Origin of the sequence: Paractinoplanes ferrugineus (genome assembly GCF_016862195.1) — a bacterium.
In the GTDB taxonomy this organism is placed as follows: Bacteria; Actinomycetota; Actinomycetes; order Mycobacteriales; family Micromonosporaceae; genus Actinoplanes; species Actinoplanes ferrugineus.
Genome location: NZ_BOMM01000001.1, coordinates 57,672 through 172,383, shown reverse-complemented (window position 1 = coordinate 172,383; position 114,712 = coordinate 57,672). Strand labels below are relative to the sequence as shown.

The 114,712-nt window shown below is 70.0% G+C and carries 103 protein-coding genes (2 of these 103 only partly in view); 40 read left to right on the top strand and 63 right to left on the bottom strand.

Translation table 11 applies throughout. The features are described 5' to 3' along the window. Nucleotides 1–122: the start of an AfsR/SARP family transcriptional regulator gene (locus Afe05nite_RS00770; protein ID WP_239117451.1), read on the bottom strand. It extends 2,782 nt beyond the left edge of the window; 122 of the gene's 2,904 nt are visible here — the first part of the coding sequence; it begins with the start codon at nt 120–122; its stop codon lies beyond the left edge, outside the window. A gap of 348 nt (nt 123–470) precedes the next feature. Between Afe05nite_RS00770 and Afe05nite_RS00765 the strand changes: the two genes are divergently transcribed. Both Afe05nite_RS00765 and Afe05nite_RS00760 read left to right on the top strand, forming a co-directional pair. After that, nucleotides 471–1,061 (top strand): hypothetical protein, encoded by a 591-nt coding sequence (locus Afe05nite_RS00765; RefSeq protein WP_203814940.1) that lies wholly within the window; start codon nt 471–473, stop codon nt 1,059–1,061. A 637-nt stretch (nt 1,062–1,698) separates the two neighbouring features. Continuing rightward, complete coding sequence (locus Afe05nite_RS00760) at nt 1,699–2,187, top strand: hypothetical protein (protein ID WP_203814939.1); 489 nt, start codon at nt 1,699–1,701, stop codon at nt 2,185–2,187. A gap of 361 nt (nt 2,188–2,548) precedes the next feature. Here Afe05nite_RS00760 and Afe05nite_RS00755 read toward each other — a convergent pair whose 3' ends face one another. Next, entirely contained in the window at nt 2,549–3,709 is a 1,161-nt protein-coding gene (locus tag Afe05nite_RS00755; protein WP_203814938.1) for an ROK family protein, read from the bottom strand. A gap of 52 nt (nt 3,710–3,761) precedes the next feature. On the opposite strand from Afe05nite_RS00755, the gene Afe05nite_RS00750 reads away from it, so the two are divergent. After that, nucleotides 3,762–4,979 carry an MFS transporter gene (locus Afe05nite_RS00750; protein ID WP_203815230.1) on the top strand — a complete coding sequence of 406 codons (1,218 nt, stop codon included), beginning with the start codon at nt 3,762–3,764 and terminating at the stop codon, nt 4,977–4,979. 124 nt (nt 4,980–5,103) lie between these two features. Here the strand turns inward: Afe05nite_RS00750 and hisC are convergent, their stop codons facing one another. Genes hisC through hppD form a run of 4 tightly spaced genes read right to left on the bottom strand, consistent with a single transcriptional unit; the run spans nt 5,104 to nt 8,854 of the window. After that, the gene (gene hisC, locus Afe05nite_RS00745) at nt 5,104–6,192 is read right to left on the bottom strand and encodes a histidinol-phosphate transaminase (RefSeq protein ID WP_203814937.1); all 1,089 of its coding nucleotides are present in this window, start codon (nt 6,190–6,192) and stop codon (nt 5,104–5,106) included. Further along, nucleotides 6,170–7,111, bottom strand: a complete 942-nt coding sequence (locus tag Afe05nite_RS00740; RefSeq protein WP_203814936.1) for an RDD family protein — start codon at nt 7,109–7,111, stop codon at nt 6,170–6,172. The genes hisC and Afe05nite_RS00740 overlap by 23 nt, the downstream gene beginning before the upstream one ends. Further along, complete coding sequence (locus Afe05nite_RS00735) at nt 7,108–7,713, bottom strand: RDD family protein (RefSeq protein ID WP_239117450.1); 606 nt, start codon at nt 7,711–7,713, stop codon at nt 7,108–7,110. The genes Afe05nite_RS00740 and Afe05nite_RS00735 overlap by 4 nt, the downstream gene beginning before the upstream one ends. 10 nt (nt 7,714–7,723) lie before the next feature. Then, on the bottom strand, nt 7,724–8,854 hold the full coding sequence (gene hppD, locus Afe05nite_RS00730) for a 4-hydroxyphenylpyruvate dioxygenase (RefSeq protein ID WP_203814935.1): 1,131 nt from the start codon (nt 8,852–8,854) through the stop codon (nt 7,724–7,726). A 94-nt stretch (nt 8,855–8,948) separates the two neighbouring features. Here hppD and Afe05nite_RS00725 point away from each other — a divergent pair, with 94 nt between their 5' ends. The 3 genes from Afe05nite_RS00725 (at nt 8,949) to Afe05nite_RS00715 (ending at nt 12,522) form a co-directional block, all read left to right on the top strand. Then, nucleotides 8,949–9,428 (top strand): Lrp/AsnC family transcriptional regulator, encoded by a 480-nt coding sequence (locus tag Afe05nite_RS00725; RefSeq protein ID WP_203814934.1) that lies wholly within the window; start codon nt 8,949–8,951, stop codon nt 9,426–9,428. A 62-nt stretch (nt 9,429–9,490) separates the two neighbouring features. Beyond that, nucleotides 9,491–10,783, top strand: a complete 1,293-nt coding sequence (locus Afe05nite_RS00720) for a PQQ-binding-like beta-propeller repeat protein (RefSeq protein WP_203814933.1) — start codon at nt 9,491–9,493, stop codon at nt 10,781–10,783. A gap of 71 nt (nt 10,784–10,854) precedes the next feature. Next, entirely contained in the window at nt 10,855–12,522 is a 1,668-nt protein-coding gene (locus Afe05nite_RS00715) for a fumarate hydratase (protein WP_203814932.1), read from the top strand. Between the two features lie 14 nt (nt 12,523–12,536). Here Afe05nite_RS00715 and Afe05nite_RS00710 read toward each other — a convergent pair whose 3' ends face one another. The 8 genes from Afe05nite_RS00710 to Afe05nite_RS44435 all read right to left on the bottom strand — a co-directional run bounded on the left by Afe05nite_RS00710 (nt 12,537) and on the right by Afe05nite_RS44435 (nt 20,685). Next, nucleotides 12,537–13,877: an FAD-binding oxidoreductase gene (locus Afe05nite_RS00710; RefSeq protein ID WP_203814931.1), complete on the bottom strand. Its 1,341-nt coding sequence runs from the start codon at nt 13,875–13,877 to the stop codon at nt 12,537–12,539. A 93-nt stretch (nt 13,878–13,970) separates the two neighbouring features. Beyond that, nucleotides 13,971–15,125 (bottom strand): right-handed parallel beta-helix repeat-containing protein, encoded by a 1,155-nt coding sequence (locus Afe05nite_RS00705; protein ID WP_203814930.1) that lies wholly within the window; start codon nt 15,123–15,125, stop codon nt 13,971–13,973. 227 nt (nt 15,126–15,352) lie between these two features. After that, the gene (locus Afe05nite_RS00700) at nt 15,353–16,156 is read right to left on the bottom strand and encodes an SMP-30/gluconolactonase/LRE family protein (RefSeq protein WP_203814929.1); all 804 of its coding nucleotides are present in this window, start codon (nt 16,154–16,156) and stop codon (nt 15,353–15,355) included. 13 nt (nt 16,157–16,169) lie between these two features. Continuing rightward, entirely contained in the window at nt 16,170–17,318 is a 1,149-nt protein-coding gene (locus Afe05nite_RS00695; RefSeq protein WP_203814928.1) for an outer membrane protein assembly factor BamB family protein, read from the bottom strand. A 14-nt stretch (nt 17,319–17,332) separates the two neighbouring features. After that, entirely contained in the window at nt 17,333–17,791 is a 459-nt protein-coding gene (locus tag Afe05nite_RS00690) for an SRPBCC family protein (protein WP_203815228.1), read from the bottom strand. A gap of 62 nt (nt 17,792–17,853) precedes the next feature. Continuing rightward, nucleotides 17,854–18,699, bottom strand: coding sequence for a hypothetical protein (locus Afe05nite_RS00685; protein WP_203814927.1), 846 nt, complete (start codon nt 18,697–18,699; stop codon nt 17,854–17,856). Nucleotides 18,700–18,768: 69 nt separating this feature from the next. Continuing rightward, entirely contained in the window at nt 18,769–19,422 is a 654-nt protein-coding gene (locus Afe05nite_RS00680) for a hypothetical protein (protein ID WP_203814926.1), read from the bottom strand. Nucleotides 19,423–19,461: 39 nt separating this feature from the next. Further along, the gene (locus Afe05nite_RS44435) at nt 19,462–20,685 is read right to left on the bottom strand and encodes a chitosanase (RefSeq protein WP_203814925.1); all 1,224 of its coding nucleotides are present in this window, start codon (nt 20,683–20,685) and stop codon (nt 19,462–19,464) included. Between the two features lie 193 nt (nt 20,686–20,878). Here Afe05nite_RS44435 and Afe05nite_RS00670 point away from each other — a divergent pair, with 193 nt between their 5' ends. Genes Afe05nite_RS00670 through Afe05nite_RS00645 form a run of 6 tightly spaced genes read left to right on the top strand, consistent with a single transcriptional unit; the run spans nt 20,879 to nt 27,492 of the window. Continuing rightward, nucleotides 20,879–22,051: an ROK family transcriptional regulator gene (locus Afe05nite_RS00670; RefSeq protein WP_203814924.1), complete on the top strand. Its 1,173-nt coding sequence runs from the start codon at nt 20,879–20,881 to the stop codon at nt 22,049–22,051. Nucleotides 22,052–22,111: 60 nt separating this feature from the next. Then, nucleotides 22,112–23,383, top strand: a complete 1,272-nt coding sequence (locus Afe05nite_RS00665) for an ABC transporter substrate-binding protein (RefSeq protein WP_239117449.1) — start codon at nt 22,112–22,114, stop codon at nt 23,381–23,383. A gap of 3 nt (nt 23,384–23,386) precedes the next feature. Further along, the gene (locus tag Afe05nite_RS00660) at nt 23,387–24,307 is read left to right on the top strand and encodes a carbohydrate ABC transporter permease (RefSeq protein WP_203814922.1); all 921 of its coding nucleotides are present in this window, start codon (nt 23,387–23,389) and stop codon (nt 24,305–24,307) included. Further along, nucleotides 24,304–25,182: a carbohydrate ABC transporter permease gene (locus Afe05nite_RS00655; protein WP_203814921.1), complete on the top strand. Its 879-nt coding sequence runs from the start codon at nt 24,304–24,306 to the stop codon at nt 25,180–25,182. Before Afe05nite_RS00660 ends, Afe05nite_RS00655 begins: the two co-directional genes overlap by 4 nt. 13 nt (nt 25,183–25,195) lie before the next feature. Continuing rightward, complete coding sequence (locus Afe05nite_RS00650) at nt 25,196–26,452, top strand: family 4 glycosyl hydrolase (RefSeq protein ID WP_203814920.1); 1,257 nt, start codon at nt 25,196–25,198, stop codon at nt 26,450–26,452. Continuing rightward, nucleotides 26,449–27,492: an N-acetylglucosamine kinase gene (locus Afe05nite_RS00645; protein ID WP_203814919.1), complete on the top strand. Its 1,044-nt coding sequence runs from the start codon at nt 26,449–26,451 to the stop codon at nt 27,490–27,492. Before Afe05nite_RS00650 ends, Afe05nite_RS00645 begins: the two co-directional genes overlap by 4 nt. Before the next feature lie 286 nt (nt 27,493–27,778). Here Afe05nite_RS00645 and Afe05nite_RS00640 read toward each other — a convergent pair whose 3' ends face one another. The 4 genes from Afe05nite_RS00640 to Afe05nite_RS00625 are packed head-to-tail and all read right to left on the bottom strand — an operon-like array spanning nt 27,779 to nt 30,722. Beyond that, complete coding sequence (locus Afe05nite_RS00640; RefSeq protein WP_203814918.1) at nt 27,779–28,960, bottom strand: tetratricopeptide repeat protein; 1,182 nt, start codon at nt 28,958–28,960, stop codon at nt 27,779–27,781. Between the two features lie 54 nt (nt 28,961–29,014). Beyond that, complete coding sequence (gene ispF, locus Afe05nite_RS00635) at nt 29,015–29,491, bottom strand: 2-C-methyl-D-erythritol 2,4-cyclodiphosphate synthase (protein ID WP_203814917.1); 477 nt, start codon at nt 29,489–29,491, stop codon at nt 29,015–29,017. A gap of 4 nt (nt 29,492–29,495) precedes the next feature. Then, nucleotides 29,496–30,197: a 2-C-methyl-D-erythritol 4-phosphate cytidylyltransferase gene (ispD, locus tag Afe05nite_RS00630; RefSeq protein WP_203814916.1), complete on the bottom strand. Its 702-nt coding sequence runs from the start codon at nt 30,195–30,197 to the stop codon at nt 29,496–29,498. Between the two features lie 39 nt (nt 30,198–30,236). Next, nucleotides 30,237–30,722 (bottom strand): CarD family transcriptional regulator, encoded by a 486-nt coding sequence (locus Afe05nite_RS00625; RefSeq protein ID WP_026206027.1) that lies wholly within the window; start codon nt 30,720–30,722, stop codon nt 30,237–30,239. A gap of 330 nt (nt 30,723–31,052) precedes the next feature. Between Afe05nite_RS00625 and Afe05nite_RS00620 the strand changes: the two genes are divergently transcribed. Next, on the top strand, nt 31,053–31,811 hold the full coding sequence (locus Afe05nite_RS00620; protein WP_203814915.1) for a hypothetical protein: 759 nt from the start codon (nt 31,053–31,055) through the stop codon (nt 31,809–31,811). A 648-nt stretch (nt 31,812–32,459) separates the two neighbouring features. Here the strand turns inward: Afe05nite_RS00620 and Afe05nite_RS00615 are convergent. From Afe05nite_RS00615 to Afe05nite_RS00600, 4 genes are read right to left on the bottom strand one after another with little or no spacing between them, the layout of a single operon-like run. Then, the gene (locus Afe05nite_RS00615) at nt 32,460–32,921 is read right to left on the bottom strand and encodes a DUF6023 family protein (protein ID WP_203814914.1); all 462 of its coding nucleotides are present in this window, start codon (nt 32,919–32,921) and stop codon (nt 32,460–32,462) included. Beyond that, entirely contained in the window at nt 32,918–33,982 is a 1,065-nt protein-coding gene (locus Afe05nite_RS00610; RefSeq protein WP_203814913.1) for a type III polyketide synthase, read from the bottom strand. The genes Afe05nite_RS00615 and Afe05nite_RS00610 overlap by 4 nt, the downstream gene beginning before the upstream one ends. A gap of 15 nt (nt 33,983–33,997) precedes the next feature. Continuing rightward, nucleotides 33,998–35,152, bottom strand: a complete 1,155-nt coding sequence (locus tag Afe05nite_RS00605; protein WP_203814912.1) for an acyl-CoA dehydrogenase family protein — start codon at nt 35,150–35,152, stop codon at nt 33,998–34,000. Further along, nucleotides 35,149–35,865, bottom strand: coding sequence for a methyltransferase domain-containing protein (locus Afe05nite_RS00600; RefSeq protein WP_203814911.1), 717 nt, complete (start codon nt 35,863–35,865; stop codon nt 35,149–35,151). The genes Afe05nite_RS00605 and Afe05nite_RS00600 overlap by 4 nt, the downstream gene beginning before the upstream one ends. 46 nt (nt 35,866–35,911) lie before the next feature. On the opposite strand from Afe05nite_RS00600, the gene Afe05nite_RS00595 reads away from it, so the two are divergent. The 4 genes from Afe05nite_RS00595 (at nt 35,912) to disA (ending at nt 40,263) form a co-directional block, all read left to right on the top strand. Further along, a complete protein-coding gene (locus Afe05nite_RS00595) occupies nt 35,912–36,739 on the top strand; it encodes a UbiA family prenyltransferase (RefSeq protein WP_203814910.1) in 828 nt (275 codons plus the stop codon). Nucleotides 36,740–36,821: 82 nt separating this feature from the next. Then, nucleotides 36,822–37,553, top strand: coding sequence for a hypothetical protein (locus tag Afe05nite_RS00590; protein ID WP_203814909.1), 732 nt, complete (start codon nt 36,822–36,824; stop codon nt 37,551–37,553). 29 nt (nt 37,554–37,582) lie between these two features. Beyond that, nucleotides 37,583–38,986, top strand: coding sequence for a DNA repair protein RadA (gene radA / locus Afe05nite_RS00585; protein WP_203814908.1), 1,404 nt, complete (start codon nt 37,583–37,585; stop codon nt 38,984–38,986). Nucleotides 38,987–39,069: 83 nt separating this feature from the next. Beyond that, nucleotides 39,070–40,263 (top strand): DNA integrity scanning diadenylate cyclase DisA, encoded by a 1,194-nt coding sequence (gene disA / locus Afe05nite_RS00580; RefSeq protein ID WP_203814907.1) that lies wholly within the window; start codon nt 39,070–39,072, stop codon nt 40,261–40,263. A gap of 165 nt (nt 40,264–40,428) precedes the next feature. Here the strand turns inward: disA and Afe05nite_RS00575 are convergent, their stop codons facing one another. From Afe05nite_RS00575 to Afe05nite_RS00565, 3 genes are all read right to left on the bottom strand, one after another. Beyond that, nucleotides 40,429–41,235 carry an adhesin gene (locus Afe05nite_RS00575; RefSeq protein ID WP_203814906.1) on the bottom strand — a complete coding sequence of 269 codons (807 nt, stop codon included), beginning with the start codon at nt 41,233–41,235 and terminating at the stop codon, nt 40,429–40,431. Nucleotides 41,236–41,316: 81 nt separating this feature from the next. After that, the gene (def, locus tag Afe05nite_RS00570) at nt 41,317–41,844 is read right to left on the bottom strand and encodes a peptide deformylase (RefSeq protein ID WP_203814905.1); all 528 of its coding nucleotides are present in this window, start codon (nt 41,842–41,844) and stop codon (nt 41,317–41,319) included. Further along, complete coding sequence (locus Afe05nite_RS00565; protein WP_203814904.1) at nt 41,841–42,341, bottom strand: glycine cleavage system transcriptional repressor; 501 nt, start codon at nt 42,339–42,341, stop codon at nt 41,841–41,843. The genes def and Afe05nite_RS00565 overlap by 4 nt, the downstream gene beginning before the upstream one ends. Nucleotides 42,342–42,362: 21 nt before the next feature. On the opposite strand from Afe05nite_RS00565, the gene Afe05nite_RS00560 reads away from it, so the two are divergent. Next, the gene (locus tag Afe05nite_RS00560) at nt 42,363–43,259 is read left to right on the top strand and encodes an HhH-GPD family protein (protein WP_203814903.1); all 897 of its coding nucleotides are present in this window, start codon (nt 42,363–42,365) and stop codon (nt 43,257–43,259) included. On the opposite strand, the gene Afe05nite_RS00555 is transcribed toward Afe05nite_RS00560, so the two are convergent. Beyond that, nucleotides 43,256–44,218, bottom strand: a complete 963-nt coding sequence (locus Afe05nite_RS00555; RefSeq protein WP_239117448.1) for an arabinan endo-1,5-alpha-L-arabinosidase — start codon at nt 44,216–44,218, stop codon at nt 43,256–43,258. The two genes, Afe05nite_RS00560 and Afe05nite_RS00555, sit on opposite strands and share 4 nt — an antisense overlap. Nucleotides 44,219–44,424: 206 nt before the next feature. Between Afe05nite_RS00555 and Afe05nite_RS00550 the strand changes: the two genes are divergently transcribed. Beyond that, nucleotides 44,425–46,899 carry an alpha-L-arabinofuranosidase family protein gene (locus Afe05nite_RS00550; RefSeq protein ID WP_203814901.1) on the top strand — a complete coding sequence of 825 codons (2,475 nt, stop codon included), beginning with the start codon at nt 44,425–44,427 and terminating at the stop codon, nt 46,897–46,899. Next, nucleotides 46,899–48,305 (top strand): family 43 glycosylhydrolase, encoded by a 1,407-nt coding sequence (locus Afe05nite_RS00545; protein WP_203814900.1) that lies wholly within the window; start codon nt 46,899–46,901, stop codon nt 48,303–48,305. The genes Afe05nite_RS00550 and Afe05nite_RS00545 overlap by 1 nt, the downstream gene beginning before the upstream one ends. Before the next feature lie 1,112 nt (nt 48,306–49,417). Here Afe05nite_RS00545 and Afe05nite_RS00540 read toward each other — a convergent pair. From Afe05nite_RS00540 to Afe05nite_RS00500, 9 genes are all read right to left on the bottom strand, one after another. Further along, nucleotides 49,418–51,940 (bottom strand): ATP-dependent Clp protease ATP-binding subunit, encoded by a 2,523-nt coding sequence (locus Afe05nite_RS00540; RefSeq protein WP_203815227.1) that lies wholly within the window; start codon nt 51,938–51,940, stop codon nt 49,418–49,420. A gap of 366 nt (nt 51,941–52,306) precedes the next feature. Further along, complete coding sequence (locus Afe05nite_RS00535) at nt 52,307–52,663, bottom strand: histone-like nucleoid-structuring protein Lsr2 (RefSeq protein WP_203814899.1); 357 nt, start codon at nt 52,661–52,663, stop codon at nt 52,307–52,309. Nucleotides 52,664–52,756: 93 nt separating this feature from the next. Further along, nucleotides 52,757–54,265 (bottom strand): lysine--tRNA ligase, encoded by a 1,509-nt coding sequence (gene lysS / locus Afe05nite_RS00530; RefSeq protein ID WP_203814898.1) that lies wholly within the window; start codon nt 54,263–54,265, stop codon nt 52,757–52,759. A gap of 54 nt (nt 54,266–54,319) precedes the next feature. Continuing rightward, the gene (locus Afe05nite_RS00525; RefSeq protein ID WP_203814897.1) at nt 54,320–55,081 is read right to left on the bottom strand and encodes a type III pantothenate kinase; all 762 of its coding nucleotides are present in this window, start codon (nt 55,079–55,081) and stop codon (nt 54,320–54,322) included. Next, on the bottom strand, nt 55,081–55,995 hold the full coding sequence (gene nadC / locus Afe05nite_RS00520; protein WP_203814896.1) for a carboxylating nicotinate-nucleotide diphosphorylase: 915 nt from the start codon (nt 55,993–55,995) through the stop codon (nt 55,081–55,083). The genes Afe05nite_RS00525 and nadC overlap by 1 nt, the downstream gene beginning before the upstream one ends. Then, nucleotides 55,923–57,569 carry an L-aspartate oxidase gene (locus Afe05nite_RS00515; RefSeq protein ID WP_203814895.1) on the bottom strand — a complete coding sequence of 549 codons (1,647 nt, stop codon included), beginning with the start codon at nt 57,567–57,569 and terminating at the stop codon, nt 55,923–55,925. The genes nadC and Afe05nite_RS00515 overlap by 73 nt, the downstream gene beginning before the upstream one ends. Nucleotides 57,570–57,630: 61 nt before the next feature. Beyond that, the gene (locus tag Afe05nite_RS00510; protein ID WP_203814894.1) at nt 57,631–58,542 is read right to left on the bottom strand and encodes a septum formation family protein; all 912 of its coding nucleotides are present in this window, start codon (nt 58,540–58,542) and stop codon (nt 57,631–57,633) included. A 110-nt stretch (nt 58,543–58,652) separates the two neighbouring features. Beyond that, on the bottom strand, nt 58,653–59,519 hold the full coding sequence (panC, locus tag Afe05nite_RS00505; protein WP_203814893.1) for a pantoate--beta-alanine ligase: 867 nt from the start codon (nt 59,517–59,519) through the stop codon (nt 58,653–58,655). After that, nucleotides 59,516–60,376 (bottom strand): Rossmann-like and DUF2520 domain-containing protein, encoded by an 861-nt coding sequence (locus Afe05nite_RS00500; protein WP_203814892.1) that lies wholly within the window; start codon nt 60,374–60,376, stop codon nt 59,516–59,518. Before Afe05nite_RS00500 ends, panC begins: the two co-directional genes overlap by 4 nt. 114 nt (nt 60,377–60,490) lie before the next feature. Between Afe05nite_RS00500 and Afe05nite_RS00495 the strand changes: the two genes are divergently transcribed. Both Afe05nite_RS00495 and Afe05nite_RS00490 read left to right on the top strand, forming a co-directional pair. Beyond that, nucleotides 60,491–61,492: an SAM-dependent methyltransferase gene (locus tag Afe05nite_RS00495; protein ID WP_203815226.1), complete on the top strand. Its 1,002-nt coding sequence runs from the start codon at nt 60,491–60,493 to the stop codon at nt 61,490–61,492. Between the two features lie 17 nt (nt 61,493–61,509). Next, nucleotides 61,510–62,634, top strand: coding sequence for an NADH-quinone oxidoreductase subunit D (locus Afe05nite_RS00490; protein ID WP_203815225.1), 1,125 nt, complete (start codon nt 61,510–61,512; stop codon nt 62,632–62,634). A gap of 4 nt (nt 62,635–62,638) precedes the next feature. Here the strand turns inward: Afe05nite_RS00490 and Afe05nite_RS00485 are convergent, their stop codons facing one another. From Afe05nite_RS00485 to Afe05nite_RS00470, 4 genes are all read right to left on the bottom strand, one after another. Further along, the gene (locus tag Afe05nite_RS00485; protein WP_203814891.1) at nt 62,639–64,225 is read right to left on the bottom strand and encodes a hypothetical protein; all 1,587 of its coding nucleotides are present in this window, start codon (nt 64,223–64,225) and stop codon (nt 62,639–62,641) included. Nucleotides 64,226–64,326: 101 nt separating this feature from the next. Continuing rightward, on the bottom strand, nt 64,327–65,319 hold the full coding sequence (locus tag Afe05nite_RS00480) for a glycine betaine ABC transporter substrate-binding protein (protein ID WP_203814890.1): 993 nt from the start codon (nt 65,317–65,319) through the stop codon (nt 64,327–64,329). 115 nt (nt 65,320–65,434) lie between these two features. Next, nucleotides 65,435–66,148 carry an ABC transporter permease gene (locus Afe05nite_RS00475; RefSeq protein ID WP_203814889.1) on the bottom strand — a complete coding sequence of 238 codons (714 nt, stop codon included), beginning with the start codon at nt 66,146–66,148 and terminating at the stop codon, nt 65,435–65,437. After that, a complete protein-coding gene (locus Afe05nite_RS00470) occupies nt 66,145–66,867 on the bottom strand; it encodes an ABC transporter permease (RefSeq protein ID WP_239117446.1) in 723 nt (240 codons plus the stop codon). Before Afe05nite_RS00470 ends, Afe05nite_RS00475 begins: the two co-directional genes overlap by 4 nt. 2 nt (nt 66,868–66,869) lie before the next feature. On the opposite strand from Afe05nite_RS00470, the gene Afe05nite_RS00465 reads away from it, so the two are divergent. Then, nucleotides 66,870–67,883, top strand: coding sequence for an ABC transporter ATP-binding protein (locus tag Afe05nite_RS00465; RefSeq protein WP_239117445.1), 1,014 nt, complete (start codon nt 66,870–66,872; stop codon nt 67,881–67,883). 37 nt (nt 67,884–67,920) lie between these two features. Here Afe05nite_RS00465 and Afe05nite_RS00460 read toward each other — a convergent pair whose 3' ends face one another. The 7 genes from Afe05nite_RS00460 to folP form a co-directional block, all read right to left on the bottom strand. Beyond that, on the bottom strand, nt 67,921–68,412 hold the full coding sequence (locus Afe05nite_RS00460; protein WP_203814887.1) for a hypothetical protein: 492 nt from the start codon (nt 68,410–68,412) through the stop codon (nt 67,921–67,923). 55 nt (nt 68,413–68,467) lie between these two features. Next, nucleotides 68,468–68,782, bottom strand: a complete 315-nt coding sequence (locus Afe05nite_RS00455; RefSeq protein ID WP_239117444.1) for a hypothetical protein — start codon at nt 68,780–68,782, stop codon at nt 68,468–68,470. Nucleotides 68,783–68,810: 28 nt separating this feature from the next. Then, nucleotides 68,811–70,037 (bottom strand): ABC transporter permease, encoded by a 1,227-nt coding sequence (locus tag Afe05nite_RS00450; protein ID WP_203814885.1) that lies wholly within the window; start codon nt 70,035–70,037, stop codon nt 68,811–68,813. A 155-nt stretch (nt 70,038–70,192) separates the two neighbouring features. After that, nucleotides 70,193–70,702, bottom strand: coding sequence for a DUF3180 domain-containing protein (locus Afe05nite_RS00445; protein WP_239117443.1), 510 nt, complete (start codon nt 70,700–70,702; stop codon nt 70,193–70,195). Beyond that, a complete protein-coding gene (gene folK / locus Afe05nite_RS00440; protein WP_203814883.1) occupies nt 70,699–71,226 on the bottom strand; it encodes a 2-amino-4-hydroxy-6-hydroxymethyldihydropteridine diphosphokinase in 528 nt (175 codons plus the stop codon). The genes Afe05nite_RS00445 and folK overlap by 4 nt, the downstream gene beginning before the upstream one ends. Further along, nucleotides 71,223–71,576, bottom strand: a complete 354-nt coding sequence (gene folB / locus Afe05nite_RS00435) for a dihydroneopterin aldolase (RefSeq protein ID WP_203814882.1) — start codon at nt 71,574–71,576, stop codon at nt 71,223–71,225. Before folB ends, folK begins: the two co-directional genes overlap by 4 nt. Beyond that, nucleotides 71,573–72,406, bottom strand: a complete 834-nt coding sequence (gene folP / locus Afe05nite_RS00430) for a dihydropteroate synthase (protein WP_438867421.1) — start codon at nt 72,404–72,406, stop codon at nt 71,573–71,575. Before folP ends, folB begins: the two co-directional genes overlap by 4 nt. Before the next feature lie 338 nt (nt 72,407–72,744). Here folP and Afe05nite_RS00425 point away from each other — a divergent pair, with 338 nt between their 5' ends. From Afe05nite_RS00425 to Afe05nite_RS00395, 7 genes are all read left to right on the top strand, one after another. Next, nucleotides 72,745–73,017: a hypothetical protein gene (locus Afe05nite_RS00425; protein WP_203814881.1), complete on the top strand. Its 273-nt coding sequence runs from the start codon at nt 72,745–72,747 to the stop codon at nt 73,015–73,017. Between the two features lies 1 nt (nt 73,018). Beyond that, nucleotides 73,019–73,381, top strand: coding sequence for a hypothetical protein (locus Afe05nite_RS00420; protein WP_203814880.1), 363 nt, complete (start codon nt 73,019–73,021; stop codon nt 73,379–73,381). 103 nt (nt 73,382–73,484) lie between these two features. Next, nucleotides 73,485–76,967: an ATP-binding protein gene (locus Afe05nite_RS00415; protein ID WP_203814879.1), complete on the top strand. Its 3,483-nt coding sequence runs from the start codon at nt 73,485–73,487 to the stop codon at nt 76,965–76,967. Beyond that, nucleotides 76,967–78,949, top strand: coding sequence for a DMT family transporter (locus tag Afe05nite_RS00410; protein WP_203815222.1), 1,983 nt, complete (start codon nt 76,967–76,969; stop codon nt 78,947–78,949). The genes Afe05nite_RS00415 and Afe05nite_RS00410 overlap by 1 nt, the downstream gene beginning before the upstream one ends. 5 nt (nt 78,950–78,954) lie before the next feature. Further along, entirely contained in the window at nt 78,955–79,500 is a 546-nt protein-coding gene (locus Afe05nite_RS00405) for a hypothetical protein (protein WP_203814878.1), read from the top strand. Then, nucleotides 79,497–80,612 (top strand): M23 family metallopeptidase, encoded by a 1,116-nt coding sequence (locus Afe05nite_RS00400; protein WP_203814877.1) that lies wholly within the window; start codon nt 79,497–79,499, stop codon nt 80,610–80,612. The genes Afe05nite_RS00405 and Afe05nite_RS00400 overlap by 4 nt, the downstream gene beginning before the upstream one ends. Next, the gene (locus Afe05nite_RS00395) at nt 80,609–81,214 is read left to right on the top strand and encodes a hypothetical protein (RefSeq protein WP_203814876.1); all 606 of its coding nucleotides are present in this window, start codon (nt 80,609–80,611) and stop codon (nt 81,212–81,214) included. The genes Afe05nite_RS00400 and Afe05nite_RS00395 overlap by 4 nt, the downstream gene beginning before the upstream one ends. Nucleotides 81,215–81,216: 2 nt before the next feature. Here Afe05nite_RS00395 and Afe05nite_RS00390 read toward each other — a convergent pair whose 3' ends face one another. Continuing rightward, the gene (locus tag Afe05nite_RS00390) at nt 81,217–81,597 is read right to left on the bottom strand and encodes a hypothetical protein (RefSeq protein WP_239117442.1); all 381 of its coding nucleotides are present in this window, start codon (nt 81,595–81,597) and stop codon (nt 81,217–81,219) included. 407 nt (nt 81,598–82,004) lie between these two features. On the opposite strand from Afe05nite_RS00390, the gene Afe05nite_RS00385 reads away from it, so the two are divergent. The 3 genes from Afe05nite_RS00385 to Afe05nite_RS00375 are packed head-to-tail and all read left to right on the top strand — an operon-like array spanning nt 82,005 to nt 85,628. Next, the gene (locus tag Afe05nite_RS00385; protein WP_239117441.1) at nt 82,005–84,593 is read left to right on the top strand and encodes an FtsK/SpoIIIE domain-containing protein; all 2,589 of its coding nucleotides are present in this window, start codon (nt 82,005–82,007) and stop codon (nt 84,591–84,593) included. A gap of 52 nt (nt 84,594–84,645) precedes the next feature. Beyond that, nucleotides 84,646–85,335 (top strand): hypothetical protein, encoded by a 690-nt coding sequence (locus Afe05nite_RS00380; protein WP_203814875.1) that lies wholly within the window; start codon nt 84,646–84,648, stop codon nt 85,333–85,335. A gap of 32 nt (nt 85,336–85,367) precedes the next feature. After that, complete coding sequence (locus tag Afe05nite_RS00375; protein ID WP_203814874.1) at nt 85,368–85,628, top strand: hypothetical protein; 261 nt, start codon at nt 85,368–85,370, stop codon at nt 85,626–85,628. On the opposite strand, the gene Afe05nite_RS00370 is transcribed toward Afe05nite_RS00375, so the two are convergent. Both Afe05nite_RS00370 and Afe05nite_RS00365 read right to left on the bottom strand, forming a co-directional pair. Further along, entirely contained in the window at nt 85,621–86,019 is a 399-nt protein-coding gene (locus tag Afe05nite_RS00370; RefSeq protein ID WP_203814873.1) for a RidA family protein, read from the bottom strand. The genes Afe05nite_RS00375 and Afe05nite_RS00370 overlap by 8 nt on opposite strands. A 10-nt stretch (nt 86,020–86,029) precedes the next feature. Then, entirely contained in the window at nt 86,030–86,497 is a 468-nt protein-coding gene (locus Afe05nite_RS00365) for a MarR family winged helix-turn-helix transcriptional regulator (protein WP_203814872.1), read from the bottom strand. A 65-nt stretch (nt 86,498–86,562) separates the two neighbouring features. Between Afe05nite_RS00365 and Afe05nite_RS00360 the strand changes: the two genes are divergently transcribed. After that, entirely contained in the window at nt 86,563–87,048 is a 486-nt protein-coding gene (locus Afe05nite_RS00360; protein ID WP_239117440.1) for a carboxymuconolactone decarboxylase family protein, read from the top strand. On the opposite strand, the gene folE is transcribed toward Afe05nite_RS00360, so the two are convergent. The 6 genes from folE to dacB all read right to left on the bottom strand — a co-directional run bounded on the left by folE (nt 87,045) and on the right by dacB (nt 94,074). Further along, on the bottom strand, nt 87,045–87,692 hold the full coding sequence (gene folE, locus Afe05nite_RS00355; RefSeq protein ID WP_203815218.1) for a GTP cyclohydrolase I FolE: 648 nt from the start codon (nt 87,690–87,692) through the stop codon (nt 87,045–87,047). The two genes, Afe05nite_RS00360 and folE, sit on opposite strands and share 4 nt — an antisense overlap. Further along, nucleotides 87,689–89,701: an ATP-dependent zinc metalloprotease FtsH gene (gene ftsH, locus Afe05nite_RS00350; RefSeq protein WP_203814871.1), complete on the bottom strand. Its 2,013-nt coding sequence runs from the start codon at nt 89,699–89,701 to the stop codon at nt 87,689–87,691. Before ftsH ends, folE begins: the two co-directional genes overlap by 4 nt. Before the next feature lie 247 nt (nt 89,702–89,948). Then, nucleotides 89,949–90,524 carry a hypoxanthine phosphoribosyltransferase gene (gene hpt / locus Afe05nite_RS00345; protein ID WP_203814870.1) on the bottom strand — a complete coding sequence of 192 codons (576 nt, stop codon included), beginning with the start codon at nt 90,522–90,524 and terminating at the stop codon, nt 89,949–89,951. A gap of 136 nt (nt 90,525–90,660) precedes the next feature. Continuing rightward, nucleotides 90,661–91,614 (bottom strand): tRNA lysidine(34) synthetase TilS, encoded by a 954-nt coding sequence (gene tilS, locus Afe05nite_RS00340; protein ID WP_203814869.1) that lies wholly within the window; start codon nt 91,612–91,614, stop codon nt 90,661–90,663. Continuing rightward, nucleotides 91,615–92,676 carry a zinc-dependent metalloprotease gene (locus Afe05nite_RS00335; RefSeq protein ID WP_203814868.1) on the bottom strand — a complete coding sequence of 354 codons (1,062 nt, stop codon included), beginning with the start codon at nt 92,674–92,676 and terminating at the stop codon, nt 91,615–91,617. 51 nt (nt 92,677–92,727) lie between these two features. Beyond that, the gene (dacB, locus tag Afe05nite_RS00330; protein WP_239117439.1) at nt 92,728–94,074 is read right to left on the bottom strand and encodes a D-alanyl-D-alanine carboxypeptidase/D-alanyl-D-alanine endopeptidase; all 1,347 of its coding nucleotides are present in this window, start codon (nt 94,072–94,074) and stop codon (nt 92,728–92,730) included. Nucleotides 94,075–94,971: 897 nt separating this feature from the next. Here dacB and Afe05nite_RS00325 point away from each other — a divergent pair. Continuing rightward, nucleotides 94,972–95,469, top strand: a complete 498-nt coding sequence (locus Afe05nite_RS00325; protein ID WP_203814866.1) for an inorganic diphosphatase — start codon at nt 94,972–94,974, stop codon at nt 95,467–95,469. Nucleotides 95,470–95,530: 61 nt separating this feature from the next. Here the strand turns inward: Afe05nite_RS00325 and eccD are convergent, their stop codons facing one another. After that, a complete protein-coding gene (gene eccD, locus Afe05nite_RS00320) occupies nt 95,531–96,961 on the bottom strand; it encodes a type VII secretion integral membrane protein EccD (protein WP_203814865.1) in 1,431 nt (476 codons plus the stop codon). A 152-nt stretch (nt 96,962–97,113) separates the two neighbouring features. On the opposite strand from eccD, the gene eccCa reads away from it, so the two are divergent. After that, nucleotides 97,114–101,094 (top strand): type VII secretion protein EccCa, encoded by a 3,981-nt coding sequence (gene eccCa, locus Afe05nite_RS00315; protein ID WP_203814864.1) that lies wholly within the window; start codon nt 97,114–97,116, stop codon nt 101,092–101,094. A gap of 165 nt (nt 101,095–101,259) precedes the next feature. After that, entirely contained in the window at nt 101,260–102,534 is a 1,275-nt protein-coding gene (mycP, locus tag Afe05nite_RS00310; protein WP_203814863.1) for a type VII secretion-associated serine protease mycosin, read from the top strand. 875 nt (nt 102,535–103,409) lie between these two features. Here the strand turns inward: mycP and Afe05nite_RS00305 are convergent. Genes Afe05nite_RS00305 through Afe05nite_RS00285 form a run of 5 tightly spaced genes read right to left on the bottom strand, consistent with a single transcriptional unit; the run spans nt 103,410 to nt 107,913 of the window. Further along, the gene (locus Afe05nite_RS00305; protein WP_203814862.1) at nt 103,410–104,588 is read right to left on the bottom strand and encodes a MarP family serine protease; all 1,179 of its coding nucleotides are present in this window, start codon (nt 104,586–104,588) and stop codon (nt 103,410–103,412) included. 34 nt (nt 104,589–104,622) lie between these two features. Next, a complete protein-coding gene (locus tag Afe05nite_RS00300) occupies nt 104,623–105,333 on the bottom strand; it encodes an NUDIX hydrolase (RefSeq protein ID WP_203814861.1) in 711 nt (236 codons plus the stop codon). 22 nt (nt 105,334–105,355) lie between these two features. Further along, entirely contained in the window at nt 105,356–105,889 is a 534-nt protein-coding gene (locus tag Afe05nite_RS00295; protein ID WP_203814860.1) for a TlpA family protein disulfide reductase, read from the bottom strand. Then, on the bottom strand, nt 105,886–106,692 hold the full coding sequence (gene nth / locus Afe05nite_RS00290; protein WP_275407432.1) for an endonuclease III: 807 nt from the start codon (nt 106,690–106,692) through the stop codon (nt 105,886–105,888). Before nth ends, Afe05nite_RS00295 begins: the two co-directional genes overlap by 4 nt. A gap of 36 nt (nt 106,693–106,728) precedes the next feature. Further along, nucleotides 106,729–107,913 carry a CapA family protein gene (locus tag Afe05nite_RS00285; RefSeq protein ID WP_203814859.1) on the bottom strand — a complete coding sequence of 395 codons (1,185 nt, stop codon included), beginning with the start codon at nt 107,911–107,913 and terminating at the stop codon, nt 106,729–106,731. Nucleotides 107,914–108,118: 205 nt separating this feature from the next. Between Afe05nite_RS00285 and Afe05nite_RS00280 the strand changes: the two genes are divergently transcribed. The 3 genes from Afe05nite_RS00280 (at nt 108,119) to Afe05nite_RS00270 (ending at nt 112,259) form a co-directional block, all read left to right on the top strand. Beyond that, nucleotides 108,119–108,796 (top strand): Crp/Fnr family transcriptional regulator, encoded by a 678-nt coding sequence (locus tag Afe05nite_RS00280; RefSeq protein ID WP_020515203.1) that lies wholly within the window; start codon nt 108,119–108,121, stop codon nt 108,794–108,796. A gap of 194 nt (nt 108,797–108,990) precedes the next feature. After that, nucleotides 108,991–110,256, top strand: coding sequence for a carboxyl transferase domain-containing protein (locus Afe05nite_RS00275; protein WP_203814858.1), 1,266 nt, complete (start codon nt 108,991–108,993; stop codon nt 110,254–110,256). Next, the gene (locus tag Afe05nite_RS00270; RefSeq protein WP_203814857.1) at nt 110,253–112,259 is read left to right on the top strand and encodes an acetyl/propionyl/methylcrotonyl-CoA carboxylase subunit alpha; all 2,007 of its coding nucleotides are present in this window, start codon (nt 110,253–110,255) and stop codon (nt 112,257–112,259) included. The genes Afe05nite_RS00275 and Afe05nite_RS00270 overlap by 4 nt, the downstream gene beginning before the upstream one ends. Here the strand turns inward: Afe05nite_RS00270 and Afe05nite_RS00265 are convergent. Together Afe05nite_RS00265 and Afe05nite_RS00260 are read right to left on the bottom strand one after the other, a co-directional pair. Further along, complete coding sequence (locus tag Afe05nite_RS00265) at nt 112,236–113,192, bottom strand: serine/threonine-protein kinase (protein WP_203814856.1); 957 nt, start codon at nt 113,190–113,192, stop codon at nt 112,236–112,238. The genes Afe05nite_RS00270 and Afe05nite_RS00265 overlap by 24 nt on opposite strands. Before the next feature lie 21 nt (nt 113,193–113,213). Further along, nucleotides 113,214–114,712, bottom strand: the 3' end of a protein-coding gene (locus tag Afe05nite_RS00260) for an adenylate/guanylate cyclase domain-containing protein (protein WP_203814855.1). Its footprint extends 2,140 nt past the window's final position; 1,499 of the gene's 3,639 nt are visible here — the last part of the coding sequence; its start codon lies off the right edge, out of view; the stop codon is at nt 113,214–113,216.

Genomic DNA, 114,712 nt, shown 5'->3' with positions numbered 1-114,712 from the left:
GCGGTCGCGGGCGGATCAGCCGCCCACAGCGCCTCGACCAGCGCCGGAACGTCGACGACCCGGCCGAGGTTCAGCAGCAGCATGGCCAGGACGACCCGGTCGCGCCCAGCAGTGATCGCCACTTGCTGTCCATCGGCGGTGACGGACAGTGGCCCTAAGATGCGATAACGCAACGGTGCCACTCCGATCCGTATCAGTGCCCAAGGGTACCGAGTCGGTGATAGCGGATCGACAGCGTTACGAGAGCGACGTACGGCACCATTCTTCCCGCGAGGCTCCAGCGCGGATGTTTTCCGACATCGCCCCAGCGCGCTGGGCCGCGCATCGCATGTACGGGGGATCAGCAGCCCGCCCACGCCTGGCGCGGGCGGGCTGTTTGTATCGCGGTGCTCACGCTCGGTTGGACGTCCTGGACGACGGAACGTACCGTCGTGCGGGTTCGGACGTCCCCCCACAAGAAGGATCCCCGCATGCGACGCGCCCTCCTGGCCGCGACCGCCGGCTTGTTCTTGCTGGCCGGCTCTGCCTGCGACAGTGACGCGAACGGCAAGCCCGAAGCCGCGTCCACCGCCCCCACGGCGGCCGCGACCGTCCTGGCGGCCCCCGACTATTCAGCGAGCACCGAGCAGGTTTGCTCGAAGCTGCAGACCCTCTACACCGCCGAGCTGCGCAACTTCGGCACAGCCATGGGCAAAATGGTTTCCTACAAGGAGAACAAACAGGCCGCCGACGCCGAAAAGGCCGAGTCGACAGCAGCCGCCCAACTGAAGGCCGCAGCCGCCAAAATCCGCAAAGAAACCGCCCTCGCCGAAGACCCCGACTTCATCGCCGCCGGCAAGGTTTCCGCCTCAAAATTGGAGAGCAGCGCCACCGACCGCCGCTACTTCGACACCGTGAAAACCTTGGCCGACCTCAATAAAACAGTCCAGAATCAGTTCACCGAATGGCTGAACCCGGTCGCCGGCTATTGCCGCACAGCCGACTCCTCGCCCTCGTCACCCTCCTCGCCGACCCCGAGCGTGTCTTCGCCCTCTTCGCCGACCCCAAGCGCCTCTTCGTAGCGCACATCCCACCCAGTCGCGACGCCCGCCCCGCACCGCCCGCCAGATTCACCCAAGCCAAGCAGCGCCCGCCAGATCACCCAGGCCGGGCGACAGTCGACCGGCCCTGGCGGGCCCCACTCCGCCTCGTCCGGCTCATCTGCCGAGCGCAGGGCGCCAACGCGCGGGACCGACACCGGAGGCCTTTGGATCCGCAAGCGGGACCCGCAGGCGAGCGGAGGCCCTGGGTCCGCAAGCGGGCCCGCAGGCGAGCGCCAGGCCAGCACGTGGAACCCGCAGGCGCGGGATCCACACGAGACCGACCGGCACGCACGGAACCGACCGGCACGCACGGGACAAGCGCGACCGTCAGCCGGCACGCCGACCGTGGCCAGGCGCACGAGAACAGCGAGCGCACGAGCGGCGGCGCACGGGGCCGAAGCGGAGGCCCGCGGCCGGCAAGCGAGACGCGCGCACGGGCGCACGGCCAGCACGAGGACCGAGCGCGCACCCATGGGACCAACGCACGCGACCGCCCCGTGGGCCCTGAGTCAGCACGCGAACAGGCGATCGGCTCGCGGGACCGGCACGCAGCCGTCGAATCAGCACGCAGCCACGGGACCAGCCCACGCGGCCGGCAGGCAGCGGCATCACCGACATGCGGGACAAGGCCGACAAGCGGGGCCGGGTCAGCAAGCGGACTCAACCGTGCACGCCGATCCGGGCCATCGCACGGGCCGGAACCAACACCCGGCTCAACCCCACCCAACCACCCCGACCAGCGCCCAAGACCGGACCGGCTCGCGAACCGGTCCTCGACCGCCGGCATCGAATCGGCAAGCGCGGGCAGACCGGCAAGCGCGGGCAGACCGGCAAGCGCGGGCAGACCGGCAAGCGCGGGCGAATCGGCAAGCGCGGGCAAATCGGCAAGCGCGGGCAGACCGGCAAGCACGGGCGAATCGGCAAGCGCGGGCAAATCGGCAGCTGGAGCCGGCATCGGATCGGTGAAGGGCTGCGTCTCGGAGAGAGCGCGAGCGGCGGTCTCTGGCAGAACCGCGCAACCGGTCCGGGACGGCGGTACGGCCTGCGGCGACTCTTCAGCAGCCTGGAGCGTGGGCTCAGCCGGAGGTCTAGCTGGCACTGGTGACGGCCGCCGCGTGAGGACTGCGTCGGCGGGCCAGATCAGGGGCGGGATCTCCTCGGCCTCCTCGTGCAGGCCCAGCTCCGCGCACTCCCGCGAGCAACCATGTGCCCGGCACAACTTCCACCCGTAACGCCTTGCAAGCCCCCACCGCCGCCGGCGCGCGTGGTCACGGCGGAACTCGTCTTTCTCCGGCCACCAATTACGCGCTTTCGTGCGATCCCGCATAGCAATTGTTGCCGGGCGGGAGAAGAACGAAAGCTGCTGGTGCCGCATAAGTAAATTCTCTCGCACTCAGCATGCCACCCGCCAAGAGTCGATCGTGCCATTCTAAAATCTCAGCGGGACCGGAGAATTATCGCGGGCATTAGGTGAGCCAGGGCAAAAGGAGCGACCAGGCTTCTTCGCCCGCGCCGGTGATCGGGCCGTCGTCGCCGAGCGCGGCTTGGAGTAATGGTGGTGGTGCGGGGCGGTGGACCCGCATCAGGCCGGCTCGGTAGGCAGTGGCTATCTCGGCGGGGGCCGCGGCCAGCAGGTCCGCTCCGAGGCCGCCGAGGGTCACCAGGTCGGCGTCCAAGCCGTTGACCAGGCCGGCGATGCCGCGACCCAGGGTGGCGGCCACCGCGCGGACGGCGGCCTGTTCCGCCGGCTGGGTGGAGGAGATCAGACGCCGCGCGTAGGTCACCGGGTCGGGTGGGGCGGGGCGGCCCAGCAAGCGGGCCATCGCGGTGCCGTCCACGGCCGTGCCCCAGCAACCCTGGGCACCGCATGGGCAGGTCACGGCCGGGTCGCCGAACGGCATGTGGCCGAACTCGCCGCCCGCGCCTCGGGCGCCCGTCAGCACCCGGCCATGGTCGACGACCGCGCCACCGAGGCCGGCCTCGATCCGTAGGTGTAAGGCCACCGTCGCACCCACCGCGGCGCCCCGAGCCGATTCGGCAGCAGCCGCCAGCGAGGCGTCATTCCGAGCCACCAAAAGCGGCCCGAGCGAGGCGTCACCCCGAGCCATCAGATGAGGCCCCGACGAGGCGTCAGCCAGGAGCAACGCGGTCAGGTCGACGTCGTGCCAGCCCAGGCCGCTGGCGTCCAGGCGAAGGTCGGGGGAGACGGTGCCGGGGACGGACAGGCCCATGGCGCGCAGTCGTTCGCCGTACGCCAGTCGTAAGGAAGAGGCCGCGGCCGTGACGGACGCGGAAACCGCAGCCCAATCCGGGCTGGTATGGGGGGCCGCGACCGAGGTCAAGGTGGCGCCGCCGAGTTCGACCACGTCGATTCGCCAATCCTCGTGGGTGATCGCGACGGCCAGCACCAGCGGGCCGGTCGGGTGGGCGATCAGGGCGGTGGTCGGGCGGCCCCGGCCTCCGCTCGGTGGGGCCGGCGCCTCGGCGAGCAGAGACGCGTGCGCCAACCGGCTGACGATCTCGGTGGCGGCGCCGGTGCCGAGGCCCAGAAGTCTGGCCGCGTCGGCCCGGGTCACGCCGGGGCGGGTGTGGGCCAGGCGGAGCAGTTCGGTTGAGCGCGTCGTCACAGCCGACCTCCTTCTTTTACTCTTTGGCAGAGCATATTCTGCGGAGGTGCGCATGAACCGGCCGGCACTGGCCGTCCTCGGGGCCTCCGCCTTCTGCTACGTGACCGCGGAGACCCTTCCGGTCGGCCTGCTTCCGCAGATCGCGGGCGGTCTCGACGTGGCCGAGTCGGACGTCGGCCTGCTGCTCACCAGCTATGCCGTGGTGGCGGCGGTCAGCACTATCCCGCTCACCGCGGTCACCATGCGCGTCCCCCGGCACACGCTGATCGCGGTCACCATGGCGATCTTCGTGTTGTCGCAGGCGGCGGCCACCTTCGCGCCGTCGTTCCTGGTGCTCGGGGCGACCAGACTGGTCTGTGCGCTCGCCCATGGGGTGTTCTGGTCGATCATCGGGCCGATCACAGCGCGGTTGGCGCCGCCGGGGCAGGCGGGCCGGGCCACCGCGCTCGTCTTCGTCGGCAACTCGCTCGCGGTCGTCGCCGGCGTGCCGATCAGCACCGCGATCGGGCAGTGGCTGGGCTGGCGCGTCGCGATCGGCACGATCACCGTGGCGGGAGTGGTCTGTGTCGTGCTGCTCGGCAAGTTCCTGCCGAAGCTCGACCCGCTGCCGCACGACCGCGCGACCCGCCTCGGCCCCCAGCTGCGCGCGTCCGTCGCGATCATCCGGGACCCCAAGGTCGCGCTGCTCTGCGCGGTCACCGTTAGCCTGGTCATCGGCCACTTCGCGGCCTACACCTACATCGCCCCGCTGGTCCGGCGCGACGCCGGGTTGGCGGGCTTCGGCCTGAGTGCGTTGTTACTCGGGTACGGGGCGGCCGCGCTCATCGCCGGATACACGGTCGGCCGGTTCATCGACCGCCGCCCCGGTCCCGCCCTGATGCTGCTGCTCGGCATCCTGGCGGTGGCGGTGGCCGCGCTCGCCCCGGTGCTCGGCCTCGTCCCGACCGTGCTGGCCACCCTGCTGTGGGGCGGCGCGTTCTGTGCCATCCCGGTGTGCCTGCAGGCGACGGCACTGCGCATCGCGCCCCAGGCCCGGGACGCGGCGAGCGCCGTCTACGTGGTGGCGTTCCAGATCGGCATCGGCGGCGGCGCATTGGTCGGCGAGCGCCTCACCTCGGCCGGCCACCTCGGCACGCTGCCGCTGATCGCCGCCGGCCTCGCGCTCGCCGCCCTGGTCCTGACCGCCACCGCCCGCCAGGTCTTCCCGAGCCACCTGGCCGACGCCGACCACCACCCCGAACCCCGGGCCGCCACCCCACCGCTCCGCTGAACCAGGCCGGAGCCGCGCCGCTGAGTAAGACCCGAGCCGCGCCGCTGAGCAAGACCCGAGCCGCGCCGCGGAACCAGGCCCAAGCGGCGCCGCTGAGCAAGACCCGAGCCGCGCCGCGGAACACCTACCCCAGCTGCTCGAGGGCGATCTCCGCGGCGGCCAGGAAAGCGTCGTTCTCCTCGGCGGTGCCGATCGTCACGCGTACGCCATCGGGCTGGAACGGGCGGACGATGACCCCGCGCCCCTCGCAGCTCGCGCCGAACGGCGCCGCCTTGTCGCCCAGCGGGAGCCAGACGAAGTTGGCCTGGCTTTCCGGGACCTCGACGTTGAGCTTGCGCAGCGCCTCGGTGACCCGGTCGCGTTCGGCGACGACCAGCGCGCACCGGCGTTTGACCTCGTCCTCCTGCTGGAGGGCGGCCAGCGCGGCGGCCTGCGCGACGAGGCTGGTGGAGAACGGGGTGAGCACCTTGCGGATGGCCGCGGCCACCGCCGGCTGCGCCACCAGGTAGCCCATCCGCAGGCCGGCGAGGCCCCACGCCTTCGACATGGTGCGCAGCACGACCACGTTGGCGCGGTCGGCGTAGGTGTCGATGGCGTCCGGCACGTCGGGGTCGGTGACCAGTTCGCGGTAGGCCTCATCGAGCACCACCAGCACGTCCGACGGCACCGCGGCGAGGAAGCGGTCGAGCTCCGCCTTGTGCACCGCCGTGCCCGTCGGGTTGTTCGGGTTGCACACGATCACGAGGCGGGTCCGGTCGGTGACGGCGTCCGCCATGGCCGCCAGATCGTGGCCGTGACCGGCCGTGTTCGGCACGCGCACGCTGGTGGCGCCGACCCCGGCCGAGATGATCGGGTAGGCCTCGAACGATCGCCACGAGTGGACGATCTCGTCGCCGGGCAGGCAGGTCGCCTTGGCGAGGGTCTCGGCGAGAGCGACCGAGCCGCAGCCGGTGACGATCCGGTCGGCGGCCACCCCGTAGCGCGCGGCGAGCGCGTCACGCAGCGCCACCACGCCCATGTCGGGGTAGCGGTGCGACTGGCGCATCGTCTCGGTGACGGCCTCGATCACGCCGGGCAGCGGGCCGTAGGGCACCTCGTTCGAGGCGAGCTTGATCGCCTCGGCGATGCCCAGCTCACGGGTCAGGTCGGCGAGGCTGCGGCCGGGTACGTAGGCCGGCAGTCCCTCGAGGTCAGCGCGAGTGAGCCGAGTCATCGGTGTTGTCCTTCCGGGTAGCCGGTAGCTGGTCGTGCGGTGGCAGCGCGACCACTACCGTGCGCGCCGTCTTGTCGTGGAACGCCTGCCGCAACTGCTGGTCGAACAGCGGCGAGATCGAGTCGATGAACTGCATGACCAGGCCGAACCCGGCGCAGCCCCAGGCCGGGGTCCACAGGCCCAGCCGGGCCCAGCGGCCGAACGCCCGGCCGAACCCGAGCGGCTCGGTGTTCTCCACCGCCACCACCCGGATCCGCATGAGGCGCTTGCCGAGCGTCTGCCCGCTGCTGGCGGTGGCCGGCGCCTCGTAGAGCAACCACAGCAGGGTCGCGACGATCAACATCACCCAGAGCAGGGCATCGGTACGCCCGGAGGCGGGCTGCACGTCGAAGGCGCTCTGCCCGTTGGCCACCGCGTCCATGCTCGCCCGGTAGGTGGGCAGGAACTCCTGCCAGAACTGGTAGGCGAAGTAGCCGTTGACGACCACGTTGAGCACCAGCACGGCGAGGATGTCGAGCAGCCGGGCGACCAGGCGCGGGCCCAGACCGGCCAGCGCGAAGCCGTGCGGGCGCGGCTGCACCGGGTAGGGCGTGTAGTTCCAGCCCGGTTGCGGTCCCCCCGGCATGCCCGGCATCGGGCCGTCCTGCTGGGGCGGCTGCCAGCCCGGCGGAGGTGGGGGCATGGGTCCCCAGCCGGGCGGCGGGGCCGGTGCCGCGGGCGGCGCCACCGGGGCGGGGGTCGTGGTCGGGGCGGGGGCCGTGGCGGGCGCGGGCGGCGGCTCCTCCTCGACCGGCGGGGGGCCGTCCGGCGGGACCGCGTCGGCCCCGATGGCCTTGCCGATCCAGCCCTCGCCGTCCCAATAGCGTTGGGTGGCGGGGTCGGCGGGGTCCTTGTACCAGCCGGCGGGCAACGAACTCATGGGGAAACCTTAACGACCACGGTTCCGGCCACCTTGTCGTGCAGGGCCTGCTGGTAAGGCTTGTCCCAGAGTTGCCACAGTCCGTCGAGGTAACTGAAGAACGGCACAAGGACGCCACCGACGTACTCGATGAGGAATCGCTTGGCCGCCATCCCCCGCGTGTAGCGCAGATGGGGGTCGAGCGGCACGATCCGGATCTTCATCGCCTTCTTACCGAGCGTCTGTCCGCCCCGGTGGGCGTATTCGACCGAATAGAGGTAATAGCCGACCAGCATCACGACGAACAGAGCCAGCTCGAAAAGCAGCAAGGGCCCGAGGAAGTCGCCCAGGAACCGGCCCGGCGAGGTGTCGTCGGCGTACTGCGCGGGATCGGGCAGATGGCGCAGGACCAGGAACAACCCGGGCACCGCGAGGATCAGGGCGAAAACCGACATGAACAGCGAATCGATGATGTACGCGACCAGACGCGTCCCGAAATCGGCAAGCGGAAGACCGCCCGGACTCACCGGAACCGGCGGGCGCACGGGCACGTAGTAGTAGCCGGGCGGCACCGCCGGTGGGTAATGACCCGGCGGTGGCCCGTACCCCGGAGTTTGCGTCACGCGCAGAGTGTTACAGATTGCCGCGAAGCTCTTGCTCCCGCTCGATGGCCTCGAAGAGGGCCTTGAAGTTGCCTTTGCCGAACCCGAGCGAGCCGTGCCGTTCGATCAGCTCGAAGAAGACCGTCGGCCGGTCCTGCACCGGCTTGGTGAAGATCTGCAGCAGGTAACCGTCCTCGTCCCGGTCGACCAGGATGCGCCGCGCCTTGAGCTCCTCGATCGGCGCCCGGACCTGACCGATGCGCGCGCGCAGGGAGGGGTCGTCGTAGTACGAGTCGGGCGTGTCCAGGAATTCGACACCGGCCGCGCGCATGGCGTCCACGCTGCGGATGATGTCGTTGGTCGCGATCGCGATGTGCTGCGCGCCCGGACCGTCGTAGAACTCGAGGTATTCGTCGATCTGCGACTTGCGCTTGGACACGGCGGGCTCGTTCAGCGGGAACTTGACCTTGCGGTGACCGTCCGCGACGACCTTGGACATCAGCGCGGAGTAGTCGGTGGCGATGTCGTCACCGATGAACTCGGCCATGTTGGTGAAACCCATGACCCGGCCGTAGAACTCGACCCACTCGTCCATCTTGCCGAGCTCGACGTTGCCGACCACGTGGTCGACGGCCTGGAAGTAGCGCTTCGCCGGCGGAGCGACGATCGGGGCGCGGGTCACGAAGCCGGGCAGGAACGGACCGTCGTACTTCGAGCGGTCGACCAGCGAGTGGATGGTGTCGCCGTAGGTGGCGATGGCGGCCATCCGTACGGTGCCGCGCTCGTCGGTGACGTCGTGCGGCTCGGTGACACCACGCGCGCCGGCGCTGATCGCGTGCCGGTAGGCGGCGTCCACGTCGGGCACCTCGAGGGCGATGTCGCGGATGCCGTCGCTGTGCTTGGTGACGTGGTCGGCACCGGGTGCCCCGGCGTGCACCGCGCCGGTGATCAGGAACCGGGCCGAGCCGCTGACCAGCACATATTCCGAGTGGTCGCGATAGCCCTGCTCGGGCCCGCGGTAGGCGACACACGTCATGCCGAACGCGGTCGAGTAGAAGTGGGCGGTCTGTTTGGCGTTGCCCACCAGGAATTGGAGGTAGTCGACGCCCTTGACGGGGAAGACGTCGGCCTGGCGGGTCTCGGATTCCATCATCTGCGTCATATGCCGAGGCTGCCCTTCTCAAAAACCCTGGGCAACAGTGGAAATATACGCTAGGCACTCTGCGCAACTCGTACGGTAACTTGCCCTTGTGGCTATGCAATCTGTCCAGCTCGACCCGCTCGACGCCAAGATCGTGGAGATGCTCGCCTCGGAGCCGCGTATCGGCGTACTGGAAATGTCTCGGCGTCTCGCGGTCGCTCGCGGAACCGTTCAGGCCAGGCTGGACAAGCTGATCGCGCGGGGCGCGATCAAGAGCTTCGGGCCCGAGGTGAGCCCGGAAGCCATCGGCTTCGGGGTGATGAGCTTCGTGACCTTGGAGATCAGCCAGCGGTACGGGCATGGCGCCGTCGCCGCGCACCTGGCCGACATCCCGGAGGTTCTCGAGGCGCACACCATCACCGGGAGCGGCGACCTGCTGTGCCGCATCGTCGCCCGCTCGCACGCCGACCTGCAACGGGTGATCGACCAGATCGTCGGCTACGAGGGCATCACCCGGGCGCACACGATCATCGCGCTGGCCGAGGTGATCCATTACCGTACGTTGCCGCTGGTCCGAGCCGCATCACTCGCATAACGGACGACACGGAAATATCACCATCCCTCGTCGGAGTGAAATAGATCGTTAGCGTGTCGCCCATGGCATCGGGTGGCAGCTCCCGGATGGGGTACGTGCTGATCTCCGTCGTGGTGCTCCTCGTCGTGCTCGCCACCACCCAGACCTGGAACCCCTGGCCGGGCTGGTGGGCGAAATTCAACACCAGCGGACCGATCGCCGACGGCGCCTCCCGCTGGCAGTCGACCATCGGCGGCAGCCCGCAGAGCGTCACCCTCGCCGGCGACTCGGTGATCGTGGAATACCGCACCTCGCTCGAGGCGTACGGGTTGACCGCCGGGGTCAAGCTGTGGGACAACGACGCCGACTGGGCCGGGGTGGCCGGGGACGGCACCGATGCGGTCGTGGTCGTCGGGCGCCTGCTCACCAAGGGCTACCAGGTGCTCGACCCGCGCAGCGGCACCGTACGGCGCGAGGACAAGACGGCCACCGCGGTCTGGACCTACCGCACCGGCATCCTCGACCTGCACTGCGGCAAGGGCAGCGACTGCGAGCTGACCGCCTGGGACACCCGCGGCAACGTGCGCTGGCGGGTCAACACCGGCGGGATCGGCTTCGTGCTCGACGCCGCCAACCCCGACCTGCCCGACACCAACCCGATGACCGCCGACAACATCGACGACGACGTGGCCGGGCCGCGGCAGATGCCGGCCCTGATCGGGTTGCCCGACGACGGCAAGGTCCGGGTGATCGACACCGCCAACGGCCGGCTCGTGCAGACCGCCGAACCCGGGGCCGGCCAGCGCGTGGCGGTCGCCGGTGGGCGGGTCCTCACGATCACCGCCACCTCCGCCGACGGCACCTGCTATTTCGGGGTGGTCGCCACCGACCCGCCCGACCGCGGCACCGTCTGGCGCCGGGACGGGCTCAACCTGCGCACCGCCTCCAACGGCTCCGGCTGCAAGCAGGACCGTGACCCGGCCGGCGGGGAGGACGTGGTGCTCGGCGTCGACCCGGTGGGCCGGCCGGAACTGATCGCGGCCCATGACGGGCGGGTGCTGTGGCACGGCGCCAAGGGCGAGGAGGTGCGGGCGGTCAACGACTCGTACGCGATCATCCGCAAGGGCTCCACGTTGCGTTGCCTCTCCCTGTCGCGCGGATCGGTGACCTGGACCCGGGAATCCACCGGCTCGGCGGCGCTCACCCCGGACGCCGTGGTCATCGCCTCCACCAAGCCCGGCCGGGTCGCCGCGGTGGCGCCGGCCAGCGGAAAACTCCTCGCCGATGTCCGGACGAATGCCAAGATTTTCGCCACCGGGCCGAACGGAATGATCGCTGTCGACGGCCGCGACATGGCCTACCTGCCGTTCGCCTGACCGAACTGGTATATGCGCACGGCCGGGTGCGGCTCGCGCCGTCCCGGGCGACTGTCCTAGGCTTGCCCGTCATGAGCAGAGGCGCCGCATTCTCGTACTCGCCGCTGTTGCCGATCGGCGACGACCTGACCGAGTACAGACTGGTCACGGACGAGGGTGTGGACGTGGTGCACGGCCCGGGTGGCCGGCGGTTCCTGACCGTCGACCCGGCCGCGATGACCCAGCTCACCGCTGAGGCCATGCACGACATCGCGCACTACCTGCGCCCGGCCCACCTGTCCCAGCTCCGGTCGATCATCGACGACCCCAAGGCGTCGCCCAACGACCGCTTCGTGGCGCTCGACCTGCTGCGCAACGCCAACATCGCGGCCGGCGGGGTGCTCCCGATGTGCCAGGACACCGGCACCGCGATCGTGATGGGCAAGCGCGGCCGGCACGTGCTCACCGACGGCACCGACGAAGAGGCCATCGCCCAGGGCGTCTACCAGGCGTACACCCGGCTCAACCTGCGCTATTCGCAGCTCGCCCCGCTGACCATGTGGGACGAGAAGAACACCGGTTCCAACCTGCCGGCCCAGATCGAGCTCTACGCCGAAGACCCGGGCGGCCAGCCCGACGCCTACAAGTTCCTGTTCATGGCCAAGGGTGGTGGCTCGGCCAACAAGAGCTACCTCTACCAGGAGACCAAGGCGCTGCTGAACCCGGCGCGCATGATGGAGTTCCTGGACGAGAAGCTGCGCCTGATCGGCACGTCCGCCTGCCCGCCCTACCACCTGGCCGTGGTCATCGGCGGCACGTCGGCCGAGTTCGCCCTCAAGACCGCGAAGCTGGCCAGCGCGAAATACCTCGACAACCTGCCCCGGCACGGCACGATGTCGGCGCACGGCTTCCGCGACGTCGAGCTCGAGGCGGCGGTCCTCGAACTGACCCGCGACTTCGGCATCGGCGCCCAGTTCGGCGGCCGCTACTTCTGCCACGACGTACGAGTCGTCCGCCTGCCCCGGCACGGCGCCTCCTGCCCGGTCGCGATCGCCGTCTCCTGCTCCGCCGACCGCCAGGCCCTCGCCAAGATCACCCCCTCCGGCGTCTGGCTGGAGCGCCTCGAGACCGACCCGGCCCGTTACCTGCCCGAGGTCGAGCTCGACGAGGGCCCGGTGGTCAAGGTCGACCTCAACCGCCCGATGTCGGAGATCCGCGCCGAGCTCTCGCGATACCCGGTGAAGACCCGGCTGTCCCTGACCGGCCCGCTGGTGGTGGCCCGCGACATCGCCCACGCGAAGATCGCCGAGCGGCTGGCCGCCGGTCAGCCGATGCCGCAGTACCTGCGCGACCACGCGGTCTACTACGCCGGCCCGGCGAAAACCCCCGAGGGCTACGCGTCCGGCAGCTTCGGTCCGACCACGGCCGGCCGGATGGACTCCTACGTGGAGAGCTTCCAGGCCGCCGGCGGCTCGCTGGTCATGCTGGCCAAGGGCAACCGCTCGACCCAGGTGACCAACGCCTGCCGGTCCCACGGCGGTTTCTACCTGGGCTCGATCGGCGGCCCGGCGGCCCGCCTCGCCCAGGACTGCATCCGCCACGTCGAGGTCCTGGAATACCCGGAACTCGGCATGGAAGCGGTCTGGAAGATCGAGGTGGAGGATTTCCCCGCCTTCATCGTCGTCGACGACAAGGGCAACGACTTCTTCGCCGAGGTGACCCGGCCGAAGAGCGTCCTGCAGATCGGCAATCGCCCCTGACGGGCCGACAGCCGTCAGCCGACCACCTTGCCGGGGTTGAACAGGTTCAGCGGGTCCAAGGTCTGCTTGATCGCGATCTGCATGGCCAGTACCTCCGGCGACAGCTCCCGCCGCATGCCGGCTCGTTTCAGCAGACCGACGCCGTGCTCGCCGGTCACTGTGCCGCCCATCGCGATCGCCGCCGTCAACATGTCTTCGAAAGCGGCCTGAGCTGCTCGCTTGGCCGCCTCGTCGCCGGCCGGGGCGAGGATCAGCGGGTGCAGGTTGCCGTCACCGGCGTGCGCGATGGTGGCGATCGTCGTGCCGTGCCGGGCGGCGGTCTCCTCGATCACGGCAAGCATCTCGGGTACGCGGGAGCGGGGCACGCAGACGTCCTCGGTGAGCACCGGGCCCAGCCGCTCCAGCGCGGGGTAGGCCAACCGGCGGGCGGCGAACAGCGCCTCGGCTTCGACCTCGTCCGTCGACTGCTCGGCCCACAGCGCCCCGGCGTCGCGGAACACCGAGGCGACCGCGGTGGCCTCCTCGTCGCCGGGCGTGTCCAGCTGAGCCAGCAGCAGGGCGGCCGCGTCCGCCTCCAGCCCCAGATGCTTCCACTCCTCGACGGCACGCAGGCAGGTGCGATCAAGCAACTCCAACGCCGCCGGGAGCAGGCCCGCCCGAGTGATCGCGGCAACCGCCTCGCCCGCCGCCACGACACTGCCGAACGCGCCGACCACGGTTTTCGGGGCTTCGCGGCGGGCCGGGCGCAGCCGTACCGTGATCTCGGTCAGCACCCCGAACGTGCCCTCCGAGCCGGTGAACAGGCCGACCAGGTCATAGCCGCTCACGCCCTTGGTCGTACGCCGGCCGAGCCGCACCGCCGTGCCGTAGGCGCCGGCCGCCCCACCGACGACCGCCTCCAGGCCGAGCACGTAATCGCGGGTCACACCGTACTTCAGGCAGCAGAGACCACCCGCGTTGGTCGACACGTTGCCGCCGATCGTCGACCAGGGCGCGCTGGCCGGATCCGGCGGATACCACAGGCCGTGCTCGGCAACGGCCTTCTTCAGATCGTCGTTGATCACGCCCGGCTGCACCGTGGCGGTCATGTTGTCGGCATCGATCGCCACGATCCGGTCCATCCTGGACAGATCCAGGATCATGGCCCCGTCGACCGCGTTCGCCCCACCCGACAACCCGGTGCCGGCCCCCCGCGGAACGATCGGGATCCCCCGCTCCGCACAGTGCCGCACGACCTCGCGCACCTCCGCGGTGGTCCGCGGCCGGACCGCACCGAGCGCCTTGCCGTACGGCGCCCACTCCGCCTCATCGTGGCTGAGGCTCGCCAGCACGTCGGGGTCGTCGATGACTTCCACACCAGCGACCCTACGCGTCCGGTCCGACGCGGCACGCTGGACAGGCGCGAGGCCGGCCCCGAGGACCCGGGACCGGCCTCACCGGCGAACGACCTAGCGGCAGAAGGCGCTGAAGGCCGGAAGGAGCAACCACGGCTTGTACGTGACCCCGGCGCTCGCCTTGTCGCCACGACTGCGGGCGCCCGCGCCCGGGCCGGTCGGGGCGCCCCACCAGTTGCAGGTGGCGGTGGTGGCGGCGCCGGAGGTGGGATCGTCGTAGACGCCGTACATGGTGTTGCCGCTGATCAGGTTGTGGGTCACCAGGACGACGCCGGTGGTCGAGTTGGCGGCCACCTGCACGCCGTACTGGTTGCCGCGCAGCGTGTTGCGGGTGATGTCGACGCCGGAGTTCGGGCTGCCGATGGCGTTGCTGACCTTGACCGCGGAGCCGGCTGAGCTGATCGTGTTGCCGCTGACCGTGATCTTGCTGTTCTTGCCGCCGATGAAGATCGCCGACGAGTTGCTCGTGCCGACGACGGTGTTGTCGACCACCCGCGCACCGGTCGTCTTGAACAGGGCCACCAGCGTGCCGTCACCGGTGCTGCGATTGCCGGAGACGGTCAGGTTCGCGTTGCCCTCGATGAAGGTGACGTCGGCGTTGTAGTGCGACGAATCAGCGCCGCTGAAGTTGTTGTCGGCGATGACCACGTCGCGCAACGGTGTGCTGTTTCCCTGGAATCCATCGGACGCCGTCGACGTATTCTTGACGACATTCTTCCGGAATACGGTACGGCTTGTCGTGATCGACGCCGCCCGGCCGGGATTGTTGATGATGTTGTTCTGAATGAGCTCGCCGGAATTGCCGCCCGGCATGACGAGGGCCGCGGTGCCGCCACCGGGCGGGCCGTTGAGGGTGAAACCGTCGATGACGACGTTGTCGGCGGTGATGGTGAAGGTGGGCGCCACACCACCGTTGAGGACCGTCTCCCCGGTGCCGCGCCGGCCGCGCGCGTCCTGCCCGGCCTTCCCACCGTTGATCGTCACACTGCGGTTGACCTGGACGTTCTCGGTGTAGACGCCGGGCGCCACCTTGATTCCGGTGCAGGTCGTGGCGTTCACGGCGGACTGGATGGTGCGGTATTGCGCCGACGGGACACTGCACGGCACGGTGCGGCCGGAGGCGTGACTCACCCCGCCACCGACGCCGGACATGGCGACGGCGACGGCCGCGATCCCGGCGGCGGAGAGTGCCGATCTGGTTTTCCGCATGCGAGCCTCCGAGCATAGGAACAATTCCTGGATGCCGGACGACCCTATCTCCATAGCCGTTCAATAGCAGTTGACGGGCCACCCGAAAGCCGTCGGGAATTGTTCGCGGCGGTTTAGATCAAGGGGTGACCTGGGGTTTTTCGCAGCCGAGACGGCTCTGAACGAATCTCATTCCGCACCGCCTCACTCGAACGAGGTCGGCGCCTTCCCCCGACGGTGGAGCCGGCTCAGCGCGAAATCGCGAACAATCGTCCGGTGCGGCCCCCGAACATCGCCGCGGGGTTGGTGTAGTCCGCTGTCAACGCGTAGAGCGTCCGACCGTCCCCGGACAGGGCGCAGTCGAAGGCGCCGTCCGGTAACGGGATCGTGGTGACCACCGCGCCACCCTCGCGCACGAGGCTGCAGTGCTCGTTGGGCACGGCGGCGTACCAGATCGCGCCGGACGGGTCGAGGCAGATGCCGTCGGGGGCCACGCCGGGCAGGTCGGCCCAGACCCGGCGGTTGCTCAGCGAACCGTCCGAGGCGATGTCGAAGGCGGTCAGGCGGGAGCCGTGCGACTCGGCCACGATCAGCGTGCTGTCGTCGGCGGTCACGGCCATGCCGTTGGGGAACTCCAGCCCGCCGGCCACCGGCCGGGCGACGCCGTCCGGCGACACCACCGCGATCAGTCCGGGCGCCGGGGTGCCACCGGGGAAGTCGTAGCCGATGTTGTTCACGAACGCGTTGCCGCGCGAGTCGACGACGATGTCGTTCCAGGGGTGACTGCCGTCTATGCCGGCCAGGTCGGCGTACGGCACACCGTCGCGGAGCAGCCGCGCGCCCGGTCCGTCGAGCAGCAGCAGCTCTCCCCCGGGCCGCCAGTCGATGCAGAACGGCATCCCGCTCGCCCCGGCCATGACCTCGGCGGTGCGGGACGCGGAGAGACGCAGCACCGAGCCGGCACCCCAGTCGCAGAACCACAGCGCGCCGTCGTGCCAGCGGGCCGACTCACCCATCACCAGGCCGGACAGGACCAGCTGCGGATCCGTCATGAGCCCAGATTAGTCAGAGTTCGGCGACCAGCACCGGCTCGGTCGAGTAGTAGTACCCGGGCGCGTCCGGAGACTTCGGGCCGGCCGGGGCCAGCCGCTCGATCGCCACGAACCGGGGTGTCACCTGCCAGGCGCCGACGTCGTACTTGCGGACCTCCTTGCCGAAGGACGCCAGGAACATCAACTTCCCCTTGGCGGTACGGGTCTCGAGCTGCAGCAGCCGCCGGTCCTTGGTGAGCAGCAGAATCCGGTCGCCCGAAGCACCCAGCACCTGCGTACCGGCCGGCGACCTGCGCAGGGTCGCGCCGGTGACCGGGTCGACCGCGAGGAGGGCGGCGGCGGTCGACTGGAAGACCACGCCACCGGCGACCGTACTGCCCGGCCCGTCGAGGGGGCGGGAGCGCCGCGGAGTCGAGGCGTCGGTCAGCCACCCCTGGCCGGTACCGTCGCGCAGGCCGGCGCAGGCGGAGGTGGCGACGTCGCAGCCGAGCGGGGTGAACGGTCCGGTCGGGAACGACGCGACCTTGGCGCCGGTGGCGGTGTCGTACGCGCCGTCGGCACAGACGTAACTGCCGCCGGCGGTGGTGAATCCGTCGGCACAGAGCGGGGCGGTCCAGCGGCGGGCGCCGGTGCTCACCTCGTACGCGTCGACTCTTGCCGTCGCCGTGACCAGCACCGTGCCGCCGGCGACCCGCAGGCCGACCGGTCGCCAGACCGTGTCGGCGCCGGTGCGGTGCCCGGCGAAACCCTCGGCGGGCGCCGGCCCGGAGATCCGCCAGATGATCTTTCCGGTCCGCCCGTCGATCGCCACCACGTCGCCGTCGGACCAGCGGCTGACCACCGTGGAACCGGCCGCCACCACCCCGGTCAGCTGTTGTGGCCAGCGGCGGAACGACCAGATCGCGGAGTACATCGTCCGGGCGTGGACCGGCGCGTCGGCACGGATCTGCCGTTTCGCGGCGTAGACCCGGACCGTGTCGTCGACGATCAGCGGCGCCATCGAGAGCTTGCTGGTGACCCCCGCCCGGATCAGGGACATCTTCGGAGTCGGGCCGTTCACGCTGGCCAGGACCTCGGCCGGAGCGAGCACGCGCCAGCCGACAAGCACCGCCACGGCGGCCACGACGAGCGCGGACAGGGACCGCAGCAGTACCTTTTTCACCGCGAGAGACTATGTCAGGCGGCTGCGGCGAGGTCGTCGAGGTCCCGTCGCAGCGCACCCTCGGCGGTCTCGGCGGCCAACCCACCGAAGATCAGGGCGAGGAAGCGGCCGATCGGCCCGGTGGCGCCACCGTCCTGAACGGCCGTGACCATGGTGCCGCCACGGTGGCGGCCGGCGACGACCGGAACGAACGAATAGGTCATCTTGTAGTCGGCGCCGATGCCGGGCGACCGGACCACGAACCGGTCGGGCATCTCGCACAGCTCGACGAGGAAGTCCTCGGTGATCTCACCGCCGTCGGCCATCCGCCGGGTCTCGCGCCAGGCTGTCCCGGCGCCGAACGGGCCGGTGCTGAGCACCTCGACCCGGGTGACGGTGGAGAGCCGGTCGCGGCGCCGGGCCAGATCGGTGAACACCTGCCAGACCGCGGCAACGGGAGCCTCGATGAGGCGCGTTACCGCGATCGTCGACATCGAGTGACCTCCCGCAGGCACGCTACTGAGGGTAAGGCCACGCACGCCAGGGGTGGAGCCGATCAGTCGGACCCGCCGATCACCAGTCCGAGTCGAATCAGCTCGGTCAACGGCTCCACGACGCCGACCGCGCCGAAGCCGACGAACATCGGGCGGGCGGTGTCGCGCCTGGCCCGGCACGGTTCGACGAGCGGCAGCGGGTGGGTCGCGGCCAGCACCTCGGCGACCTCGGCCACCTCGGCACCGTCGACCGCCGCGATCGAGGCGGCCAGCACGTTCAGGAAGCCGTGGTGGGTGAAACCGGTCTCCGGGTCGGTGTGCCGGATCGCGTGCCGCAGCCCGGCGGCCAGCCGGAACGGCAGCTCGCGGTCGCGACAGGCGCAGATCACCGCGGCCAGCTCGACCGGGGTGGGGAAGAGCTCGGCGGCCAGTCCGCCGACTCGGAACTTGGGAGCCACCCGCAACCCCGCGGACCGCCACTCGGCCACCGTGTCGAGCGCGTCGAGGAGGCCCCAGCTGAGCGGGATCTCGGCGTACACCTGGAGGTCCTCGTCGTGCCCGGCCAGCGCGTGCAGATCGCCGAGCCCGGGTTGCGGGTCTTCGCCGCGCCGGGCCACCGGCGCCTCGACGTGCAGCACCGCCGCGCCGGCCGCGCGCAGCTTCTCGACCGCGATCGGCAGCGCGCTCACCGGCACGTCACCGACCAGCGCGACCGGCACCGCGCGGGCCGGCAACTCGATGCTCATCGATGAAGCCGGCACCAGCAACGGGCCGAGCAGGGCGGCGAACCAGGCACCGCGATGCTCGCTGTGCTTGGCCACGGCCTCGGGCAGGCTCGTCCGGCTGGGCGGGAGCAGGGACGCGTCATCGACCAGCCCGGCGAACAGCTTAGGCACCATCGTTGACACCATCTGAACCTAATGGACGCTTCGCGGGGCGAACAACCACGTCCGCTATGTCGTTTTCCCCCGGCGCCTTCAACCGAGCGCCACGACCTCCGCATTCAGCGAGGTCGGCAGCGGCTGATCGGCCGGAAAAGCGGGCACCCGGAAGGCATGTGTCCGCTTCGGATCGGCGGTGAGCCGGGCGCAGTAACTCCGGCCGGCGGCCAGCTCGAGGTAGCCGGGCGCGAACGAGACGTCGCAGGCTCCGGGGTCGGCGAACGGATCTCCACTGGCCGCGGCGAGCACCGCGCGGCCGGCGAGCGGTTCGACGGTCCACACCCGCGGGTCGGTGCCGGTGCAGTTCTGCTCGTTGTCGGTCTTGCCGGGTGTCGAGCAGAGCAGCGACAGATCACCCGTGTAGGCGTCGGTTCCCGGCCGGGGCGGGTCGAGCCACAGCGCGCCCTGCGGGAGCTTGTCGCCCGTACCCAAGGAAAGCTCGATCTTGGAAATCGCGGCGCCGGGCGCCGGGCCGGCCGAGGAGGCGATCGGCAGCGGAACGACGACCTCGGCGGCCGGCGAGGACGAGGCGTGGTGGTAGATCGCCCCGGCGAACGTGCCGGCCGCCAGCACGATCAGCGCCACCAGGCCGGTCAACCGCGCTCGGCCGAGGCGCTCGGACCGGAGCAGCACGACGGTAGCGATGACGAGCAGCACTACCGCCGCGCCGCCCAGCAGAAAATCGACCATGGTCGACAAGGTACCGGGGCGCCGAAGCGCCCCGGACGCTCAACCGATGTGGAAAGGCTGGTCGTAGACCCGGAAATCGAGCGGCGTGTTGAGGTCGAAATTGCCGTTGTTGAGGAAGACCCGCTGGGCCGTGTCGACCCGGCTGGTGTCGGAGTGCGCCTCCTCCTTCTTCATCTCGATGACCCGCTCGTCGAGGAAGACGTTGAGCCAGGTGCGCTCGTCGCCACCCTGCGCCGGCGGCTTGGCCCGCTTCAGCGCGGCGCTGCGAATCGACCGCATGCCGTCGTAGCCATGCATGACCGAGGCGTCGTAGTAGGCGAACTGGCCGAGCGCCCGCACCCCGTCGGACTTGCCGTCCCGCACCGACGGGTTGAAGTAGACGCGGTCCCGCTCGGACTCCTGGGCGGCCTGGAACACCGAGTCGGCCGCCGCGGTCTTCCAGTCCTTGGTGAAGTTGGGGTCGAGACCGGAGTGCGACGAGGTGCCGTCGACCTTGCGCAGCGCCGGCAGATATTTGGCGAGCACGTTCGACGGCTTGGTCGCCGTGTAGGCCTCCACCAGCTCCAGCATGTCGCCGGTGCCGGAGCAGAACCCGATGATGCCGGCGGTGTAGCCCCGCCCGTCCTTGATGTCCTCGATGTAGGCGAACTGGGCCCGCCAGTCCAGCGAGGAGTTCTCGGCCGCCGAGACGATCTGCATGGCGACGTCCTTCTTCGCCGGATTGTCAAGGTTCTTGCCTGTTGGGGCAGAGGTCGGCGGCGTAGTGGGCGGAGTTGTCGGACTGGTCGAGCCGGGCACGACCCAAGTCTGGTTCGCGGTGTTGCCACACGTCCAGATCTGGAGCCGGGCACCGTTCGCGGTGCTCTTGTCGGTCACGTCCAGACACTTGCCGGAACCGGTGTTGACCAGCGCTCCGTTGGAAACGGTCCACTTCTGCGCGCCGGTGGCGTTGCAGTCGTAGATCTGAATCTTGGCTCCGTTCGCGGTCGAGGCGGAGGGTACGTCGAGGCACTTGCCGAGGGCCCGGACGGTGTTGTCGCTGTTGCCGACGGTCCATTGCTGAGCGGCGCTGCCGTTGCAGTCGTAAAGCTGCACGGCGGAGCCGTTGGCGCTCGACCCGTTGGCGATGTCGATGCACTTGTTGCCGAGCCCGGTGATCGGGCCGGAGACGGCGGCACTGGCCGGGAGCAGGCCATATGTGATGGCTGCTGCGGGGACGACCAGGGCCAGCGAGGCGTAGGCGATTGCCCTCACGCGTTTCATGGCTCTCCTGACGGAGGAGGGGGGATGGGTGATCACGCGCGTGATGGGCAGTGACGTTAGAACAGTTAAAAAGGTTTATCAATAGCTGTCGATGACGGGGTCTAGTCTGCGATGTGGGCCTTGACACGGGGGAAGGGCCTGTCTACCGTCCGAGCAACTGTTAGTCAGTTTGCCTATCCCGCAGGGAGCCCCGTTGACCCGTCTGGCCGGATCGTCCAAGCTGCTCCGCGCCATGAACGAGAGCGCAGCTCTGGCTCACCTGCTCGACCCAGGGATGCTCACCCGCTCCGACTTGCGCAAGCTCACCGCCCTGTCCACGCCGACCATCTCCGAGGTCCTGCGCCGGCTCGTCGACGCCGGCCTGGTCAACGTGGTGGGTCACAACAGCGGCCGACCCGGGCCGAACGCCGAGATCTACGCGGCCAACCCGGACGCCGCGTACGCGGTCGCGATCTCGGTCCGCGACGTCGGCACCAGCGGTACGCCGTCGGTCACCGCCGCTCTCTGCGACCTGACCGGCCGCGTCCGCGCCCGGTTCGAGTCGCGGATCGACTTCCTCGCCACCGAACCCGCGGGCGCGATCGTCGACGTGGTCGCCCAGCTGGGCGAGGAGGCCGGCGTGCCGGCCGACCGCATCCGGCACGTGCAGCTCGGCGTCCCCGGCTCGTGGGACGCCCGCACCAACACCATCCGGCACGTGGACGTCCCCGGCTTCGGCCGGACCGGTCTGGTGCCGGAGATCGCCGCGGCGCTCGGCACCCACGTCGGCGTCGACAACGACGTGAACCTGGCCGCGGTGGCCGAGCGCAACCGCGGCACCGGACGCGACGCGGAGAGCTTCGCGCTGCTCTGGATGGGTCAGGACGGTCTCGGTCTGGCCATCGACATCGCCGGCAAGCTCATGCGGGGTGCCCGCGGCGGCGCCGGCGAGATCGGCTACATGCCGCTCTACGCGCCCGATTCCACCGATCGCAAACTCGACCTGCAGGACCTCTTCGGCGGGGCGGCGCTGATGGACCTGGCCCGGGACCACGGCATCGCCGGCCGCACACCGGCCGACGTGGTGCGGGCCGCCACCGACTCACCCGGCGAATTCCTCAACACCCTCGCCGACCGGGTCACGGTCGGCCTGGCCGCGGTGATCGCCGTGCTCGATCCCTATCTGGTTGTGCTCGCCGGCCCGATCGCGCAGGCCGGCGGCGAGACGTTGCTGGCCGCGGTGACCGCCGCGTTCCGCCGCGCGGCGCCGCTGGAGAGCTCGATCGCGGTGACCACCCTCGACGACGACGCGGTGTTGCTCGGCGCGCTGGACGCCGGCCTCGCCGCGGTCCGGGAAGCCCTCATCGCCAACATTCGCGACAGCTGACGCTTTTCTGAGAGGCCTGAAGTGAACAAGCGGATACCCTATGCCCTTTTTGCCCTTACTTTGCTGACAACTGCCGCCTGCACCCCCGCTCCCAAGGAAACCAAGATCGCCAACCCCGGCGCTTCGGTCAGCGGCACCGTCGAGCTCTGGCACTTCTTCGCCGAGCGCGAGGCCGCAGCCATCGACACGGTGGTCAAGGACTTCGAGGCGAGCCACCCCAACATCAAGGTCACGGTGAAGTCCGGGCAGGACGACTCCAAGGTCACCCAGGCGATCGGGGCCGGCAACGGACCCGACATCGGCCTCTCCTACTCCACCGACATCGTCGGCAAGTTCTGCTCCTCGGGCGCGTGGGTGGATCTCAACCCGTACCTCAGCCGGGACAAAGTGGACCTCAACCAGTTGAACGCCACCACCCGGCAGTACACCGAGTTCGGCGGCAAACGCTGCGCGATGCCGTTCCTCGCCGACGCCTACGGCATGTTCTACAACAAGGACATGTTCGCCAAGGCGGGCATCGCCGGGCCGCCGAAGACCCTCGACGAACTGACCGAGGACGCCAAGAAGCTGACCGTGCGCAACCCCGACGGCTCGCTCAAGACCGTCGGTTTCCTGCCGCTCTACGACTTCTACGAGAACGCCGCCGCCCACCTCGCCCCGGCCACCGGCGCCAAGTGGCTCACCGCCGACGGCAAGTCGGCGATCGGCGCCGACCCCAACTGGAAGACCCTGCTGAACTGGCAGAAGAGCCTCGTCGACTGGTACGGCTACGACAAGTTGACCAAGTTCAAGGCCGGCCTCGGTGACGAGTTCAGCACCGACAACGCGTTCCAGAAGGGCCAGGTCGCGATAAACATCGACGCCGAGTACCGGCTCGCGTTCCTCAAAGACCAATCACCCGCGCTGAAGTACGGCGTAGCGCCGCTCCCGACGGCCGACAGCGCCGGCTACGGCGGCGGTTACGTCACCGGCAACATCATGGGCATCTCGAAGAACGCCAAGAACCCCGAAGCGGCCTGGGAACTGATCAAATATTTGACCACCGATGACGCCGCGGTGACGAAACTGGCCGGGTTGCTCAAGAACGTGCCGACCACGACCAAGGCGATCGCCGACCCGACGCTGAGCTCGGACCCCGACTTCAAGACGTTCATCGACATCTTCAACAACCCGAACTCGATGACCACGCCGCCGTCCGCCTCCGGCCCGGCCTACCAGGAGACCTTCGGTCAGTTCCTGACGAACTACCAGGCCGGCAAGGTCAAGGATCTCGACTCCGGGCTGCGGACCGCCGACCAGCAGATCAACAGCGTCATGCAGCTCGGCGGCTGAGACATGCACACCGTACGGAAGAATTTGACGACCCTGTCGTTCCTGGCGCCCGCGCTCATCGGCATCGCGGTGTTCTTCCTCTACCCCCTGGGCTCGGCGGTCTACTTCTCCTTCACGAAGTTCGACCTGCTCTCCGTGCCGCAGTGGGTCGGCCTGGACAACTACCGGCAGATGGCCGACGACCCGTTCCTGCTCCAGGCCGTTCGCAACACGCTGTGGATGGTGGTGGTCTTCGTCCCGGCGCGGATCATCGGGGCGCTCGGCCTGTCGATGCTGCTCGCGCAGCTGCGCCGGGGCGCCGGTTTCTTCCGTACGGTGTTCTACCTGCCGTCGCTGATCCCGCCGGTGGCCGCCACCATCGCGTTCGTCTACCTGCTCAAGCCGGGCACCGGCCCGGTCGACCACTTCCTGGAGAAGATCGGCATCAGCGGTCCGCTCTGGTTCAACTCACCGACTTGGGCCAAGCCAGCGCTGGTCCTGCTCGGCCTGTGGGCCGTCGGCGACCTGCTGGTGATCTTCCTGGCCGCCGTGCTGGGCGTTCCGGAAAGCCTCTACGAGGCCGCGTCGCTCGACGGTGCGAACGCCTGGCACCGGTTCCGGTCGATAACGCTGCCGTCGATCCGGCCGGTGATCCTGTTCGCGGCGGTCACCGGCGTGATCTACACGTTGCAGTACTTCGACCAGGCGGCGGTGGCCGGCTCGATCGCCAGCGGGCAGGCCACCGTCGGGGCCGGCATCTCCCAGTCCTTCGGCTACCCGGAGGGCTCCACCTTCACCTATCCCCTCTGGCTCTACACCGTCGGATTCCGCTACAACGCGCTCGGCTACGCCAACGCGCTGGCGATCGTGCTGTTCGTGGTCGCGCTCGCGGTCACCGTGATCCTGATGCGCCGAGCGCGCGCATTCTCCGGGGAGGAAGCATGACCGCGGTCTTGGAGCTACCGGCACCGCCGATCGTCGAAGTGAACCACAAGGCCAAGCGGCAGAACCGGCTGGCCTGGATCGCCCGGCACAGCATCGCGATCGTGCTGGTCATCATGTTCCTGACCCCGGTCGTCTACCTGGTGCTGCTCTCGCTGATGACCAGCAAGCAGGCGCTGACCAGCAACTACTGGCCCGACACCTGGCACTTCGAGAACTACGTGAACGTGTTCCGGTCGACGCCGCTGCCGCGCTATCTGCTCAACACCGTCAGCTACGCGGTGTCGGTCACGCTGCTCACCCTGCTGTCCAGCGTGCCCGCCGCGTACGCGTTGGCGAAGTTGAAGTTCCGTGGCCAGAACGCCCTGTTCCTGACCATCATCTGCGTGATGATGCTCCCGCCGCAGGTCGTGACCGTTCCGCTCTACCTGATGTGGGCCCGTTACGGCCTCACCGGATCGCTCGCGCCGCTCATCGTCCCGGCCCTGTTCGGCGACGCGTTCACCATCTTCCTGCTGCGGCAGTTCCTGCTGACCATCCCGACGGAGTACCTCGACGCGGCCCGGGTCGACGGCTGCGGCGAGTGGCGCACGCTGCTGCGGGTGGTGCTGCCGATGGCCCGGCCCGGCATCGCGGCAGCCGGCCTGTTCCAGTTCTTCTTCTGCTGGAACGACTACTACGGGCCACTGCTCTACACGAGCGAAAACGAACACTCGTGGACGCTGACCCTGGGCCTGGCGTCGTTCCGGACCGTCCACCATGTCGACTGGAACCTGGTCACGGCCGCAACGGTGCTGGCCATGGCCCCACTGATAATCATTTTCTTCTTTGCCCAGCGCGCGTTCGTGCAGGGCATCACGTTGACTGGCCAAAAATAAGGTGGAGTAAAGGGTGAAAATCGCAGTCATCGGGGGCGGGTCGACCTACACGCCGGAGCTGGTGGACGGCTTCGCGCGGCTCGGCTCGATGGTCGACGAGTTGGTCCTTGTCGACCCCGCGTCTGAGCGCTTGGAGATCGTCGGCGCCTTCTCCGCTCGGATCTTCGCTGCTCAGGGTCACCCCGGAAAGGTCACCTGGACCACCGACCTCGACGCCGGGGTCACCGACGCCGACGCCGCGGTCATCCAGCTGCGGGTCGGCGGCCAGCAGGCGCGGATCAGCGACGAGACGTTCCCGCTGGAGTGCGGCTGCGTCGGCCAGGAGACGACCGGCGCGGGCGGGCTCGGCAAAGCCTTGCGTACGGTCCCGATCGTGCTCGACGTCGCGGCCCGGATCCGGCAGCGGGCGAAGCCGGGTGCGTGGATCGTCGACTTCACCAACCCGGTCGGCATCGTGACCCGCGCGCTGCTCGATGCCGGCCATCGGGCGGTCGGCCTGTGCAACGTGGCGATCGGGTTCCAGCGCCGGTTCGCCGGCTACCTGGGCGTGGCGCCGTCGTCGGTGGTGCTCGATCACGTCGGCCTCAATCACCTGACGTGGGAGCGGGCCGCCTATGTGGACGGCGTCGACCAGCTCCCCTCGCTGCTTTCCCGGCACCTGCCGGAGATCGCCGCCGAGGTGGACATCGACCCCGCCGTGCTGACCACCCTCGGCAACGTCCCGTCCTACTACCTCTCCTACTTCTACAGCCACGACAAGCACGTCCGGGAGTCCCGTGGCGCGCAGACCCGCGGACAGCGTGTCGCCGAGATCGAGGCCATCCTCCTCGACATGTACCGGGACGTGGACCTGGTCGAGAAGCCCGCGCTCCTCGGCGAGCGCGGCGGCGCCTACTACTCCGAGGCCGCGGTCGGCCTGCTGGCGTCACTCCACGGCTTTGACGACAATTCGGTCCACTCGGTAAACGTGCGCAACAACGGTGTCCTGCCCTTCCTCCCCTCCGAGGCGGTCATCGAGGTCTCGGCCCGAGCGGGCCTCGACGGCCCGGCTCCGTTGCCGGTCACCGCACTGCCGCCAGATCTGTCCGGCCTCATCGCGCACGTCTGCGGGTACGAGGAACTGGCGCTCGACGCCGCGCTCCGGGGCGGCCGCCAACGGGTTTACCGGGCCCTGCTCGCCCACCCGCTGATCGGCCAGCACGAATACGCGGACGCCCTGACCGACAAGCTCCTCGCGGCCGGCCGCGCCCATCTCGCGTGGGCCTCATGAGAGCGCTCTATCTGGCCGTCGACGGTGGCAACTCGAAGACGGACGTGGTGCTCGGCGACGAATCCGGCCAGGTCCTGGGCTTCGTCCGAGGCGGCACGTCGTCACCGCACAACATCGGCCTGCCCGGCACCGTCGAGGTGCTGGGCCGGCTGATCCGGGCCGTGCACGCCGAGGCCGGCCTCCCGGTCGGCACCCCGATCGACACGCTTGCCGTCTACCTGGCCGGCGCCGACCTGCCGATCGAGGTGACCCGCCTGCACCAGGCGATCTCCGCACCGTCCTGGGCCCGGCGCACCGTAGTGGACAACGACTGCTTCGCCCTGCTGCGCGCCGGCACCGCCACACCCGACGCCGTGACCGTGGTGTGCGGCGCCGGCACGAACTGCGTGGGCCGCACCGCCGACGGCCGAACCGCCCGCTTCGTGGCCCTCGGCCCGATCTCCGGTGACTGGGGCGGCGGTCACGACTTAGCCGACCACACCCTGCGTGAAGCCGCCCGGGGCGAAGACGGCCGCGGCCGGCCGACCGCCCTGTCCCCCGCCGTGGCCGCCCACTTCGGCCTGCCCACGGTCGAAGCGGTAAGCATCGCCCTGCACTTCGGTGACCTGCCCATGGACCGGATCCGCGAGTTGTCCCCGCTGCTGTTCGAGGTGGCCGCCACCGGCGACGAAGTGGCGTCCGCGCTGGTCGACCGGCAGGCGACGGAGATCCTGGCCCAGCACCGGGTGGCCGCCACCCGGCTCGGCCTGCTCACCGAGAAGCACGCCCTGGTGCTGGGCGGCGGCGTCCTCCGAGCCCGCCACCCCCAGCTGCACGACCAGGTCGTCGCCGGCGCCATCGACCAGGCCCCCCAGGTGGAGGTGACGATCCTGAACACCCCGCCGGTCACCGGAGCCGCCCTGCTGGCCCTGGACACCATGAACCACCCCGAGGCCGAACCAATGCTGCGCGCCGCCCTGCACCACCGCGTCCCCGCCCCCGCCCTGCTGGAGTCCGCCCAGAACGCCGACGCCCTGGACTCCAGCGCCCCCGCACTCTGACACCGCACCCTGACACCGCACCCCACCCCCGGCCGCAGCGCGGACGCACTGCTGCCCGCGGGTGCCGCGGCGCTGCCCGCGCTGCCCGCGGGGTGCCGCGCTTTTGCCCGCGGAGGTGCCGCCCGCGGGGTCCCATGCTGCCGCCCGCGGGGCTGCCGCCCGCGGGGTCCCGCGCTGCCGCCCACGGGGGTGCCGCCCGCGGGGTCCCGCGCTGCCGCCCGCGGGGGTGCCGCCCGCGGGGGTGCCGCCCGCGGGGGTGCCGTGCTTTTGCCCGCGGGTGCCCCGGTCAGCGCCTCGTCAGCAGCAGCATGGTCGCGGCGGCCGCCAGGACCATGCCGGCGATCAGCGGGATCACCCCGCCGACGGCCGCGTAGACCGGCAGCAGCACCGGGGCGGCGAAGCTCAGATAAGCCGCCGCCGCGAGCGGCCGGTTCCCGGCCCGCACCTGCGCGAGGGCCGGCCCGAGTCGGCCCGGCACCGCTCGACCCAGCCAGATCAGCACGCCGACCAGGATGAGCACGCCGAGCAACCCGCCCCACGCCCGCGAGATGCCCTCGCTGATCAGCATCATGCCGGCGGTCACCACGGCCCCGATCAGGGTGGCCTGCGCGGCGATCGAAGCACCGCGACGCACGATCTGCACGGTGTCGGACGACATGTCCAGCACCGGTTTGCTGGGCCGGCTGACCGCGGATTGCCCGGTCCAGCCGGCGGACGTGTGCTCGGGCGCAACTTCCTGGTCGGGCCGGTCGGGCGCCGGATAGGGGCGGGGAAACGGCGAAGGGTACGCCCCGTCGTCCGGGCCCGGCGCCGGCACCGGCGCCTCGCCCGGCACCGGTAGCGACGCGTCGTCGGCCAACTCCTCGAGAGCCAGTGCCCAGCGCCGCCGCTCGAAGCGGACGATCCCGACGTCGTTCTGCGCCTCGCCGATCGCCGGATCGAGGTCGAGTGCTTCCGCGTAGGCCCGCTGGGCCAGGTCGAAGAGCCGCAGCCGGGCGGCCACGACGGCCAGCACCAGGTGGGCCTCGGCTTCGGCGGGCGCGACCCGCACCCCGTTCCAAGCGGCATTCAGCGCTTCCTGGCCGTTGCGTGACTCGCTGAGCAGGGCGGCACCGGTGCGCTGCGCGTACGCGTCGGCGGGCCAGCGCCGCAGGATGTCGGAAGCGACCCGGGCGGCGTCGGCATATCGGCGCGAGTCGCTGAGGGCCATGGCGCGCACCACGAGCGTGGGCAGGGTGTCGGGCGCGGACGCGGCGGCCCGCTCGGCGGCGGCGAGGGCCTCGGTCGGCTGCTCGGCCGCGAGGTAGATGCGGGCGAGGGTGGCGAGCAGGGACGCCTCACCCGGCTCCGCGCTCAGCCCAGCGGCGATCTCCTCGGTCGCTTCGTCATAGCGCCCGAGGTCGGCGAGCAGCAGGGCCCGCTGCCGGTACTCCTCCGGCGTGGTCTCGGGATCGAGTGGAGCGGCCACGGGTCGAGCGTAGGCGCTGGGCGCACGGATCGCGGCCCGGGGGCCGTCCGCGATCTACTCCGGGGCGGTGACCAACGCGATCGCCATGGCGGCCAGCCCTTCGCCGCGCCCGGTCAGGCCGAGACCGTCGGTCGTGGTGCCGGAGACCGTCACCGGCGCCCCGACCGCTTCGGAGAGGACCTTCTGGGCCTCGGCCCGCCGAGTACCGATCTTGGGACGGTTGCCGATCACCTGGATCGAGACGTTGACGATCTGAAACGAAGCGGCGTGCAGGAGACGTACGGTCTCGGTGAGCAATGCCACGCCGGAAGCTCCGGCGTACTCGGGTCGGCTCGTACCGAAATTGCTTCCCAGGTCCCCCAGGCCGGCCGCGCCGAACAGCGCGTCGCAGGCCGCGTGCGCAGCCACATCGGCGTCCGAGTGCCCCGCCAGGCCGACCTCGCCGGGCCAGTGCAGACCCGCCACCCAGCACGGCTGTCCGGGGGCGAACGCGTGCACGTCGGTGCCGATGCCGACCCGCTGATTGATCACCCGATCACGATACGTGCAGCAGCGCCTCGGCCAGGATCAGGTCCATCGGCCGCGTGATCTTCAGGGCGAGCTCGGAACCCGGGACGCAGGTGACCGGCAGGCCCGCCTTCTCGACGAGGCCCGCGTCATCGGTGAGTGAATCGGCTGCCGCCGCATGCACCGCCGCCAGCACGTCGTGCCGGAACCCCTGCGGTGTCTGCACGCTGCGCAGGACGGCCCGGTCGACGGTGCCGAGCACGACCTCGAGCTCGGGGCCCGGGCCCACTTCCTTGATCGTGTCGACCACCGGAAGGACCGGGATCACCGCGGGATGACCGGCCCGGACCGCGGCCGCCACCGCCTCGATGAGCTGCGGTGGAGTGAGCGCGCGTGCCGCGTCGTGGACGAGCACGATGTCGATGCCCGGCGGGACGGCAGCCAGGGCCAGAGAGACGGACTCCTGCCGCTCGGCGCCGCCCGGCACCACGGTCACCGCAGCGACCGGGGCCAGCAACTCGCGCACGGCTTGCACGTCAGACGCGGGAGCGGCGACCACTATCGCCCGCACGGAAGGGGCCGCCGCCACCCGCCTGATCGCATGCACCAACAGTGGTTCCCCGGCAAGCAGGCGAAGCGCTTTCGGGCCCCCCGGCCCGAGTCGCAACCCGGCGCCGGCCGCAGGAACAAGGACCGCGACGTCACCCCGAGCATTGAGCTGCGCGGTCACGTCGCGGTCCTGTGCAGAGATGATGTTGTCGAGCGCTTGTCAGGCCTCGGTGAGGACCTTGTCGAGGAGGACCTCGGCCTCGTCCTTCGTGCTCTTCTCCGCAAGAGCAACCTCGCCGACAAGAATGTCGCGAGCCTTCGCAAGCATGCGCTTCTCTCCGGCCGAGAGACCACGCTCGCGCTCGCGACGCCAAAGGTCACGAACGACTTCAGCAACCTTCAGGGGGTTACCGGAGGCCAGTTTCTCGAGATTGGCCTTGTAACGCCGCGACCAGTTGGTCGGCTCCTCGGTGTGCGGTGCGCGGAGGACGTCGAAGACCTTACCCAGGCCTTCCTCGCCAACCACTTCGCGCACGCCGACGATCTCGGCATTCTCAGCGGGCACCCGCACGGTCAGATCACCCTGGGCAACGCGCAAAACGAGGTACTGCTTTGGTTCGCCCTTGATGACCCGTGTTTCGATTGCCTCGATGAGTGCGGCCCCGTGGTGGGGGTAAACAACGGTCTCGCCGACACTGAAAACCATAGGTTCGAAGCCCCTTTCGCTGTGTCTAGGGTAACACGCTCAGGCAGCTATGTCCCGCCCTGCCGGTGACTGTTAGTGCAGCTCAGGGGCCTTGTGACGGGCCTTTCTACGGCTTGACAGAAGCGCCGGGAGCTGCCTCGGTAACGCTAGGTGACGATTGCGTGACCGCTTTGCCCAGCGAGTCGGATATTCCGGACCTACGGTTATTGAGAGGTCAAGCTTATCGCTAAGGTCCGCAAGCGCGCACTACTGGCGGTCGGGCCGAGCTTAAGGGAGGCTGGACCTCAGGTCCCCGACCGACGAACCGCTGGCCAGGGGGGAGGGTGAGGCATGGCTGGTCCGAACGAGAGCGGCGGCTGGTCGCCCGACGATCTGCCCGACCTGCCCGAGGAGTGGGGCGTGATCGTCATCCCCGACGATCTGTCCGAGCTCTCCGACGAGGTCGACGCCATCCGCGCCGAGCTTCGCGAGATCGAGCACCCGTCCCGCTGGCAGCAGTTCCTCAACCGGCCGGGCATGCGCCAGATCCGCAAGGTCGCCAACGGCGCCGTTCGCGCCCCCGTGCTGATCATCACGCTGGCCATCCTGGTGACCGTGGCCAGCCTGTTCGCCTCGGCGTGGCCCGGCCCGACCCGGCAGCCCGCCGCCCAGCGCACCGCGAGCACCACCGCCACCCGCGCAGCCGCCCTGCCCGCGCTCGAACTGGTAAATGCCGACGGCCAGGCCGTCTCGCTGCGCCACGACCTGCCCGCGGTCATCCTGCTGATCGACGGCTGCGAGTGCGACACGCTGATCGCCGACACCATCGCCGCGGTCCGCCCCGAAATCGTCGTGATCACCGTGGCCGGCGCGGTCACCGCCGCCGCCTCCGCCGGCACCGCCCCGCCCACCGGTGCCGCCCCGCAGGCGCAGGGCAAGACAGTCCGGGTGCTGCACGACCCGTCCGGCACAGTGCGCACCCAGCTCAAGGTCGGCGCCCCTGACGGCACCGCCGCAGCCCTCCTGGTCGACAAGGCCGGCGTCATCATCCGCACCGACGCCCGCACCGCCTCGGTCGACACCTTCCGCCCCGACCTCGCCCGCCTCTAACCACCCACCCCGGACACCGCCGGCCCCGCAGCCCTCGCCCACGCTGCCGCCCTTCGCGGACGCCCGGCCCGGTCACCCTGCCGAAGCGCCCACCAGTGCCACCGCCGCAGCGCCCGGCCCTGCCGCGCTGCCACTGCCACCCCGACGCAGCGCCTGCTCTGTCGCTCGTCCGCCACGCCCCGATCTGCCGCTCCACTGCTACGCGCCCAGCTCTTGTCGCCCTGCCGCCCTGCCCAGCACTGCCGCCCTGCCGCCACGCCCGCCCCGGCGCAGCGCTCAGCTCTGTCCCCCGGCCGCCACCTCCAGCAGTGCAGCCTGCCGAAGCGCCCAGCGCTATCGCTCCGCCGCCACGGCGCAGCGCCCGGCTCTGCCGCCCGGCCGAACCGCCCGCCGCTGCCGCCACGCCGCCATGCCCGCCATGCCCGCCACGCCCGCCACGCCTGCAGCCAGGACCGCACGGCGGCGCCGACTGCTGGCGCGCACCGGCACCTCCATGGCCGGGGGCCGCTGCCGGGCGCAGAGCGGCAATCCGCCCCTGGTCAGTTGCAAGGCGGCGCAAGCAGCACTCGCCGGAGGTTTGAGCAGCGCTGCAGGACTACGCCAAAACCCCCGCCACGCGCCCCTTGTCGAAGCGAGCGGACACCGAGGCTACGGGGTGTTCTGGCGTTGCAGGGCGTAGCGGAGGACGACCGGGCCGGCCGGGCCGACTGTGAGGGTCATTCGCAATTGTCCGGCTGTGCCTACCGTGAAACTGTCGGGCTCGGTGGTGCGGTCGCAGCTCAGGCCACGGCCGGAGTCGCTGCCCTCCTGGCCGAGCCGGACCCGCACCTGACTGTCCGGCCCGCCGACGCAGAGAATCCGCACCAGGTAGCTGCCGTTTTCCAGGTTGGCCTCCACCTCGCGGTCGACGCCGGCTCCGAGCGGAAGGGTGGCGGCGGTCTCCTGCTCGTCGGTGTCGGGCAGCAGCCGCAGAGCCGCTTGGCTCCACTGTTCGATCCGGGGGTCGATTTCGTCGTTCGGAGCGGTCCGGAACCACCAGAGTGCGCCGCCGGCGAGCAGCACGGCGGCACTCAGGTAGAGCACGACGCCGCGGGCCCGCTCGCCTGTCACGCTGTGACTGTAGAGGCCTCGAGGAGGGTTCCGTAAAGAGTGAGCCCTGGGCCGAAGGCGAGCATCAGGATCCGGCGCGGCGGTACCGCGCGGCGCCGGAGCGCGTCGAGGACCAGCAGGACGGTGGGTGAGGAACAGTTTCCGTACGCGGCGAGCGTCTCCCGGGACGTTGCCAGGGCCGCCTCGTCGAGCCCCAGCCGCTCGCCGACCACGTCCAGGATCCTGGGGCCGCCCGGGTGCACGGCCCAGCCGTCGATGTCGGGGATGGTCAGGCCGTGCCGGGCCAGCAGGTCGTCGACGAGACCGCGGACGTGGGTGGCGAGCACGTCCGGTACGCGTGGCGACAACCCCATCCGGAAGCCACGGTCCGTCACCTCCCACGTCATGTAGTCCGCGGTCGTGCTGTCCGTGACGGCGGCGACCTCTTTCACCGCGTACCCGCCGACGTCGCCCGGAACGACCACGACGGCCGCCGCCGCGTCGCTGAAGAGCGCGTGGGAGACGATCTGCTGCACGTCCGCCCGCACCGCGGGCGGCTGGAGATGCAGACTGGTCAGTTCGGCGCAGAGGAGCAGGGCCGGGCGGTCGCGGGCGACCACGAAGTCGGCCGCGGTGCCGAGGCCGGGCAACGCCGCGTAGCAGCCCATGTGCCCGACGAACAGCCGCTGCACGCCGGGGGCCATGCCGAGGTCACGGGCGAGCAAGATGTCGAGGCCGGGGGTAGCGTAGCCGGTGCAGGAGCAGACGGCGAACAGACCGATCTGGTCGGCGGTGAGGCCGGCCTCGGCGATCGCCCGCTCCGCCGCTTCCTTGCCGAGCGGCATCGCCTCCACCTGGTAGCGGAGCATCCGGCGTTCGGTGGACCAGTCGGCGACGTCCTCCAGCATCGGGCTCACCGCGGCCTGGCGGCTGCGCACCCCGGAGTTCTCGAAGATTCGCTTGGCGAGGGCGCGGCGTGGGCCCTCGTACTGATATTGGAAGTAGCCGTCCCAGATGTCCCTCTGCTCGACCGCCGGCGGCAGTGCGATGCCCAGCCCCGCGATGATCGCGTTGCGCTCCACGAAAATTGCCTCCAGCTACCAGCGCGGGGCGAACCCCTCCGAGTCGGGATCCCCGCCGAGTGCGTCGACGCCCAGCCAGTCAGCGCACACGTCGCTGGTGGCCGGCTGCAACGAGCCGGCGCGGGCGTCACGGTAGAGACGTTCCAGGGGGTGGCCGCGGCGCATCGCCGACGTGCCGGCGGCCTCCAGCATCGACGCCGCCACCTCGGCCGCGGTGGTGCCGGCGAGCAGCTTGGCCCGCCACACCCACCGGTTGGTCTCGGCGTCGCCCGGTGCGGTGTCGACCCGGCGGGCCGCCTCCAGCACCGCGAGGTGGGCGGCCGAGACCGCGGCGTCGGCCCGGCCGATCCGGGACCGGATCGCCGGCAGGTGGCTCAGCTTGCGCTCGTTGACGTGCTCGATCGCGGCGTCGACGGCGGCGCGGGCGACGCCCACGTAGACGGCGGCATAACTGGCCACCATCCAGTGCGGCGCCAGCTGGGCGACGATCAGCGCCAGGCCCTCCACCCCGCCGAGCAGGGCGCCGGCCGGCACGGTCACGTCGACGTGCAGGTCGTGCGAGGAGGTGGCCCGCATGCCGAGCGCGTCCCACGTGGGCTCGACCCGCAGACCCTCGCCGGCCGGCACCAGGAACTGCGAGACCTGCGACGGGTCGGCGGCACTGCGGGCGGCCACCAGGTAGGCGTCGGCGTGCCCGGCCCCGGAACAGAACGTCTTGGCGCCCTGGAGGTGGAAGCCGTCGTCGACAGCGGTGTACCGGGTGGACATCTGGGACAGCCGGGAGCCAGCACCGCGTTCGCTCATCGCCACCGCGTACCAGGAGCCCTCGGCGGCGGCGCGCAGATAGTTGTCGCGGGCCTCGAGGGCCGACGGAGGCAGTCCGAGGGCATCGGCCAGCTCGTCGGTGACGCCACTGAGCGCCCCGGTGACCGACGCGTGCATGTTGAAGACCAGCGCGGTGGCGCCGTTGCCGCGGGCCAGCTCATAGGCGATCGCGGCGTAGTCGGCGAAGCCCGCACCGGCTCCACCCAGGCGTTTCGGCACCATCAGCCCGAACAGACCGGCCTCGCGCAGGTCGGCGAAGTCGTCGGTGGGGAAGGTGCCGTCCCGATCGTGCGCGGCCGCCCGGGCCGCGAATCGGGGCACCAGCCGCCTCGCCTCGTCGATCATGAGCGTTCTCCCTCTTTGCGGCCGGTCCCCTGGTAGAGCACGGCGGTCAGCCCGGTCGGCACGATCCGGCCGCGGGTCGGTCGGCCGCGCAGCACCCGCCAGCGCACGAGGCCACCCAGCGTCGGCCGGGCGCCGCGCACCCGAAGGCGTACGCCATGGCGGGCGAATTCGCTGATCAGCCGACGCGGGCGCACGAACAGGGAGGCGTCATGGATGCCGGGTGGCGCGAAGCCGAGCCACTCACCGGCGGTGACCGTGATGAAGCGACTCAGCGCGTTGTCGTTCACCGTGTCGATCACCACCAGGCCGCCCGGTCGCAACACCCGGGACAGCTCGGCGACCGTCCCCGGCAGATCGGTGACGTGCTCGAGGATCTCGCCCGCCGCCACCACGTCGGCCGTCGCGTCGGCGAACGGCAGCGCCGTGACGTCGCCGTTGACCGGCTGTACACCGTGTCGCGCGGCCAGCTCCAGACCGGTCCGGCCAAGATCGACACCCACGTGCCGGTAACCCTTCCCGAGCACGTGCGGGGCCATCAGGCCGGCGCCGCAACCCGCGTCGAGAAGCACCGCGCCGGCGCGCCCGGCCGGCGGGATCAGCGCCGCCCGCGCCTCGGCGAGCCAGTGCAGCATCTCGAACTCGCCGCCCGGGTGCCACCACTGGTCGGCGAGCTCGTCGTACTGACGCGGATCGTTACGAACCATCGACGGCATGTGATCGAGCCTGGCACGCCGGAGCCACAACCACCACACTGGCCGCATGAACCGCGCCCTCGCCCTGATCAAGGCGTCGCATCCGGAGCCGGGTGGCGCGGTCACCCTCGCGCTCACGCTGCTCGCCGTCGGGGCGGGTCACCGCGGCTGGGCCATTCCCGGGATCTTCCTGGCCGTCGGGGCGACCCAGCTGTCGGTGGGCTGGGTCAACGACTGGCTCGACGCGCCGCGCGACCAACTCGCCGGGCGTCGGGACAAGCCGATCCCGGCGGGTGCGGTCTCCCGGCGTACGGTCGGGATCGCCGGCCTGATCGCCTCGCTGGCCGTGCCCTTGACCGCGGTGCCGTTCGGCTGGTGGCCGACGGTGATTCTCACCGTGGTCGGCGTGTTCGCCCTGCTCTACGACTGGCCGCTGAAGTCCACGGTGTTCTCCGTGGTGCCCTACCTGGTGGCGTTCGGCCTGCTCCCGGCGTTTGTGATCACCGCGCTGCCCGGCCATCCCGCCCCGCCGGTCTGGCTGGTCCCGGCGGGCGCGCTGCTCGGCGGCGGCGCCCATTTCGCCAACGTGCTGCCCGACCTCGACGACGACGCGGCCACCGGCATCCAGGGCCTGCCGCATCGGCTCGGCGCCGCCGGCTCCGCCGCGGCCGCCGCGTTTCTCCTGCTCGGCGCCACCCTCACGCTTGTCTTCGGGCCGCCCGGGCCGCCGTCGTGGCCGGGCTGGGCGGCGGCGGCCGCGGCCGTCGTGGTCCTGCCGATCGGCTGGTACGTCAATCAGCGCGCCCCGGGACGACGGGTGGGGATGTTCCGGGCGGTGATCGTGGTGGCCCTGATCGACGTCCTTTTGCTGATCTTCTCGGGCCTCGTGGTGTGAATGGCCGGGTCGCCGCACGAGCCCGATCCCGGACCGATAACCTGAGGCTCACACCATTGGTGTCACTACTTGGAGGATCGTGATGCGCTCGCTGGGAACCCGCCGCGTCGCTCAGGCCGCGGGTGCCGCGATGGTCGCCGTGATCGCCCTCGCCGGCTGCTCCGCCGGTCAGGTCGCCGAGACCGCCATCCTGAAGGCTCCGGTCTCCGGCCTCAACACCCAGAGCCCCGACGGTGGCCTACTCATCCGCAACCTCCAGGTGCTCTACAACAACCCGGCGGGCTACAAGTCGGGCTCCGACGCGCCGCTCGAGCTGGGCCTGTTCAACCAGACCCAGCAGTCGATCACCGTGACGATCAGCAGCCGCCCGCAGCCGGACGCCCGCGCCAACATCGTCGCGGCCCAGCAGATCGGCCTCAGCGGCGGTGCCGCAGCCGCCTCGCCGAGCGCCAACCCGGAGCCGACCGGCAGCCGGCCCGACGCCACCTCGGGTCTGCCGTCGGAGCAGGTCGACACCCCGTCCCCGGGCGCCTCGTCGGGCACTCCCACGGTCGCGGCCACGCCGACCAAGGCCGCGCTCGAGCCGGCCCGCATCACCATCCCGGCGCTGAGCAACGTCACCTTCCTGGCCGACGGCAAGCAGTCGCTGGTGGCGCAGGGCCTGACCGGCGACCTCCGCCCCGGCTACTCGTTGAGCCTCACCATCGAGGTCAGCGGCAGCAACCAGCCGCTCGAGGTGACCGCGCCGTTCGCCATCCCGACGTCCCCGGCGTCGCGCGCCCCGGGCATCGAGGACGAGAACTCCGAGGAGTAAATGTCGTACCCCCGGGCTAACTTGGCCCGGTGACGACCACCAGGGCCACCAAGGCCGCCCGCCCCGCCTACGTCTGCGACGCCTGCGGGCACCAGCCGCCGAAATGGCTCGGCCGATGCCCCGAGTGCGGCGAGTGGGGCTCGGTCATCGAGTCCACCGTGACCAGCCCGCTCGGTGCGGGCCGGGTGGTCAGCTCGCGCATGCCGGCCGAGCCGGCCCGCCCGATCGCCACGATCAGCGCGGCCCCGGCCAAAGCGGTGCCCACCAACGTCAGCGAGCTCGACCGGGTGCTCGGCGGCGGCCTCGTGCCCGGCGCGGTGGTGCTGCTGGCCGGTGAGCCCGGTGTGGGAAAGTCCACACTGCTGCTCGATGTCGCCCAGCAGTGGGCGGCCGGCGCCGGCACCCCGTCGCTGGTGGTCAGCGGGGAGGAGTCGGTGAGTCAGGTCCGCCTGCGCGCCGAGCGGTTGGGCGCCCTGCACGACAAGCTCTTCCTGGCGGCCGAGAGCGATCTCGGCGCCGTGCTCGGTCACCTCGACGCGGTCAAGCCCGGCCTGCTCATCCTCGACTCGGTGCAGACCATCTCGGCCCCCGGCACCGAGGGCGTCCCGGGCGGCGTCACCCAGGTCCGCGCGGTGACCTCCGCCCTGGTCGGGGTGGCGAAAGAGCGCGGCATCGCCACCGTCCTGGTCGGTCACGTCACCAAGGACGGCCAGGTCGCCGGCCCGCGCGTGCTGGAGCACCTGGTCGACGTCGTGCTGCACTTCGAGGGCGACAAGCACTCGTCACTGCGCCTGGTCCGCGGCGTGAAGAACCGTTACGGCGCGGCCGACGAGGTGGGCTGCTTCGAGATGAACGAGAGCGGCATCACCAGCCTGGCCGACCCGTCCGGCCTGTTCCTCACCCGCTATCAGGAACCGGTCCCCGGCACCTGCGTGACCGTTGCCATGGAGGGCCGCCGCGCCCTGGTCACCGAGGTGCAGGCGCTCATCGGTGCCGAGGTGCAGGGCTCACCGAGGCGCACCGTGTCGGGCCTCGACAGCGCCCGCCTGGCCATGGTCCTGGCGGTCCTGGAGCGCCGCACCAAACAGTTGAAGCTCTACAACCGCGAGGTCTTCGCCGCCACGGTCGGCGGCATCCGCCTGGTCGAGCCGTCCGCCGACCTCGCCATGGCCCTGGCCGTCGCCTCCGGCGGCCTCGACCTGGCCATGGCCCCGACCCTGGTGGCGATCGGCGAGGTCGGCCTGACCGGTGAGATCCGCCGCGTCGGCGCCGTCGGCCGTCGCCTCGCCGAGGCCGCCCGCCTCGGCTTCAAGGACGCTCTCGTCCCGCCCGGCTGCGATCCCGAGGGATCCGCGCCCAGGGGCATGCGCATCACCGAGGTGTCCGACCTTCGCTCCGCGTTACAGGCCGCCGCGCGCGCTTCATCGGGGTGACCGAGGGTGACGTTAGATCACGCTACGGAGCATTCATCGAACCACGGCTCGTTGGCCTGGATGACAGTCCGTAGAATGTACAGGTGCCGCTCGACCGCGATGGTTCCAAGCCCGCTGCCGCTACCCCGACGCCACGTCCCGGCGTCAACGGGACGGCGCACCGCGCCGCGTCGACAAACCCCTCCACGCCCGGCCTCACCGGCGGTGGCGTAAGCGCCGATCCGCTGCGCGCCAACCTGGCGTTGATGGCGCCCGGCACGGCCCTGCGAGACGGCCTGGAGCGCATCCTGCGTGGTCGCACGGGTGCGCTGATAGTCCTGGGGCACGACGCCGTGGTGGAGAGCATCTGCACCGGTGGCTTCCCGCTCGACGTCGAGTTCTCCGCGACCCGGCTGCGTGAGCTGTGCAAGATGGACGGCGCCGTCGTCCTGAGCAGCGACGGCACCCGCATCGTGCGAGCCGCCGTGCACCTCATGCCCGACCCGTCCATCCCGTCCGAGGAGTCCGGCACGCGGCACCGCACGGCCGAGCGCGTGGCCAAGCAGTCCGGCTTCCCGGTCATCTCGGTGAGCCAGTCGATGCGCATCATCGGCCTCTACGTCAACGGCCAGCGCCACGTCCTCGACGACTCGGCGGCCATCCTCTCCCGCGCCAACCAGGCCCTGGCCACGCTGGAGCGCTACAAGCTGCGCCTGGACGAGGTCTCCGGCACCCTGTCGGCCCTGGAGATCGAAGACCTGGTCACCGTGCGTGACGCCGTCGCCGTCGTCCAGCGCCTCGAAATGGTCCGCCGGATCGCCGACGAGATCTCCGGCTACGTGGTCGAGCTCGGCACCGACGGCCGCCTCCTGGCCCTGCAGCTCGACGAGCTGATGGCCGGCGTGGACGCCGACCGCACCCTGGTGATCCGCGACTATCTGCCCACCGGCCGCAAGGCGCGCACCCTCGACGAGGGCCTGGTCGAGCTCGACCTGCTCTCCGCCACCGAAATGATCGACCTGGTCGCCGTGGCCAAGGCGATCGGCTACCCCGGAGCGACCGACGCCCTCGACGCCGCGGTCTCGCCGCGGGGCTTCCGCCTACTGGCCAAGGTCCCCCGCCTGCCCTCCCAGATCGTCGACCGCCTGGTCGACCATTTCGGCAGCCTGCAGCGCCTGCTGGGGGCCACGGTCGAAGATTTGCAGGCGGTCGAGGGCGTCGGCGACGCCCGCGCCCGCGGTGTTCGTGAGGGCTTGTCGCGCTTGGCCGAGGCCTCGATCCTGGAACGCTACGTCTAAGCCGGTCGTCGAGCGGCGCTGGTTCGAAATCGTGGAGATGCCGCTCCAGGACCTAGATAGAGCGGCGTCGCGAGGGCAACGCGGCCCCGGATCCCTCGGCCCGCGTGCTGGGGACGGCCGCCCAGGTGTGATCCCCCGGGCGGGCGCGGTGTGCCGACGGAGGGCTCAGGGCTGGATGGTGAGCGTCACCGGTTCGCTGCGGAGGGTGCCGAGACGGGCGCGCAGTTGGAACTGGCCCTGGGGCGGGGTGGGGCCGGCGGGGGCATTGCCCTCGCAGATGTTCGACTGGCGGCCGTTCCAGGTGACTTTGTAGACGCGGACCTCGCCCGGGGCGAACGATCGTACGTCGCCACCCTTGGTGTTGCTGCACTTGTCCGACGACCAGTACTGGAACGCGCCCTGGTCGATGTAGAGCTCCTGCGGGTCGGGGCCGACGTCGCGGCCGCAGGCCCGGGTGCTGGTGTTCTTGACGGTCAGGCTGAACTGGACCGTGGTGCCACGCTTGAAGGTGGCCGGAGCGGCCGCGGCGACCAGGGCGATCTCCGAGTCGGCGCAGGAACCGTCGGCGGGGGCGGTGACGTTGGTGTTCTGACCGGTGCCGGTACCGGTCCCATTGCCAGTGCCGGTTCCATTGCCAGTGCCGGTTCCAGTCCCGGTTCCGGTTCCGGTGCCAGTGCCAGTGCCGGTTCCGCCCGGGGACTTGGACTCCAGGTCGCCCAAGGCGGGCAGCGACGGGCCGTTACCGCCGGGCACACCGTCCAGGAAGGACGGCCCCGGGGAGGGCGTCGTGTCCTCGGGGGCCGGGGTGGGCAACTGGGACGACGGGGGCGCGCCTTTGCCGCGCTGGTCGTCCTTGTCGCCGCCGGAGCAGGAAACGAACAGCACGATGATGCCGAGCAGCACAGCACCCAGCACGACCGCACGACGCCGCCAGTAGACGGCGGGAGGAAGGGAACCAACCGTCGTTCGCATGATGGGGCAACCGTAGACCCGGACGGCCTACGGCACGGGGACGACGCGCCGGTTATGCGACACGTACTCGGATAACGCTCGTTAGAGATAGACCTTGCGCTGATATATGGCGTGTGCCCCGGCGACCCGGTCGAGGAAAAGTTTGCCCGTGCAGTGGTCGATCTCGTGCTGGAGGGCGCGGGCCTCGAAGGCGTCGGTGGTGATCGTGACGGCCTCACCGGAGCCCGGCAGCACGGCTTCGACGACGACCCGGGCGGCTCGCTTCACGTCCCCGGTCAGGTCGGGAACGGACATGCACCCCTCGCGGCCGGCCTTCCAGCGGGACGCCTCGATGATCTTCGCGTTGCAGAGGGCGAACGTGCCGTGCACGGTGGCGGCTTTCGGGTGGTCGACGACGTTCACGCAGAACACCTGGAGGCCGACGCCGACCTGGGGGGCGGCGAGACCGACGCAGCCGGGCGAGACCTGCATGGTGGCGATCAGGTCGGCCGCGAGTTGGGCGACCTCGGGCGAGGTCGGGTCCACTTCCTCGCCGACGGTGCTGAGGACGGTGGCGGGCGCGGTCACGACCGGAAGCACGCGACCTTCCGGCAACTCCGGAAAGTTCACAGGATCTCCGAATCGGCGCGCCGCAGCGTCACCTCGACGCCCAGTTCGGAGGCGGCCACGGCCAGACGTTCGGCCAATTCGTCGCCGGCTCCGGCGGGAAGGTCGACTTCCGCGATGAGTACGTAGAGGGTGCCGGCCAAGCGCGTACTCAAATCGGTGATGTTGCCCTTGGACGCCGCCACCACCCGGGTGACCGCGGCGACAATGCCCAGGCGGTCGGCGCCGTGCACGCTGACCACCCAGGACTCGCCGCTCTCGTCGACTGATGAGGGCGACACCTCACGCACCGTCGTGGTCACCCCGGTGAGTGATTTCAGGGCGGCCTCGGCGGCGGACGGCTCCGCGAGGGTGCAGATGAGGGTCATCGCGAAGTGGCCGCGAAGCCGGGTCATGGTGGAGTCGGTGAGGTTGGCGCCGACTTCGGCGAGGGCTTCGGCCACGTCGGCGACGATTCCGGTGCGGTCGGGGCCGATGACGGTGATGGCAAGCTCGGGCACCCGCCTACAGTAAGTCCTGCCATGACTCTCGCTGACGACGCCATCACGTGGTACGACCAGAATGCCCGCGATCTCCCCTGGCGGCAGCCCGACACGAGCGCGTGGGGGGTGCTGGTCAGTGAAGTGATGCTGCAGCAGACCCCCGTCGTTCGGGTGGAGCCCGCCTGGCGTTCCTGGATGACCCGCTGGCCCACCCCCGCCGCCCTGGCCGCCGACCCGCCGTCGGAAGCGATCCGCATGTGGGGCCGCCTCGGCTATCCCCGGCGTGCGATGCGCCTGCATGCCTGCGCGGTCGCGATGGTGGAGCGACACGGCGGGGTGGTGCCGGACGATCTCGATCAACTGCTGGCCCTGCCCGGTGTCGGCACCTACACCGGGCGGGCGGTGGCGACCTTCGCGTACGGCCAGCGGCATCCGGTGGTCGACACGAACGTACGGCGGGTGGTGTCACGGGCCGTGGAGGGCAAACCGGACGCGGGGCCGGCGACGACCGCTGCCGATCTCGTCGCGATGGAGGAGTTGCTGCCCGAGGACGAGACGCGGGCGGCGCGGGCCAGCATCGCGTTCATGGAGCTGGGCGCGATCGTCTGCACGGCTCGGGCCCCGCGCTGCCCGATCTGCCCGTTCGAGGCGGTCTGCGCGTGGCGGGCGACCGGTGCGGAGCTGCCGGCCGGGCCGAGCCGCAAGCCGCAGCGCTATGCGGGCACCGACCGGCAGGTGCGTGGCCTGCTGCTCGAGGTGTTGCGGCACGCCAGCGGCCCGGTGCCGCGGCAGCGCCTCGACGTCGTGTGGTCCGACGAGGTGCAGCGGGCTCGCGCCCTGGCCGGCCTGGTCGAGGACGGCCTGGTGGAGCCGCTGGGCGCCGACGACTTCGTGCTCGCCGGCGACGCCCAACTGCCGAAGCCGCAGAACCTCTAATAGACGTACGGCCATCCGCTCGAGTCGTAGCCGAGAAGGTTGATACCGAGCTTGGCCGTGCCGTTGTCGGCGTAGTAGTGGTAGACGAGCACGTCGGCGTCGGCGTCGGAGTAGACGGACTGCCCGCCGGGTCCGTGGATGCTGCCGTGCCCGGCCAGGATCTCGCTGCCCCCGCTGTTGGTCATGGCGGTGCCGTTCTTGTCGACGAACGGCCCGGTCACGCTCGTCGACCGGCCGACCATGATCCGGTACGTGCTGGACGCCCCCTTGCAGCACTGGTCGAAGGAGACGAACAGGTAGTAGTACGACCCGTGCCGGAACAGGAACGGCGCCTCGATCGCGCCACCACCCCGGCCGGCGAGGGACCGGATCGTCCCGTCCAGCCGCTTGCCGGTGGACGCGTTCAGCTGCACCTGCTTGATCCCGGTCCAGAACGAGCCGAAGCTGAGCCACCAGTTGCCGGCCGGGTCGACGTAGAGGTTGGGGTCGATCGCATTGAAGTTGCTGCTGGTCGTCGACTCGAGGACCAACCCCTGGTTGCTCCAGCTGCCGGCGGCGCCGGTCGAGCTGGTGGCCAGGAAGATCCCGGAGTGGTTGGACCCGAAGGTGGACGCCGAGTAGTACATGAAGTACTTGCCGTTGCGGTACGAGATGTCCGGCGCCCACAGGTTCGCACTTCCCGCGGTGTATGACGTCGTCCAGGGCGCCCCGCCCGGGAAGGCCACCCCGGCGTCCTTGACGGCGGTCCGGTCACTCGAGGTCTTCAGGATGATGTTGTTGCCGGTGTGCGCGATCAGGTAGGTGCCGTCGGGCTTTTTGACTATGCCCGGATCGTGCACGTTCGTGCTGCCGGTCACCCGCCCCGGGTTGGGGTAGGTAGCCGCCTCGGCGCTCCCGACTCCGACCGCCGTCGCGCCCGCCGCCACCAGGGCGGTAAGTGCGATGAGTGCCTTCTTCATGATCGTCATAAGACTCCCTACGCGCCGCTGACATTTCCGGGGTGTTACGGCTAGAGTGAACGTTCACATAGATGAACGTCAAGCGCTTGGGTGAGGCTTAAGACGGCTTTCATCAGCAAAAATTCGCACGAACTGCACCTCGCCCGCTCCCCGATATGACCGCACGATGTTGACGTGCACATCGATATCCCGGAGGACTGAAGTCCATGCCCCGACTTCGAACCAGGATCGCCGGCACGGCCGTCGCCCTGACCGCCCTGCCGCTCGCGGTGGCACCCCCGGCTGCCGCGGCCACGGACCCGGACTACACGATCACCTTGACACCTTCCGCCAACGGCGCCGCCATCGACGACTCGATGTACGGCGTCTTCTTCGAGGACATCAACTACGCGGCCGACGGCGGGCTCTATGCCGAACTGGTGCGCAACCGCTCATTCGAGTTCCGGCCGGCCGACAACAGCTCGTTCAACGGCCTGACCGGCTGGACGGTCACCGCCGGGACCGCGGCCACCACCGACGACGACGCGCGGCTCAACGACCGCAACCGCACGTACCTGCGGATCACCGGTGGGGCGTCGTTGACGAACGGGGGCTACGGCACCGGCTACGCCGTACAAAAAGGGCAGATTTACGATTTTTCGGTTTGGGCCCGTGCGGACGCCGGCGCGAAACTGACAGTGGGCCTGGACGGCGCCACGCTCACCAAGTCCATCACTACCGATGCCTGGACCAAATACACCGGCACGCTGCGGGCGACGGCCACCACGAACACCGGCCGGCTCACCATCGGAACCGACAAGTCGTCCAGACTGGACATGGTCTCGCTTCTGCCCCGGAACACCTACAGGGGCCACGGCCTGCGTAAGGACCTGGCCGAGAAGATCGCGGCGCTCAAGCCCGGCTTCGTCCGCTTCCCCGGCGGCTGCCTGGTCAACACCGGCAGCATGTACTCCTACGACGCCGCCGACAACTACCCGCGCGCCCGCTCCTACCAGTGGAAGGACACGGTCGGGCCGGTCGAGACGCGGGCCACCAACGCCAACTTCTGGGGCTACAACCAGAGCTACGGACTCGGCTACTACGAATACTTCCAGTTCGCCGAGGACATCGGGGCCAAGCCGCTCCCGGTGCTGCCGGCCCTGGTCACCGGCTGCGGGCAGAACCGGGCGACCAACGACCCCGAACTCCTCCAGAAATACCTGCAGGACACCCTCGACCTGATCGAGTTCGCGAACGGCCCGGTCAGCTCGACGTGGGGCAAGGTTCGCGCCCAGATGGGTCACCCGAAACCGTTCGGACTGTCCCAGGTGGCGATCGGCAACGAGGAGAACCTGCCGGACGAGTACTTCGCGAACTTCCTGCGATTCCGGGACGCGATCAAGGCGAAGTACCCGAACCTCACGGTGATCAGCAATTCCGGGCCGGACGACGCCGGGGCCACGTTCGACAACCTGTGGGCCAAGAACAAGGCGGCCGGCAGCGACATGGTCGACGAGCACTACTACAACAGCCCGTCCTGGTTCCTGCAGAACAACGGGCGCTACGACTCGTACGATCGCCGTGGCCCGAAGGTCTTCCTCGGCGAGTACGCCTCGCTGGACGCGAAGTTCCAGAACTCGCTGGCCGAGGCCGCCTACATGACCGGGCTGGAACGCAACGCCGATGTGGTGAAGATGGCGTCCTACGCGCCGTTGCTCGCCGACATCGACAACGCGCAGTGGCGACCGGACCTGATCTGGTTCGACAACGACGAGTCGTGGGGCTCGACCAGCTACCAGACGCAGAAGCTGTTCATGAACAACGTCGGTGACCGGGTGGTGCCGAGCACCACAAGCGGCGGCGGGGTCGTGCGGCCGCAGCCGATCACCGGCCGGGTCGGCCTGTCCACCTGGGCCACCGCCGCGAAATACGACGACGTCAAGGTCACCGGGACGGACGGCGCCGTGCTGTATTCCGACGACTTCGACGACGGGAACGCGGACGGCTGGTCCACGCTGTCCAACCGCGGCAACTGGTCGGTGCGGGACGGCGCCTACGTGCAGTCGGACACCGCGGCCAACAACACCATGATCGCGGCGGCCACGAACATCACCGCCACCGACTACGACATCACGCTGAAGGCCACCAAGACGGCCGGTGCCGAGGGCTTCCTCATCCCGTTCGGGATCAAGAACTCCGACACCTGGTACTGGTGGAACCTGGGCGGCTGGAACAACACCCAGGGCGCGGTCGAGAAGGCCGCCGGCTCCGCCGACGCCAAGGAGCAGATCCTCACCAAGCCCGACACGGTGGTGACGGGCCGGACCTACGACCTCAAGATTTCGGTACGCGGCACAAAGGTCACCCTGCTCAAGGACGGCGTCGAGTGGGGCAGCTTCGACGACAACCACGTCTCGGAGCCGTTCGCGCAGGTCGTCACGCGGGACACCGGCACCGGCGAACTGATCGTCAAGGTGGTCAACGCGCAGGACAAACCGGCCGTCACCAAGATCGACCTGGGTGGACTGAAGGTGGCCCGCACCGCCCGGATGACCGTCCTGGCCGGTGACCCGGGCGAGCAGAACACCCGCTCGGCCGAACCGATCCAGCCCGTGACCAGCACCGTCTCCGGCATCGGGGCAACCTTCACCCGCACGTTGCCGGCCAGCTCGGTCACCTTCCTGCGAATCAAGGAGCGCTGATGATCAGCCGACGCACGTTGCTGCGGAGCTCCCTGGGAGTCGCCGCCGGCGCCGGGATAGCCGGCCTCTCCACCGCCGGCCCGGCCGAGGCCGCCATCCCCCGGACCGACGCCGAGATCTACGGTGTCCCCACCGTCCAGCCGTTGATCAGTCAGCGGGCCGACCCGTTCATCACCCCGCGCACCGACGGGATGTACTACTTCACCGCCTCGGTCCCCGAATATGACCGGCTCGTGGTGCGCGGCGCGGCCACGCTCGCCGGCCTGACCGCGGCCACCGAGACAGTGATCTGGCGGCGCCCGGCCACCGGCAAGATGGCCGGCCACATCTGGGCGCCGGAGCTGCATCGCATCGACGGCCGCTGGTACATCTACTTCGCGGCCGGCGACTCGGACGACGTGTTCCGCATCCGCACGTACGTGCTGGAGTCGACCAAGGCGGACCCGACCGACCCGAGCGGCTGGACGCTGAAGGGCCAGGTGCTCACCGAGTGGGACGGCTTCACCCTCGACTCCACCACGTTCTCGCACCGCGGCCGCCGCTACCTGGTGTGGGCGCAGAGCGAGCCGGAGATCGCGGTCAACACGAGCCTCTACATCGCGCGAATGGCCAACCCCTGGACCTTGGCGACCAAGCCGACCCGGATCACCACCCCGACCCGGAGCTGGGAGATCCTGGGCTACAAGGTCAACGAGGGGCCGGCCGTGCTCATCCGCAACGGGCGGGTGTTCCTGACCTTCTCGGCCAGCGCCACCGACGCCCGCTACTGCATGGGCCTGCTCACCGCGGACGCGGACGCCGACCTGCTGGACCGGGACTCATGGGTGAAGACCCCCGACCCGATCTTCGAGACCGACGCCGAGACTTCCCGTTTCGGTCCAGGGCACAACTCGTTCACGGTGGCCGAGGACGGGGTGACCGATGTGCTGGTCTACCACGCCCGCGACTACCGCGACATCACCGGCGACCCGCTCTACGACCCCAACCGGCACACCCGGGTGCAGAAGCTGTACTGGCATCCGGACGGCACGCCGCTGTTCGGCATCCCGGTCGGCGACGGCGGCCCGATCGTCCGGGTCTCCGCCGCGGACCGGCCGACCGACTTCGTCCGGCACACCGACGACGGCCTCATCCTCATCGAGCGGGCGCCTCGTGACCTGGCCGCCACCCAGTTCCGCTTCGAGGCCCGACCGGACGGCACCGAGGTGATCCGCTCGGTGGCGCACCCGGCGCGGTTCCTGCACGTGGACAGCGGCGTCGTCCGCCTCGACGCGGCCCCGACCGGGTTCCGCCGCGAGCGCGTCCGAAACGGCGTCAAGATCGCCGTGGCCGGTGGCGGCTATCTGCGGCGCAGCGGCGGGGCGATCTCCGTCGCGCCGGCCGGAACGGTCTTCCGCCTGTCCTGACCGTATGGAGGTTCTCCCGGCCCGCTTGACGGGTCTCGACGGGATTTATCGGCTGCGGCCGGGAGAACCACCGGCGGTCATGGCTTCCACGCCGCAGCCGCTGTCGATTCCCTCGCCGGCCCCTGAACATCCGCTAGTTCCCGCAACGCCGACCGGAGATCAGCCTCCGGCCTCACTCGACCTTGCACAGAGCCGCCGCCAACCGCCCCGCCCTGTCCGCGCGGGAAGCCGCCCCGCCCTGCCCGCGCGGGAAGCCACGCCGCCCTGCCCGCGCGGGAAGCCACGCCGCCCTGCCCGCGCGGGCACGGCAACGCCCAGCTCATCCGGACTTGCGCCCTGCTCGGGCCGGACCCCCGCCGGCGCAGCGCCACCCGCCACCGCCGCAGGGAGCGCCTGGCGCGTGGCTGATCAATGAGAAGACCTCCGGCGAGGTGGAAGTTGCGAAGCTCCCCAATCGAGCGGAGGTCTCCATCGCCCACCGTCGGCCCGCGGTCGCACACGTCGTCAAAGACCTCGGCATATCCCGAGCGACCCGGTGCCCTGCGCCCCGACTCAAACGCGGACCCCGATGCCCCGCCGCGCAGCTGACCATGCCAGCCTCCGCCGCACGCCGTGCTGACCCCACACGGCCCGCACCGCCTGGTCGGTTTCGACCACCCACCGCCCAGCCGCCCAGCTGATCCGCCGCCCGCCGGCCAGCGGATCCGCCGCTACGAACGCGACCGGCCCGGCGACCTGCCGCACCTCGATGTCAGGAAAGGTCGCTCGGCGGCGCGATGGCGGCGGCCGGCGAGTCCACGGCCGTGACAGCCTCGAACGCCGCCGAGCCCGCGTCGCGCCGGCGCCGCCGAACACTTCGCCGCCCTCGGCATCCCGGCCGTCCAACGCGTTACGACCGACAAGGCTCTGGCCTACCGCCGCGGCCACGGCGGGCGCGAAAGCCGGCCACCCAGCAGCCGCGTCAACAACGGTCCTGCTCGCGACAGCTAGCCGGTGCTCCCCGAACCCGCGCTATGCCTGCTCAACCCGGCCAAGAGAGCTACCACTCTGCTCCTTGACGACCCACAGAAAAACGGCCCGGCAGCTATGCCGGGCCGTTCTCTGTGTCGTGCTTACTCTTCGGTTGCGGTGGCACCCAGGTCGGCCGGAACCGCGTCCGGCACCGTGTCACCCCGGTCGGCGCCGCGGAAGACCAGCTTGGACTTCTCGACGTTTTCCGGGTCACCCTCGCAGTCCACGACCACGATCTGGCCGGGGCGCAGCTCGTTGAAGAGGATCTGCTCGGACAGGGTGTCCTCGAGGTCACGCTGGATCGTGCGGCGCAGCGGCCGGGCGCCCAGCACCGGGTCGAAGCCCTTCTTCGCCAGGTACTTCTTCGCGTTGTCGGTCAGCTCGAGGCCCATGTCCTTGTTCCGGAGCTGGCCCTCGATACGCGCGGTGAAGATGTCGACGATCTGAAGGATCTCCTCCTGCCGAAGCTGGTGGAAGACGATCGTGTCGTCGATGCGGTTCAGGAACTCCGGGCGGAAGTGCTGCTTCAGCTCGTCGTTGACCTTGACCTTCATCCGGTCGTAGTTGCTCTCGGTGTCCTCGGAGGCCTGGAAGCCCAGCGAGACCGCCTTGGCCACGTCACGCGTGCCGAGGTTGGTGGTCAGGATGATGACCGTGTTCTTGAAGTCCACGATCCGGCCCTGACCGTCGGTCAGCCGGCCGTCCTCCAGGATCTGCAGGAGCGTGTTGAAGACGTCCGGGTGGGCCTTCTCGATCTCGTCGAACAGGACCACACTGAACGGCTTGCGGCGCACCTTCTCGGTGAGCTGGCCGCCCTCGTCGTAACCCACGTAACCGGGAGGGGCACCGACGAGGCGGGACACCGTGTAGCGGTCGTGGAACTCGGACATGTCCAGCTGGATCAGAGCGTCTTCCGAACCGAACAGGAACTCGGCGAGCGCCTTGGACAGCTCGGTCTTACCGACACCGGACGGGCCGGCGAAGATGAACGAGCCGGACGGGCGCTTCGGGTCCTTCAGGCCGGCCCGGGTGCGCCGGATCGCCTTGGAGACGGCCCTGACCGCGTCCTCCTGGCCGATGACCCGCTTGTGCAGCTCATCTTCCATGCGCAGCAGCCGGGAAGTCTCCTCCTCGGTGAGCTTGTAGACCGGGATGCCGGTCCAGTTGCCCAGAACCTCGGCGATCTGTTCGTCGTCGACCTCGGACACGACGTCGAGGTCGCCCGCCTTCCACTCCTTCTCCCGCTGCGCCTTCTTGGTGAGCAGCTGCTTCTCGTTGTCGCGAAGCTGGGCGGCGCGTTCGAAGTCCTGCGCGTCGATCGCCGACTCCTTGTCGCGGCGCACCTGAGCGATGCGCTCGTCGAAGTCGCGCAGGTCTGGCGGCGCGGTCATCCGGCGGATGCGCATCCGCGCGCCGGCCTCGTCGATCAGGTCGATCGCCTTGTCCGGCAGGAAGCGGTCCGAGATGTAGCGGTCGGCCAGCGTCGCGGCGGCCACCAGCGCGGCATCGGTGATGCTGATGCGGTGGTGGGCCTCGTAACGGTCACGCAGACCCTTGAGGATCTCGATGGTGTGGGCCAGGGACGGCTCACCGACCTGGATGGGCTGGAACCGGCGCTCGAGAGCGGCGTCCTTCTCCAGGTGCTTGCGGTATTCGTCCAGGGTCGTGGCACCGATGGTCTGCAGCTCACCACGGGCCAGCATCGGCTTGAGGATGCTCGCGGCGTCGATCGCGCCCTCGGCGGCACCCGCACCCACCAGGGTGTGGATCTCGTCGATGAACAGGATGATGTCGCCCCGGGTGCGGATCTCCTTGAGCACCTTCTTCAGGCGCTCCTCGAAGTCACCGCGGTAACGGGAGCCGGCGACCAGGGCACCGAGGTCGAGCGTGTAGAGCTGCTTGTCCTTGAGCGTCTCGGGCACCTCGCCCTTGACGATCGACTGGGACAGGCCCTCGACGACGGCGGTCTTGCCGACGCCGGGCTCGCCGATGAGCACCGGATTGTTCTTCGTGCGGCGCGATAGCACCTGCATGACCCGCTCGATTTCCTTTTCCCGGCCGATCACCGGGTCGAGCTTGCCCTCCCGGGCGGCCTGGGTCAGGTTACGGCCGAACTGGTCGAGGACCAGGCTCGTCGAGGGCGCTGCCTCGCCGGCTGCCGCACCGGCCGCGGCCGGCTCCTTGCCCTGGTAACCGGAGAGCAGCTGGATCACCTGCTGGCGGACCCGGTTGAGGTCGGCGCCGAGCTTGACCAGCACCTGGGCGGCGACACCCTCGCCCTCACGGATCAGCCCGAGCAGGATGTGCTCCGTGCCGATGTAGTTGTGGCCGAGCTGCAGCGCCTCGCGCAGCGACAGCTCCAGCACCTTCTTCGCCCGGGGCGTGAACGGGATGTGCCCGCTCGGCGCCTGCTGACCCTGGCCGATGATTTCCTCGACCTGCTGCCGGACTCCCTCGAGCGAGATGCCGAGACTCTCCAGAGCCTTGGCGGCGACGCCCTCGCCTTCGTGGATCAGGCCGAGCAGGATGTGCTCGGTCCCGATGTAGTTGTGGTTGAGCATCCGGGCCTCTTCTTGGGCCAGGACGACAACCCGTCGCGCTCGGTCGGTGAACCGCTCGAACATGCCCTCGTGCTCCTCACGTGCCGTGCGCCAATAGCTGGCGGGGCCCAAGCCCTCGCGGGCCAGCACCGGCATCGGTGATGCCCGTGCGGTAACTACTCTATCGCCGCCCGGGGGTCTTGCTGGGCCCTCGTGGCCCCTCGAAACTGTCCCGCAGCGTTGATTTAGCCAACTTCGCACGCCGGACGGCTGTTCCCCCACCCGAACGACTACGCGCACAGCGAAATCGGCGAGGCAACCGCGTCCACAGCCTGTGGACAACCCGCTCCACATCTGTGGATAACTTTACTTTCCCAAGCTGAAGATCAGGTCAAAAGCCGAGGGCCCGCCGCGCATCGAGCGCGACGGGCCCCGCAGACTACGCCTGACCTAGGCCCGGCCAGGGCCCTTCGAGTGGAACTCGTCCACGATCTCCTGTGGGATCCGACCCCGGTCGGAGATGTCCTTGCCGGCCTTCTTGGCCCACTCCCGAATAGCCTTGTTCTGCTCCCGGTCGGCGGTCGCCCCGCCGCGACCGCGGGCGGCCCGGCCACCGACGACCACACCGCCACGAGCCACCTTGGAACCGGCCCCCACGTACTGAGCGAAGACGTCCCGCAATTTAGCGGCGTTCTTCTCCGAGAGGTCGATCTCGTACTGAATGCCGTCGAGCGCGAACTTGACGGTCTCCTCGGCGTCGCCGCCGTCCAGGTCATCGACCAGTTTGTGAATGATCTGCTTGGCCACGCGCCGCAATCCTCCCGAACACAGGTACGTACTCCCGCAACGGTCAAGACAATAACGCCAGGGCCGCGGTATACGTCAATGGCGGGTCGAATATTACTCGGGCCGGACGAGCGGGAACAGGATCGTTTCCCGAATGCCGAGCCCGGTGAGCGCCATCAACAGCCTGTCGATTCCCATTCCCATGCCACCGGTGGGCGGCATTCCGTACTCCATCGCCCGGAGGAAATCCTCGTCCAGCTGCATCGCCTCGGGATCACCGCCGGCCGCCAGCAACGACTGGGCGACAAGCCGTTCCCGCTGGACCACCGGGTCGACCAACTCGGAATACGCGGTGGCCAGCTCGAAACCGGATACGTACAGATCCCACTTCTCGGTCAGACCGGGAGTTTCCCGGTGGGCCCGGGTGAGCGGGGCGGTCTCTTCAGGATAATCCCGCACAAATGTCGGCGCCTGCAGACCCGGCACGACCAGGTGCTCGAACAGCTCCTCGGCCAGCTTGCCGGTGGTCCACTTCGGGTCCACCGAAAGGTTGTGCTTTTCGGCATAGCCCGCAAGTTGCGCGCGATCGGTGGTGATCGTCACTTCTTCACCGAGTGCGTCGGAGAGCGAACCGAACAGGGTGATCGCGGGCCACTGCCCACCGAGATCCAACTCGCTGCCGTCGAAGTGGGTCACGACGTGTGATCCGGCAACTGCAAAGGCGGCTTCCTGAATCCACTCCTGCACCTGCTGCTGCATCACGTTGTAGTCGGCGTACGCCTGGTAGGCCTCGAGCATGGCGAACTCGGGAGAGTGGCTGGAGTCCATACCCTCATTGCGGAAGTTACGGTTGATCTCGAAGACGCGCTCGATGCCGCCCACGACGGCACGCTTCAAAAATAGTTCCGGCGCGATCCGAAGATAGAGATCAGTGTCGAGTGCGTTGCTGTGCGTCACAAACGGACGGGCCGTCGCACCGCCGTGCAGCAACTGCAACATTGGCGTTTCGACCTCGAGGAAATTGCGCCGGAACAGCGACTCCCGAAGGCTCCGCACGACGGTCGCCCGAGCGCGTACGGTATCGCGCGCCTGCGGCCGGACGATCAGATCGACATAGCGCTGCCGCATCCGCGTCTCCTCGGAGAGCGGCTTGTGCGCCACCGGAAGCGGCCGCAGCGCCTTGGCGCTCATCGCCCACGAGTCGGCCAGCACGGACAGCTCGCCGCGCCGGCTGGTGATCACCTCGCCCTCGATGCCCACCAGGTCGCCGAGGTCGACGAGTTGCTTCCAGTCGGCGAGAGCGGGCTCGCCCACCTTGTCGAGGGAGAGCATGGCCTGCACCTCGGTGCCGTCGCCGTCGCGAAGGGTCGCGAAGCACAGCTTGCCACCGTTACGGATGAAGATCAGCCGGCCGGTGACCGCCACCTTGTCGCCGGTGGCGTGGTCGATCGGCAGCTCCGCGTACTTCTCCCGGAGGTCCTTGAGAGTCGTGGTGCGGGGCAGGTTCACCGGGTAGGGCGGCATCCCCTCGGCGAGCAACCGCTCCCGCTTCGACCGGCGGACCCGCATCTGCTCGGGTAGGTCCTCGGCGGGGTCAGTTGCGGGCACATTCTGCTCGGTCACGGCACTGCTCTCTGTGGGGTTCTCTCGAAACGAAGAAAGCGTACTAAGGGCCGCTCAGACGTTCCGCTCATATACCATCCGGAGCCCGATCAGGGTGATCATCGGCTCGTGCGCGGTGATCGTGCGGCACTCGTCCTTCACCAGCCAGGCCAGGCCACCGGTGGCGATCACGGCGGAGACGCTGCCCCCGAGCTCCTCGGTCATCTGCTCGACGATCCGGTCGACCTGCCCGGCGAAGCCGTAGTACATGCCGCTCTGCAGGCACTCGACGGTGTTCTTGCCGATCACCGAACGCGGCTTGGCCGGCTCGACCTTGCGCAGCTGGGCGGCCCGGGCGGCGAGCGCGTCGAAGGAGATCTCGATGCCGGGCGCGAACGCCCCGCCGAGGAACTCGCCCTTAGCGCTGATCACGTCGAAGTTGGTGGTCGTGCCGAAGTCGACCACGATCGACGGTCCGCCGTAGAGGGCGTGCGCGGCCAGGGTGTTGACCACCCGGTCGGCGCCGACCTCCTTGGGGTTGTCGATGGCGAGCTGCACACCGGTCTTCACGCCCGGCTCGACGACCACGTTGGGCAGGTCGGCGTAGTAGCGGGCCAGCATCGTACGCAGGCTGCGCAGCGCGGCCGGCACGGTGGAGCAGGCGGCCACCCCGGTGACCTCCACGGCGTCGCCCGCCAGCAGCCCGCGGAACATCAGGCCCAGCTCGTCGGCGGTCGACCGGGCGTCGGTCTTGATCCGCCAGTTGTGCACCAGCTTGTCGCCGTCGAACGTGGCCAGGACGGTGTTGGTGTTGCCGATATCGATACAGAGAAGCATCAGGGCCTCAGGTCCAGAGCGATGTCCAGGATCGGGGACGAGTGTGTCAGGCCACCGACCGACAGATAGTCCACACCGGTCGCCGCGTACGCCTCGACGGTCTCCAGGGTGAGGTTTCCGGTGGCCTCGAGCTCGACCCGGTCCCCGACCGCCTCGACGACCTCCCGGAGCAGCGCCGGCGACATGTTGTCGCAGAGCAGGAAGTCGGCGCCCGCCTCGACCGCTTCCTGGGCCTCGGCCAGCGTGGTCACCTCGACCTGGACCGGCACGTCGGGGAACTGGGCACGCACGGCGCGGTAGGCCGCGGTGATGCTGCCGGCCGCGAGTTTGTGGTTGTCCTTGATCATGGCCACGTCGTAGAGGCCCATCCGCTTGTTCGTGCCGCCGCCGGCCCGAACCGCGTACTTCTCCAACGCCCGCAGCCCCGGGGTGGTCTTGCGGGTGTCCAGCACGGTCGCCTTGGTGCCCTCGAGCGCGTCCGCCCATTTACGCGTGTGGGTGGCCACGCCGGACATCCGGCACAGCAGGTTGAGCGCGGTCCGTTCCGCGGTGAGCAGCGCGCGGGTCGGACCGGTGACCACCGCGAGCACGTCGCCACGGCGTACCCGGGCACCGTCCTTGGTCTTCGCCTCGAACCGCGCCGTGCCGCCGGAGGTGGCCGCGAAGACCTGGGCCGCCACCTCGAGGCCGGCCACCACGCCGTCGGCTCGGGCCACCAGCTCGGCGGTGTCGACCTGGGCCGCCGGGATGGTCGCCGCACTGGTCACGTCGCGCGGCGGGTCGCCGAGGTCTTCACCGAGCGCGGTGAAGACGATGCGATCCACCTCGGAAGGGTCGAGAGTCACGCCATCTCCTCGAAGGTCTGAGTGAGCTTGCCGTCGCGGCCGAGACCGTCGAGCAGGTGACCGCGCCATTCGTCCACGGCCACCGGGAAGTCCTCGCGCCAGTGACAACCGCGCGTCTCCCGCCGGGTCGACGCCGACGCCACCAGTGCCGACGCCACGGTCAGCAGGTTCGTCGCCTCCCAGGCCGCGTTGCGCGGGGTGCTGCGCAGGCCGGCCAGCCGGGACAGTTCCTTGACGGTGCCGGCCAGCGACTCGGCCGAGCGCAGGACGCCCGCGCCCCGGGTCATGGCCCCCTGCAACTCGGCCCGGATCTCGGTGTCGACGACCCAGGCCGGCCCGGCGGGCGCCGGGATCGGATCGACCTGCGGCGGCAGCGCCCGGGCGATGTCGTCGGCGATCCGCTTCGCGAACACCAGGCCCTCCAGCAGCGAGTTGCTGGCCAGCCGGTTGGCGCCGTGCACACCGGTGCAGGCGACCTCGCCGCACGCGTAGAGGCCCGCGATGCTGGTGCGTCCGTGCAGGTCGGTGCGCACCCCGCCGGAGGCGTAATGGGCGGCCGGCGCGACCGGGATGAGGTCGACGGCGGGGTCGATCCCAGCCGACCGGGTCGACGCCACGATCGTCGGGAAGCGGTGCTCCAGGAACTCGCGGCCCAGGTGCCGGGCGTCCAGGTAGACGTGGTCGGCACCGGTGGACAGCAGCACCCGGTGGATGCCCTTGGCCACGACGTCGCGGGGCGCCAGCTCGGCCAGCTCGTGCTGGCCCACCATGAACCGCTTGCCGGACTCGTCGACCAGGTGGGCGCCCTCACCGCGGAGCGCCTCGGAGATCAGCGGCCGCTGCACCGAGGTGACCGCCGAGCTCACGAACGACGTCGGGTGGAACTGCACGAACTCCACGTCGGTGACGACCGCGCCGGCCCGGATGGCGAGCGCCACCCCGTCGCCGGTGGACACCGACGGGTTGGTAGTGGACGAGTAGATCTGCCCCATCCCGCCGGTGGCCAGCACGACCGCCCGGGCCAGGATCGCGCCCACCCCGTCCTCGGCCCCCTCGCCGAGGACGTGCAGGGTGATTCCGCAGGCCCGGCCGTCGGCACCGCGCAGCAGGTCGAGGACCAGGGCGTGCTCGACGAGCCGGATCCAGGGGTCCCGGCGGACCGCCTCGTGCAGCGCCCGCTGCACCTCCGCGCCGGTCGCATCGCCGCCGGCATGCACGATCCGGTCGGCCCGGTGGCCGCCTTCCCGGGTCAGCATCAGTGAGCCGTCCGGGTGCCGGTCGAACTCGGCCCCGATCCGCATCAGCTCCTTGACCCGGGCGGGCCCCTCCTCCACCAGCACCCGCACCGCCGCCGGGTCGCACAGCCCGACCCCGGCGATCTCGGTGTCATTGGCGTGCGCGGACGGCGTGTCCAGTGGATCCAGCACCGCCGCGATGCCGCCCTGGGCCCAGCGGGTGGATCCGTCGTCGATGTTCACCTTGGTGACCACGGTGACGTGCAGGCCCTGTTCGCGCAGGTGGAGCGCCGCGGTCAGCCCCGCGATCCCGGAACCGACGACAAGCACGTCGGTGGTCTCGTTCCAGCCCGGCTCGGGGGCGGCGAGCCGGCGCGGCAGCTCCGGAAGGTCGGCGAGAAGTGACATCTGCTCAGTACACCCCGCCGGTGCCTGGAGCCCACCGCGGGGGCGGGCTCAGTGGTGGGAATTACTTGTACTGGATGGGGAGACTCTTGACCCCTTTGCCCTTCAGAGTCGCTTTGAGCTCGGTGCCGTCCAGCCAGAGATAGCAGCGTACGCCGGAATCGCCGAGCGCCCATACGTCGGTATTGCCGGGTAACGAAACCACGCCGGTCCGGTATTGAAGGTCGGCGTCATTCGGCACCCCCGCGTAGGTCGCGATCAGCCCGCGGCATCCGTCGTGGAACTTCGCCCAGGTCGCGTCGTCCTTCGGATAGGGCAGCCCGGTGGCGAACCACACGCCCACGAACTCGGCGTTGTGCTTGGCCTCGCAGCCGACCCCCGGCATGGCGGCGATCGCGCCGGAGCTGTCCTGCGCCACCGCATAGCAGGTGAGCAGCAGGTCCGAGGTCCCGTCGGCGAGCGCGTTGCGGAAGGTGCCGACCCGCTGGACAAGCGCTCCGTCGTCCTCGACCGAGCTCAGTTCGACGGCCTCGCAGCGGAACCACCGCGATCCACCGGTCCAGGCGGCCTGGGTGGGATGGGTGACGCCGATCCAGATGCGCGCCGCGCGCCAGGTCCCGCCCAGATAGGTGGTCGTCTTCTCGTCACACACCTGGTAGGCGGCGCCGGCCCCGGCCGACCCTTCCGCGGGCGGCGATTCGGCATCGGCGGCGGGCGACTCGTAGGTGCCGACATAAACCGTTTCGGTGCGATGCCGAAGCGCACAGTCGAGCTCGTCATAGGTGGCCCGAGCCCCCACGGCGGTGAACTTGGCCCCATGACAGGTCCCGGCCGACGGCTCGAACGCGGTGGCCGGCCCCATGGCACCCCACCCGTTGGTCAGATCGCCATCGACCCCACCAGGCGTCGCACACCCCGCCACCAACAGCGCGAGGGCAGCCAGAAACCCCACCCGGACGCCCACCCGGTGTCGCATGCCCGCCGATCCCCCATTCATTAGGAATCACGAGCATAAGGCGGTTTTAAACCGCAAAAGCCAGAAAACCCGGTTTACGTACACCCGCCCCGCGATCACCGCGGCGCAGGTCACGCTCGTTGCCGGGGCCGGGGATCCGGCAGCCGATCTGATGGCGCGAGAGTCAGCGGGACGTTGTCGATCAGCCGGGTGCCGCCCACCCGCGCGGCCACCAGCAGTCGAGCCGGGCCGGAGGCCGGCGGCGGGCCCAGGTCGGGGGCGGTCAGGGCCAGGTAGTCCACCCGTACGGCGGGCTCCTCTGCCAAGATTTTGGTGGCCGTGGCCAGGGCTGATTCCGCGTCCGTCGACGCGGCGCCCAGGCGCAGCGCACGAGACAGGGCCAGCGCGGCGGAGCGATCGGCCGGCGACAGGTAGCGGTTGCGGCTCGACATGGCCAGGCCGTCGGGCTCGCGGACGGTCGGCACGCCGACGATGTCGACGGCCAACTCCAGGTCCCGCACCAGGCGGCGGATCAGGGCCAGCTGCTGGTAGTCCTTCTCGCCGAAGTACGCCACGTCGGCCCGGGTCAGCATCAGGAGCTTCTGCACGACCGTGAGCATTCCGGCGAAGTGACCGGGCCGGCTCGCGCCCTCGAGAATCCCGCCGACCGGGCCCGCGTCCATGGTGATCTGCGGAGCGCCGCCGGGGTACATCTCGTCGCGGGACGGGGCGAACACCACCGCCACGCCCTCGGCCGCGCAGGCGGCGACATCGGCGTCGAGGGTCCGCGGGTATTTCTCGAAGTCCTCGTTCGGACCGAACTGCAGCGGGTTCACGAAGATCGTGACCAGCACGAACGGCGCGCGGGCGCGGGCGGTGCGCATCAGGGTGCGGTGGCCCTCGTGCAGCGCGCCCATGGTCATCACCACCGCGACCTCGCCGGGCACGGCGGCCACCGCGGCGGCCAGCTCGGCGCGAGTGTGGATCACCGAGGTCATCCGACGCTCCCCACCGCGACCCGGGACAGGACGTCCATCAACTGGGCGGCGTCCTGCGGGCGCAAGCGGCCGGCGGCCACCGCGCGGCCGGCGGTCCGGCGGGCCAGCGCCAGGTAGGTGCCGACGGCGTCGGGCGGCAGCCGGTCCAGATGCTTGGCCACGGTGCCGGCGTCGCCCCGGGAGACCGGGCCGGTCAGCGCCGCGTCGCCGAGGCGCAGCGCGTTGTCCAGGGCGGCTCGTAGCAGCGGGCCGAGCACCCGCTCGGGGTCCTCGACACCGGCCGCACGCAGCAGGTCGGCGGCCTCGTTGACCAGTGTGACCAGGTGATTGGCGCCGTGCGCGAGGGCCGCGTGGTAGAGCGGGCGGTTGTCCTCGGCGATCCACTCGGGGATGCCGCCCAGGTCGGCGACCAGCCGGGTGGCAAAGGCCCGGTCCCGGGTGGTGACGCCCCAGGCGATGCCGTCGAGCCGGGCCACGTCGGCGTCGGCACCGGTGAACGTCATCGCGGGGTGCAGGGCCATGCCGTGCACATCGCCCAGAACGGCCAGGCCATGCGCGCCGGACGTGTGCGCCACGATCTGGCCGGGCCGCAACGCACCCGTCTTGGCCAGGCCGGCGACCACATCGCGCAGCGCGTCGTCGGGGACCGCCAGCAGCAGCAGGTCGTCGGCGGCTCGGGCGACCTCGTGGGCCGGGCGGATCGCGGCGTCCGGGAGCAGGCGGGCGGCCCGGTCCCGGGAGGCGGCGGAGACGGCCGCCGCGGCCACCACCCGGTGGCCGGCCGCGTTCAGGGCGGCGCCGACGACGGCGCCGACCCGGCCGGCGCCGATAACACCGACGGTGAGGGTGCGGTTCATGTGCGGATCCAGTCCTCGAAGTGGGTACCGGTCGAGCGCCAGTATGCGCACCCGTAACACGCTCGTGACAACAACGTGTGGTCAACTGCACGTGTGACTGGATGGCGGGCGGCGATGACCGCCGGGCTGTACGGGCCGGCGGGATTCTTCACGCGCGGCACGACCGGTCCGTCCCAGCATTTCCGGACAAGTGTGCACGCGTCGCCGCTGTTCGCGGGTGCCCTTCTGAAACTGGTCACGCGGCTCGACGCCGCGCTCGGACACCCGGCGGTGTTCGAGATCGTCGATGTCGGGGCCGGGCGGGGCGAGCTGTTGAGCACGCTGCGCCAATTGCTGCCCGAGGACCTGGCGAGCCGTGCCCGCCTGACCGCCGTCGAGCTGGCCCCACCCCCGGCCGCCTCGGCCCCGGCCGCCCCAGCTCCGGCCGATGGCGGAGGCGGGCGGGCTGAGCCGGGGATTCGCTGGCGGCGGGACATTCCGGGGGACATCGTCGGGCTGCTGATCGCCACCGAGTGGCTCGACAACGTGCCGCTGGACGTGGTGGACGTCGACGACAACGGGCGGCTGCGGAAAGTTCTGGTCGACCCCGGCAGCGGGGCGGAGTCGCTGGGCGGGGCGGCCGACGCGGCCGACCTGTTCTGGCTCAGTCGCTGGTGGCCGCGACCGGGCCGGGCGGAGATCGGCTGGAGCCGGGACGCGGCCTGGGCGGACGCGGTCGGGCAGGTGCGGCGAGGAGGCGCGCTGGCCGTCGACTACGGACATTTCCGGGACGCGCGGCCGACGCACGGGACACTCACCGGCTTCCGCGCCGGGCGACAGGTGTTACCCGTACCCGATGGAAGTTGCGACGTCACGGCCCACGTCGCGATGGACGCGGTGGCGGTCGCGGCCGGAATCCCGTACCAAATGAGCACCCAGCGGGAGGCGCTGAAAGCGCTCGGGATCGACGGCGCCCGGCCACCACTTGATCTTGCCCGCAGTGACCCGGCCGGTTACGTGCGGGCGCTCGCCGCCGCCGGAGCCGCCGCCGAGCTGATCGAACCGGCCGGACTCGGCGGACACTGGTGGCTGCTGCACACGGTGGGGATCGACGCGCGTGGGAGCATGCTCCTGTGACGGACCAGCTGCGTGAGATGACCGTCGGGACCGGCGCCGGCCTCGACACGGCGGACATGGTGCTCAACATCGGACCGCAGCACCCGTCCACCCACGGCGTGCTCCGGCTCAAGCTCACCCTCGACGGTGAGCGGGTCGTGACCTGCGAGCCGATCGTCGGCTACATGCACCGCGGCGCCGAGAAGCTGTTCGAGGTGCGCGACTACCGGCAGATCCTGGTGCTCGCCAACCGACACGACTGGCTGTCCGCGTTCGCCAACGAGCTGGGCGTCGCGCTCGCCGTCGAACGACTCATGGGCATCGAGGTCCCCGAACGCGCGGTCTGGCTGCGGATGGCCATGGCCGAACTCAACCGGGTGCTCAACCACCTGATGTTCCTCGGCTCCTACCCGCTGGAGATCGGCGCGATCACCCCGATGTTCTACGCGTTCCGTGAGCGCGAGACGTTGCAGGCGGTGATGGAGGAGGCCACCGGCGGGCGGATGCACTACATGTTCAACCGGGTCGGTGGCATCAAGGAGGAGGTCCCGGCCGGCTGGACCAAACGGGCCCGGCAAGCCATCAACACGGTCCGTAAGCGACTGCCCGACCTCGACAACGTGATCCGCAACAACGACATCTTCCTCGCGCGCACCGTCGGAGTCGGCGTCCTCACGGCCGCCCAGGCCGCTGCCTACGGCGCGTCCGGGCCGGTGGCGCGGGCGTCCGGCCTCGATTTCGACCTGCGCCGGGACGAGCCCTACCTGGCGTACGACCAATTGACGGTTCCCGTGGTCACGAAGACGAGCGGGGACTGTCACGCCCGCTTCGAGATGCTGCTGGACCAGTCGTACGTGTCGCTCGACCTCGCCGAGGAGTGCCTGGATCGGGTCGACCGGATCTCCGGGCCGGTGAACGTACGCCTGCCGAAGGTGGTCAAGGCGCCCGAGGGCCACACCTACGCGTGGACCGAGAACCCACTCGGCGTCAACGGCTACTACCTGGTGTCCCGAGGCGAGAAGACGCCCTGGCGGCTCAAACTGCGCACCGCCTCCTACGCGAACGTGCAGGCCCTGGCCACGCTGATCCCGGGCTGCCTGGTGCCCGACCTGATCGCCATCCTCGGGTCGATGTTCTTCGTCGTCGGCGACATCGACAAGTAGCCGCTCAGCGCCCGCCGAAGTCCTGCACATAACGCTCGTCGGGCTGCCAGCCCTCGTACTCGGCGAAGTCCGCCATCGTGCCGATGTTGGTGTCGTTGGCGGAGGGGCGATGCCGCTTGGCCCGGTAGCTGGGATCGCCGGCCGGAAGCGGCCCGTCGTAGCCGCCGTCCAGGCTGTAGCTGTCGTCATCCTCGTCGTAGCCGCCGCCCGCGCCGTAGACGGTGGGCTCGGCGGAGCCGCTCCCGTACACGTTGGGTTGCTGGACCGAACCGGTGCCGTTCCCGCCGCCGTAGACGTTCGGCTGCGGGACGGGGCCGTTGCCGCCGTAGACGTTCGGCCGCGGCGGGGCGGAGCCGTAGACGTTCGCGGGCACGTGATCGCCGGCGCCGGGTGGGGCGAAGCCGTTGGGCGATTGGGCGTAGCCCTGATTCGGCTGGGCATAGCCGGCGTCCGGCGGACCGTACGCGTATTCCTCGCCCGCCGGGCCGTAGCCGTTGGCACCGGCGTAGCCGTACTCGGTGCCGTAAGCCCCGTCCGAGCCGTACTCGGTCGAGTAGCCGGGCGCTTCGAATCCGTCGGACGGGTCGGCGTAGCCGTACTCCCCGCCGTCCGGGACCGGGCCGGAATACACGTTGCCACTCGGGCCCTCGCCGACAGCGGCATAGCCGGCACCACTCGGGCCCGCACCGGCGGCGTAGCCGGAACCGTTCGAGGGCGGGCCGGCAGCGGCGTAGCCGGCAGGATTCGAGGGCGGGCCGCCGGCGGCGTGGCCGGCTCCGTTCGAGGGCGGACCCGCAGCGGCGTAGCCCGGGCCGTTCGGGGCCGCCGCCACGTCGGAGTAACCGTCACTGGCGCCGAAGTCGCTGTCGAGGCTCTCCGGACGGCCGTACGTGCCGCCGGGGCGGACTGCGGCCGCGGCGCGCGGCGGAGTGGGCGCGGAGGGCGGCACCGCCACCGAGGCGGCCCCGCGCTGGCGTGGGACGGCGGGCCCGGCGGGGGGCGCAACCGGACGCGCGCCACTCGTCATGCCCGGCGCGGGGCGCACCGCGGCGACGGCCGCGGCTGGGGCATGGGTGCTTGCGCGGCCGCCACCGGCCGGGTCGGCGCGGCGCTGGTCGGCGGGATCGGCGCGGCGCGGGGGCGGGGCGACCGGGAACGGGCCGTCTGCCGCCGGCGGAGCGTCCTGGAAGAAGCCCGCGGGAGCAGGCTGGGCGTCCGGGAAGAAGCCCGGAGCCGGTGGCGCGTCCGGGAAGAAGCCCGGAGCCGGTGGCGCGTCCGGGAGGAAGCCGGCGGCCGCGGGTGGGGCGGCGTGGCCGAACTCGGCTCGCAGTTGGACTCGCAGGGCTTCGACCTCTTCGGCGACACGTTCCTCGACGTGGCCGCGCTGGAGCACCGGATCGCTGCGGATCAGCACGGCGGAACCGACAAGCACGACGCTCACGGCGATCAGCAGCACGGCGAAACGCACCGAGCCGGAGCTTTGACCGAGCAGCACAACGACCGCGGCCAGGGGGGCGAGCAGCACGCCCGCCCAGATGAGGCCGCGGAGCAGTCGTGCGCTGTGTCCCGCGTCGGGGTCCCTGTCCGGCATGGCCGCCCATGCTACCGAGAACGGGCCATAGACGAAATGGCAGAACGCCGGGCTTCAAAAGGTAGAAACCCGGCGTTCCCCTCGTAGCTGTCGCGGTCGGATCAGCCGGCGGCGAGAGCGCTGTCCGAGCTGAACACCAGGCCGACACTGATCGTGGCGGTCTTCAGCGCGGTCTTGGTGAGCGGGCCGCCCGCGTCCAGGCTGGAGAACTTGCCGGCCTGGAAGTTGTAGACGTCGACGAGACCCTGCTGACACTTCGGCCGCTGCGGGCACTCGGCCGGGCCGCCGAGCACGGTCGCCGCGCCGTTGCACTTGGCGGCCAGGTCGGAGAGCGTCTTCACGCCGTACTTGTCGGCGAAGGCGCTGGTGGTCGCGAACGCGTTCTGGTCCTGCGCCTGCGACGGGGCACCGAAGGTCAGGCCGACCTTGTCACCGAGGGCCTTGAGGTTGGTGACGGTGGTGTCGAGGTCGCTGGAGGACGGGTCTTTCCCGTTCTTGTCGACCTTGCCCTGGAGGAAGGTGGCGAGGGTGGCGGCGTATTCCGGGACGACCGCGATGTCGCCCTTCTCCAGCGCGGGCTCGTAGAGCTCACGGTTGCCGATCTGCTGGACCTTGACGGTGTAGCCGGCCGCGGTCAGGGCTTGGGCGTAGAGCTCGCCGAGCGTGGCACTCTCGCTGAAGTTCGCCGCGCCGACCGTGATGTTGCCGCCCTTGCCCTTGGTGATGCCGGCGGTCACGTTGTTGGCGGTGACGAACTCCTGCGCGGCGGCCTTGGAGGACTTGCGGTCGACGTCGACCGCCTTGTTGAGCGCGATGAGCTTGGCCGTGTCGAGAGCCGCGGACACCTTGTCGAGGGCGGCGATCAACTCGGGCGAGGACGCCTTCTTGTTGATCGCCGGGAGGACGTTGTCGGTGTTCTGCAGCTTCTTGTCGTCGGTCAGCACGACCAGGGAGTCACCGGCGACGGGCGCGCAGCCGGCACCGGCGGCCGACGACGGCGGTGCCTCGGTGCCGGACGAGCCGGCGCTGCCGCAGGCGGTGAGAGTGAGGACGGCCGTCGTGGCGGCGGCCATCAGGAGCAGGTGAGGACGCATACTGCCGCCTTCTGTGTCCCGGCACGGCCAGGGTGGCCACACCGCGTGTCCGTTTGGTATGCCCTGCCAGGTCTACCCGCTGGGTATGACAACTTTGCCGAAAGATGCTGGTCTGTTACGTGGTACCCACCGGACGGGCGACCCGGCGGCGTCGGACTGTCCGCAGCGGACGGGGTGTGACCAGGCGTTCCACTCCGGCGAAGACGGCTTCGACGAGGAGTGCGAGGAGCACCACAGCGATGCCGCCGGCCACGATCTGGTTGCCGCCGACGTTGATGCCGAGCCCGAATCCGGCCGTGATGATCTGGCCGAGCCCGCCACCGTTGACAAACGTGGCAAGTGTCGCGGTCGCCACTACCTGCACCGCCGCCGTCCGCAGGCCGGAGGCCAGGTAGGGAACCGCGAGCGGCAGTTCGACCCGGCGCAGCAGCTGACCGCCGGACAGACCCATGCCGATCGCCGCCTCCTTGGTCTCCGGATCGACCGAGCGCAGCCCGGTGTACGCGTTGGCCAGCAGCGGCGGGATCGCGAAGATGGCCAGCGCGATGATCACCGGAAGCTTGCCGAAGCCGATCGGGGTCAGCGGCAGGATGGTGAGCAGGGCGAGGGTGGGCAGCGCCCGGGTCAGGTTGGCCACGGTCACCACGACGCCGCCGCCCCGGCCGCGGTGGCCGAGCCAGATGCCGAGCGGCAGGCCGATCAGGCAACCGATGAGCACGGCCCAGAAGGTGATCTCCAGGTGTTCGCCCAACCGGTCGAGCAGGCCACCGGGGTTGGTCCAGTTCAGCGGATCGTTGAGCCAGACCAGCCCGTCCTTGAAGTAGTTCACGCGGCCCTCCGCCGGCTCCAGGGCGTGAGCAGCCGGCCGAGGCCGACCAGCGCCAGGTCGAACACCAGGGCGAGGGCCACGCAGAGGACGGTGCCGGTGACGATCTCGGCGCGGTAGAAGTTGTTCCAGAAGCCGCCCATGATCAGGTCACCGAGCCCGCCCTGCCCGATGATCGCCCCGATCGTGACGAGCGCCACCGTCGAGACGGTCGCGAGTCGCAGGCCGGTGATGATTCCGGGCAGCGCGAGCGGCAGCTCCACGTGCCAGAGCCGCCCGAACCGGCCGTAGCCCATCCCGGCCGCGGCGTCCCTGACCTCCCCCGGCACCTGCGTCAGCCCGGTCAGGGCGTTCCGCACCAGCAGGAGCAGGGCGTAGAGCACGAGCGCGATCAGCACCGTCACCCGGTTGGTCGCGCCGAGCAGCGGAGCCAGCAGCGCGAGCAGTGCCAGCGAAGGAATCGTGTAGAGAACGCCGGACAGTGCGAGAATCGGGCCGGTCAGCGGTCTGATCCAGTACGCGACGACAGCGAGTGGCACGGCGACCAGCAGCGCGATGACCACGGTCTCGAGAGTGATCCCGACGTGGAAGCCGAGCTTGGTCATGATCGTGCCGGCGTTGTCCTGAACGTACTGCCATGAGAACCACGGATTTCCCGGCCCGTCACCGGCGGGTGCGGCCAGCGGCGACGAGGCCGCCGGCACCCACGACAGGAAGGACATACGTGGACGCTACCGCTCTTGAGCAGTCCGGGCCCGCCGGCAGCGCGGCCTCGATCACGCTCGAACACATCGGCAAGACCTACCCGGACGGTACGGTCGCGGTCGGCGACTTCGGCCTGGAGGTACGCGCCGGCGAGCTGACCGTGCTGATCGGCCCGTCCGGCTGCGGCAAGTCCACCATCCTGCGCATGATCAACCGGCTGATCGAGCCGACCAAGGGCCGGATCCTGATCGACGGCGAGAACATCCTCGAACGCAACGCGGTCGAGCTGCGCCGGCACATCGGCTACGTGATCCAGAACGTCGGGCTGTTCCCGCACCAGAACATCCGTACCAACATCGGCACGGTGCCGCGCATGCTCGGCTGGGACAAGAAGCGGATCAACGAGCGCGCCGACGAGCTGCTGGAGCTGGTCGGCCTCGACCCGGCCCGCTACGCGAAGCGCTACCCGCACGAGCTCTCCGGCGGCCAGCGGCAGCGGGTCGGGGTGGCCCGGGCGCTCGCCGCCGACCCGCGCGTGCTGCTCATGGACGAGCCGTTCTCGGCGGTCGACCCGATCGCCCGCGGCCGGCTCCAGGAGGAGTTCCTCAAGCTTCAGGCGACCGTACGCAAGACGATCGTGCTGGTCACCCATGACATCGACGAGGCGGTGCGACTCGGCGACCGGATCGCGGTGCTGGCCGAGGGCGGCCGGCTGCTTCAGTACGCCCCGCCGGCCGAGCTGCTGAGCCGGCCCGACTCGACGGCGGTGGGTGACTTCGTGGGCGCCGACCGGGGCATCCGGCGGCTGGCCGTGACCCCACTGCGGCCGGCCCTGAAGCCTCTCGACCGGGGTGCGCCGGTCGACGGCCGACCCTCGGTGGCGGCGGACGGCACGCTCTACGACGCGCTCGCGGCCATGCTGGCGGCGAATGCCACCGAGGTGGTGGCGGTCGAGGACGGGCAGCCGGTCGGCTCGTTGTCCCGGGCCGCGGTGTTCGACGTACCCCAGCAGGAAGCGGAAGCGAAGGTCTGAGACCTCGGGCCGGGGTTTGTGGCCCCGGCCCGAAGCGTCACCTGGTGCCGCGATAGCCACCGAGCGAGGCGAGCCCGACGATCCAGCCGACGAACAGGCCGTAGCCGGTTCCCTCGGCGGCCGTCCGCATCGCGCCCAGCAGCGACGGGTTGGCCAGGAAAAGCGTGGTGAGCAGGGCGGCGAAGCCGGCGGCGAAGATGAACGCCGCCCAGCCGGCGAAGAACTGGCTGATCGTGCCGCGCGCCCTCGCCAGCTGCGAGCCGGGCAGCAGGTAGAGGAACAGCGCGGTCAGGACGACGAGCAGGATCGCCTTGAGGTCGCCGACGATGATCTCGCGGAGCGAGTCGTTGGAGTTGAACGTCCACGCCGGCCAGGCGAGCAGACGGAGGAAGTAGCCGCCCGCCGTGTTGGCGTTGGTGTTGTCGTTTGCCCAGGTCGAATACCAGGGGCTGCCGAAGACGAGAACCAGGATGAGCGCGGCGAGAGTGCCCGCACCAGGCGCAGACTTGTATCGGTTACCGAGAGCCATGCGCCGATATTTCCCAGCGCCCTGTTCTTTTCAAACGACAATGGTAAATGCCCTATTACGGATGATCTTGGTGCTTTTGCAGGTAGTCGATGAACGCCGCCCGCAGCAACGCCTCCTGCTCGCCGTAGCCGTGCTCCTCGTAACCGCCCTTGCCGGTCAGTTCCCGCCACAGCGCGACATATTCATCGATCGTCGGGCCGATCGAGTTGGGCGCGCCGTCGAGCTCGGCGGCGTCGTCCGAGTCGGGCAGGTGCTTGATCACCGACCAGAAGAACTTGACGTCGAGGTTCTTACGGGCCTGGGCGAACGCGCGCTCGCGCAGCTCCTCGGTGGGCAGGGCGTCCAACTCGGCGAAGCTCGGAGAGGTCATGCCGGCAAGCATAGGGCTGACCTTGAAGTCACCTGGCGGATCCCCAGGGTCCGTCGTCCCAGCGGTCGGTCCGGCCCGCGGCCGGTGTCGTGGCCGTTGTCCAGCTCTCCAGGTCGGGCGTCCAGTTCTGGGCGGTCGCGGCCGGTGCCGCGTTCCATTCGTCGCCGCTCACCGGCGACAACGGCCGCCCGAACGACTCGACCAGCCGGGTCACGACCAGGCCGCCGCCGAGCACCCCGGCCGCGGTCGCGAACAGCGCGATGTCCAGCCCTTTGCGGGTCGACCAGTCGAGGTAGAGGGTGAACGCGGCGACCGCGAAGAGGGTGCCGAACATGCCGCCCCGCCGGCCGAACGCACTGGTGCCGGCGAGCAGGGCGAGCCCGAGGGCGATGCCGGTCCACTCCAGGCCGGTGCCGGGCACGATCGGCGTCTTCGACTGCGCGGCGATCAGGGTGCCGGCGCCGACGGCGAAGATCGAGGAGAGTACGAGCGTGCCGATCACCGGTAAGGCGACCACGGCGCCTCGACGGCGGGCCGGGTCGCCGGGCGAGCGCAGGCCACCCAACCAGCGGCGCACCGGTGTCACCGTGCCCAGCGCGCCGCCCAGCACGGCAAGCAACGCGAACCCGCCGAACAGGAAGAATGCCTGGTTGGTCGGGTCGTAGGTGCCCTGCACCGCCACCGGGGTGACCCGCAGCTGGTCATAGACGATCACGCCGAGCGCGGCCCCCAGGGTGGCCACCCAGCCGGGCACGTGCAGCACGACGATGAGCAGGCCGACCGCGAGCGCCCCGGCGGTCGCGATGATCAACGCCGGGACCCCCGCCCGCAGCAGGCCCAGATCGCCCTGCTCGGCGTAGTGCAGGGAGGCGGCGAGCGCGATCGGGCCGATCGCGAGGTTGGGCACACCCGCCCGCAGGGTCAGGCCCGCACCGAGGGTGAGCAGGCCGATCGCCGCGCCGGTGATGAGCAGGCCGTCGAGGGCGGGGCGCTGGAAGGTGTTCGCGTTCTCCCGCCACAGCAGGAAGCCGAAGGCGCCGGCCGCGAGCAGGAGCACCACCTCCCAGCCGAGGTGGATGCCGAGCCGGTCGCGCCGGCCGTCGTCCGGGGCGGCCTCGACCGCCATGGCGTCGGCCGCGTCCAGCTCCTCGGCCCGGCGTCGCTGCTCGGCCGCGGCGAGGGAGTTCGCCCGGTAGGCGGCCGGATCGGTCGGCGGCTCGTCACCGCGGCGGAAGGCCGTCTCGTCGTACGCCATCGCGCGCCTCCTCGTGTGCGTCCCCCGTGCGGCCCAGACGCATGCCGGCTCAGGCGCACGCCGGCTCAGGCGCACGCCGACCACGCCGGGCACTGCGGCCCCGCGCCCAGAGCATACGGATACGAGTTGGTCTCAGTTCAAGGCCGAATGTGCCGTCAACGACGGCGTTCTACCTCGTTCTCGTTCTCACTGTCCGGCTGCTCCGGGATGCGGCAGGAGCGCTCGAGCCACAGCGCGGCGCCGATCAGCGCGGCCGCGCCGACCAGACCGCCGCCGGCGGTGGGCAGATCGTTGTGCGCGGCCCTGGTGGGCTCCATCGCGAGCCACGCCAGCAGGCCCGCCGAGAATCCCGCGGACAGCGCACCGACAAGCGACGACGCCTTGGCCAGAGCGACATAGCGGGCCACCGCGAGCGGGTCGACCGGGAGCGTGCCGGGCTTGCGCTGGATGCGAGCGGCGGTGTTCTGCGCGAGCAGGCCCTCGGCGATGGCCAGCACCACCAGCACGAGCACCGGCGACCAGGGCAGCTCGGGCAGGGACGAGTAGGTGAAGCTGAGCAGCAGCCAGCCCACGGCGGCCGCGCCGAGGCCCGCGACGATCAGCACCGAGATGCTCGTCGGCCGCAGCGACGGGTCCGATTTCGGAGCCTGCGGATTACTGCTCACAGCGACAACTCTAACGGGAGATCGGGGCGGGGGCTCATCCCCGCGAGGTCGTCGGCGAGGGCCGGGTCGTTCAGCAGATCGGTGAGCCATCCGTGGCCGGGCAGCCGACCGTAGGGCTGGATGTCGATCCACGGCCGCAGCACGAACGCGCGCAGATGGGCGCGCGGATGGGGCAGGGTCAGCTCCGGATCATCGCTGAGGATCGGCTGGTCGGCGTCGTCCCAGACGGCGATCACGTCCACGTCGAGGCTGCGCGGGCCGAACCGGCGCTCCGGGTCACGCACCCGGCGCGCCGCGGCCTCGCAAGCATGGGCCCGGTCAAGCCAGTCGCGCGGCTCGGCCCTGGGGTCCACGGCGAGGAGTACGGCATTGAGGTACGCGGGTTGGTCGGCATCGCCCCACGGTGGGGTCTCGTAGACGCCGGAGACCACCGCGACGCTCTCGCCGAGCACGCTTACCGCCTGCTGGAGATGACCGTGGCGATCGCCGAGGTTGCTGCCGAGGGACAGCACCGCCCGGGTCACGCGCGGCTCCGGCGCATCGTGACGGCCACGTCGGCGAACTCGTGCGGGATGGGCGCCTGCGGCTTGTGGACCGTCACCTCGGCCGCGTCGACCCGCTCGTCGGCCAGGCAGACGTCGAGGAGCCGGCCGGCCAGGGTCTCGATCAGGTTGACCGGCTCACCGGTGAGCACGGCGACCAGGGCGGTGGCCAGTTCGCCGTAGTGGACGGTGTCGGCGACGTCGTCGGTCCGCGCCGCCCGGGTCAGGTCGAGCTCCAGGGTCACGTCGACGACGAACTCCTGGCCGTCGGCGCGCTCGAAGTCGTAGACGCCGTGGTGGCCGGTCGCGCGCAGGCCCACCAGTTTGATCATTTCTGCTCCAGTCGGGGGCGGCCGGAGGCCCGCCAGACGGCGAGCGCGTCGGCGGTGTCTCGGACGTCGTGGACGCGTACGCCCCAGGCACCCGCCGCGACCGCGAGCACCGAGGTGGCGAGCGTGGCCGCCGCCCGCTGATCCACCGCTCGCGGTGTGCCGTCCGCATCGGCGAGCAGCCGGCCCAGGTAGGTCTTGCGGCTGGCCGCGAACAGCACCGGGAAGCCCAGCCCGACGATCGCGTCCAGCTGGCGGGTCAGCAGCCAGTTGTGTTCGGCGTTCTTGGCGAACCCGAGGCCCGGGTCGAGGATGATCTGTCGAGGGTCGACGCCGGCGGCGAGCGCCGCGTCCACCCGCTCGAGCAGCTCGGCTCGAACTTCGGCGACCACATCGTTATAAACGGCCAGCTTGGTCATCTCGCGGGAGTGGCCGCGCCAGTGCATCAGGACCCACGGGCTGCCGGCCTCGCGGGCCACGGCGGCCATCCCGGGATCGGCCAGGCCGCCCGAGACGTCGTTGATCACGGTGGCGCCGGCCTCGAGCGCAGCGGCGGCGACCGCCGCGCGGGTGGTGTCGATACTCATCGGTACGCCGGCCGCGGCCAGCTCAGTGATTACCGGAACTACCCGCTTGATTTCCGTCGCCGCGTCCACTCGCTCCGCGCCGGGGCGGGTCGACTCACCCCCGATGTCCACGATGTCCGCGCCCTCGGACATCAACCTCGTGCCATGTTCCACAGCCGAGGCGACGTCGGCGTAGCGGCCGCCGTCCGAGAAGGAATCCGGCGTGACGTTGAGGATCCCGATCACGACCGGGTGATCTCCACGGATTCTTTCAACGCCCGTGAGCTGCGCATCCCTCGACTGACTAGGCACACAGGAAGGGTAGGCCGGGCCGGTAGTAGTACGTGTGTACGATGGCTCGTAACTCATTTTCATTCATGTGCTCACCTTGAGTAACGTTTCAGGCGCTTGTAGACAAGAAGTACGGGCCGTACTCTTCGGGTCTGGGCATCATGAAGGAACCGAAGAGAGCAGACGAGCATGGCAGTGCCCGAATGGCTCACTCGACGCGGTGAGTCGCAGGCAGAACGATATGGGCTTCGTCATGCGGCTTCACAACTGCAGCGTGTCCGGATCCCCCAAACCGGACGCGGGGAGGTTTATCAATGATCGCCACAGAGCTCGCCACGCAGGTAGCGACACTGGCAGCCGACCCCAAGGGCATCAACACCCAAGGGATCGTCACCTTCTTCGCCAGCAACATCGCGCCGATCCTGCTGGCCGTCCTCGGTGTCATCTTCATCGGACGGGCCAGTCGCGGCGAGATCTCCAAGGTGCTCACGAGTTCGGCCATCGCCATCGTCGGCCTGGCCTTCATCGCGGGCGCGGCCACACTGTTCTTCGTCGGCGACGCCTTGATCAAGCTGATCTTCAACTGAGATGCGGCTCCGTACCGACGACGACATCTACCGGGCGCGCCTGGTCTACCTCGGTCCGCCCGGTTACACCCTGCCGGTCCATCTGCCCTACGCGCAGTACGGCATGTTCGTCCTACTGGTGCCGGTGTTCATGTTCCTGCACTACCTGATCACGTTCGACTTCGACCCGTTCCCGGCGTGGGAGATCGCCCTCGCCATGGTCAGCACGTCGTACGTGTTCCGGCATGTCGATCCGGACCGACCGGCCCGGCTCGTCATCAAGACCGCGCTGACCGACTGGCGCCGCACTCGCGAACCCGCCGTCGAGCAACGCGATCCGAGACTTGTCGCCACTCGCATCCGGGTTCGGGAGGAGTTGGTATGACCGGTTTTGCCGCACGCTCCCTCGGGGTTAACGCATGACCGAAACCTCACCGCACGGGCAGCCCCGCGCGGATGCCAACACGCCGGGCAGGCAGAGTAACGGTATGCGTTCGGACAACTACTCTTCGTCGGATTCGGTTGACGCGAACCCCGACGAGTTCGTCGTCGCGCCGAGCCACGGCGCAGTCGGTGTCTTCCAGGCCCCCCAGCCGGTCCGCCCACGCAACGGGACAGTCGACACCACGCTCGACATCGACTCGCCCTTCCTCGACCTCTTCGGCGCCACCCCACCACCGGTGTCCGCCGCCCCGGCCACCGCCGATGCACCCGAGCACGACCCGGAGTACGACTTCGGCTTCGACTTCGACACGCCACCGGCGAACCAGGCGATGCCAACGGTCCAGCCGTCCGCGCGTCTGGCCCCACCGCGCCTCACCCCACCGCGCCTCACCCCACCGCCTGAACCCGCCCGCGACGCTTTACCGCCCACCCGCAACGCGCCGCCGCCCACCCCCGCGCGCCCCACGTCCCCACCGGCAGCCGAGCCGGCGCGGGCTGCGACACCAGCGCCGCTCCCCGACTTCAAGCGGGGCGCCACACCGCCCACGCGCAGCGCGCCGCTGCCGGAGACCCCCCGCGGCGGCGACAAGCCGGTCGCCGAGGTGCCGTTCGCGGTGCCGGTCGACAGCGGACCGTACAACCAGGCGCCGGGCGGGCCGCTCACCGACTTCCAGCAGGACGGCGAGTGGCCGGACTTCGACGACTGGCCGGCCGCGCCCACGATCGCGCCCGCGTCGCCGTCGCCTTGGCAGACCAGCGACCTCCGGGAGACCACGGCCGCGGTCCAGCCGTACGCGAATCCGGTGCAGCCCGAGCCCGACTCGACGGCCCTGCCCGTACCCGCGGAGCCGGCGAAGCCGCCCACCAAGCGCACGAAGAAGGCCCCGGCCCGGAAGAAGGAAAGTCTTCCGGCGCAGCCGAAGAAGCAGAAGGACGTCAAGCCGGCGCCGCTGCGACCCAACAAGATCAAATTTGGTGATCGCGACCCCGCCATGGAGCTCGCGATCAGCGAGATCGCCGGGCACCTCACCTTCACCCAGAGCACCGTCACGGCTTGGTACTACCTGCCCGAGGTGCGCTGGGCCTTCCGGCCCGACGCCGAACGCGAGGCGTTGCTGTCGGCCATTTCCGAGCAGTACGCGGGTCTGGCCGGTTTCCGCCTGCACCTGCGCCGCACCAACCGGCCCTTCCCGGCCGACGAGTGGGCCCGCACGGTCGACTCGTTCACCGCGAAACCGCTGCCCGACGTGCGCGGCTCCACCTCGTGGTCCGATCACCTCGTGGCCGCCCAGCGGCACCTGCTCTCGGTCAACCACGCGGAAGGCCAGACCTACCTCGGGGTGACCTTCGCCCGGCGATCACTCGGCGACACCTTCGCCGAGCGGGTCATGCGCGTCTTCGGACGCGGCACCACCGACGGCGAACGACGCAAGCTCGGGCGCACCGTCGAACAGTTCGACGAGGTGCTCAACGCGTTCGGCATGCGCGGCCGCCGGGTCACCCCGGCCGAGCTGGAATGGCTGCTCTACCGCTCGGTGGCGCTCGGGATGGCCCCGCCGACGATGCTCTCGCCGATCACCAACGGACAGTGGGAGACCGGCGACCTGCTGGCCCTCACCGAGCAGGTGGAGCGTTACCGCACGCCCTACGGCTCCACGGTCAAGCTGGTCAACCGGATGACCGGCGAGGAGCGCCACGTCGCGGTCCTCTCCGTGGGCCGGATGGAACCGCTCGAGATCCCCGAGAAGCACGAGCCCTGGCTGCACTTCCACGAGCGTCTCCCCTGGCCGATGGAGCTCTCGTCGCGGATCGACATCCTCGGCTCGGGCAGCTCGTTCAAGAACCTCGAGCACCGGCTCCGGATGATCCGTTCGCAGCAGCTCGACTACGCCGAGCACGGCATCGACGCGCCGCCGGAGCTGGAACGCCTGGCCAAGCGCGCCCTGGTCATCGGCGACGAGATGACCACCGGCCTGCCCGTCGAGTCGGCCCGCGCACACGGCTGGCACCGCATCGCGGTCAGCGGCGCCACCCGCGAGGAATGCCTCGAACGCGGCCGCCGGCTCATCCAGCTCTACTCCCGCGAGCTGCGGATCTCGCTGCAACACCCGAAGAACCAGGACCAGTTGGCCCGCGAGTTCATCCCCGGCGAGCCCATTGCCAACACCGGCTACGTGCGGCGCATGCCGGTCAAGCTGCTGGCGGCGGCAGTGCCGCAAGCGGCCTCGACCGTCGGCGACCGGCGGGGCGACCTCATCGGGCGTACGGCGGGGACCTGCCGTCGTCCCGTCTTCCTCGACCTGCACTTCCCGATGGAGGTACGGGAACGCTCCGGCCTCGGGGTGTTCGTGGCCGAGCCCGGCGGTGGCAAATCCACGCTGATGGGTGCGCTGGGCTACCTGAACGCCCGCCGTGGCGTCCAGGTCACCCTGCTCGACCCGTCCGGGCCACTCGCCCGGCTGTGCTCGATGCCCGAGCTCAAGCCCTACTCGCGAGTGCTCAACCTGACCGGTTCCGAACAGGGCACCCTCGCGCCGTACGCGCTGATCCCCACCCCGGTCCGCTCCGAGTTCCCCACCGGACCCGGCGGCGACCGCGAGTTCGAGATCGCCGTGTCCAACGCCCGCGCCGAACGCCGCATGCTGGTCCAGGACATCTGCTCGATGCTGGTGCCGCCGCAGGTCGCCAAGGAAGCCTCGACCGCGACCCTGCTCCGGCACGCTGTCCGCCAGGTGCCGGCCGAGGAGACCTCCACCCTCGACGACGTGGTCCGCACCCTGCAGAGCCTCGACAACGACGAGGGCAAGGAACTCGCCAACCTGCTCCTCGACACCGCCGAGATGCCGCTGGCGCTGCTCTTCTTCGGCTCGCCGCCACCCCACCTCCTCGGCGCCGACGCGGCCCTCACCGTCATCACCATGGCCGGCCTCCGCCTGCCCGACCTGAAGATCGAACGCGAGTACTGGTCGGCCGAGGAATCCCTGGCCCTGCCCATGCTGCACACCGCCCACCGGCTCGCCGTCCGGCGCTGCTACGGCGGCTCGATGGCGTCCCGCAAAATGGTCGGTCTGGACGAGGCCCACTTCATGGAAGGCTGGCGCTCCGGCCGCTCCTTCCTCGTCCGCCTCGCCCGCGACTCCCGCAAATGGAACCTGGCAGCACTCGTCGCCTCGCAGAACCCGCGCGACATCCTCGGACTCGACGTGCAAAACCTCGTCTCCACCGTCTTCGTCGGCCGGATCGCGGAAGACCAGGAAATCGCCTCCGAGGCACTACGCCTCCTCCGCGTCCCCGTCAACGACGGCTACGAGGCGACCCTGGCCTCGCTGTCCCAGGTCGACACGTCCTCCTCAAGCCGTCTCGGCTTCCGCGAGTTCGTCATGCGAGACGTCGACGGCCGCGTGCAAAAAGTACGTGTCGACGTGTCGTACGTTGAAGGTCTGCTGGAGCACCTGGACACGACGCCCGCGGCGGCCAAAGCGGCGCCCACGGCAATCCCAATGTCGCCGTCCGACCTGGAGGCATGATGGTGCGGCGGGCGTTGGCGCTGGCCATGACGATGTTCATCACCGTGGTGGCATCCATCGTGTGGGCCGTGGCCGCACCCGCCCCCGCGGGTGCCTCCGTGAGCGGCGGCGTGCTGAGAGAACCGGGCGGCGCCTGCAGCACCGAGGAGTGGCAGCAGGACTTCAAGTCCTGCGTCAGCCGCTTGGCCGACGTCAGCGCAAGCCGCGCCCAGTGCTTGATGCCCCCGACCCCCAGCACTCCCGATTCCGGCCTCGCCGGCTGGTTCGCAGAGCGGCCGGCGTCTTCAACAAAGCCTGGGCCCCAAGGCATCTACAGTCAGTACGGCTACGCTGGATATAGTTACACAACTTACGACCTTGATAGTGGTTGCGCTTCAACACTCATCGACCCTGAATACAAGTTTGAGACAACCGTCGCTAACGGCGAATTTATGATTGCGACATCGGTTATTGGCGCCTCCAATGCACTTCGGGAGCGCGCATGGGATCCGCAATCTCTTTGGGGATGGGCCGACCCGCTTGTTGATCAGGCCACGAAAGCAGTCTACGAGAAGGTCTTTAGCGTATTTGGGGTACTTACCCTCGCCGTTGTTGGCCTTTACCTGCTTTGGCGATCTAGGCAGGCAGACATGGGTGCCGCGACCACGACGGCTGGCTGGGCAATCCTCGTGATGGTAGCCGTAACGGCCATCGCAGCATGGCCGGTTCGCTCCGCCAATATTGCCGACCAGAGTCTAATTACCTCGCTCGGCGTAGTTCACGATGCCGTGGGGCCGCGCGCCTTGGACACTCCTGCCGGCAAATGTGATGACCCAACGCCCGGTGCATGTGAAGACCACCGACCGCCTGCTGTCCGGGCAAGCGATACGGCTACCGACACAATGCTCTATCGCAACTGGCTTCGTGGCATCGTGGGATCCGCAGACAGTGAGACCGCTAAGAAATACGGACGGGCGCTCTACGACGCTCGCTCTCTCACCTGGGATGAAGCCCAAAAGATTCGCGACAACCCACAGACCCGCGAGGGAACACTCAACGGCAAAAGAACCCAGTGGGAAAAGGTTGCCGAGCAGATTAAAAAAGAAGATCCTGAGGCGTACGAATATCTGCAGGGTGTTAACGGCATGGATCGAATCGGCTCTGGATTCATCGCTATGCTTGCTGCCTTTATGTTTGCGATGTTCGACTTGACCGCTTCAGTACTTGTGTTGCTCGGCTTTTTGGTTTTCCGTTGGGCAGTCATCGCTGCGCCGATTCTTGGCACTGTCGGTCTCTTGAGGCCCGCAAGTGCTGGGATTCGTCGTCTAGGCAACGCCGTGGTCGCCGCAATTTTCAACATAGCGATTTTTGGTACCGGAGCTGCAATTTATCTTTTCGCGGTCGATCTCATCATGAACACGGCGAGCCTTCCCGGTTGGCTTCAAGTAGTTCTCGTGTGGCTCTGCGGGGTCGTGGGTTGGCTGCTGCTCCGGCCGTACCGGCGGATCACGCAACTTGGCGGTAAGGACGGCACCCGGGCCATCGTCTCGGCCGGATCGTGGCACCGGCGTTTCTTCAGAGACATGAGGGAGGCCGCGAAGCTCGACGTCGCCGAGGGAGGCGGCACCCGCGAACCGACCATGGGCAAGAACGGCCGGACCGTCTACCTCGACCAGGGCAACCTTCGACCGGAGGCCCGTCTCGAAGATCCAGCTCACGCGGCAAACCGTCGGGAACTGGAACCGTCGTCGTCAAGAGGACGGAAAGTTGCACCGGTACAGACCAGGCCGGACGGCAGCGAATCAGTACGCGAGGATGTCCCGGTAACGACCGGCGATACCCCGCGGCAGAAGCCCACTGCGCCTGCCCGGCCGCAACGAGCCACAACGTGGGCCGAGCCAGATGTTTCCGAACAGCCGGCGTCCTACGCGATCTACAGGCCAGAAACCGGGAACACCACCCGCGAGCCGGCTACCCCCCGGGTGCGCACCGAGGCTAAGTGATCGGTATGCCGCGTATTCTCGAACAAGGCCTCAACAGCATTTTCCGGTCGCGATGGGGCGTCGCGATCGTAATCGTCGCGATTGTCGCAGCAGTGATAGGCATCGGTCGCATATTCGCCGACGGAAGCTCTAGCTCTCCTACGCTGGGCAGTGGCTCACCCGCTCCTGCGATCAGCATCGACCCCAGCGACGACGACAGCGTGGTCGACTCCGACCCGCCACCTGAGCCATCGACGAGTCCGGGACGTGCCCAACCGGAGACGGTCGCGTACGCATTTGCCTCGGCATGGTCCAACCACAAGGGCGTGACCCCGAAGGCCTGGCGCGACCGCCTTCTGCCTAACTCGACGAAGAACCTCGCGAGCGAGCTGGATGGCGTCGACCCGGCTGGTGTCCCCGCCGACCGGGTGATCGGCCGGCCCAGCCTCGTACCGGTCGGGGCAACCGTGGTGAGTGCGGTAGTCACCATGGATTCCGGCAAGCTCAACCTGCGCCTGGTCTCGCCGGATGGGCATTGGCTCGTCGATGGCATCGACTGGGACGGTTCATGAAAATCCCGCGGCCGCGCAAGGTAGTCCTCCTAGTCGCGCTGGTCACGACACTTTCTTTGCTTTGCTGCGGCGGCGCCGTCGCAGCGGTTCTGCTGGGTGGCCTCACCGATGACGGCTCCAAAAAGATCAACGCTTCGCTCGGATGCGGCAAGGGCGGTCCGGTCGACCCGGACTCCAAGCTGCCGAAGGTCAGGTCCTACGGCGGTGCGCAGATCCGCAACGCCGCGATCATCATCAACGTCGGTGCCGACCTGAAGATGCCGCCGCGAGCGTGGGTGATCGCGGTTGCGACCGCGATGCAGGAGTCCCGGCTCACCAACCTCGGGAACCTGGGTTCCCGGAACGACCACGACTCGCTCGGGCTTTTCCAGCAACGGCCCAGTTCGGGGTGGGGCACACCGGCCCAGGTGATGGATCCGGTCTACGCCAGCACAAAGTTCTACGCGAAGCTCAAGACAATCGAGGGCTGGGAAAACATGCCGCTGACCGAGGCGGCGCAGCGCGTGCAGATCAGTGCTTATCCAGACGCGTACGCGAAACACGAACCAGTAGCCACCCAGATCGTGAACATGCTCGCAGACGGGGCGGCAGCCGCAATCGGCAACTCGATCAGCATGGTTTGCGCCTCGGCCGGGCAAATCGCCGCCTCCGGCTGGACCCTGCCGGTCAAAGCAGGGGTCGGCTCCGGCTTCCGCACCGCCAGCCGCCCTACCCATCAGGGCGTAGACCTGATCGCCAGCCGGTATACGACGATCCACGCCGCAGCGAGCGGCATCGTCTCCAAGGTGAAGTGCGATGAGGACCACAGCGGCCGGCAGACCTGCAACGTCGACGGCTATCCCGGCAAGGGCGGTTGCGGCTGGATGGTGGAGATCCAGCATGCCGGTAACATCATGACGCGGTACTGCCACATGGTGCAGCGGCCGTTCGTGAAAGAGGGCCAAGAAGTCACAGCCGGAGAGGTCCTCGGCCGAGTCGGCACCAGTGGCAACTCCTCGGGACCACACCTGCACTTCGAGGTTCACCTCAACAACGATCGATCTAGCGCCGGCGCCATCGACCCTGTCCCGTTCATGCGAGAACAGGGCGCGCCATTGGGAGGACAGGGATGACGGGCGAGTCGATACCCGATCCCTTCGCCGGCCACCCGGACTGGGCGCTGGACCCACCGCGCTCGATCGTTCCCACTCCGGCAAACATGAGCGGCCAATTGCGTGGGCGACGAGTAATCATTGGATTGCCTGGTCACGGATGGCGTAGCGACCTGCGTGCTGACGAGAAGGTAGTGCAGGGAAGCCGGACTTACGTGCCAATCATTCCCGAGTCAGAGTGGTATCGCGCAGAGTCAGAACAGACTGAAGTCTTTGCACCGCTGGTTCCGATCGAGCGAGTTTGGGTCGAGGAGTTTGGCCTAGCTGGCTCGATCTCGCTGGAGCAAGGCATCGATGTTCGCCTCGTCTCGCTCGACGAGCCTTCGCGCAAGACGCCTATTCCTGCTTTTGCGGCCGGACCGCTAAGCGGGCGGCGCGTCGTAGGGCTCCTGGATGATGGCAGTGAGCGTCGCGATCTGCGAGCTGTAACGGAAGTTCACACAAACGAGGTCGGCGATATTTGTGCTCGGGTCTCGGCGGAACTCGACTGGTACCGATGGGCGTGGAGTGGAAAGGCCCCCAAGACTCTTGAAATACCAGTTCATTTGCTTTGGGTCGAGTAGCTTTAGGGGTTTTTCATGGCGCGGCACACGCGCCAGCCATCGTCGTCCACCAGGCCAAATGACCAAGATTCGGTTCGCCTACTGATTGTGTTTCCATCCAGCGATCCGGCAATTATTAGATCAGTTCTGACATTTTTCCAATTTCCATCATCTGTCACCGTCAAAGTGCTCCAGCTCGCGGAAACTTTAACGCCATAGTCTTTTTCTCGACTGATCATTTCCTTGCGAAGCGTCGACAAAGCCTCGAGGTCAGGGCGCGACTTACAGGTATAAAGCGAGGATTCTTCGTCATCCCTATTAACGAGATAGGACCGCAAGAAACTGTCGGCGACCGCGTCGGGTTCGCTTCGTTTGATTTCGGTGGCTTCGTCGTAGAGGGACACGAAGACGCCGGCCCCGCCCAAGCAGAGCAATCCCAAAATCCCCGCGACCAAGGCCAGGACCAACCGCCCCCGCCGGTTCCGCAGCCTGCGGCCGCCTTCGGCGCCTGGGGTGGGGGAAGGCAGCGGGGTGGGAGGAGGCACAGGCGTAAGGGAAGGCAGCGGGGTGGGGGCGCCCCCGGACACCGGCACCGGCCCCCGCGCCTGTGGGGGCTGCGGCGGCTGCGACACGGGTCCGGTTACGGGCTCCTGCGGCTGCACACATACGACAGTAGTGCCTCCCGGCACCCGAACCGTGCCACACCACCCAAGCACGTGAATGTACGCGCCGCGCCAGCTGCTGGCCCCCGGGAACGCGATACCCGCGCCGGTCTGGGATAAGTTTTACCCGCACACAGGAGGTGAGGGCGGTGGCGGATTCGGGTTTGCGGGTCCAGCAGGCTGCTGCCCTGCATCGGCAGGCGACGGCGACCGCTGAGGCGGCCGCGGCCGTGCTCGATGGTGAGGCGGGGCCGGCGGTGGATCCGCTGGAGCAGCACACGCTGGCGGCGGAGCTTCGGTCGACCGCGTCGATGCTGGCGCCGGGGTGGCTGGGGTCGCCGCTGGATGCTCAGTCGGCCAACACGCCGCTGGGTGGTGTCTATCCTCCGCAGTTCGTGCGGCTGGGGGTGGCCCAGTTGCTGGACGACGCCCGTTTTCCGGCGATCGTGCCACTGCTGGGCACCGGGCATCTGACGATCGATGCCTCAGCCACCGACGAGCGGGTGTTCGGGCTGTTGCGGTGCCTGCTGGTGCGTCTGCTCGCGGCCGCGCCGCCGGGCTCGTTGCTGGTGCGGGCGGTCGACGGGGTCGGCGGGGGTGCGGTGTTCGCCCCGTTCGCTGATCTGACCGACGCCGGCCTGCTGGAGCCGCCGGCGACGGACCGGCCGGGGCTGCGGGAGGTGCTGGCCGACGCCGAGAAGTGGTTGCGGCCGGGCCGGGGTGCGGCGCCGCGGCGGGGGCGGCGGGACCGGATGAAACTGGTGGTCATCGCGAGCCTGCCGGAGCTGACCGAGGGCGAGGAGCTGCGACGGATCGCGGCGCTGGCCCAGCAGGGTCCCGATTCGGGCCTGCACCTGATCGTGGCGGGCTGGCCGCCGCCGCCGTTGACTGCCGAGACGACTCAGCCGCCGCTGCCCCGTACGACCATGGTGTCGGTCCGTAACCCGTACGCGGTGATCGGTGATCCGCCTGGCGCGACGTTCGGTTCGCAGCCGGAGGCGAAGTGGTTGAACGCCCGGGTGGAGCTCGACAAGGACCCGCCGCCGAGCTTGATCGACGCGGTTTGCCGGGAGCTCGCCGCGCACACGTCGGCCGACTCGCAGGTGGCTCTCACCGATCTGCTGCCCGATCCGGAGGAGATCGCGAAGGGTGCCGCCGCGGATGGGCTGGGCACCGTGGTCGGTCATGACGGGGACACGCCGCTGGTGCTGCGGTTCAACGACCTGACGCCGCACTGGCTGCTCGGCGGCCGGTCCGGGGCCGGCAAAACGGCCTTCTTGATCAACGTGTTGTACGGGTTGGGCGCGCGGTACAGCCCGGCCGAGATGGCGCTGTACCTCCTGGACTTCAAGGAGGGGGTGTCGTTCGCCGAGTTCGTGCCGACCCGTCGTGACCGCACCTGGCTGCCGCACGCCCGCGCGGTGGGTGTGGAGTCGGACCGGGAATATGGCTTGGCCGTGCTGCGCGAGCTGGACGCCGAGATGACCCGCCGTTCGGTCGCCTACAAGCGGGCCGGCGTGACCAGGTTCGCCGATCTGCGGCAGGTGGCGGCCGAGGAGGGCGAACGCAAGCCGATGCCGCGGGTCCTCTGTGTCATCGACGAGTTCCAGGTCCTGCTGACCGGTAACGATCCGATCGCCACCGAGGCGGTGGGCCTGCTGGAGTCGCTGGCGCGCAAGGGCCGGTCGTACGGCATCCACCTGATCCTGGCCAGCCAGACCGTGCTGGGCGTGGAGGCCCTCTACGCGAAGCGTGACTCGATCTTCGGCCAGTTCCCGGTGCGGATCGCCCTGCCGGGTGGCGGCGACGTGCTGGAGCCGACGAACGACGCGGCCGCGGGTCTGCCGCTGGGCACCGCGGTGGTCAACACGGCGGGAGGTCTGGGCGGCCCGCGCGGCGCGACCCGGGGACACGAGCGGGTGGTTCGTTTCCCTGATCCGCATGCCGACAAGGACGTTCTGAGCGAGCTGCGGCACAAGCTGTGGGGCAACCGCGACCCGGAGGCGGTGCCGCCGCGCATCTTCGCCGGCTACGCACATCAGCATCTGGCCGACGACCCCACCTATCGGGCCGCGCTGGCGGGCCGGGCGGCCCGGCCGGCGGCGCTGGTCGGCCGGGTGATCGACGTGGGTCTGTCCACGGCCGCGTTCCCGCTCGACTCGTCACCCGGGCGGCACCTGGCGATTTTCGGGTCGCAGGCGTCCGGCTCGGAGGTGCTCGACGCGGCGGCTCGCAGTGTGGCCGCGTTCCATCCACCGCGTACCACCCGGTTCGTGATCTCTTCGCTGGTGGCCGAGGGCGATCAGCTGGCCGAGCGGCTCGCCGCCGAGATCGGGTCTCGGCAGGAGGTGGTGCTGGTCGACGGGGCCGGTCTGGCCGCCGAGCTGACCGATCTGGACACGCCGGGGTACCGCGTGGTGTTCGGCATGGACGCGGCGAGTCCGGGCAGTCTGCCCGGCCTGCGTCAGCTGCTGCGTGCGGGCCCGGGGCGGGGCGTGCACCTGCTGTCCTGGTGGCGGGGTCTGCGTCGGTTCAGCGAGGAGACCGGCGGCAGCGCCGGCCGGGAAGATGTGGCGGGCCTGCTGTTCCTGAACGTGCCTCAGTCCGACGTGGCCCTGATGCTGGGCCGGCCGATCGACTGGCATCCGAGACCCAACCGCGCCCTGCTGCACGACCGCCATGCCGACCGCACGGTCACGGTCGTCCCGTTCCTGCAGCCCGAAAGCGACGAGCTGTGAGCGGCCGGCGAGACCTCGACGAGCTGAGCAGCCAGCCGGGAAGCCAGAAGTCATGACGGAGCAGCAGCAGGAGCGCGAGATCACCGACGGGATTCCACTGCAGACCGGGCAGGCGCCGGGTCCGTGGGCGGAATATCTGGCTGCCGCGCAACAGCTGGATGCGGTCCGGCGGGCGGCGAGTGCGGCGGTCGGGCAGCAACAGGCGGCGGCTGCGGCGGCAAGGCAGGAGCTTGATGCGGTACGGGCGCGACTCGCTCCGCAGGCGGCCCGGATGGTGCGCGACTTCGGCGTACCGGAAGCGGATTTGATCCCTCGGCCGGCCGAGTTGGCGGCGGCGGCGCAGGCCGTGGCCGGCGGTCCGGCCGCGGTGCTCGCGGCGCTGCAGCAGGCGCGCCAGACCGCGGACGCCGCGGATGCCACCATCATCGGGCCGGGTTTGCCGGGCCCGATCCGGCCGTGGGCGCGCAACCTGCTGGTCTACGGCCCGTTCGCGGCCGCCGTGCTGATCGTGCAGATCGTGCTCTACCTGGTGGCCCCGTCGGGTTCGGTGCCGACCTACGCGCTGCTGTGCGGCCTGAGCATGCCGGTGCTGGCGTTCGGCCTGGGCTGGGTGACTATCGGTTTCGTGTACGGCGGTGGTCAGGAGCGGGTCGACCGCACGCCGATCCTCGGTGCCGTCACCTGCCTGACCCCGGTGCTGCTCACCTGCATGGGCGTCGGCCTGCTGGCGTTCTTCCGTTAGCTGGCCCACTGAGGGCCAAGGAGGGCCTACTGATGGCGAATGTCGAAGAGGTCAAGGCGCACGTCTCGGCGTCGGTGGACGGCGCGGGCCGGGCGGCGAACGGCATCCAGCAGGTGACCGATCAGCTGGACGACGCGTTGGCGCTGTTGCGGATGACCGCGGTGGGTTCGTTCCACCCGTCGGTGGCGTCGGCGATCGCGCAGCTGGAGCAGGCTCGCACCAGGTTGGACGAGGCCGCGCAGCTGACCCGCGCCGCGATGCACGACGCCGACACTTTCCGCACGGTCATATAGCGGCGGTCAGGTCCACCTCGACGAGCTGTCCCCGATAGCCGAGCACGGTCACGCCGAGCAACGTGCTCGCGCTGGTGAAGGCGGGCCCGAGGGGCGACGCGTTGAGTCGCTCCCAGACCGAGGCGAGCACCGCGCTGTCCGAGCTGACCACGTAGATGATCGAGCGGACGACCTGGTCGGGCTTCGCTCCGGCGGCCGCGAGCACGGTCAGGCAGTTCTCGATCACCTGGTCGGTCTGCGCGTCGTAGTCGCCGGGGGCCCCGACCACCGTGCCGTCGAGCGAGAGGGGGCACTGGCCGGCGAGGTGGGCGAACCGGCCTTCGGCCGAGATGGTCACATGGCTGTAGCCGGCCGGGTCGTGAACGCCCGGCGGGTTGAATTTGTGCAGCACAGCGGCAGTATCACCCGAACCACCCCGGCACATCGACCGGATATCCGGCGCCGGGCACCATGGCCCGCAGTGACGACTCCAACGACCGCACCTGGTCGGCGCCCAGTTGGGCGACCCACGCGGCCCGTAGCCGGTCGAAGATCTCCGCGGCCTGGCGGAGCGAGTCGAGCCCGCGCGGGGTGAGCCGGACCAGTTTGCTGCGGGCGTCGCGCGGGTCGTCGACCCGTTCCACGTAGCCGAGTGCGGCCAGCCGGTCGACGGTTTTGCCGGCCGCTTGCTTGGAGACGCCGAGCCGCCGCCCGATCTCGCTGGTGCTTGCCCCGTCGAACCCGATCGCCTGCATGGTGAAGCCGTACACCGGCCGGACGTCCGGGTGCCCGCGGGTGGCCAGCTCGGCGTGCAGTTGGTCGATGAGGGTGCGGAAGCCGGCGAAGAGCAGCAGGGGCAGTTCCCAGCCCGGCGGGTCAGCTGAAGCCATTGGCAAACTCGACAACCTGGTTTACTGTTTGGACAACCACGTTGTCGATCGTAGGGGAAAAGATCGTGTTCATCCAGCACACCCTGGAAACGGCTCCGGCCGCGTCCCGCCCGATCCTGGCGCGCAACAACCACAAAGCCGTCGGCCTGCTTGCCGAGTCACCCGAGATGCTCACCGGCTTCCTGCAGGCCAGCGACCTGTTCGAGAGCAGCACGCTCGACCCGCTCAGCCGCGAGGTGGTGGTCATGACGATCGCCGTCCGCAACGGCTGCCAGGTCTGCGTCGCGATGCACACCGGACGGCTACGCCAGATCGAGGGCGGCCCTGAGCTGATCCCGGCACTCCGAACGGGCGACAGTCTGGCCGACCCACGCCGGGAGGCCCTGCGACAGTTCACCCTGCGGGTCGTCGAGACGGCCGGCGAGGTGCCGGAGGAGGAGATCGCGGAGTTCACCCGGGCGGGCTACACCAACCGCAACGCCCTGGAAGTGGTGCTCGGCATCGGCGCCTACACGATGTCGACCCTGGCCAACCGGCTGGTGCGGGCCTAACGGGCGTTTATCAGCGCCATTGCTTCGGCACGAACCTTGCCGTCGGTCTGGAAGGCACCCCGGACGGCGCTGGTGACCGTGCGGGCCCCGACCTTGCGGATGCCGCGCATCTCCATGCAGAGGTGCTCGCACTCGAGAACGGCGATAACCCCGCGGGCCTCGAGCCGCTGCAACAGCAGATCGGCGATCTGCGAGGTGAGCCGCTCCTGCACCTGCGGGCGGCGGGCGTAGACCTCGACCAGCCGGGCCAGCTTCGACAGCCCGGTGATCCGGCCGTGCGGCCCGGGGATGTATCCCACGTGGGCGACGCCCTTGAACGGCAGCAGGTGGTGCTCGCACATGCTCATCACCTCGATGTCGCGGACGAGCACGAACTCCTCGTGGTCGGCCTCGAACGTGGTGGTGAGGACCTGGGCCGGGTCGACCCGGAGGCCGGCGAAAAGCTCGGCGTAGGCCCGGGCGACGCGCGCCGGGGTGCGGGTCAAACCATCGCGGTCCGGGTCCTCACCGATCGCGATGAGGATCTCCCGGACCGCCTTCTCGATCCGCGCCAGGTCGACGGTCTGCTCGACGGGGGTACCCGTGAGCTTGCCGTCGACCAGGCGCGCGGCGAGATAGTCGAGCTCGTCGTCGTCGGAAATCAGAGGCTGCCTTCCACCGAGCCGTTCGGGTTCGGGCCGACCGCGATCTGCCCGTCCGCCTCGGCTTGCGCCTTCAGCTTGTCCCGCTCGGCCGGTGTGAGGACCGGCGGCGCCTCGGACGGCAGCCGCTTGCCGAAACCGTTGAACGGCGACATCGGCGGACGCTTGACCACGCGCTCACAGATGCGGTCCATGTCCTCGCGGGTGATGGTCTCTTTCTCCATCAGCTCGAGAACCATGCTGTCGAGGACGTCCCGGTATTCCACCAGGATCTCCCACGCCTCGTCGTGCGCGAGCTCGATGAGAGCGCGCACCTCGGCGTCGATGTCGGCGGCCACCGAGTCGGAGTAGTCCCGCTCGTGACCCATGTTGCGACCCATGAACGGCTCGTCGCCGCTCGTGCCGTACTTGACGGCGCCGAGCTTGGAGCTCATGCCGTACTGGGTCACCATGGCGCGGGCCAGACCGGACGCCTTCTCGATGTCGTTGCCGGCACCGGTCGTCGGCTCGTGGAAGACGAGCTCCTCGGCCGCGCGACCACCCAGTGCGTACGCCAAGGTGTCGATCATCTCGGCGCGGGTCTGGGTGTACTTGTCCTCGGTCGGGAGCACCAGCGTGTGGCCCAGCGAGCGGCCACGCGGCAGGATCGTCACCTTGTGCACCGGCGCGGAGTGCGGCAGCGCATAGGCCACCAGGGCGTGCCCGCCCTCGTGGTACGCGGTGATCTTCTTCTCGTTGTCGCTCATCGCCCGCGTGCGGCGCTCCGGACCGGCGATGACCCGGTCGATCGACTCCTCGAGGAAGTAGTTCGTGATGGCCCGCTTCTCGTTACGGGCGGTCAGCAGCGCCGCCTCGTTGATCACGTTGGCCAGGTCGGCGCCGGAGAAACCGGGCGTGCGACGGGCCACCGAGTCGAGGTCGACGTCGGGCGCGAACGGCTTGCCCTTGGCGTGCACCCGCAGGATCGCCTTGCGGCCCTCCATGTCGGGGTTGTCCACCGGGATCTGCCGGTCGAAGCGGCCGGGACGCAGCAGCGCCGGGTCGAGGATGTCGGGCCGGTTGGTGGCCGCGATCAGGATGACCCCGCCCTTGGTGTCGAAGCCGTCCATCTCGACGAGCAGCTGGTTGAGCGTCTGCTCACGCTCGTCGTGGCCACCGCCCATGCCGGCACCACGGTGCCGGCCGACCGCGTCGATCTCGTCGACGAAGACGATCGCCGGCGCGTTGGACTTGGCCTGCTCGAACAGGTCTCGGACCCGGCTCGCACCGACACCGACGAACATCTCGACGAAGTCGGAGCCGGAGATCGAGTAGAACGGCACCCCGGCCTCGCCGGCGACCGCACGGGCCAGCAGCGTCTTACCGGTTCCGGGCGAGCCGAACAGCAGCACGCCCTTCGGGATCTTGGCGCCGAGAGCCTGGTATTTCGCCGGGTTCTGCAGGAAGTCCTTGATCTCGTAGAGCTCCTGGACCGCCTCGTCGGCGCCCGCCACGTCGGCGAACGTCGTCTTCGGCGTGTCTTTCGTGATCATCTTCGCTTTGGACTTGCCGAAGTTGAGCACCCGGGAGCCGCCACCCTGCATCTGCGACATGAACAGCAGCAGCAGGACCACCAGAATGGCGATCGGTAGCAGGTTGATCAGCAGGCTGAAGAGAATGTTGTCGCCGGAGACCTTGGTGTCGATCGTCCCGGTGATCCGGCCGGCCGACTTGGCCTGCAGTACCTGGTCCCAGATGTCTCCGGTGACCTCGTAGGGGTACTGCGTCTCGATCTTGTCGGTCGTCTTGCCGTCGAACTTCTCCGGGCTGGCCAGATCGATCTGGAGCGTCTGCTCCTTGTCTTTCTGGAGGACCTTCTTGATATTCGGCTGATTCAGGCGCTCAAGCGCCGTCGAGGTCTCAACGTGCTGGTAGCTCGGACCACTGGTGAAGAACGAGCTCAGCGCGATAACGCCGATGATCACCAGAATGATCCAGACCACCGGGCGGCGGAAGAAACGCGTACGCTCCATGCTGTTGTCGGGCGGCGAGCGCCCGGACCCTCCTGATCGGCGTCTGGTCACCAACGTCGCCGCCGATTGGCGGCCCCTCCAGCGCTAGTGACACTGCGCCATCGGTCACTCGACCGTACACCGTGGGTGCCGGTCACGACTCCGTGAGCCCGGTGCACGCACACCAGCAAACGTCCGCCCGTTCAGCCCGCTTTCATGCCAAATCCACCCATAAAGACGAATTCTGAGAAGAGGCTGAGAAAGCGGTTCAGCTACGGGCGTACACCTCAGGCCGCAAGACACCCACGTAGGGCAGCTCTCGGTAGCGCTCAGCGAAGTCCAGGCCGTAGCCCACGACGAACTCGTTCGGGATGTCGAAGCCCACGTACTTCACCGGGACCTGCACCTTCACCGCGTCCGGCTTGCGGAACAGCGCCACCACCTCGACGCTGGCCGGCTGCCGTGACTGCAGGTATTTCATCAGCCAAGACAGGGTCAGGCCGGAGTCGACGATGTCCTCGACGATGAGCACGTGCCGGCCGGTGATGTCCCGGTCGAGATCCTTGAGGATGCGCACCACCCCGGAGGAGGTCGTCCCCTGCCCGTAGGAGGAGACCGCCATGAACTCCATCTCGGTGGACGGTCCGAAGTTGCCCAGTGCACGGGCGAAGTCGGCCATGAACATGACCGCACCCTTGAGCACGCAGACCAGAAGAATGCCGTTCTCGGCCTCGACGTGGTCCGCGGAGACCTGCTTCGCCAGTTCGGCGACCTTCTCCCGGATCTGCTCCTCAGAAATGATTACGTGATCGATGTCGGCGTCATACCAGGAGCCGTCAGCCATGGGGCTAAGACTGCCGCATCAAGGTTGCCGACCGTCGCACGGGGCAGCGTTCGGAGAGTGAAGAAACCAGAGGAAAGTGCCCGTTCCGCCCGTCTTGCCCGGTGCAGCGAACACTCCGAGTGACAACTCTCACAGGTCAGTCAGGCACTCGAACGAGTTCTTCGCGCACTCGGGCGACCCGGATCCCGCCGGGAAGACTCACCGGGCCCTGCCCCCGCCAGTTGGTGACGAACGCGTCGAGGGCTTCGACGTGCCGATGCGACAGCGCCGCCCCGCCGGCCCCGAGCACCTTGGCCCACGAGTGCAGGACCCGAGTCCGGATCGCCGGTGCCAGGGCCGCCAGAACCCCGAGATCAAGGGCACGATCAGCGGTGTACGCCGCGTCCAGCGCCGCCGCGGCGAGAGCGTCGAGCGTCGCGTTGTCGGCGGCGATCTGCTCCGCCGAGCGCGCCAGGTTGGCCACCACGGCCGGCCCGAGCGCCTCGACCAGCGCGGGCAGCGCCGCCCATCGCACCCGAGACCGGGCGTACGCCGGATCCGAGTTGTGCGGGTCCTCCCACGGCACCAGGCCGAGCGCGGCGCACGCCTTGCGGGTGTCGGCCCGTGCCACGTCCAGCAGCGGCCGGCCGAAGATCCCCTTCTGCCGCGGCATGCCGGAGAGCCCCCGGGTCCCGGCACCCCGGGCCAGGGCGAGCAGGACGGTCTCGGCCTGATCGTCGCGAGTGTGCCCGAGCAGCACCGCGGCCGCCCCGACCCGGGACGCGACGGCGGACAGCGCGCCATAGCGAGCGGTGCGAGCAGCCGCTTCGGGCCCACCCGGCAGCCCGGTCACCGAGACGGTCGCCACCTCGACCGGGTCGAGCCCGATCGAGCGGCCCCAGGCCGCGACGTCGAGCGCCCGCCGGGCCGAGCCCTCCTGCAGCCCGTGATCGACGGTGACCAGACCGACCGACGACCCGACGAAGCGGGCGGCCGCGGCAAGGGCCAGCGAATCCGCCCCGCCGGAGCAGGCGACCAGGACCAACCCCGGCGGCAGAGCCCGCCGGACGGCAGTTCGAATCGCCGCCACCGACGGCGGGATCCGCGCCACCTACCCCCCGATCGCCGGCTGCGGCCCGTGCACGCGGGTCACCCAGGCGTCCGGGTCGCCGAGCTCGTCGAGCCGGGGCAGGGTCAGCGGCGAGTCGAAGACCTTGTTGAAGCCCGCCATGCCGACCCGCTCCACGACACCGTGCACGAACTTGCGGCCCTCCGCGTACTGCCGCATCTTGACCTCGATGCCGAGCAGCCGCCGGATCGCCTTCTCCAGCGGGTTGCCGCTTTCGCGGCGCCGGTTGAACTTGGACCGGATCGACTCGACCGAGGGGATCACCTCGGGGCCGACGCCGTCCATCACGAACTCGGCGTGCCCCTCGAGCAGCGTCATCAGCGCGGTGAGCCGGTCGAGCACGGCCTTCTGCGCCGGGGTCTGCACGATGTCGATGACCGAGGACCGGCTGTCCGGGTCGCGCAGCGCGTCGGAGAGGGTGGCGACGCCGCGGCGAAGCCGCTCGAGGATGTGCTCCCCGCTCTGCGACGCGTCGACGAACGCCTGCACCTCACCCAGGAAATAGCCACGCATCCAGGGCACGGCGGTGAACTGGACGCGGTGGGTGACCTCGTGCAGGCAGACCCACAGCCGGAAGTCGCGGGAGTCGGCGCCGAGCTTGCGCTCCACCTCGACGATGTTGGGCGCGTTCAGCAGCAGCTGGCCCGGGTTGCCGGAGAACACCTCGTATTGCCCGAGCACGCGGCCGGAAAGGTAGGCCAGGATCGTGCCGGCCTGCACACCGGTGACCCGCGAGCCGATCGCGTCGGCCAGGCCGCTCGGCGGCTTGTCGCCGGAGAGCCGGGACACCAGCGGGATGATCACCTGCTTGAGCCCGGTGATGTTGACCGCGGCCCAGTCCTTGCGGTCGACCACTCGCACCGGTGGCACCTCGACCTGCGGACTCAGGCCGGTGTAGGCGGTCACGTGACCGGCCGCCTCGTCGGTGAGCGCCCGCAGCTCGGACACCACCTGCATCGCATCGTCGTAGGAAACCGCCGGGCCGGATTTGGACAGCGCGCCCGCGGTTGCGGCGGCCAGGTCCCAGTCAACGAACTGCGCCATGCCACCCACCGTACCCGCGGGAATCGACCCCGTACTCCGGTGAAACCCTGACTAGCAGCCGCACTGCACCAGACGCGCCGGAACCCGGTCCAGGGCCGCCTTGGCCGTGTAGGCGTTCGCCGACCCGCTCGCCATCATCGCGAAGACCAGCAGCCGGCCGTCCGCCGTGAGCACCTGACCGGCCATCGTGTTGACCCCGCTCAGCGTGCCCGTCTTGGCCCGGACCAGGCCCCGGGCGACCTGGTTGGGCTTGGGCGCGGCGAACCGGTCCTCGAGCGTTCCGGACCATCCCGCCACCGGTAGCCCACCGAAGATCCCGGTGAGGGCCGGCTGCTGCCCGCCGGCCGCGAGCGTGAGCAGGTGGGTGAGCAGCGCCGGACTGATCCCGTTGTGCCGGGAGAGTCCACTGCCGTCGTACAGGTCCGCCTCGTCATTCGGTAGGCCCAGGTCCCGGAGCTTGGCGATGATCGCCTCGGTGGCCCCGTCGAAGGTCGCCGGCTTGCCGGCGGCGATCGCCACCTGCCGGGCCAGTACGTCGGCGATGGTGTTGTCGCTCTGCTCGAGCATCCAGTCGGTGATCTGCACCAGCGGCGGCGACTGCACCGCCCCGAGTTCCCGGGCGCCGGCCGGCGCCCGGCCACGCACGACCGTCGTGACCCCCAGCATCTTCGCGAACGCCTTGCCCGCCCCGATCGCCGGATCGGGATAACGCGGATCCCCGCCGTGCTCGTTGTGCACCGGCTTGATCCGGCCCCCGTTGGTCATCAACGGCTGGATCCGGGCCACCTGCCCGAGCGGCGAGATGTCGTCGGGCGCCCACCCGCTGGCCGTCTCCGGCCCGCTGAACAGCGTCGTGTCCACGATGACCCGGGTCGGCGCGACCCCGGCGAGCGACTTCTTCACCTGGGTGGCGAGCTCATCGAGCCGAGCCGCGCCCGGGAACAGCGCCTTGGCATCGACCGACAGCGTCGGATCACCACCCCCGACCAGCACGACCTCACCGGCACTCCCGGCCACGGCCCGCGTCGTGAGCCGATAGGCCGGCCCCCGGGCCGCGAGCACGGTCGCCGCGGTCAGCAGCTTGGTGGTCGAGGCGGGCGTCGCCGGAACGTCGGCGTTCCGTTCATAGAGCACTTTCCCCGAGGCCGCGTCGATGACCGACGCATGCACCTCGGTGCCCAGCGCCACCGACGTCATCAGCGGGTCGAGCGCGGCCTTGACCTTCCACGGATCCGGTGCCGTCCCCACCGCCCCGGCCGGCGCGAGCACCGCCGACGGCGTCGGATCCGGCGTGCGGGACACCGCCGCCCCGCTGGGCGCCGCCCCACCCCCGAGCATCCGGTCGACCGGCCCCGGCCGCACCACCGCGACGACCCCAAGCCCCAGAACCAGGACCACCGCGACCGCGAGCCAGGCGATCCACCGACGCCTTTTATCAGTACGGGATCGACCGACACTCCCGTGGCGCTCAGGCCGGCCGCCGTCGCTGCCCACGGCCGTAGCGCCGGCCCGGCCCGGCCCGGCCGCGAACGCTCCGAACCCACCGGCTCCACCCGGCTCACCCAGGCCTCGCACCTCGGCCGCCCGCCGATCGGCACCAGCCCAGCCCGACGAGCCGGCCGATGGGCCAGCCGGTGGGGCAGTCAGGGGGGCATCCGATGGAGAAGTCAGCGGGGCGGCCGGTGGGGCGGCCCACGGGCCGGTGGCCGGCAGCGGAGGCTGTCCGGTTTCCGACCCGGGGTGGGCAGGCACCCGGGCCCGGCCGGCGTTGCCGGCACGCGGGGTGGCGGGGTCCGGCCGGTTCGCGCCGGGGTTCTCGGGTCGCATCAGTTGATTTTCCGCCCGTTTCGTCCAACCAAGTTCGTACTTGCCGGTCATCCGACCGGGGACGCCGTCCCCGCACCGGCATCTCAGCATCGCTCGCCGCGCCATGCCAAGCGGGTGACCCACCATTCAGCCCAGGACCATGGCCAATCGCGCGACCACCGGACGGATTCGCATTCCACCCCGGCGGACGATGCCCGCGCACCGAACATCCGGAAGGGTCGCTCCGACGGCGGGTGGGTGGGTTACCGTTTCCTTCCGGCATGAAGCGGCTCGGGCGTGCCCTGGCGAGCGGGCTTGTTGTGTGAATCTTGCCTCCCCACGCGCCCCTCCTCTTCCGCCGCGTGAGACTTAGGGGAGACTAGCGACATCCGGCACATCGTTGCGCGCGGATCAGGCAGGCGATGATTCCTGTCCCGGTTCCCGTCATAGTGGCCGGCATTTTCGGTGGGCGAGTCAAGGGAGCTAATCATGGATTTCGACGTTCTGGTTGAGATCCCCAAGGGCCAGCGCAACAAGTACGAGGTGGACCACAAGACGGGTCGCATCCGGCTCGACCGGACCCTTTTCACCGCGACCCAGTACCCGGCCGACTACGGCTTCATCGAGGGCACCCTCGGGCAGGACGGCGACCCGCTGGACGCCCTGGTCCTGGTGCAGGAGCCGACGTTCCCAGGCTGCCTGATCCGGGCCCGGGCGATCGGCATGTTCCGGATGAGTGACGAGAAGGGCCGCGACGACAAAGTCCTCTGCGTGCCCTTCGAGGACCCGCGCCAGGAGCACCTGCGCGACATCCACCACCTGGGCGAGTTCGACCGGATGGAGATCCAGCACTTCTTCACGGTCTACAAGGACCTGGAGCCGGGCAAGTCGGTCGAGGGCGCGACCTGGGTCGGCCGGGTCGAGGCCGAGGAAGAGATCCGGGCGTCGTTCAAACGCGCCGAGACGCTCGAGGACAACGAGCACTGACCCCGAACATCCCCGCCGATTTCGAATAACGCGGGCGGCCTTTGGCCGTCCGCGTTTTCGTTTATGAAATGGAGATGTCGCCGACCGCGTCGTAGAGACCGATCACCGCGCATGCCACCGGAATCACCGAAACCACGACGAGAGTGTCGAAGAGGTCGGCGGCGCGGCCCAGATAGGGCGACGGCGGTTTCCGCGAATAGGTGGCCCCGGCGGTGATCGTGACGATGGCCAGCACGACGGCGCTGCCCACGATCGTGAGCAGAACCGGACCGTCGGCGCGCAGCAGCAGGTCGACGCCGAGGAAGAAGACCCCGCTCAGGCCGCCGATGACGAGCGGAACCCGCTGCCGGAGAGTGACGAAGAGCCGGGACCGCAGCAGCAGGGAGGCCGCCGCCACCGCGGCCAGGATGCGGGCGGAGAGCGTGCCGGCCGCGGCCAGCACGGCGAACGCGCAGGCGGCCAGCACGGTGTGGCCGAGCAGCATGCCGGCCAGCAGTTCCTCGGTGCGGGTGACGGCGGCGAAGACGGTCGCCCGGTCCGGCCGTTCGCGGGCGGCGTCCAAAGTGGTGCCGGCACCGGTGAAGCCGGCCGAGGCGTCGGTGCCGGTCGGCAACGTGACCGGCGGCGTGGGCATCTTGCCGAAGCGGATGGCCAGCAACGGCAACGCGCCGATGCCACAGACCAGCACCGAGAGCAGCACCGCCGCGGCCCCGGCAGCCGTGGTGAACATGCTGACCAGCGCGGTGAGAGCGGCCAGCAGCCCGGTCACCGCGCCGGCCGTGAACAGGCGCATCGAAGCGGCCACCCCGACGCCGCCGAGGGCGGCCGCGATCAGCAGCGCGACCGAGCCCGCGAGCAGTTCGGAGTCGCCGAGCCAGGGAATCGCCGGGAGCACCCCGACCCGGTCGTTCGACCCGACCAGGACGGCGGCCCCGGCGAACGCGTAGGGCATCGCATAGGCACCGAGGGCGGCACCGGCCCGGGCGTCGCCATAGGCCCGGGAGGCGGTCACCCCGGCCAGCGCGAGCACGACCGCGGTGGTGAGCCCGGCAATGGCCCCGGCGTTCCAGGCCGGCCCGGCGAGCAGCACCGCGATCAGGCCGAGCAGCAGGAGCACACCGGCCGCCGAGAGGGTGGCGGTGCGGGTCGACGAGGGCGTCCAGGCGCTGCCCCGGCGGCGGGCCCCGGCGGCGATCGCCTCGACGACGTCGTCGTACTCCAACTCGGGCCAGTCGTTGTGCGCCGGCACCAGGTGGAGCACTTCCCCGTCCCGTACACCCTGGGGGAAAAGCCCTTGGGACGTGGAGAGCGCGACCCCGTCGGTGCGCCGCAGCACCCACCCACCGTGTTTCTCGCCGTCGTCGGCGAGTCCCTCGCCGGCGTGCCGCAGCACCTCGGGCAGCAGCTCGGCCAGCGCGACATGCTCCGGAAGCGCGACGTCGACCCGGCGGTGAGGTGCGCTGATGGTGATCCGGGCAAGGCCGAGGCTCACGCCGTGCTCACCACAATGGAGTGAAACGCGCGGGTCATGACTCTTTTCCCATCGATGGCGACAAGGCTGCGGAACCGCTCGCACTTTACCTACCATGGGCGCTTAGCGATGTCCGGTGACGGACGGCGCACGGGGAAAGGGATGTTCCAGGCATGAGCACGGTGGTGATCAAACGGTCGGCGCGCCGCCCGGCGCCCGAGATCCCGACCGGGGAGATCGCCGTCGAGCCGCCGCCGGAGATCCCGCAGCAGGCGGGCGGGCGCTGGCAGCAGGCGATGATGGCGCTGCCGATGCTTGGCGGCTCGGTGGCGATGGCCATGATGATGGGTCAGGGCCGCGGCGGTGCGTACTCCTATGTGGTCGGTGGGCTGTTCGGCATCTCCTCGATCGCGATGCTCACCACCAGTTTCGGCGCCTCCGGCTCGCCCAAGAAGGCGGAGATGATGGCGGCCCGCCGCGAATACCTGCGGCACCTTTCCGGCCTGCGCAAACGCGTGCGCGAGACGGCCACGAGGCAACGCGTCGGTCTGCTCTACCGGCACCCCGAGCCCACCCAGCTGTGGTCCACCGCGAGCAGCCACCGGGTGTGGGAGCGTCGCCCGGCCGACCCCGATTTCGGCGTGGTGCGCCTCGCGGTCGGACCGCAGACCCTGGCCACGCCGCTGATCCCGCCGGTGACCCGGCCGCTCGACGAGCTCGAACCGATGACCGCGGGGGCGCTGCGCCGCTTCCTCGACGCCTATTCGGTGGTGCCCGACCTGCCGGTGGCCGCGTCGCTGCGCGGTTTCGCGCGGGTCTTCCTGCGCGGCGCCGGCACCCACGGCGAGTCCGAGGCGCGCGCGCTGACCCGGGCCGTGGTCTGCCAGCTCGCCACCTTCCACGCCCCCGACGACATGATCATCGCGATCTGCGCCGGCCGGGACCGGCGGGCCGAATGGGAGTGGGTCAAGTGGCTCCCGCACAACCTGCACCCGTCCCGCACCGACGCGCTGGGCCACGTTCGGCTGGTCGCCAGCACCGGCCCCGACCTGGAGAAGCTGCTCGAGGACGTGATCGGCAACCGGCCGCGGTTCAACTCGGCCGGGGCCGGCACCCAGTCACCGCACGTGGTGATCGTGCTCGACGGCATCAACCTGCAGGGCGCCACTCAGCTCGACGACGGCATCGACGGCGTCACCGTGCTCGACCTCGACGAACAGCCGCCGCGCCTGCTCGACCGTTCGCTGCTGGTGCTCGAGGTCGCCCAGCACGGCGGCCGGCGGGTGCTGAACACCTACGCGATGGACCACGAGGCCGAGGTCGGCACGCCCGACCAGCTCAGCGTTCCGCAGGCGGAAGCGGTGGCCCGCCGGCTGGCCCCGCTGCGGCTGGCCGCGATGTCCAAGTCGTCGGACACCCCGCTGGCCGCCGAGATGGGCCTGCCCGAGCTGCTCAACCTGGGCGATCCCGAGACGTTCAGCGTGGCGCGGAGCTGGTTGCCGCGGCCCAACCGCGACAAGCTGCGGGTGCCGATCGGGGTGGGCGGCGACGGCAGCCAGGTCGAGCTCGACCTCAAGGAGTCGGCGCAGGACGGCATGGGCCCGCACGGCCTGCTGATCGGCGCGACCGGCTCGGGCAAGTCGGAGCTGCTGCGCACCCTGGTGATGGCGCTGGCCGCGACCCACTCGTCGGAGACGCTCAACTTCGTGCTCATCGACTTCAAGGGTGGCGCCACCTTCTCGTCGCTCGACCGGCTGCCGCACACCGCCGCCGTGATCACCAACCTGGCCGACGAGCTGGTGCTGGTCGACCGCATGGTCGACGCGATCGACGGCGAGCTGATCCGCCGGCAGGAACTGCTGCGCAAGGCCGGCAACTACGCGAGCCTGCGCGACTACGAGAAGGCCCGCGCCGGCGGGGCCGCCCTGCCCCCGATGCCGTCGCTGCTGGTGATCTGTGACGAGTTCTCCGAGCTGCTGAGCGCCAAGCCCGACTTCATCGACCTGTTCGTCCAGATCGGACGGCTCGGCCGCTCGCTCGGGGTGCACCTGCTGCTGGCCAGCCAGCGGCTGGAGGAGGGCCGGCTGCGCGGGCTCGACACCCACCTGTCCTATCGGATCGGCCTGCGTACCTTCTCGGCCCTGGAATCGCGCGCGGTGCTGGGCGTCCCGGACGCCTACGAACTGCCTCGTTCACCCGGGCACGGCTACCTCAAGTTCGGCACCGAGCCGCTGCTGCGCTTCAAGGCGGCGTACGTGTCGGGTCCGGTGCGCAAGGCCGGGGCCGGCGCGGCGGCGGGCGGTGCGGGAGCGGTGCCGCAGGTGCTCGAATACTCCACCCGCTATCTCCCGGCCCCCAAGCCGGCCAAGCCGGTGAAGCCCGAGCCGGACGAGAACCAGACCGGCCAGAGCGTGCTCGACGTGCTTGTCGACCGGGTCAACGGCCAGGGTCCGCCGGCGCACCAGGTGTGGCTGCCGCCGCTCAACCAGTCGGCCGCCCTCGACGAGTTGCTCGGCCCGGTGGTCGCCGACCCGGCTCGCGGCCTGGCGTTCGCCAACCCGGAACTGCACGGTGCGCTCCAGGTGCCGATCGCGATGGTCGACAAGCCCCGCGAGCAGCTGCGTGACGTGCAGTGGCTGCAACTGGGCGGCTCAGCCGGTCACGTGGCCGTGGTCGGGTCCACTCTGTCCGGAAAGTCGACGGCGTTGCGGTCGATGATCTGCGGACTCGCACTCACCCACACCCCGGCCGAGGTGCAGGTCTACTGCCTCGACTTCGGCGGCGGCTCACTCGGCACGCTGCGCGACCTGCCGCACGTCGGCGGGGTCTCGGGCCGGCTCGACACGGTCGGCGTGCGGCGTACGGTCGGCGAGATCTCCACTCTGCTCACCGAGCGCGAGACCCGGTTCGCCACGATGGGCATCGACTCGATGGCGTCCTACAGGCGGCGCCGGGCCAACGCGGCCGACCTGGGTGGCAACGCGGCCGACGGCGACCCGTTCGGCGACGTGTTCCTGGTGGTCGACGGCTGGTCGACGCTGCGTAAGGAATACGAGGAGCTGGAAGGGGTCATCACCGACCTCGCCACCCGCGGCCTGTCGTACGGCATCCACGTGGTCGCCGCGACCTCGCGCTGGATGGACTTCCGCCCGGCGATCCGGGACCTGTTCGGCTCCCGGCTCGAGCTGCGACTGGGCGACCCGAGCGACTCGGCGGTCAACCGGCGGGCCGCGATGAGCGTGCCGGAGAAACCGGGCCGCGGCATCACCGACCACCCGACCGACAAGAACAAGTTCCTGCACCTGCTGACGGTGCGTCCCGAACTGAGCACGATGGCCGACACCAACGCGCTGGTCAAGGCGATCGCCACCAACTGGACCGGTCCGCTCGCCCCACGCGTACGCATGTTGCCGGCCTCCGTCCCGTACGCGGAGATGGACCTCAGCCGCAGCAGCGGCCTGCGCATTCCGATCGGCATCTCCGAGGCCGACCTCGGGCAGGTCGAACTCGACTTCGCGACCGAACCGCACTTCCTGCTCTTCGGTGACTCCGAGTGCGGCAAGACCTCGTTCCTCCGGGGCCTCGCCACCACGATCATCCGGCGGTTCGCGCCCGACGAGGCCCGGATCATCCTGGTCGACTACCGGCGCGGGCTGATGGACCTGCCCGAGTCGGAACACCGCATCGGCTACGGCATCGCGGCGCAGAAGACGCTCGAGTTGATGGAGTCGGTGGCGGGCTACATGGAGCGCCGCCTGCCGCCCGCCGACGTGACCGCCCAGCAGATGCGCGACCGTTCCTGGTGGACCGGCCCGGAGCTGTTCGTGCTGGTCGACGACTACGACACGGTGGTGGCCGGGCCGACCAACCCGCTGACGCCGCTGCTCGAATACCTTTCCCAGGCCCGCGACATCGGCCTGCACCTGATCCTCACCCGGCGGGCCGGTGGCTCCAGCCGCGCCATGTTCGATCCGGTGATCCAGCCGCTGCGGGAACTGTCGGCGCCCGGCCTGGTGATGTCCGGTCCGTCCGATGAGGGCGCTTTGCTAGGAACGGTCCGGCCCACCCTGATGCCACCGGGTCGTGGCCGTCTGGTCACCCGCCGTGAAGGGGTTCGCCTCGTCCAACTGGCGCACCTCCCGCCATACGCGTAGAAGCGACAGATTTGACAGACTCACAGTGCGATATGGATCGACCGGCCCCACCAACGCGACGCGGTTTCGGAGTAATCTGCATCGACTGTCCGGGATTGGATTGGCGATGAGTGCGGCTTCAGCGATGAGTGCGGCGAGCGTGCGTTTCGAGCCCGTCAGGGCGCGATGGTGCGTACCTGTCGGCGGTGCCGGTTGCTGACTCCACGCCGCCTGGTCGCGGCCGCCCTCGCCGGATTCATCGGCTTGAGCGCACCGGCCGCACCAGCCCTGGCCACGCCGTCCCCGGTGGCCGAGCCGGTCAACCCGCTTGTCGGCGACCAGGTCCGCGACGACCAGTGGTACCTGAAGGCGCTCGACGTGACCGGCGCGTGGACCTATGCGAACGGCACCGGCGTCACCGTCGCGGTCATCGACTCCGGGGTCGACTCCACCCACCCCGACCTGCAGGGCCAGGTGCTTCCCGGCCTGGACCTGGTCGACAGCAAGGGCGACGGCGACACCGACCTGGTCGGCCACGGCACCACGGTCTCCGCGATCATCGCGGGCCGCGGTGACGACACCACAGGCGTCATTGGCATCGCCCCCAAGGCCAAGATCCTGCCGGTCCGCGTGCTCGACGAGGAGAACCGCTACAACGACGCGATCATCGTGGCCAAGGGCGTCCGCTGGGCGGTCGACCACGGCGCCAAGGTGATCAACCTGTCGCTCGGCGGCAACGGCAGCAGCGCCACCCTGGCCGCCGCCATCGACTACGCGTTCGCAAAAGACGTCGTGGTGGTGGCCTGCACCGGAAACACGAGCGCCTCGTCCGACACCGACGTGTGGTACCCCGCTCGCGAGCCCGGCGTGCTCGCCGTGGCCGGCATGGACAAGGACAACAACGCGCTCTGGGGCGGCTCGATCACCGGCAAGGAAACAGTGGTCACCGCCCCCGCCACCCAACTGGTCGGCGCCCGTGCCGGCGGCGACTACTGGAAAGTCCAGGGCACCAGCTTCGCCTCCCCGATGGTGGCCGCCACCGCCGCGCTGATCCGCTCCCGCTGGCCCAACATGCCGGCCGGCGAAGTGATCAACCGAATCATCCGCACCGCCAGGGAGCTCGGCCCACCCGGCCGCGACGCCACCTTCGGTTTCGGCGAAGTCAACCCGACCGGCGCCCTGACCGCCGACGTCCCCGCCGCCTCCGACAACCCCCTGGACAACTCCCCCTCCCCGGGCATCGCCCGCTTCGGCAGCGCCCCCACCCCCGGCCAGGCCCAGTCCGCCCCCGACGGCTGGAACGAGCCCGCCGAAAAACCAGTGGCCGCCGGCCAGGCCGCCTCACCGACCTCCCTGGCCCCGCCCCCACAGCACAAGGCCTGGTGGCTGGCCGCCCTCTTGCTGCTGATCTCCGCCGTAACCGCCATGCTCACCGTCCGCCGCTTCGCCCACACCACCTGACCTTCACCCGCCGCCCGCGCCCGCCGCCCCAGTTGCGCTGCCGCGCCCGCCGCCCCCGTCACCGCCCCGTCACCGCCCGCCGCGCCCGTCCTGCCCGCCGCGCCGGCGTGGCCGTCAGGCCCGTGGGCTCGTGGGCCCGTGGGCTCGTGGGCCCTTGCAGCGTCAGGCCGTGGCCGACAAATCATCTTTTTTCTCCGCGGGAAGCAGACGCTCCCCTCCGCGCGTGGCACGTGACCCCCTTTTCACTGACGACGGGTATCCACTGCACTTCGAGGCCCCTTCTTCAGTGAAAGGGGCCTGGCCGACTCGGAGCGCATCCCGGGCGACCATTCGATATTGGCGCATTTCACGCGTATCGCCCTCCTGGTGTCCCGGGCGCACCCACCAGCGGGCGAACTGACGCGGCCCGAAGCCGATTCGATATGGGACGGCGCGTTCAGCACGCCGCCGGCCCGGAGAGCCCCAGGGTCGATGCTGTCCGGCACGCCGCGGGATCGACGCAGCACCACACGACGCGGCACCCCCCGACGCGGCACCGCCCGACGCGGGGGTCAGCCACAGCACGACGCGGGATCGACGCAGTGCGGAGCGATACGGAGCGCGCTTTGCGTCAGGGCGGGCGGCGTAGAGCAGGCCGCGGCGCGGGCGACGCAGCGTGGCCACAAACCCAAGCGGGACCGGTGAAGCCCGGGGGCGACACGGCGGCCGGGCCGCTCGCGGGAAGACCCAGCACGGGGCGGCCCGACGTCGGGGCGGCCCGACATCGGGGCGGAACCGGTGGGGTGAGGCGCGGAGCGGCGGTGGTGAGGCGCGATGCGCGGCGGGGTGAGGCGCGGAGCGCGGCGGGGTGAGGCGGTGGGTGGGCTGGGGCGGGGTCAGGCGCACTCGGAGGTGGAGACGCCTCTGGTGCGTTGGATGCCCTCGCTGGCGACCGGGGCGGCTTCCTTGGCGGTCAGCGCGAAGCCGGTGTTTTTGTCGTCGGCGGCGGCGGCGAAGATTACGCCGAGCACCTGGCCGTTCGGGGTGATCAGGGGGCCGCCGGAGTTGCCGCTGCGGACCAGGGAGCGGATCGTGTAGATCTCGCGGGTGACGTCGCCGGAGTCGTAGATGTCGGGGCCGGTGATGTTGCCGACGTCGCTGACCCGGGCGGACTGGGCGTCGTAGGGGCCGTCCTGGGGGTAGCCGAGGACGATGCCGCTGGCGCCGCTGCCGGCCTGCTTGGAGACGAACGGCATGATCGGGGCGCGCAGGCCGGGAACGTAGACCACGGCCAGGTCGCGCTCCGGGTCGTACACCACGACTTTGCCGTTGAGGGTGTCGCCGTTCGCTTCGACCTTGACGTCGCGGGTGCCGGCCACGACGTGCGCGTTGGTCATCACCCGTTCGGTGGCGTAGACGAAGCCGGAGCCCTCGATGCGCCGCGAGCAGCTGGGCGCGGTGCCGAGCACCTTGATGACCGAGCTCTGCGATTTCTGGACGATCTGGGAGTTCCTGAGCTTGGGGTCGGGCGCCGCGACGTTTTTGGTCCGGGTCGGCGCGAGTCCGCCGAACACGTCGGGGAAGCCGTTGGTGTCGAGGGTGTTGCGCAGCGCCGAGGACAGCGCCTGGGCCTGGTCGGGCATCAGGCCGTCGAGCCCGCGCAGGATCGCGCTGTTGCGGACCTCGCGGTTGAGCCCTTCGAACGGGGTGGAGCCGAGCGGCACCGCGATCAGCGACGCCACGACGAGCACGGCCAGCAGGGAGATCACCGCGCCGCCGGCGTCGTCGACGCGTTGCAGCGGCCGGCTGGAGATCTGCCGGCGCAGGTGGGTGCCGAGCCAGCCGGCCAGGGTCTGCCCGAGCACGGCCAGCGCGAAGATCATGCCGAGGGAGACGACGAGGCGGGCCGTCGGGTCGGCGAAGTTTTCCGCGATGAGCGGGCCGATCTGCAGGCCGATGAGCACGCCGCTGAAGAAGCCGCCGAAGGACAGCGCCCCGATGACGAAGCCCTGACGGTAACCACTGATCGCGAAGACCAGCATCAGCACGATCAGGATGACATCGACCACGGGCACCCACTCAGCGTAGCGACGGCGAGCCAATGCAGGATCATGGCAGAACCTCGTCGGGTGCGCCGCCTCGCGCGGCTGGTACCGGTACGGCTGCCGCCGGCAATTCCACTATGCGACCCGGTTGCCACGACCGTGTCCAGCCACCCATGTCGAGCAACGCCGAGATCACTCCTGCCGTGAAGCCCCAGACCAGCAGACCGCGAACCTGGAACGCCGGTCCGACCCAGCCACTGGGATGTCGCACCCGAATACGGTTCGCCGGGTCGACGAGTTCACTTATCGGTAACCGGGCGACATGTGCCACCTCGGCCGGCTGCCGGGGGCTCACCGGGTGCGGTTGCCGCCACCAGGCGAGCACCGGCGTCACCACGAACGAGCTGATCGGGATGTAGAGGTCGGGCAGCAGGGCGAGCGGCTCGGCACTGGCCGGGTCGAGGCCGACCTCCTCGGCAGCCTCGCGCAGGGCGGTGGCGACGGCGTCCACGTCGCCCGGGTCGGTGCCGCCGCCGGGGAAGGCGGGCTGGCCGGCGTGGTTGCGCATGGTTGCGGCACGCTGCAGCACGAGCAGGTCGGGGTCGCCGGACGGGTCCGCGCCGAGCAGCACCAGGACCGCGCTCGGCCGGCCGCCGTCGACCGGTGGGCGCAGGGCGGTGAAGTCTTCGGTGCGGCAGGTGCCGACCCGGCTCAGCAACGGTTCGAACCAGGACGGCAGCCCATCGGGCCGGGCGAGCAACCGTCCCTCGGTCACCGGGCCACCTCGGTTCGCGCGCTCACAGTGCCACCGCCACGCCGGTGTGCTCCTTGACCATGGCGGTCAGTTTGGCGGCGTCCAGCGGCAGCAGGTTGACATATGTCTTTCCGGCCGCGTCGATGAAGACGGTGACCGGGAGGTTGATGCCGCCGACCGCGTTAACCAGCTTTTTGTTCTCGTCGAACAGCGTCGGGAAGGATACGGCTTTGGCGGTGGCGAACGACGCGCCCGCCTCGCGGCTGTCGCCGGTGTCGACGCCCAGGACGGTGAGCTTGTCCCCGGCGGTGTCGGCCAGTCGCTGCATGACCGGCAACTCCTCGCGGCACGGCGTGCACCACGAGGCCCAGAGGTTGATCACGGCCGGCCCTCGCAGCGAGCGCAGCGACACCTTTTCCTCGCCGGTGAAGCAGGGCAGCTCGAGATCGGGCAACGTGTTGGCGGTCGCGGCCCGGCCGAAATCACAGCCGGCGAAGGGCGAGGGCGTCTTGGGGGAGGCGGAGCAGGCACCCGACAACAGGGGCAGGACAGCGAAAAGGCAGAGGAGCCGTCTCACGGCTCCTCCGGCGCGGCGACCGCGGCGGCCGGAACCAGTTCGGGGTCGACGCCGGCGGCGACGGCCAGCTCCCGGGCGCGGGGGCCCTTGAGCAGCTTGGCGGCGGCTGCCGGCTCGGTCGGGCCGGTGCCGTAGGAGGGGCACATGGCGGCCAGCGTGCAGGCGCCGCAAGCGGGCTTGCGGGCGTGGCAGACCCGGCGACCGTGGAAGATCACCCGGTGCGACAGCATGGTCCAGTCGCGTTTCTCGATGAGGTCGGCGACCAGGAACTCGATCTTCACCGGGTCTTCCTCCAGCACCCAGCCGAAGCGGTTGGTCAGCCGGCGGAAGTGGGTGTCGACGGTGAGACCGGGAACGCCGAACGCGTTGCCGAGGATCACGTTCGCCGTCTTGCGGCCGATGCCAGGCAAGGCGACCAGCTCGTCGAGCTTGCCGGGAAGCACGCCGTCGTGTTTGTCGAGGAGCGCGTGACCCAGTTTGATCAGCGAGTCGGTCTTGGCCCGGAAGAAGCCGGTCGGACGCAGCAGCTCCTCCATCTCGGCCCGGTCGGCGGCGGCGTAATCAGCGGCCGTCACGTAGCGCTTGAACAACGTCGGCGTCACCTGGTTCACCCGCACGTCGGTGGTCTGCGCCGAGAGGATGGTGGCGACCGCCAACTCCAGCGGGGTGGTGAAGTCGAGCTCGCAATGCGCGTCGGGGTGCGTCTCGGCCAAGACCTTGGCCATCTTGCGGGCGCGTCGTTTACGCCCGATCGGCGTCTCCCGCGCGAAGCGCTTCGCCGATGGCACCACCTGCTGAGTCACCGGTAAAGAGTACGTCGCGGGTACGACAGGTTCGCGTCACGCACGGGCCCGGATCGACCCGTCCGCACCGATCTCCGCCGCGGTGTCGCCGAAGTCCGCCTGGCTGAGCTGCGCCACCAGCTTGCGGCCCATCTCCTGCGAGGTGTCCCGGGTCGGGAGGCCGACAGAACTCATGTACGTCGAAAGGAACTCTCCGCCGGCATAGGTGCCGTCCTTGGTCAGTTCGACGCGCAGGATCCCGCCGTACTTCAGCACACCGGTGCTGGAGAGCGTCTTCCCCCCACCGGCGAAGTTGCCGAGGCTGTACGCGATCAGCTTGCCCTTGTAGAACTCCATGCCCCGCAGCACGTGTGGACTGTGCCCGACGACCAGGTCGGCACCGGCGTCGATGACCGTGTGACTGAACTTGATCGGGTCGCCCCGGTTCTCTCCGTGGAACAGTTCGCTGCCCGGCTTGACGTGCTGCATCGTGGCGCCTTCGGCCCCCATGTGCACCTGCACGACGACCAGGTCGGCCTGCTGCTTGGCCTTTTCGACGACGGCCCGGGAGTGGGCGAGGTCGTTGAGGTTGTTGGCGCCCGCGTACCCGGAGAAGCCGACGACCGCGACCTTGACGCCCTTGCTCTGCACGACGGTGATCTCGTCGAGGTTGCCGGTGTATTTGAGGCCGGCGTCGTCGAGGGCGGCCCGGGTGTTCTTCGCGCCGGCCGTGCCGAAGTCCTTGGTGTGGTTGTTGGCGAGGTTCATCAGCTGGAACCCGGCGTCCTTGAGGTGCTTGGCGTAGGACGGCGGGGAGCGGAACGCGAAGCAGTTGGGCGAGGGCGGCGAGCCGCACTTGGAGGCGCCGGTGTCGTCGGTGAGCGGCTGCTCGAGGTTGCCCATCACGACGTCGGACTTGAGGCCTTCCGTCACCGAGTCGAAGAAGCCGGCACCGTCGTCGGGCGGCATCTTGCCGGGTGCGTTGCTCATCATGATGTCGCCGGTGGCGGAAAGCGTGATCGTGTCGACCTGCGCCGATTCCGTTTTAGAGGGCTTTGCGGAACTCGTCGCCTTTGTCGGGCCGACCGAAGCGGCCTGCCATTGCGGTTTCGGGTCGCCCCCGCTATTCGCGAACGCGACAGTTCCGGCACCGACCCCCAGCAGGGCGGCCAGGACAATCGTGACAGTGAGGACAGGCCTGCCGAAAAGGCCCGGACGCGGTGCAGGGGGGTGGGAATTCATCGACGGCGACGATACCTTCAGGTGGCAACGCGGACGAACCGACTAAAGGCCTGTATCAGTCCAACCGGACCGATGAAAAACACGGCCCGTCACGGTCGGATTGGTTACCCTGCGGTATCTGGATCAAGGGGTGCCTGCCCGATTCCCGCCCGCGTGCGCCTAGACTGATCGAGCGCAGGTGTTGCGCGTGTTCGGAGGTGCGGCGATGGATGAGGTGCTGGCGCGGAGCGGGATCTTCCAGGGCGTTGACCCGGAAGCCGCCGAGGCGCTCGCCAAGGAGATGGACACGGTCGAAGTCCGCAAGGGCGACGTCCTGTTCAACGAGGGCGAGGCCGGTGACAGCCTGTACATCGTGCTGTCCGGCAAGATCAAGCTGGGCCGCCGCGCCGCGGACGGCCGGCAGAACCTGGTTTCGATCATGGGCCCGTCCGACATGGTCGGCGAGCTGTCCCTGTTCGACCCCGGGCCCCGCACGGCCACCGCGACCGCAGTGACCGACGCTCGGCTCGCTCGGCTCAAGAAGACGTCGCTGCGCCCGTGGCTGAACAACCGCCCGGAGATCGCCGAGCAGCTGCTGCGGGTTCTCGCTCGCCGGCTGCGTCGCACCAACGACGCCCTGGCCGACCTGATCTTCACCGACGTGCCCGGCCGCGTCGCCAAGAACCTGCTCCAGATGGCCGGCCGCTTCGGCACCCGCGACGGCGGTGTGTTGCGCGTCACTCACGACCTCACCCAGGAGGAGCTGGCCCAGCTGGTCGGCGCTTCCCGCGAGACGGTCAACAAGGCGCTCGCCGACTTCGCCTCACGCGCCTGGCTCCGCCTGGACGGCAAGAGCGTGATCATCCTGGACCCGGAGCGCCTCGCGCGACGCGCTCGAGTCTGATCCTCCAGAGGCCGTTTGCGGGCGCGGTACCGCAAACGGCCCTTTTACGCCCGAAAAGGCGATGAAGCCGCCGCATTCAGATCCGTGTCGCACCTGCTCGGCCGCTCGTTACGGAGGTGGTCGAGAGGCACCGGCGAACACGGAGAGGGCGCGGCTTTGAACACAGGGGGCGTAAGGCGCTACGGGGTCCCGTCGTGACCGTGCTCGACACGGCGATCGACCCGCGCACCCCTGCCTACCTGGAGAGCCGCGGCGTCGCCCTGGAACGGCTCGGCAAGCTGGAAGCGGCGCTCGACGAGGCTCGGGCCGGCGGCGGCGAGAAGGCTGTGACCAGGCATCATGCCCGCGGCAAGTTGTTGCCTCGGGAACGCGTCGAGATGTTGCTCGACCAGGACAGCCCGTTTCTCGAGCTGTCCCCGGCAGCGGCCTGGGGCACCGAGTTCGCGGTCGGCGCGGGCGTGGTCACCGGCATCGGCGTGGTCGAGGGCGTCGAATGCATGATCATCGCGACCGACCCGACGCTGCCGCGGAACCCGGTCGACCCGTACCCGATCGAGAAGATCCGCCGGGCCGCCCGGATCGCCGCGACCAACCGGCTGCCCCTGATAAATCTGGTCGAATCGGCCGCCGAACCGGTCGAGGGCGGCCCGCAGCCCGGTGGCGGCCTGGCCCGCGACCTCGGCCGGCTCGCCGCCGACCGGGTGCCGTCGTTCTGCGTGGTCTTCGGGCCGATCAGCGGTGAGGCCGCACTCCTGCCCGAGCTGTCCGACTACACGATCACGGTGCGGATGACCGCCGGCCGCACCGGCCCGGCCGATCAGCTGGCCGAGGACGAGCGGGACGGCCTGCGCCTCGCCCGCCAGTGTGTCCGGCGGCTCAACTGGCGTAAGCGTGGTCCGCAGCCGCGTACGTTCCTGCCCGCGACACCCAAGTACGACCCCGAGGATCTGCTGTCGATCGTCGGCCTCAAGGACCAGGACCCCCGCGAGATCCTCGCCCGGATCCTGGACGGCAGCGACTTCGACGAGTTCAAGCCGGCCCAGGGCAGTGCACTGCTCACGGGCTGGGGCGAGCTGCACGGCTATCCGGTGGGGGTGCTTGCCGGCACCGGCGCCCCGCATTCCCCGGCCGAGTCGCAGAAAGCCATCCACTTCATTCAGCTCGCCAATGCCACCGACACCGCCCTGGTGTTCCTGACCGCCCAGTTCGGCCCGGCCGAGACCGAGGCGCTGGCCCACTCCACCGTGCCGCACCTCGCCCTCGACACCGGCCGCACCGGCGACCCCCGCTTCGTGTTCAGCTGGCCGGCCGACGCGCCGGTCGGTCGTGACGACGACGGTGTCATCGACCCCCGCGACACCCGTACCGTCCTCGGTCTCTGCCTCTCCGCTGTGCACAGCGCGGTCGTCGAGGGCGCCGGGCACGTCGGGGTGTTCCGATCCGGAAAGGTTGACCAGTGATCCGACGCCTGTTGGTGGCAGACCGTGGGGAGATCGCCCGCCGGGTGTTCGCCACCTGCCGCCTGGTCGGCATCGAAACGGTCGCCGTCTACTCCGACGCCGATTCCGACGCGCCGCACGTCGGCGAGGCGGACTACGCGGTCCGGCTGGACGGTGGCGTCCCGGCCGCCGCATACCTCCGCGGCGACCTGATCATCAAGGCCGCGCAGCGAACCGGCGCCAACGCGATCCACCCGGGAAACGGCCGGCTGGCCGAGGATCCCGACTTCGCGGCCGCCGTCGCCGAGGCCGGGATGATCTGGGTCGGCGCGCCCGCCGAGACCCTCGGCACGCTGCGCAGCAAGAGCGCCACCAAGGCGCTGGTCGCCGAGGCCCGGGTACCGGTGCTGCCGACGTACACCGATCCGGCGAAGGTGCCCGACTTCCCGGTGCTGATCAAGCCGGACGCCGGCAGCGGCGGGGCCGGCATGCGGGTGGTGCGGGACGCGACCACGCTCGCCGAGGCGGTCGCCTCGACCCGGCGTGAGGTCGGCGGGGACGTCTACTGCGAGCCGTACGTCGAGGACGTCCGGCACATCGAGATCCCGATCCTGTCCGACGGGCACGGTTCGATCGTGCCGTTCGGCGAGCGGGAGTGCTCGGTGCAGCGCCGCTACCAGCAGATCATCGAGGAGACCCCGTCCCCGGCGGTCGACCCGGGACTGCGCGAGGAGCTGTGCCGGGCGGCGATCGTGGCGGTCCGCACGATCGGCTACGTCGGTGCCGGTGCGGTCGAGTTCCTGCTCGACGCCGAGGGCGACTTCTGGTTCCTCGAACTCACCCCCACCCTGCAGGCCGAGCACGCGGTCACCGAGTGCGTCTCCGGCTACGACCTGGTGCGCCTGCAACTGCTGGTGGCCGAGGGCGGCGTCCTGCCGATGCCGGGGCCGCCACCGATCCGCGGGCATGCCATCGAGGTACGCGTCTGCGCCGAGGACCCGGCGTACGCCTGGCTGCCCGCCTCCGGCACGCTGCACCGTTTCGCCGTCCCCGACGTGGCCGCCGAGTTCCGCCCGCTCCCCCAGCCGGGCCTGCGCCTGGACGCCGGGGTGGAGGACGGCTCGATGGTCGGCGTGCACCCCGACCCGACCCTGGCCAAGCTGATCGCGTGGGCGCCGACCCGGCAGGAGGCGGCCCGGATGCTGGCCTCGGCGCTGACCCGCACCCAGCTGCACGGCGTGGCCACCAACCGGGATCTGCTGGTCCGGGTGCTGCGCCACCACTCGTTCCGCAGCGGCGACCTGGACACCAACTTCCTCGACCGGCGGCCCGAGGTGTTCGCGCCGCTGCTGTCGGCGGTCGACGCCGTACGCATCTCCTGCCTTGCCGCCGCACTCGCCGGTGCGGCCGGACGGCGCGCGACCGCCGCCGTGCTCGCCTCGCTCCCGTCGGGCTGGCGCAACGTCCCGTCCGGCTCGCAGACCGCGGTCTACGACGGTCCGGCCGGCCCGGTCGAGGTCGGTTACCGGATGAACCGTTTCGGTGAGCTGTCCGGCTGGTGGGTGCGCGCCGTGGACCCGGAGGAGCTCGACCTGGCCGGCCTCGGTCAGGCCCCGGTGCTCGACGATCACCCGCGAACCGTGGTGGTGGTAGCCAGTGACGAGCGGGTGGTGCTCGACGTCAACGGCATCCGGTTGACCTTCAACGTGCACCGGGTCGGCGAAGTGTCCTACGTGGACAGCCCGGAGGGCTCGGTGGCGTTGCGTGAGCTGTCCCGCTTCCCGCTGCCGGCCCCGGAGGCGGCCGAGGGCTCGCTGATCGCCCCGCTGCCCGGCGCGGTCCGCCGCGTGCTTGTCGTGCCCGGTCAGCGGGTGCGCGCGGGCGAGCTGCTGCTGACGCTGGAGGCGATGAAGCTGGAGCACCCGGTGCACGCGCCGAGCGCCGGGGTGGTGGCCTCGCTGCCGGTGCACCCGGGGGCCGAGGTGAACACCGGCGAGTTGCTAGCGGTTCTGGATCCCGAGTAGGCCGTGGAACCACCGCTTCTTCGGCTGTTTCAACTGGTGACGCACCGTCGGCGTGTCGTCACCGTGTCCATAGCGGGGTGGCGGTGGCGTCCAGGGCCGGCTCGAGCCGTCCAGGTCGACCTTGGCGAGCAGTTCGTAGAGCTGCTCGGCGGTCGGGCGGGACGCCGGGTCGTTGTCCATGCCGTAGCGCAGGACCTGGATCAGCTCCGGCGGCACCCCCGGCAGATCGGGAATGTGCCGGTGGAAGAGGTCCAGCAGGGTGATCAGGCTGGGGCTGCGGTCGGTGTCCCAGCGCGGCGGGTGGCCCCGCATCACCGCGTAGAGGGTGGCGGAGAGCGCGTAGACGTCGACCGCCGGTGACGGGCTGTCGTGCCGGAACGACTCGGGCGGAGCGTAGGCCGGGGTCAGCACCTCGAGGTTTACCGACGAGTCGCGCATCTCGCCCAGTACGGCCAGGCCGAAGTCGGCGAGCACGGCCGAATTGAAGTGCGAGTAGAGGATGTTGGCCGGCTTGACGTCGCGGTGCAGCACCCCGTTGGCGTGCGAGTGCACCAGCGCGTCGGCGATCTTCATGCCGAGATCACGGGCCTCGGCCGCGCCGAGCGGCGAGACGCGCATGCGATCCAGGTATGACCCGTCGCAGAGCTCCATGATCAGGTAGGGGTGCTGGTCGACGGTGACACCCACGTCGAACAGGTCGACCACGTGCGGGTGCGACGACATCTTGCCGGCCGCCCGCGCCTCCCGCAGGAACCGCGCCTGGTCACGGTTGCTCTCCAGGCGGCGGTTCTCCATCTTGATGGCGACCTCACGGCCGACCGAATCCTGGGTGGCGCGATAGACAGTTGCGTGTCCACCCCGCGCCATGACTGACAAACCCGACATCCCCGGCACGTAGGGGGTCGGCAGTCGTCCTGGCGGGGTCTCCGTCATGCCACAGAACTTACGCGCTCATCATCCAGGCACGTCGGACGCGTACGCGACAGTTTCCGGCGGGGCCGACTCGACCTGGGCCGACGCCAGGGTCGCCCGCAATTCCTCGGCCGCCACCCGTTCGCTCGCCTGTTCGGTGGAGTAGGCCATCAGCACCGCCTCGTCGGCGGCCTGGCCGGCTTCTTCGCACCGGTCGGCGGCGGCGAGCACCCGAGCGTGCACCATCGCGGACAGCACGCCGCTGCGCACGTCCTCGGCCGGAACCGCGCGGGCGCGTTCGATCCAGGTCGTCGCCTCGGTCACGCGGCCGTCGGCGAGCAGCGCCGACGCGTACGCGGTCAGCGCATGCCGCCGCGAGAAGAGCAGCGACGGCGAAGTGTCGCTGGCGATCGGCGCGAGCAGTCCGATCGCGGTCGCCGCGTCGCCCGAGCGGGTGCGCGCCTCGGCCAGCAGCACCCGGGGCCCGGCCTGAGCCGGGGCCAGCGGGTTGTGCGGCTCGACCGCGGCGATCACCCGGCGGGCGTCCTCCTCGGCCAGCGCCAGGTCACCACGGTGCAGCGAGACGAAGCCGCGCAGCGTGCCGGCCATCCCCAGCAGCAACGGATGACCGGTGCGATCGGCGTAGCCGACGGCATCGGTGAGCAGGTCGAAGGCGTGGTCGAACTCGCCCAGCCCACGAGCGATGGAACCGCGCACCACGAGCGCGAGACCGCGGCCCCAGTCGTCACCGACCGCGTTGAAGTCACGGAAGGCGCGGCGGGCCTCGCCATCGGCCGCACCCAGCTCACCGAGCTCGCTCGACGCGTACGCGTCCACCGCGCGCAGCGTGCCGACCGCCCAGGCCTCGCCGACCCGGTCGCCGAACGGCAGGAAGACCCGCGCCAGCCGGCGTGACTCCTGCAGGCGCCCGGCCAGCAGCCGGGCGAACGCCGTGGTGCCACGCAGCCAAGCCCGGCCGACCGGGTCGCCGAGCTCGGCGAACAGTCGCGCCGCCCGGCCGAGGACCGCATCGGTGCCGGCGAAGTCCCCGCGGGTGGTGGTCACCCAGGCCAGGTTCTGCAGCGCCCAGGCCTGCCCGTGCCGGTCACCGGCCGCGAGCGTCACCTGATAGGCCGCCGCGAACCGGCTGCTGGCCTGCCCGAGCCGGCCGGCCAGGAAGTCGGCCATGCCGAGCCGGCGCATCGCGTTGGCCCGCTCCGGCAGCAGTTCGGCCTCGGTGGCCACGTCGAGCGCTTCCTGCCAGGCGCCGACGGCGAGGCCGGTGTCGCCCAGCGCCTCGTGCGCCCGGCCCACCACCAGCAGCGCCTCGGCCTTGCAGACCGGCTCCTCGACCGAGTGCTCGGCGATCTTCTCGCCGTGCGCGAGGGCTTCCTCGGCGCGGCCCAGGCGCAACAGCGCGCGGGCGTGCACAAGCTGGTCGGGCAGCGGCAGCGGTTCCTTGGCGAGGGCGGAGGCGCGTTCCGCGTATTCGATCGAGGCACCCGGCTCGATGTTGGCCAGCGCCCGCCGGGCCAGCCGGC

Coding starts and splice junctions, on each gene's coding strand:
- Afe05nite_RS00765 (WP_203814940.1), top strand. CDS start 471: ATGCGACGCGCCCTCCTGGCCGCGACCGCCGGCTTGTTCTTGCTGGCC.
- Afe05nite_RS00760 (WP_203814939.1), top strand. CDS start 1,699: ATGCGGGACAAGGCCGACAAGCGGGGCCGGGTCAGCAAGCGGACTCAA.
- Afe05nite_RS00750 (WP_203815230.1), top strand. CDS start 3,762: ATGAACCGGCCGGCACTGGCCGTCCTCGGGGCCTCCGCCTTCTGCTAC.
- hisC (WP_203814937.1), bottom strand. CDS start 6,192: ATGACTCGGCTCACTCGCGCTGACCTCGAGGGACTGCCGGCCTACGTA.
- Afe05nite_RS00740 (WP_203814936.1), bottom strand. CDS start 7,111: ATGAGTTCGTTGCCCGCCGGCTGGTACAAGGACCCCGCCGACCCCGCC.
- hppD (WP_203814935.1), bottom strand. CDS start 8,854: ATGACGCAGATGATGGAATCCGAGACCCGCCAGGCCGACGTCTTCCCC.
- Afe05nite_RS00725 (WP_203814934.1), top strand. CDS start 8,949: ATGCAATCTGTCCAGCTCGACCCGCTCGACGCCAAGATCGTGGAGATG.
- Afe05nite_RS00720 (WP_203814933.1), top strand. CDS start 9,491: ATGGCATCGGGTGGCAGCTCCCGGATGGGGTACGTGCTGATCTCCGTC.
- Afe05nite_RS00715 (WP_203814932.1), top strand. CDS start 10,855: ATGAGCAGAGGCGCCGCATTCTCGTACTCGCCGCTGTTGCCGATCGGC.
- Afe05nite_RS00705 (WP_203814930.1), bottom strand. CDS start 15,125: ATGCGGAAAACCAGATCGGCACTCTCCGCCGCCGGGATCGCGGCCGTC.
- Afe05nite_RS00700 (WP_203814929.1), bottom strand. CDS start 16,156: ATGACGGATCCGCAGCTGGTCCTGTCCGGCCTGGTGATGGGTGAGTCG.
- Afe05nite_RS00690 (WP_203815228.1), bottom strand. CDS start 17,791: ATGTCGACGATCGCGGTAACGCGCCTCATCGAGGCTCCCGTTGCCGCG.
- Afe05nite_RS00680 (WP_203814926.1), bottom strand. CDS start 19,422: ATGGTCGATTTTCTGCTGGGCGGCGCGGCGGTAGTGCTGCTCGTCATC.
- Afe05nite_RS44435 (WP_203814925.1), bottom strand. CDS start 20,685: ATGAAACGCGTGAGGGCAATCGCCTACGCCTCGCTGGCCCTGGTCGTC.
- Afe05nite_RS00660 (WP_203814922.1), top strand. CDS start 23,387: ATGCACACCGTACGGAAGAATTTGACGACCCTGTCGTTCCTGGCGCCC.
- Afe05nite_RS00655 (WP_203814921.1), top strand. CDS start 24,304: ATGACCGCGGTCTTGGAGCTACCGGCACCGCCGATCGTCGAAGTGAAC.
- Afe05nite_RS00645 (WP_203814919.1), top strand. CDS start 26,449: ATGAGAGCGCTCTATCTGGCCGTCGACGGTGGCAACTCGAAGACGGAC.
- Afe05nite_RS00625 (WP_026206027.1), bottom strand. CDS start 30,722: ATGGTTTTCAGTGTCGGCGAGACCGTTGTTTACCCCCACCACGGGGCC.
- Afe05nite_RS00620 (WP_203814915.1), top strand. CDS start 31,053: ATGGCTGGTCCGAACGAGAGCGGCGGCTGGTCGCCCGACGATCTGCCC.
- Afe05nite_RS00605 (WP_203814912.1), bottom strand. CDS start 35,152: ATGATCGACGAGGCGAGGCGGCTGGTGCCCCGATTCGCGGCCCGGGCG.
- Afe05nite_RS00600 (WP_203814911.1), bottom strand. CDS start 35,865: ATGCCGTCGATGGTTCGTAACGATCCGCGTCAGTACGACGAGCTCGCC.
- Afe05nite_RS00595 (WP_203814910.1), top strand. CDS start 35,912: ATGAACCGCGCCCTCGCCCTGATCAAGGCGTCGCATCCGGAGCCGGGT.
- Afe05nite_RS00590 (WP_203814909.1), top strand. CDS start 36,822: ATGCGCTCGCTGGGAACCCGCCGCGTCGCTCAGGCCGCGGGTGCCGCG.
- Afe05nite_RS00575 (WP_203814906.1), bottom strand. CDS start 41,235: ATGCGAACGACGGTTGGTTCCCTTCCTCCCGCCGTCTACTGGCGGCGT.
- Afe05nite_RS00560 (WP_203814903.1), top strand. CDS start 42,363: ATGACTCTCGCTGACGACGCCATCACGTGGTACGACCAGAATGCCCGC.
- Afe05nite_RS00555 (WP_239117448.1), bottom strand. CDS start 44,218: ATGAAGAAGGCACTCATCGCACTTACCGCCCTGGTGGCGGCGGGCGCG.
- Afe05nite_RS00550 (WP_203814901.1), top strand. CDS start 44,425: ATGCCCCGACTTCGAACCAGGATCGCCGGCACGGCCGTCGCCCTGACC.
- Afe05nite_RS00545 (WP_203814900.1), top strand. CDS start 46,899: ATGATCAGCCGACGCACGTTGCTGCGGAGCTCCCTGGGAGTCGCCGCC.
- Afe05nite_RS00540 (WP_203815227.1), bottom strand. CDS start 51,940: ATGTTCGAGCGGTTCACCGACCGAGCGCGACGGGTTGTCGTCCTGGCC.
- Afe05nite_RS00525 (WP_203814897.1), bottom strand. CDS start 55,081: ATGCTTCTCTGTATCGATATCGGCAACACCAACACCGTCCTGGCCACG.
- nadC (WP_203814896.1), bottom strand. CDS start 55,995: ATGGCGCGGTCACCTGCTCGACGGTCTCGGCCGCGACGGCAAGCTCAC.
- Afe05nite_RS00515 (WP_203814895.1), bottom strand. CDS start 57,569: ATGTCACTTCTCGCCGACCTTCCGGAGCTGCCGCGCCGGCTCGCCGCC.
- Afe05nite_RS00510 (WP_203814894.1), bottom strand. CDS start 58,542: ATGCGACACCGGGTGGGCGTCCGGGTGGGGTTTCTGGCTGCCCTCGCG.
- panC (WP_203814893.1), bottom strand. CDS start 59,519: ATGACCTCGGTGATCCACACTCGCGCCGAGCTGGCCGCCGCGGTGGCC.
- Afe05nite_RS00500 (WP_203814892.1), bottom strand. CDS start 60,376: ATGAACCGCACCCTCACCGTCGGTGTTATCGGCGCCGGCCGGGTCGGC.
- Afe05nite_RS00495 (WP_203815226.1), top strand. CDS start 60,491: ATGACCGCCGGGCTGTACGGGCCGGCGGGATTCTTCACGCGCGGCACG.
- Afe05nite_RS00490 (WP_203815225.1), top strand. CDS start 61,510: ATGACCGTCGGGACCGGCGCCGGCCTCGACACGGCGGACATGGTGCTC.
- Afe05nite_RS00485 (WP_203814891.1), bottom strand. CDS start 64,225: ATGCCGGACAGGGACCCCGACGCGGGACACAGCGCACGACTGCTCCGC.
- Afe05nite_RS00480 (WP_203814890.1), bottom strand. CDS start 65,319: ATGCGTCCTCACCTGCTCCTGATGGCCGCCGCCACGACGGCCGTCCTC.
- Afe05nite_RS00470 (WP_239117446.1), bottom strand. CDS start 66,867: ATGTCCTTCCTGTCGTGGGTGCCGGCGGCCTCGTCGCCGCTGGCCGCA.
- Afe05nite_RS00460 (WP_203814887.1), bottom strand. CDS start 68,412: ATGGCTCTCGGTAACCGATACAAGTCTGCGCCTGGTGCGGGCACTCTC.
- Afe05nite_RS00455 (WP_239117444.1), bottom strand. CDS start 68,782: ATGACCTCTCCGAGCTTCGCCGAGTTGGACGCCCTGCCCACCGAGGAG.
- Afe05nite_RS00450 (WP_203814885.1), bottom strand. CDS start 70,037: ATGGCGTACGACGAGACGGCCTTCCGCCGCGGTGACGAGCCGCCGACC.
- folB (WP_203814882.1), bottom strand. CDS start 71,576: ATGATCAAACTGGTGGGCCTGCGCGCGACCGGCCACCACGGCGTCTAC.
- Afe05nite_RS00425 (WP_203814881.1), top strand. CDS start 72,745: ATGATCGCCACAGAGCTCGCCACGCAGGTAGCGACACTGGCAGCCGAC.
- Afe05nite_RS00420 (WP_203814880.1), top strand. CDS start 73,019: ATGCGGCTCCGTACCGACGACGACATCTACCGGGCGCGCCTGGTCTAC.
- Afe05nite_RS00415 (WP_203814879.1), top strand. CDS start 73,485: ATGCGTTCGGACAACTACTCTTCGTCGGATTCGGTTGACGCGAACCCC.
- Afe05nite_RS00410 (WP_203815222.1), top strand. CDS start 76,967: ATGGTGCGGCGGGCGTTGGCGCTGGCCATGACGATGTTCATCACCGTG.
- Afe05nite_RS00405 (WP_203814878.1), top strand. CDS start 78,955: ATGCCGCGTATTCTCGAACAAGGCCTCAACAGCATTTTCCGGTCGCGA.
- Afe05nite_RS00400 (WP_203814877.1), top strand. CDS start 79,497: ATGAAAATCCCGCGGCCGCGCAAGGTAGTCCTCCTAGTCGCGCTGGTC.
- Afe05nite_RS00395 (WP_203814876.1), top strand. CDS start 80,609: ATGACGGGCGAGTCGATACCCGATCCCTTCGCCGGCCACCCGGACTGG.
- Afe05nite_RS00380 (WP_203814875.1), top strand. CDS start 84,646: ATGACGGAGCAGCAGCAGGAGCGCGAGATCACCGACGGGATTCCACTG.
- Afe05nite_RS00375 (WP_203814874.1), top strand. CDS start 85,368: ATGGCGAATGTCGAAGAGGTCAAGGCGCACGTCTCGGCGTCGGTGGAC.
- Afe05nite_RS00365 (WP_203814872.1), bottom strand. CDS start 86,497: ATGGCTTCAGCTGACCCGCCGGGCTGGGAACTGCCCCTGCTGCTCTTC.
- ftsH (WP_203814871.1), bottom strand. CDS start 89,701: ATGGAGCGTACGCGTTTCTTCCGCCGCCCGGTGGTCTGGATCATTCTG.
- hpt (WP_203814870.1), bottom strand. CDS start 90,524: ATGGCTGACGGCTCCTGGTATGACGCCGACATCGATCACGTAATCATT.
- Afe05nite_RS00335 (WP_203814868.1), bottom strand. CDS start 92,676: ATGGCGCAGTTCGTTGACTGGGACCTGGCCGCCGCAACCGCGGGCGCG.
- Afe05nite_RS00325 (WP_203814866.1), top strand. CDS start 94,972: ATGGATTTCGACGTTCTGGTTGAGATCCCCAAGGGCCAGCGCAACAAG.
- eccCa (WP_203814864.1), top strand. CDS start 97,114: ATGAGCACGGTGGTGATCAAACGGTCGGCGCGCCGCCCGGCGCCCGAG.
- mycP (WP_203814863.1), top strand. CDS start 101,260: ATGGTGCGTACCTGTCGGCGGTGCCGGTTGCTGACTCCACGCCGCCTG.
- Afe05nite_RS00285 (WP_203814859.1), bottom strand. CDS start 107,913: ATGAATTCCCACCCCCCTGCACCGCGTCCGGGCCTTTTCGGCAGGCCT.
- Afe05nite_RS00280 (WP_020515203.1), top strand. CDS start 108,119: ATGGATGAGGTGCTGGCGCGGAGCGGGATCTTCCAGGGCGTTGACCCG.
- Afe05nite_RS00265 (WP_203814856.1), bottom strand. CDS start 113,192: ATGACGGAGACCCCGCCAGGACGACTGCCGACCCCCTACGTGCCGGGG.